This is a genomic window from Nonomuraea sp. NPDC049378, assembly GCF_055586745.1.
Window position 1 is genome coordinate 1 of sequence record NZ_JBVJHP010000008.1, and the last position, 111,554, is coordinate 111,554.

Annotated in this window: 109 protein-coding genes, 1 pseudogene and 2 riboswitches (1 of these 112 running past the window's edge); of the genes and pseudogenes, 67 read left to right on the forward strand and 43 right to left on the reverse strand. The window is 69.1% G+C overall.

What is annotated here, in order from left to right:
* The first annotated feature begins 254 nt into the window (after positions 1–254).
* From ACZ6SA_RS18280 to ACZ6SA_RS18305, 6 genes are all read left to right on the forward strand, one after another.
* Positions 255–485 (forward strand): GntR family transcriptional regulator, encoded by a 231-nt coding sequence (locus ACZ6SA_RS18280; protein ID WP_347648070.1) that lies wholly within the window; start codon positions 255–257, stop codon positions 483–485.
* A gap of 73 nt (positions 486–558) precedes the next feature.
* The gene (locus tag ACZ6SA_RS18285; RefSeq protein ID WP_347648069.1) at positions 559–744 is read left to right on the forward strand and encodes a hypothetical protein; all 186 of its coding nucleotides are present in this window, start codon (positions 559–561) and stop codon (positions 742–744) included.
* A gap of 273 nt (positions 745–1,017) precedes the next feature.
* A complete protein-coding gene (locus tag ACZ6SA_RS18290) occupies positions 1,018–1,914 on the forward strand; it encodes an N-acyl homoserine lactonase family protein (protein ID WP_465829107.1) in 897 nt (298 codons plus the stop codon).
* Entirely contained in the window at positions 1,911–2,231 is a 321-nt protein-coding gene (locus ACZ6SA_RS18295) for a MarR family winged helix-turn-helix transcriptional regulator (protein ID WP_465829109.1), read from the forward strand. The genes ACZ6SA_RS18290 and ACZ6SA_RS18295 overlap by 4 nt, the downstream gene beginning before the upstream one ends.
* A 1,248-nt stretch (positions 2,232–3,479) precedes the next feature.
* Entirely contained in the window at positions 3,480–4,313 is an 834-nt protein-coding gene (locus tag ACZ6SA_RS18300; RefSeq protein ID WP_347648066.1) for an SDR family NAD(P)-dependent oxidoreductase, read from the forward strand.
* Between the two features lie 300 nt (positions 4,314–4,613).
* Positions 4,614–5,021 (forward strand): NUDIX domain-containing protein, encoded by a 408-nt coding sequence (locus ACZ6SA_RS18305; protein WP_347648065.1) that lies wholly within the window; start codon positions 4,614–4,616, stop codon positions 5,019–5,021.
* Between the two features lie 396 nt (positions 5,022–5,417).
* On the opposite strand, the gene ACZ6SA_RS18310 is transcribed toward ACZ6SA_RS18305, so the two are convergent.
* Positions 5,418–5,840, reverse strand: a complete 423-nt coding sequence (locus ACZ6SA_RS18310) for a hypothetical protein (RefSeq protein WP_465829112.1) — start codon at positions 5,838–5,840, stop codon at positions 5,418–5,420.
* Positions 5,841–5,858: 18 nt separating this feature from the next.
* Positions 5,859–6,302 (reverse strand): hypothetical protein, encoded by a 444-nt coding sequence (locus ACZ6SA_RS18315; RefSeq protein ID WP_465829114.1) that lies wholly within the window; start codon positions 6,300–6,302, stop codon positions 5,859–5,861.
* Between the two features lie 162 nt (positions 6,303–6,464).
* Here ACZ6SA_RS18315 and ACZ6SA_RS18320 point away from each other — a divergent pair, with 162 nt between their 5' ends.
* Together ACZ6SA_RS18320 and ACZ6SA_RS18325 are read left to right on the forward strand one after the other, a co-directional pair.
* A complete protein-coding gene (locus ACZ6SA_RS18320) occupies positions 6,465–8,540 on the forward strand; it encodes an alpha/beta fold hydrolase (RefSeq protein WP_347648062.1) in 2,076 nt (691 codons plus the stop codon).
* A 512-nt stretch (positions 8,541–9,052) separates the two neighbouring features.
* A complete protein-coding gene (locus ACZ6SA_RS18325) occupies positions 9,053–9,289 on the forward strand; it encodes a hypothetical protein (RefSeq protein ID WP_465829116.1) in 237 nt (78 codons plus the stop codon).
* A gap of 36 nt (positions 9,290–9,325) precedes the next feature.
* On the opposite strand, the gene ACZ6SA_RS18330 is transcribed toward ACZ6SA_RS18325, so the two are convergent.
* From ACZ6SA_RS18330 to ACZ6SA_RS18340, 3 genes and pseudogenes are all read right to left on the reverse strand, one after another.
* Entirely contained in the window at positions 9,326–9,907 is a 582-nt protein-coding gene (locus ACZ6SA_RS18330) for a dihydrofolate reductase family protein (protein WP_465829118.1), read from the reverse strand.
* Positions 9,908–9,973: 66 nt separating this feature from the next.
* Complete coding sequence (locus ACZ6SA_RS18335) at positions 9,974–10,309, reverse strand: helix-turn-helix domain-containing protein (RefSeq protein ID WP_465829512.1); 336 nt, start codon at positions 10,307–10,309, stop codon at positions 9,974–9,976.
* 88 nt (positions 10,310–10,397) lie between these two features.
* Positions 10,398–10,667, reverse strand: a pseudogene (locus ACZ6SA_RS18340) (hypothetical protein); the annotation flags it as partial.
* 167 nt (positions 10,668–10,834) lie between these two features.
* On the opposite strand from ACZ6SA_RS18340, the gene ACZ6SA_RS18345 reads away from it, so the two are divergent.
* The 3 genes from ACZ6SA_RS18345 (at position 10,835) to ACZ6SA_RS18355 (ending at position 12,791) form a co-directional block, all read left to right on the forward strand.
* Positions 10,835–11,428, forward strand: a complete 594-nt coding sequence (locus tag ACZ6SA_RS18345; RefSeq protein WP_465829120.1) for a hypothetical protein — start codon at positions 10,835–10,837, stop codon at positions 11,426–11,428.
* A gap of 39 nt (positions 11,429–11,467) precedes the next feature.
* Complete coding sequence (locus ACZ6SA_RS18350) at positions 11,468–12,010, forward strand: SMI1/KNR4 family protein (protein ID WP_465829122.1); 543 nt, start codon at positions 11,468–11,470, stop codon at positions 12,008–12,010.
* A 139-nt stretch (positions 12,011–12,149) separates the two neighbouring features.
* Positions 12,150–12,791: an HAD family hydrolase gene (locus tag ACZ6SA_RS18355; RefSeq protein ID WP_347648059.1), complete on the forward strand. Its 642-nt coding sequence runs from the start codon at positions 12,150–12,152 to the stop codon at positions 12,789–12,791.
* A 13-nt stretch (positions 12,792–12,804) separates the two neighbouring features.
* Here ACZ6SA_RS18355 and ACZ6SA_RS18360 read toward each other — a convergent pair whose 3' ends face one another.
* Positions 12,805–13,206, reverse strand: coding sequence for a hypothetical protein (locus ACZ6SA_RS18360; RefSeq protein WP_347648058.1), 402 nt, complete (start codon positions 13,204–13,206; stop codon positions 12,805–12,807).
* A gap of 113 nt (positions 13,207–13,319) precedes the next feature.
* On the opposite strand from ACZ6SA_RS18360, the gene ACZ6SA_RS18365 reads away from it, so the two are divergent.
* Together ACZ6SA_RS18365 and ACZ6SA_RS18370 are read left to right on the forward strand one after the other, a co-directional pair.
* Positions 13,320–13,859 carry a helix-turn-helix domain-containing protein gene (locus ACZ6SA_RS18365; protein ID WP_465829125.1) on the forward strand — a complete coding sequence of 180 codons (540 nt, stop codon included), beginning with the start codon at positions 13,320–13,322 and terminating at the stop codon, positions 13,857–13,859.
* The gene (locus ACZ6SA_RS18370; RefSeq protein WP_465829514.1) at positions 13,822–14,136 is read left to right on the forward strand and encodes an MmyB family transcriptional regulator; all 315 of its coding nucleotides are present in this window, start codon (positions 13,822–13,824) and stop codon (positions 14,134–14,136) included. Before ACZ6SA_RS18365 ends, ACZ6SA_RS18370 begins: the two co-directional genes overlap by 38 nt.
* On the opposite strand, the gene ACZ6SA_RS18375 is transcribed toward ACZ6SA_RS18370, so the two are convergent.
* The 3 genes from ACZ6SA_RS18375 to ACZ6SA_RS18385 all read right to left on the reverse strand — a co-directional run bounded on the left by ACZ6SA_RS18375 (position 14,126) and on the right by ACZ6SA_RS18385 (position 18,688).
* The gene (locus tag ACZ6SA_RS18375) at positions 14,126–15,025 is read right to left on the reverse strand and encodes an LLM class flavin-dependent oxidoreductase (protein WP_347648056.1); all 900 of its coding nucleotides are present in this window, start codon (positions 15,023–15,025) and stop codon (positions 14,126–14,128) included. The genes ACZ6SA_RS18370 and ACZ6SA_RS18375 overlap by 11 nt on opposite strands.
* Positions 15,026–15,058: 33 nt before the next feature.
* Positions 15,059–16,330 carry an MATE family efflux transporter gene (locus ACZ6SA_RS18380; protein ID WP_465829127.1) on the reverse strand — a complete coding sequence of 424 codons (1,272 nt, stop codon included), beginning with the start codon at positions 16,328–16,330 and terminating at the stop codon, positions 15,059–15,061.
* Positions 16,331–16,414: 84 nt separating this feature from the next.
* Positions 16,415–18,688: an ATP-binding protein gene (locus ACZ6SA_RS18385; RefSeq protein ID WP_465829129.1), complete on the reverse strand. Its 2,274-nt coding sequence runs from the start codon at positions 18,686–18,688 to the stop codon at positions 16,415–16,417.
* A gap of 376 nt (positions 18,689–19,064) precedes the next feature.
* Here ACZ6SA_RS18385 and ACZ6SA_RS18390 point away from each other — a divergent pair, with 376 nt between their 5' ends.
* On the forward strand, positions 19,065–20,654 hold the full coding sequence (locus tag ACZ6SA_RS18390; protein WP_465829131.1) for a sulfatase family protein: 1,590 nt from the start codon (positions 19,065–19,067) through the stop codon (positions 20,652–20,654).
* Positions 20,655–20,724: 70 nt separating this feature from the next.
* On the opposite strand, the gene ACZ6SA_RS18395 is transcribed toward ACZ6SA_RS18390, so the two are convergent.
* From ACZ6SA_RS18395 to ACZ6SA_RS18450, 12 genes are read right to left on the reverse strand one after another with little or no spacing between them, the layout of a single operon-like run.
* Positions 20,725–21,276 carry a cysteine dioxygenase family protein gene (locus ACZ6SA_RS18395; RefSeq protein ID WP_443153691.1) on the reverse strand — a complete coding sequence of 184 codons (552 nt, stop codon included), beginning with the start codon at positions 21,274–21,276 and terminating at the stop codon, positions 20,725–20,727.
* Positions 21,273–22,499, reverse strand: coding sequence for a MalY/PatB family protein (locus tag ACZ6SA_RS18400; protein WP_465829133.1), 1,227 nt, complete (start codon positions 22,497–22,499; stop codon positions 21,273–21,275). Before ACZ6SA_RS18400 ends, ACZ6SA_RS18395 begins: the two co-directional genes overlap by 4 nt.
* A gap of 36 nt (positions 22,500–22,535) precedes the next feature.
* On the reverse strand, positions 22,536–24,179 hold the full coding sequence (locus ACZ6SA_RS18405; RefSeq protein ID WP_465829135.1) for a rhodanese-like domain-containing protein: 1,644 nt from the start codon (positions 24,177–24,179) through the stop codon (positions 22,536–22,538).
* On the reverse strand, positions 24,169–26,502 hold the full coding sequence (locus ACZ6SA_RS18410; protein WP_465829137.1) for a molybdopterin-dependent oxidoreductase: 2,334 nt from the start codon (positions 26,500–26,502) through the stop codon (positions 24,169–24,171). The genes ACZ6SA_RS18405 and ACZ6SA_RS18410 overlap by 11 nt, the downstream gene beginning before the upstream one ends.
* Complete coding sequence (locus tag ACZ6SA_RS18415; protein WP_347648048.1) at positions 26,499–27,875, reverse strand: amidase; 1,377 nt, start codon at positions 27,873–27,875, stop codon at positions 26,499–26,501. The genes ACZ6SA_RS18410 and ACZ6SA_RS18415 overlap by 4 nt, the downstream gene beginning before the upstream one ends.
* Positions 27,876–28,481 (reverse strand): DUF1989 domain-containing protein, encoded by a 606-nt coding sequence (locus ACZ6SA_RS18420; RefSeq protein WP_465829139.1) that lies wholly within the window; start codon positions 28,479–28,481, stop codon positions 27,876–27,878.
* Positions 28,478–29,512, reverse strand: coding sequence for a M14 family metallopeptidase (locus ACZ6SA_RS18425; RefSeq protein WP_465829141.1), 1,035 nt, complete (start codon positions 29,510–29,512; stop codon positions 28,478–28,480). The genes ACZ6SA_RS18420 and ACZ6SA_RS18425 overlap by 4 nt, the downstream gene beginning before the upstream one ends.
* Positions 29,493–30,209 (reverse strand): branched-chain amino acid ABC transporter ATP-binding protein, encoded by a 717-nt coding sequence (locus ACZ6SA_RS18430; RefSeq protein ID WP_465829143.1) that lies wholly within the window; start codon positions 30,207–30,209, stop codon positions 29,493–29,495. Before ACZ6SA_RS18430 ends, ACZ6SA_RS18425 begins: the two co-directional genes overlap by 20 nt.
* Before the next feature lie 55 nt (positions 30,210–30,264).
* Positions 30,265–31,044: an ABC transporter ATP-binding protein gene (locus ACZ6SA_RS18435; protein WP_443153727.1), complete on the reverse strand. Its 780-nt coding sequence runs from the start codon at positions 31,042–31,044 to the stop codon at positions 30,265–30,267.
* Complete coding sequence (locus ACZ6SA_RS18440) at positions 31,044–32,102, reverse strand: branched-chain amino acid ABC transporter permease (RefSeq protein ID WP_465829145.1); 1,059 nt, start codon at positions 32,100–32,102, stop codon at positions 31,044–31,046. Before ACZ6SA_RS18440 ends, ACZ6SA_RS18435 begins: the two co-directional genes overlap by 1 nt.
* The gene (locus ACZ6SA_RS18445) at positions 32,099–32,974 is read right to left on the reverse strand and encodes a branched-chain amino acid ABC transporter permease (protein WP_347648043.1); all 876 of its coding nucleotides are present in this window, start codon (positions 32,972–32,974) and stop codon (positions 32,099–32,101) included. Before ACZ6SA_RS18445 ends, ACZ6SA_RS18440 begins: the two co-directional genes overlap by 4 nt.
* A 39-nt stretch (positions 32,975–33,013) precedes the next feature.
* Positions 33,014–34,174: an ABC transporter substrate-binding protein gene (locus ACZ6SA_RS18450; protein WP_347648042.1), complete on the reverse strand. Its 1,161-nt coding sequence runs from the start codon at positions 34,172–34,174 to the stop codon at positions 33,014–33,016.
* Between the two features lie 227 nt (positions 34,175–34,401).
* On the opposite strand from ACZ6SA_RS18450, the gene ACZ6SA_RS18455 reads away from it, so the two are divergent.
* The 11 genes from ACZ6SA_RS18455 to ACZ6SA_RS18505 all read left to right on the forward strand — a co-directional run bounded on the left by ACZ6SA_RS18455 (position 34,402) and on the right by ACZ6SA_RS18505 (position 46,061).
* A complete protein-coding gene (locus ACZ6SA_RS18455; protein ID WP_465829149.1) occupies positions 34,402–35,511 on the forward strand; it encodes a LacI family DNA-binding transcriptional regulator in 1,110 nt (369 codons plus the stop codon).
* Positions 35,512–35,546: 35 nt separating this feature from the next.
* A complete protein-coding gene (locus ACZ6SA_RS18460) occupies positions 35,547–36,107 on the forward strand; it encodes a dihydrofolate reductase family protein (protein ID WP_347648040.1) in 561 nt (186 codons plus the stop codon).
* 58 nt (positions 36,108–36,165) lie between these two features.
* Complete coding sequence (locus ACZ6SA_RS18465; RefSeq protein WP_465829151.1) at positions 36,166–36,327, forward strand: hypothetical protein; 162 nt, start codon at positions 36,166–36,168, stop codon at positions 36,325–36,327.
* Positions 36,328–36,373: 46 nt separating this feature from the next.
* Positions 36,374–36,628: a DUF305 domain-containing protein gene (locus ACZ6SA_RS18470; RefSeq protein ID WP_465829153.1), complete on the forward strand. Its 255-nt coding sequence runs from the start codon at positions 36,374–36,376 to the stop codon at positions 36,626–36,628.
* 73 nt (positions 36,629–36,701) lie between these two features.
* Entirely contained in the window at positions 36,702–37,400 is a 699-nt protein-coding gene (locus ACZ6SA_RS18475; RefSeq protein ID WP_347648037.1) for a FadR/GntR family transcriptional regulator, read from the forward strand.
* A 42-nt stretch (positions 37,401–37,442) separates the two neighbouring features.
* Entirely contained in the window at positions 37,443–38,696 is a 1,254-nt protein-coding gene (locus ACZ6SA_RS18480; protein WP_443153681.1) for an ABC transporter substrate-binding protein, read from the forward strand.
* Positions 38,697–38,742: 46 nt separating this feature from the next.
* Complete coding sequence (locus ACZ6SA_RS18485; RefSeq protein WP_347648035.1) at positions 38,743–39,594, forward strand: carbohydrate ABC transporter permease; 852 nt, start codon at positions 38,743–38,745, stop codon at positions 39,592–39,594.
* A complete protein-coding gene (locus ACZ6SA_RS18490) occupies positions 39,591–40,400 on the forward strand; it encodes a carbohydrate ABC transporter permease (RefSeq protein ID WP_347648034.1) in 810 nt (269 codons plus the stop codon). The genes ACZ6SA_RS18485 and ACZ6SA_RS18490 overlap by 4 nt, the downstream gene beginning before the upstream one ends.
* Positions 40,400–43,384, forward strand: a complete 2,985-nt coding sequence (locus ACZ6SA_RS18495) for a glycoside hydrolase family 38 N-terminal domain-containing protein (protein WP_465829156.1) — start codon at positions 40,400–40,402, stop codon at positions 43,382–43,384. Before ACZ6SA_RS18490 ends, ACZ6SA_RS18495 begins: the two co-directional genes overlap by 1 nt.
* Positions 43,381–44,607, forward strand: coding sequence for an enolase C-terminal domain-like protein (locus ACZ6SA_RS18500; protein ID WP_347648032.1), 1,227 nt, complete (start codon positions 43,381–43,383; stop codon positions 44,605–44,607). The genes ACZ6SA_RS18495 and ACZ6SA_RS18500 overlap by 4 nt, the downstream gene beginning before the upstream one ends.
* Before the next feature lie 17 nt (positions 44,608–44,624).
* Positions 44,625–46,061, forward strand: a complete 1,437-nt coding sequence (locus ACZ6SA_RS18505) for a S10 family peptidase (protein ID WP_347648031.1) — start codon at positions 44,625–44,627, stop codon at positions 46,059–46,061.
* Here the strand turns inward: ACZ6SA_RS18505 and ACZ6SA_RS18510 are convergent.
* From ACZ6SA_RS18510 to ACZ6SA_RS18530, 5 genes are all read right to left on the reverse strand, one after another.
* Positions 46,020–46,943: a hypothetical protein gene (locus ACZ6SA_RS18510; RefSeq protein WP_465829160.1), complete on the reverse strand. Its 924-nt coding sequence runs from the start codon at positions 46,941–46,943 to the stop codon at positions 46,020–46,022. The two genes, ACZ6SA_RS18505 and ACZ6SA_RS18510, sit on opposite strands and share 42 nt — an antisense overlap.
* A complete protein-coding gene (locus tag ACZ6SA_RS18515) occupies positions 46,934–47,353 on the reverse strand; it encodes a peptidase inhibitor family I36 protein (RefSeq protein WP_347648029.1) in 420 nt (139 codons plus the stop codon). Before ACZ6SA_RS18515 ends, ACZ6SA_RS18510 begins: the two co-directional genes overlap by 10 nt.
* A 232-nt stretch (positions 47,354–47,585) precedes the next feature.
* Positions 47,586–48,356, reverse strand: a complete 771-nt coding sequence (locus tag ACZ6SA_RS18520; RefSeq protein WP_443153675.1) for an SDR family NAD(P)-dependent oxidoreductase — start codon at positions 48,354–48,356, stop codon at positions 47,586–47,588.
* Positions 48,353–49,363 (reverse strand): DUF4432 family protein, encoded by a 1,011-nt coding sequence (locus tag ACZ6SA_RS18525; protein ID WP_465829163.1) that lies wholly within the window; start codon positions 49,361–49,363, stop codon positions 48,353–48,355. The genes ACZ6SA_RS18520 and ACZ6SA_RS18525 overlap by 4 nt, the downstream gene beginning before the upstream one ends.
* Positions 49,360–50,526, reverse strand: coding sequence for a DUF4185 domain-containing protein (locus ACZ6SA_RS18530; RefSeq protein WP_465829165.1), 1,167 nt, complete (start codon positions 50,524–50,526; stop codon positions 49,360–49,362). The genes ACZ6SA_RS18525 and ACZ6SA_RS18530 overlap by 4 nt, the downstream gene beginning before the upstream one ends.
* A gap of 144 nt (positions 50,527–50,670) precedes the next feature.
* Here ACZ6SA_RS18530 and ACZ6SA_RS18535 point away from each other — a divergent pair, with 144 nt between their 5' ends.
* From ACZ6SA_RS18535 to ACZ6SA_RS18555, 5 genes are all read left to right on the forward strand, one after another.
* Entirely contained in the window at positions 50,671–51,630 is a 960-nt protein-coding gene (locus ACZ6SA_RS18535; protein WP_465829167.1) for a phage baseplate protein, read from the forward strand.
* Between the two features lie 52 nt (positions 51,631–51,682).
* Positions 51,683–53,293, forward strand: coding sequence for an ABC-F family ATP-binding cassette domain-containing protein (locus tag ACZ6SA_RS18540; protein ID WP_443153671.1), 1,611 nt, complete (start codon positions 51,683–51,685; stop codon positions 53,291–53,293).
* Between the two features lie 64 nt (positions 53,294–53,357).
* The gene (locus tag ACZ6SA_RS18545) at positions 53,358–54,158 is read left to right on the forward strand and encodes a hypothetical protein (protein ID WP_347648023.1); all 801 of its coding nucleotides are present in this window, start codon (positions 53,358–53,360) and stop codon (positions 54,156–54,158) included.
* Between the two features lie 205 nt (positions 54,159–54,363).
* Positions 54,364–55,830, forward strand: coding sequence for an RNA polymerase sigma factor (locus tag ACZ6SA_RS18550; protein ID WP_465829170.1), 1,467 nt, complete (start codon positions 54,364–54,366; stop codon positions 55,828–55,830).
* A gap of 78 nt (positions 55,831–55,908) precedes the next feature.
* Entirely contained in the window at positions 55,909–57,018 is a 1,110-nt protein-coding gene (locus tag ACZ6SA_RS18555) for a C40 family peptidase (RefSeq protein ID WP_347648021.1), read from the forward strand.
* A 3-nt stretch (positions 57,019–57,021) separates the two neighbouring features.
* Here the strand turns inward: ACZ6SA_RS18555 and ACZ6SA_RS18560 are convergent, their stop codons facing one another.
* On the reverse strand, positions 57,022–57,519 hold the full coding sequence (locus tag ACZ6SA_RS18560; RefSeq protein ID WP_347648020.1) for an inorganic diphosphatase: 498 nt from the start codon (positions 57,517–57,519) through the stop codon (positions 57,022–57,024).
* Positions 57,520–57,708: 189 nt separating this feature from the next.
* Here ACZ6SA_RS18560 and dacB point away from each other — a divergent pair, with 189 nt between their 5' ends.
* The 11 genes from dacB (at position 57,709) to ACZ6SA_RS18615 (ending at position 67,658) form a co-directional block, all read left to right on the forward strand.
* Complete coding sequence (gene dacB / locus ACZ6SA_RS18565; protein WP_347648019.1) at positions 57,709–59,109, forward strand: D-alanyl-D-alanine carboxypeptidase/D-alanyl-D-alanine endopeptidase; 1,401 nt, start codon at positions 57,709–57,711, stop codon at positions 59,107–59,109.
* A gap of 195 nt (positions 59,110–59,304) precedes the next feature.
* Positions 59,305–60,381 carry a zinc-dependent metalloprotease gene (locus tag ACZ6SA_RS18570; RefSeq protein ID WP_347648018.1) on the forward strand — a complete coding sequence of 359 codons (1,077 nt, stop codon included), beginning with the start codon at positions 59,305–59,307 and terminating at the stop codon, positions 60,379–60,381.
* A gap of 240 nt (positions 60,382–60,621) precedes the next feature.
* Positions 60,622–61,614 (forward strand): tRNA lysidine(34) synthetase TilS, encoded by a 993-nt coding sequence (tilS, locus tag ACZ6SA_RS18575; protein WP_347648017.1) that lies wholly within the window; start codon positions 60,622–60,624, stop codon positions 61,612–61,614.
* 10 nt (positions 61,615–61,624) lie between these two features.
* Positions 61,625–62,176 (forward strand): hypoxanthine phosphoribosyltransferase, encoded by a 552-nt coding sequence (hpt, locus tag ACZ6SA_RS18580; RefSeq protein ID WP_347623965.1) that lies wholly within the window; start codon positions 61,625–61,627, stop codon positions 62,174–62,176.
* A 246-nt stretch (positions 62,177–62,422) separates the two neighbouring features.
* Positions 62,423–64,417 carry an ATP-dependent zinc metalloprotease FtsH gene (ftsH, locus tag ACZ6SA_RS18585; protein WP_347648016.1) on the forward strand — a complete coding sequence of 665 codons (1,995 nt, stop codon included), beginning with the start codon at positions 62,423–62,425 and terminating at the stop codon, positions 64,415–64,417.
* Positions 64,414–64,992 (forward strand): GTP cyclohydrolase I FolE, encoded by a 579-nt coding sequence (gene folE / locus ACZ6SA_RS18590; RefSeq protein WP_132597767.1) that lies wholly within the window; start codon positions 64,414–64,416, stop codon positions 64,990–64,992. Before ftsH ends, folE begins: the two co-directional genes overlap by 4 nt.
* A 58-nt stretch (positions 64,993–65,050) precedes the next feature.
* Complete coding sequence (gene folP, locus ACZ6SA_RS18595) at positions 65,051–65,908, forward strand: dihydropteroate synthase (protein ID WP_443153665.1); 858 nt, start codon at positions 65,051–65,053, stop codon at positions 65,906–65,908.
* Positions 65,905–66,351 (forward strand): nuclear transport factor 2 family protein, encoded by a 447-nt coding sequence (locus tag ACZ6SA_RS18600; RefSeq protein WP_132332063.1) that lies wholly within the window; start codon positions 65,905–65,907, stop codon positions 66,349–66,351. Before folP ends, ACZ6SA_RS18600 begins: the two co-directional genes overlap by 4 nt.
* Complete coding sequence (folB, locus tag ACZ6SA_RS18605; protein ID WP_347648015.1) at positions 66,341–66,703, forward strand: dihydroneopterin aldolase; 363 nt, start codon at positions 66,341–66,343, stop codon at positions 66,701–66,703. The genes ACZ6SA_RS18600 and folB overlap by 11 nt, the downstream gene beginning before the upstream one ends.
* Positions 66,703–67,206 carry a 2-amino-4-hydroxy-6-hydroxymethyldihydropteridine diphosphokinase gene (gene folK, locus ACZ6SA_RS18610; protein ID WP_347648014.1) on the forward strand — a complete coding sequence of 168 codons (504 nt, stop codon included), beginning with the start codon at positions 66,703–66,705 and terminating at the stop codon, positions 67,204–67,206. The genes folB and folK overlap by 1 nt, the downstream gene beginning before the upstream one ends.
* Positions 67,203–67,658, forward strand: coding sequence for a DUF3180 domain-containing protein (locus ACZ6SA_RS18615; RefSeq protein ID WP_347648013.1), 456 nt, complete (start codon positions 67,203–67,205; stop codon positions 67,656–67,658). The genes folK and ACZ6SA_RS18615 overlap by 4 nt, the downstream gene beginning before the upstream one ends.
* On the opposite strand, the gene ACZ6SA_RS18620 is transcribed toward ACZ6SA_RS18615, so the two are convergent.
* The 3 genes from ACZ6SA_RS18620 to ACZ6SA_RS18630 are packed head-to-tail and all read right to left on the reverse strand — an operon-like array spanning position 67,655 to position 70,105.
* Positions 67,655–67,840, reverse strand: coding sequence for a hypothetical protein (locus ACZ6SA_RS18620; protein WP_443153664.1), 186 nt, complete (start codon positions 67,838–67,840; stop codon positions 67,655–67,657). The two genes, ACZ6SA_RS18615 and ACZ6SA_RS18620, sit on opposite strands and share 4 nt — an antisense overlap.
* Complete coding sequence (locus tag ACZ6SA_RS18625; protein ID WP_465829178.1) at positions 67,833–68,963, reverse strand: acyltransferase family protein; 1,131 nt, start codon at positions 68,961–68,963, stop codon at positions 67,833–67,835. The genes ACZ6SA_RS18620 and ACZ6SA_RS18625 overlap by 8 nt, the downstream gene beginning before the upstream one ends.
* Positions 68,960–70,105 carry an NADH-quinone oxidoreductase subunit D gene (locus tag ACZ6SA_RS18630; protein WP_347648010.1) on the reverse strand — a complete coding sequence of 382 codons (1,146 nt, stop codon included), beginning with the start codon at positions 70,103–70,105 and terminating at the stop codon, positions 68,960–68,962. Before ACZ6SA_RS18630 ends, ACZ6SA_RS18625 begins: the two co-directional genes overlap by 4 nt.
* 124 nt (positions 70,106–70,229) lie before the next feature.
* Between ACZ6SA_RS18630 and ACZ6SA_RS18635 the strand changes: the two genes are divergently transcribed.
* On the forward strand, positions 70,230–70,898 hold the full coding sequence (locus tag ACZ6SA_RS18635) for a DoxX family protein (protein ID WP_465829180.1): 669 nt from the start codon (positions 70,230–70,232) through the stop codon (positions 70,896–70,898).
* A 1-nt stretch (position 70,899) separates the two neighbouring features.
* Here the strand turns inward: ACZ6SA_RS18635 and ACZ6SA_RS18640 are convergent, their stop codons facing one another.
* Positions 70,900–72,189 (reverse strand): aminotransferase class V-fold PLP-dependent enzyme, encoded by a 1,290-nt coding sequence (locus ACZ6SA_RS18640; protein ID WP_465829182.1) that lies wholly within the window; start codon positions 72,187–72,189, stop codon positions 70,900–70,902.
* Between the two features lie 44 nt (positions 72,190–72,233).
* A riboswitch (SAM riboswitch) is annotated at positions 72,234–72,349 on the reverse strand.
* A 126-nt stretch (positions 72,350–72,475) separates the two neighbouring features.
* Here ACZ6SA_RS18640 and ACZ6SA_RS18645 point away from each other — a divergent pair.
* The gene (locus ACZ6SA_RS18645) at positions 72,476–73,249 is read left to right on the forward strand and encodes a TerC family protein (RefSeq protein ID WP_465829184.1); all 774 of its coding nucleotides are present in this window, start codon (positions 72,476–72,478) and stop codon (positions 73,247–73,249) included.
* The gene (locus ACZ6SA_RS18650; protein WP_465829186.1) at positions 73,249–74,442 is read left to right on the forward strand and encodes a cytochrome P450; all 1,194 of its coding nucleotides are present in this window, start codon (positions 73,249–73,251) and stop codon (positions 74,440–74,442) included. The genes ACZ6SA_RS18645 and ACZ6SA_RS18650 overlap by 1 nt, the downstream gene beginning before the upstream one ends.
* Here ACZ6SA_RS18650 and ACZ6SA_RS18655 read toward each other — a convergent pair.
* Positions 74,426–75,388 (reverse strand): SAM-dependent methyltransferase, encoded by a 963-nt coding sequence (locus ACZ6SA_RS18655; protein ID WP_347648006.1) that lies wholly within the window; start codon positions 75,386–75,388, stop codon positions 74,426–74,428. The two genes, ACZ6SA_RS18650 and ACZ6SA_RS18655, sit on opposite strands and share 17 nt — an antisense overlap.
* Positions 75,389–75,559: 171 nt before the next feature.
* On the opposite strand from ACZ6SA_RS18655, the gene ACZ6SA_RS18660 reads away from it, so the two are divergent.
* The 7 genes from ACZ6SA_RS18660 (at position 75,560) to ACZ6SA_RS18690 (ending at position 83,713) form a co-directional block, all read left to right on the forward strand.
* Complete coding sequence (locus tag ACZ6SA_RS18660) at positions 75,560–75,787, forward strand: chaplin family protein (protein ID WP_132510477.1); 228 nt, start codon at positions 75,560–75,562, stop codon at positions 75,785–75,787.
* A gap of 386 nt (positions 75,788–76,173) precedes the next feature.
* Positions 76,174–77,064, forward strand: a complete 891-nt coding sequence (locus ACZ6SA_RS18665) for a Rossmann-like and DUF2520 domain-containing protein (protein WP_347648005.1) — start codon at positions 76,174–76,176, stop codon at positions 77,062–77,064.
* A gap of 48 nt (positions 77,065–77,112) precedes the next feature.
* Entirely contained in the window at positions 77,113–77,949 is an 837-nt protein-coding gene (gene panC / locus ACZ6SA_RS18670) for a pantoate--beta-alanine ligase (protein WP_465829517.1), read from the forward strand.
* Positions 77,950–78,032: 83 nt separating this feature from the next.
* Positions 78,033–80,576: an L-aspartate oxidase gene (locus tag ACZ6SA_RS18675; protein ID WP_465829189.1), complete on the forward strand. Its 2,544-nt coding sequence runs from the start codon at positions 78,033–78,035 to the stop codon at positions 80,574–80,576.
* Between the two features lie 3 nt (positions 80,577–80,579).
* A complete protein-coding gene (locus ACZ6SA_RS18680) occupies positions 80,580–81,362 on the forward strand; it encodes a type III pantothenate kinase (RefSeq protein WP_347648003.1) in 783 nt (260 codons plus the stop codon).
* A gap of 49 nt (positions 81,363–81,411) precedes the next feature.
* Complete coding sequence (gene lysX, locus ACZ6SA_RS18685; protein WP_465829192.1) at positions 81,412–82,893, forward strand: bifunctional lysylphosphatidylglycerol synthetase/lysine--tRNA ligase LysX; 1,482 nt, start codon at positions 81,412–81,414, stop codon at positions 82,891–82,893.
* Between the two features lie 607 nt (positions 82,894–83,500).
* Positions 83,501–83,713 carry a helix-turn-helix domain-containing protein gene (locus tag ACZ6SA_RS18690; RefSeq protein WP_347619962.1) on the forward strand — a complete coding sequence of 71 codons (213 nt, stop codon included), beginning with the start codon at positions 83,501–83,503 and terminating at the stop codon, positions 83,711–83,713.
* An 88-nt stretch (positions 83,714–83,801) separates the two neighbouring features.
* On the opposite strand, the gene ACZ6SA_RS18695 is transcribed toward ACZ6SA_RS18690, so the two are convergent.
* On the reverse strand, positions 83,802–84,845 hold the full coding sequence (locus ACZ6SA_RS18695; protein ID WP_347648001.1) for a C40 family peptidase: 1,044 nt from the start codon (positions 84,843–84,845) through the stop codon (positions 83,802–83,804).
* Positions 84,846–84,851: 6 nt separating this feature from the next.
* A riboswitch (cyclic di-AMP (ydaO/yuaA leader) is annotated at positions 84,852–84,993 on the reverse strand.
* Between the two features lie 270 nt (positions 84,994–85,263).
* On the opposite strand from ACZ6SA_RS18695, the gene ACZ6SA_RS18700 reads away from it, so the two are divergent.
* The 6 genes from ACZ6SA_RS18700 (at position 85,264) to ACZ6SA_RS18725 (ending at position 93,903) form a co-directional block, all read left to right on the forward strand.
* Positions 85,264–85,833 carry an amino-acid N-acetyltransferase gene (locus ACZ6SA_RS18700; RefSeq protein ID WP_347648000.1) on the forward strand — a complete coding sequence of 190 codons (570 nt, stop codon included), beginning with the start codon at positions 85,264–85,266 and terminating at the stop codon, positions 85,831–85,833.
* A gap of 85 nt (positions 85,834–85,918) precedes the next feature.
* The gene (locus ACZ6SA_RS18705) at positions 85,919–87,331 is read left to right on the forward strand and encodes an RDD family protein (RefSeq protein WP_465829194.1); all 1,413 of its coding nucleotides are present in this window, start codon (positions 85,919–85,921) and stop codon (positions 87,329–87,331) included.
* A gap of 109 nt (positions 87,332–87,440) precedes the next feature.
* Positions 87,441–87,929: an RDD family protein gene (locus tag ACZ6SA_RS18710; protein ID WP_347647998.1), complete on the forward strand. Its 489-nt coding sequence runs from the start codon at positions 87,441–87,443 to the stop codon at positions 87,927–87,929.
* Positions 87,930–88,443: 514 nt separating this feature from the next.
* Positions 88,444–88,776 (forward strand): histone-like nucleoid-structuring protein Lsr2, encoded by a 333-nt coding sequence (locus tag ACZ6SA_RS18715; RefSeq protein ID WP_132332025.1) that lies wholly within the window; start codon positions 88,444–88,446, stop codon positions 88,774–88,776.
* A gap of 1,190 nt (positions 88,777–89,966) precedes the next feature.
* On the forward strand, positions 89,967–92,468 hold the full coding sequence (locus ACZ6SA_RS18720) for an ATP-dependent Clp protease ATP-binding subunit (RefSeq protein ID WP_347647997.1): 2,502 nt from the start codon (positions 89,967–89,969) through the stop codon (positions 92,466–92,468).
* A 493-nt stretch (positions 92,469–92,961) separates the two neighbouring features.
* The gene (locus tag ACZ6SA_RS18725) at positions 92,962–93,903 is read left to right on the forward strand and encodes a TIM barrel protein (RefSeq protein WP_347647996.1); all 942 of its coding nucleotides are present in this window, start codon (positions 92,962–92,964) and stop codon (positions 93,901–93,903) included.
* Between the two features lie 64 nt (positions 93,904–93,967).
* On the opposite strand, the gene ACZ6SA_RS18730 is transcribed toward ACZ6SA_RS18725, so the two are convergent.
* Positions 93,968–94,438, reverse strand: coding sequence for a MarR family winged helix-turn-helix transcriptional regulator (locus tag ACZ6SA_RS18730; RefSeq protein ID WP_465829198.1), 471 nt, complete (start codon positions 94,436–94,438; stop codon positions 93,968–93,970).
* 60 nt (positions 94,439–94,498) lie between these two features.
* Between ACZ6SA_RS18730 and ACZ6SA_RS18735 the strand changes: the two genes are divergently transcribed.
* Together ACZ6SA_RS18735 and ACZ6SA_RS18740 are read left to right on the forward strand one after the other, a co-directional pair.
* Complete coding sequence (locus ACZ6SA_RS18735) at positions 94,499–94,876, forward strand: cupin domain-containing protein (RefSeq protein ID WP_347647994.1); 378 nt, start codon at positions 94,499–94,501, stop codon at positions 94,874–94,876.
* Between the two features lie 14 nt (positions 94,877–94,890).
* Positions 94,891–95,307, forward strand: a complete 417-nt coding sequence (locus tag ACZ6SA_RS18740; protein ID WP_465829200.1) for a cupin domain-containing protein — start codon at positions 94,891–94,893, stop codon at positions 95,305–95,307.
* A gap of 144 nt (positions 95,308–95,451) precedes the next feature.
* Here the strand turns inward: ACZ6SA_RS18740 and ACZ6SA_RS18745 are convergent, their stop codons facing one another.
* The gene (locus ACZ6SA_RS18745; RefSeq protein WP_465829202.1) at positions 95,452–96,327 is read right to left on the reverse strand and encodes an HhH-GPD family protein; all 876 of its coding nucleotides are present in this window, start codon (positions 96,325–96,327) and stop codon (positions 95,452–95,454) included.
* Between the two features lie 343 nt (positions 96,328–96,670).
* Between ACZ6SA_RS18745 and ACZ6SA_RS18750 the strand changes: the two genes are divergently transcribed.
* Positions 96,671–97,333, forward strand: coding sequence for a hypothetical protein (locus ACZ6SA_RS18750; RefSeq protein WP_347647991.1), 663 nt, complete (start codon positions 96,671–96,673; stop codon positions 97,331–97,333).
* Positions 97,334–97,381: 48 nt separating this feature from the next.
* On the opposite strand, the gene disA is transcribed toward ACZ6SA_RS18750, so the two are convergent.
* The 6 genes from disA to ACZ6SA_RS18780 form a co-directional block, all read right to left on the reverse strand.
* On the reverse strand, positions 97,382–98,479 hold the full coding sequence (disA, locus tag ACZ6SA_RS18755) for a DNA integrity scanning diadenylate cyclase DisA (RefSeq protein ID WP_465829204.1): 1,098 nt from the start codon (positions 98,477–98,479) through the stop codon (positions 97,382–97,384).
* 16 nt (positions 98,480–98,495) lie between these two features.
* Complete coding sequence (gene radA / locus ACZ6SA_RS18760; RefSeq protein WP_347647989.1) at positions 98,496–99,899, reverse strand: DNA repair protein RadA; 1,404 nt, start codon at positions 99,897–99,899, stop codon at positions 98,496–98,498.
* Positions 99,900–99,995: 96 nt separating this feature from the next.
* Complete coding sequence (trxA, locus tag ACZ6SA_RS18765; RefSeq protein ID WP_347619948.1) at positions 99,996–100,301, reverse strand: thioredoxin; 306 nt, start codon at positions 100,299–100,301, stop codon at positions 99,996–99,998.
* A gap of 2 nt (positions 100,302–100,303) precedes the next feature.
* Positions 100,304–100,672, reverse strand: a complete 369-nt coding sequence (locus ACZ6SA_RS18770; protein WP_347647988.1) for a MerR family transcriptional regulator — start codon at positions 100,670–100,672, stop codon at positions 100,304–100,306.
* Between the two features lie 71 nt (positions 100,673–100,743).
* Positions 100,744–101,880: a serine hydrolase domain-containing protein gene (locus tag ACZ6SA_RS18775; RefSeq protein ID WP_465829207.1), complete on the reverse strand. Its 1,137-nt coding sequence runs from the start codon at positions 101,878–101,880 to the stop codon at positions 100,744–100,746.
* Between the two features lie 155 nt (positions 101,881–102,035).
* Positions 102,036–102,734, reverse strand: coding sequence for a class I SAM-dependent methyltransferase (locus ACZ6SA_RS18780; protein WP_347619945.1), 699 nt, complete (start codon positions 102,732–102,734; stop codon positions 102,036–102,038).
* A gap of 218 nt (positions 102,735–102,952) precedes the next feature.
* Here ACZ6SA_RS18780 and ACZ6SA_RS18785 point away from each other — a divergent pair, with 218 nt between their 5' ends.
* From ACZ6SA_RS18785 to ACZ6SA_RS18815, 7 genes are all read left to right on the forward strand, one after another.
* The gene (locus ACZ6SA_RS18785) at positions 102,953–103,762 is read left to right on the forward strand and encodes a sugar phosphate isomerase/epimerase family protein (RefSeq protein WP_347647986.1); all 810 of its coding nucleotides are present in this window, start codon (positions 102,953–102,955) and stop codon (positions 103,760–103,762) included.
* Positions 103,759–104,532: a class I SAM-dependent methyltransferase gene (locus tag ACZ6SA_RS18790; RefSeq protein WP_347647985.1), complete on the forward strand. Its 774-nt coding sequence runs from the start codon at positions 103,759–103,761 to the stop codon at positions 104,530–104,532. Before ACZ6SA_RS18785 ends, ACZ6SA_RS18790 begins: the two co-directional genes overlap by 4 nt.
* Positions 104,529–105,137: a TetR/AcrR family transcriptional regulator gene (locus tag ACZ6SA_RS18795; protein ID WP_347647984.1), complete on the forward strand. Its 609-nt coding sequence runs from the start codon at positions 104,529–104,531 to the stop codon at positions 105,135–105,137. The genes ACZ6SA_RS18790 and ACZ6SA_RS18795 overlap by 4 nt, the downstream gene beginning before the upstream one ends.
* Before the next feature lie 138 nt (positions 105,138–105,275).
* On the forward strand, positions 105,276–107,378 hold the full coding sequence (locus ACZ6SA_RS18800; protein ID WP_347647983.1) for a (Fe-S)-binding protein: 2,103 nt from the start codon (positions 105,276–105,278) through the stop codon (positions 107,376–107,378).
* Between the two features lie 148 nt (positions 107,379–107,526).
* Positions 107,527–108,336: a hypothetical protein gene (locus ACZ6SA_RS18805; RefSeq protein WP_443153646.1), complete on the forward strand. Its 810-nt coding sequence runs from the start codon at positions 107,527–107,529 to the stop codon at positions 108,334–108,336.
* Positions 108,333–109,400 (forward strand): glycosyltransferase, encoded by a 1,068-nt coding sequence (locus tag ACZ6SA_RS18810; RefSeq protein ID WP_347647981.1) that lies wholly within the window; start codon positions 108,333–108,335, stop codon positions 109,398–109,400. Before ACZ6SA_RS18805 ends, ACZ6SA_RS18810 begins: the two co-directional genes overlap by 4 nt.
* 48 nt (positions 109,401–109,448) lie before the next feature.
* Entirely contained in the window at positions 109,449–109,730 is a 282-nt protein-coding gene (locus ACZ6SA_RS18815) for a metal-sensitive transcriptional regulator (RefSeq protein WP_132334374.1), read from the forward strand.
* Between the two features lie 158 nt (positions 109,731–109,888).
* On the opposite strand, the gene ACZ6SA_RS18820 is transcribed toward ACZ6SA_RS18815, so the two are convergent.
* Together ACZ6SA_RS18820 and ACZ6SA_RS18825 are read right to left on the reverse strand one after the other, a co-directional pair.
* Positions 109,889–110,125, reverse strand: coding sequence for a hypothetical protein (locus tag ACZ6SA_RS18820; protein ID WP_347647980.1), 237 nt, complete (start codon positions 110,123–110,125; stop codon positions 109,889–109,891).
* 139 nt (positions 110,126–110,264) lie between these two features.
* Positions 110,265–111,554, reverse strand: partial view of a hypothetical protein gene (locus ACZ6SA_RS18825; RefSeq protein ID WP_465829212.1) — the 3' portion only. 45 nt of this gene lie beyond the right edge of the window; only the last 1,290 of its 1,335 coding nucleotides appear in the window; its start codon lies off the right edge, out of view — the gene reads right to left on this strand; it ends in the stop codon at positions 110,265–110,267.

The window sequence follows — 111,554 nt, forward strand, 5'->3', positions numbered from 1 at the left end:
TCGACAACCCTTCTACCAGGGGCTCTTCTACTTGTCGATCAAGCTCTTCCGCGCAGCATGCCCGCGACCTGCGGCTTCAGGTTGGAAAACACTCAAGGTGTCGCCGCCTCGAACTTGGCCATGGGCTGACTTTTCCGTCACACGTCACACGTACATGCCTGTTCATGAACGTAGCTGCATTTCCGGACACGTCCACGCCTGCTTACGGTCGAGCTGTGATGGAGTTTCGGAAGGATCGCCCCGTGTGGCGACAGGTGGCCGACGAGATGCGCCGGCGGATCGCGGCCATGTCACCGGGCGACCTGGTGGACTCCGAGCAATCGATGGTTCAGGAGTTCGGCATCGCGCGCGGAACGGCGCGGAAGGTGATCGCGCACCTTCGCGAAGAAGGCGTGATCTACACGGTCCCGGGTCTGGGCTCGTTCGCCGGTCCGAAGCCCTTCACGCTCGACCCTGGCTCCCACGTTCTGCTGGTGGCTGTCTGAAGCGTGGGAGCAGGTCCTTTCTCCAGTCGATATCCACCCTTCCGCCTGGCTGGACAACCCCTACGCGGTGATCGTGGGGGCGGCCCTCTTCGGCGCCGGCTTCGGCGCCGCCCAGAACGTGACCCTGGTGCTGATGTTCGCGCGGTCCTCGCCGTCCGCGTCCGGCCGGGTGAGCGCGCTGTGGAACCTCGCCTATGACGGCGGGATGGGGGTTGGCGCCGTGGGCTTCGGGCTCGTGGCCGGGACCGATCATCAGTGAGCGATGACCTGCGGCGCGCCGTACAGAAAGTGCTGCCCGCTGTGAGAGCCGACCTCGAGGCCCTCATCCGCATCCCGTCGGTGAGCGCCGACCCGGGCGCGGCCGGGGACGTGCGCCGCTGCGCGGAGCTGTACGGCACAGCTTTTCCGCGCCGGCGCCGCGCACGACATCACAGCTGCGAGAACCGGACGTCCCACCCCCTCGGCGACGTGAGCGAACACCAGCGACGGCACATTAGATTACACGACATATATGTCGTGTAATCTAATCCTCATGACGAAGGACGAAACCTCCATCAAGCGGGTCTCAGTGGTCAGCACCGGGACCGTGTCGATCCACCCCGAGCACGTAGCCGCGACCCGCAAGCCCATGTACTGGTGGATGTTCACCTCGCGACGCTGGACCCGGCCGCTGCCGATCAACGTCTACGTGGTCGAGCACCGCGACGGCCTGGTCCTGTTCGACACCGGTCAGGACCGCGCCTCGGTCGCCGATCCCGGCTACTTCCCCGGCGGCATCACCGGCGTGATGTACGACCGGCTGGCCCGCTTCGACATCGCCCCGGAGCACTCCCTCACCGCCCGGCTGGCGGCCATCGGCTACGACATCCGCGACGTCCACACCGCGGTCATCTCCCACCTCCACCAAGATCACATCGGTGGATTGCGCGAGCTGACCGGCTCCCGGATCGTGGTCAGCCGGCAGGAATGGCAGACCCTGGAGCAACCGGCACCAGAACTGCGCGGGCTGCTGCGCTCGCACATCGACCTGCCCGGGCTGCGCTGGCGCCACCTCGACTTCGAACCTCTGGCCGACCCCGCTCTGGCCCCGTTCACCACCGGGCATGACCTGTTCGACGACGGCAGCATGGTGCTCCTGCCCACTCCCGGCCACACTCCCGGGTCACTGTCGATGCTGGTCCGTGCCCCCGGGCGCACCCCGCTGCTCATGGTCGGAGACCTGACGTACGACACGAACCTGATGGAGCGCGGCCACGTGCCGGGGGTCGGCGAAAGACGCCGGCTGGCCGCCACCACCGAAATGGTCAACCAGCTCCGTCTGAGCAACCCCGGTCTGACGGTCCTGGCCGCGCACGACCCCGGCGCGGCCCCCCAGCTGGCCGCCGCGACCCGCAACAGCCCGCTGACCGCAACCTACGCACCCTCTTGACCAGAAGGAACGACGCGATGCGCCCCGCGGAGGAGTTCCGCTACCTCGTCCTGGCCGCCCAGCGCGAAGGCAACCGGTTGCTGGGGCACGCGCTGAAACCGCTCGGCATCACCACCTCCCAGGCCGAGGTCATCCGCATCCTGCACGATCGCCAGCCCTTGACCCTGAACGGCCTGGGGAAGCTCCTGGTCTGCGAGAGCGGCACCAGCCCCAGCCGCCTGGTCGACCGCCTGGTCGCCGCCGGCGCGATCCGGCGCGCCTCCACAGAATCCCTGCTGGCCGAACCAGTTCGTACCGCTCGATCTCGTGGTCCTTGACCGTCCAGCGCAAGATCAGGTGGTTGAGCTCTGGGTTGCGTCGATGCGGACGTCCGGAGAACTCGTGGGGGTCGAACAAGCTGGCTTGGCCGCTGGCTGGCTGGACCACGAACTCAAGCTTGGCAGGTACGCCATACTCCGCTGCATGTTAAACAGAGGCGCTCATGGGCCCTCGATGCCAAAAGGGGCGGATGTGGGGATCGCGCCGGGTTTTCATTCCGGGTCTGTCCGCGCCACGCTCGGCGGGACATCCCTCGCCAGTCCTCACCGCAGCGGCGAGTCTCGAAGCCGGACCACGACGTGTGTCCCCGGCGTCCCCGCTGTCCCTGCTTGCCATCTGATCAGCGCAAACGTTGACGTACATGAGGGGAAACGCGCCACGGCGGGCGTCCCTGCCGTCCCTGAACAGCTTCAAGATCTGAACGGCGCTTCGCGCGCTTCATAGCGCTACGCGCGGTAGAAGCAGGCTGCACCATGTTGCAGCGGTTCTCCGTGCGAAGCACGGCTCAGGAAGGGCGCGCTGAGCGCCGATCTGCTTCGCGTGTTGAGTGACGTTCTGGGTGACAACGAGGGCAAGCGATCTCGGACGTTGACGGACGCCAGCGGACAGTCGAACAGGGCCAGCCAAGCTCTCCGCCGAATAGGAACGGGCGGATCGTGTGAGTCGTCGCCCCATGGGGATGATCATGGCCCACAGGACCATGGCCTCGTGATGCTCGGATAACCGCTCATGGTCCTGCATGCATCGCCTGCGTGCGGCGCGGCGATGGAACCCTGCGGGCTGGGAGATCCACGACGGCGTGCGCTCCACCACCCACCTGCGGGGCAGGACCACGTAGCCGCTGATCTCGTCGCTGCGCTTGACGATCTCCAAGGTGAGCCGGACGTGCTTTTGACCCAGGTCAGAGACGGGGGCGGGCTGCTCTGCGTCGCTGGCGAAGTACGAGCCGCCCTTCCCGCAAGTCGCAGAGCTCGCCAGTTCCCAGGGCTCTTGCATACCGGGTCCTGCCTGTCCGCTCTCGATTTCGCGCGCAAGCCGCCGCGCCTCACCGCCGTGTGACATCCGTGACGGTGGCGCATGTCACACGGCGGCGCTGTCACGGGGAAGGGGGCGCCGGCGCCTCATTTTTGGTCAGGACGCCGCGCGAACGTTCCGCGCGGCGCACATCTCCATGAGTGATCGCCCCGGCCTGGCGCGCGGTGACCGCCGCACGACTACCGCGGCCTGGACGGGAACGGAAGGACATCATGAACAAGGTCTGGTTCATCACCGGCTCGTCGCGCGGGCTCGGCCGTAACTTCGTCGAGGCCGCCCTGTCTCGGGGCGACCGGGTCGCCGCGACCGCCCGCACCACGGCGAGCCTGGACGACCTGGTCACCGCCTACGGCGACGCGCTGCTGCCGCTGGAGCTGGACGTGACCGACAAGCCGGCCGTCTTCGACAGCGTGGTGCAGGCCAAGGAGCACTTCGGCCGCCTGGACGTCGTCGTGAACAACGCCGGCTTCACCCAGGTCGGCGCGGTCGAGGAGCTGAGCGAGCAGGAGCTGCGCGACCAGATGGAGACCAACCTGTTCGGCGCGGTGTGGGTGATCCAGGCCGCCCTGCCCCACCTGCGCGAGCAGCGCTCCGGGCACATCATCCAGCTCTCCTCGGTGGCCGGGATCGTCGCCATGCCGCTCGTCGGCGCCTATCACGCCTCCAAGTGGGCCCTGGAAGGCCTCAACGAGGCCCTCGCCGGCGAGGTCGCCGCGTTCGGCGTCAAGGTGACCATCATCGAGCCGGACGCCTTCGCCACCCGGGACGCTAACAACCCTCTCGACTACGGCCACATGGCGCAGATGGACCCGGCCTACGACGAGCTGCGCCGGCAACTCGCGGCCAACGCGCAGCAGCCCACGGGTGACCCGGCCGCCGCTGCCCAGGCGCTGCTCACCCTCGCGGACACCGACGACCCGCCTCTGCGCGTGCTGTTCGGCCAGGACTTCTACCCCATGATCCAGCAGACGTACGCGGACCGGCTCAAGACCTGGACCGACTGGCACGACCTGTCGGCGCAGGCGCACGGCCCGCTCGGCGCCTGACGTCCACGGCCTTCCTGCGCCGCCGTGTCCGGTGCGGCCGTCACAGCGCAGACGGGATCAAGGATTCTGGTAGGACACTTACTTACCTGACATGGATGACTGCTAAGAGTCATGAAAGATGACCCACTGTTGGCTACCGGGATCCATGAAGCTCAGGCGGCGCGGGTGCTCGTCGTGCCGTTGTCCGGGGCGAGTTCCTGTGCACGGGAGATCTCCTCCAGCCGGGCTGCCTGCTGCTTGGGGAGTGTAAGCGCGAAGCCCTCCAGGTTGCCGTGGAGTGGTCGAGGGTACTCTGGGCCGATGCTGACGGAGGTGACGCCGGTCCGGATCGTGACGGCCGTTCTTCGCGACGGCGATCGGGTGTTGCTGTGCCATCGAAGCGCTGGACGCCGTTGGTATCCCGACGTGTGGGACCTGCCGGGCGGTCATGTGGAGGAGGGGGAGGATCCGAAAGAGAGCCTTGTCCGCGAGCTTCGGGAGGAGCTGGGAATCGCGGCATCGGAGCCGCTCGGCCCGCCGATGCATGAGATCCGGACCGCGACGTTCGACATGCAGATCTGGTTGGTCGACAGGTGGACCGGAACACCGGTCAACGCCGCGCCGGACGAGCATGACGCTGTGGCGTGGTTCGAGACGTCCGACCTTGACGGCCTGCGACTCGCCCACGAGTCGTATCTCTCGATGCTCACCGCCGTGCTCGGTACGTGACGTCGCACCGAAAGTCAGGGGTGCGCTCATCGGCAGATCCGCACACTGGCACCCGGCGATCGCGGACATTGACGGACGTCAACGGATAGTCGAGCAGGGCAGCGAGGACTATTGATCGGCTGGGAACACTCGTTCGATTTTGCTCGTAGTGAAGGGTCTGGGGTTCGAATCCCCAAGGCGGCTCCCAGCTCAAAGGCCCTTCGCGATGATCGGGAAGGGCCTTTGGTTCGTTCTGACGCGGTGCGACACGTGCGGGGTCGCCCGAAGTCGGCGGAATATGTCGGCCGGGCTTCCGGGCTCGCGGCGGCGCGCCTCTCGCCTGACAACCGTCGCCGGGCTGTCGGCGGTGCTGAAGAGCTGCGTGAGGGGATCTACGGAAACAGCCGCATCGAGTTTTCAGGCTATCATGCACTCCCATTTGATATAGTAATCGCCTCCGATGACGTCGTGGAATTGCGCCCTCGCGCACCATTCCTGGCTGCCGCTGGAGTTCTGCTTGGTCCCGGTGCTTGCGCTGCAATAGCGATTCCGAGGGCAGGCTTCATTGGCGGATCTGACCTTGCTGTTGTTGCGGTAAAGGGTCACGGTCAACCGCCCGGCTGTCCGGCCCTTGCAGCGGACTCCACCAGCGCCATACATTTTTCCGGACTGGTCAACTCTATCCGCCAGGGCCCAGGCGGTGCAGAAGGACGCTGTCGTCGCTTTGGCGGCGCTCGCGGTTGTGGTCGATTCGGCTGTCGTGGCGTTGGCGGGACTCATCGGCGCGAGCGCGAGTCCAGCCGCTACGGTGATCTTGAGTGCGATCATCTGCCGGCTCATGGGAACCTCTTTTTGGGTCTAATGCTTGATGGAGTTGGTGGTGAAGCTCTTGCTGCCGCTGTCCCACGAGGCTCTGACTCTGCCGTACCATCGCTGTTTGCCCGACGTGCGGTCGGTTACCGTGACGGAGGCATCGCAATATCGGCTGTAATTCGACGCTTCGCAGATGCCGGTGTCGACGAGTGTGCCTGAACGGAAGAGCTGAATGCGCAGCTTCAGGGGTGTGAAACTCGGAGCCTTGCAATTGATCCACGCGCCGGCGTAGACCTTTTTCGGAGAGCTGTCGTGGGTGTCGGTCATGCCGCCGACGGAGCAGCGGATCATGGCGGTGGCCGAAGTGGAGGGGGCCGTGATGGCATGTGCCGATCCGGAGAGCGCAAAACTCAGCGAGGTCGTGATCGCGGCAACGCTCACCGCGGTCAGGTGTTTTCTTCTCATGCCGGCGAATGGCTTGATCTTCATGGGGCCTCCGGTGGTAAGAAATGCGTCGAACGTACGCCGGTTGCTGTTGGGGATTGACCCGTCCAGCCGGCTGGACCAACAGAGTGACGCATGGGGCTGACTATCCGCTTACTACTCGGTTACCATGCGCATACTGAACGTATTGCTCGCGGGGGGCGCCGCATGAAGTTCAACATTCTCGGCCCGATCGAGGTGGGCGCCGAGAGAGCGTGGCTGGAGCTCGGCGGGATGAGAACGCGGGCGGTGCTGGGCCTGTTGCTGGTGAATGCTGGGCAGGTCGTGCCCGCTGACCGGTTCGCCGAAGAACTGTGGCCACGCCTCGAGGTGGATCGGGCGATCGCCAATCTGCATGTGAGAGTCAGCGAGTTGCGTCGCAGACTCCGGATAGCGGGCATGGCGGAGGGCCTCGTGACCAGGCCGCCCGGCTACCAGCTGGAGCTGGGCGGTCACGAGCTCGACTCGGTCCGATTCGAGAGGCTGCTCGAACAGGCGGTCTCCGCGCTCGATGTCAACGACGCCATGACCGCCCGTCTGCGGGCGGTCGAAGCGCTGGCTCTGTGGCGCGGGCCGGTGCTGGCGGACCTGGGTGACTTGCCCTTCGTCGCTTCGGAGGGGTCGAGGCTCGAAGAGCTTCGGCTGACCGCCGTCGAGGTGCGTCTCGAGGCGGATCTGATGAGCGGACGGTACTGCGAGGTGCTTGGCGAGCTCGCTGCTCTGACGGCCGAGCACCCGCTGCGCGAGCGGCTGTGGTCGCTGCGCATCCGGGCGCTCTACGGCGCCGGCCGGCAGGGCGAGGCGCTGGCCGTCTACCGCGAGGTTCGCCGGCTGCTGGCTGACGAACTCGGCCTGTCCCCCAGCCGGGAGCTGCGGGATCTGGAACGGCGCGTACTCGCGCAGGACCTTGGCTCCCGCGCCGATCCGGCACCGCGAGCCATCGGAACGGACAAGGACGGCTGGATCGCGCCGACCCCGCAGTACGTCTGGAACGGCACGGGTCACATCGCCTATCAGGTGATCGGCGATGGCGAACCGGACATCGTGTTCGTGCCAGGCATCTACAGCCACCTCGATCTGTGGTGGGAAGACCCGAACACGGCCGGCTTCATGCGCCGGCTCGCCGCAACCGGCCGCCTGATCATTTTCGACAAGCGGGACACCGGGCTGTCGGACCCCGCCACCGGCGAAGACACGCTCGAGCAGCGGATGGACGACGTCCGCGCGGTCATGGACGCGTGCGGCAGCAAGCGTGCCGTGCTGATCGGCTACTCCGAGGGCGGCCCGATGAGCGTCCTGTTCGCCGCCACCTTTCCAGAGCGGGTCACCGGTCTCGTGCTGTTCGGCGCAGCCGCACGCTGGACCTGGGCGCCTGACTACCCGTGTGGAGGGGACTCCGAAGGCATGCTGGCCGCGCTCGAACAGATCGCCCAGCGCGGCTGGGGACAGGGCAACACCATCGAGTGGTACGCGCCGAGCCTCGCGAGCACGGAAAGCGCGCGCCGGGGACTGGCACGCCGCGAACGCATGTCCGTCAGCCCAGGCGCCTTCCTGCGGATGCTTCGCCTGGTCCGTGATATCGACGTGCGGAAGATCCTGCCGGCTGTCAGCGCGCCGGTGCTGGTCGTGCAGCGGCGCAACGACCGGATCAGCCAGCCCGATCTCGGACGCTACCTTGCCGAACACCTGCCGGGTGCCCGGTATCTGGAGCAGTCGGGCGACCACCTGCTCGGTGTCGGCGATGTCGGCGAACTTGCCGACATCGTCGAGCAGTTCGTTCGAGAAGCGGCGAGTCAGCCCCTGGAGACGAATCGCATGCTCGCCACGATCCTGATCACCACCGTGTCAGAGGCCGCTGCGTCGGCTCACCATGCAGCCGCTCCGTCGGCCATCGGGCGGAGCCGAGGCAGCTTGGTCGAGACCAACGTACAAGGAGTGGTCGCAACCTTCGACGGCGCGGCACGCGCGATCCGGTGCGCGCTGGCGATGCGTGCCGCAACGGCCGCTCATGATTTCCGAGCGGGCGTGCACGTAGGTGAGGTGGAGTTTCGCGACGGCCGGCTCGTCGGTCAAGCATATGAGCTCGCGCACCAGGTCGCGCGCCTCGCAGGGGAGGGGCAGATCCTGGTCTCGCGCACGGTGAAGGACCTGGTCATCGGTTCGTCGTTGACCTTTCAGGAGAAGGGTAGCCACCGGTTCGACGGCTGCGGTGACGACTGGACGATGTTCACCGTCGGCGGCTGACCGCATCGGCGCGTGCGCAGCCCTCGACCGCCTCACCGGCCATCGCTTCGACCTGGCGGGGTCCGCATGGGTCGGAATGGGCCGATGACGATCTCCGCCGTGCTTCGCGCGTGACGTCGCTCCGGAAGCCAGGGGCATCGGCAGGTCCGCGCATTCGCACCCGGCCGTTGACGGATCGGCGTGCGGGAGGCATCCTCCAAGTGAGGGGAGTATCCCTTGGCGGCAGCTTCGTCATCACGGCACAGTACACACAGGGGGGCCCTGGAAACCCTGCGTGCTACTCCCGGAGTTGTCGGTCCGCGTAGGCGGGCGGGAGAGACCTCGGGGTGATGGAACGCGCCCCAACCTGTTGATCGTTCGTGACTGCAGACGTTCCCCGAGACAACCGAATGGGATGTCGAAGTCCCGTCTGAGACCCGCCAGGTGAGGGGAACTCAGCTTGCCAGTGTGCGCTATTACTGGTCGAGCTGAGCCCCGGCCTGCTCGACCTGAGCAGGCGGAGGGTGCGGGTCATGCAGTTGTCGGTGTTCGCGATCGCGATCGTTGTGGCCGTCGCGGTTCCTGCCGTGGCGATGACGATCGTGGCGATCGTCGCGCTCCGGGGTGCCGAGCCGGGCGAACGGCCGGAAATCTTGCGTGCTCTTGCGGTGTTGGCGCGGGCGAGTCATGGCTCGTTTCCAGGGCTGGCGCACCGTCGGCAGTCACCATCTTCCCGGGCTGTGGAGAAGGCTGATCGGAAGCCGACCTGACCCTGGGCGGATCAGGTCCGTACTCGCTCGGACCGGTTATCTGCGCACCCGGTAGCGCAGGTGGAGCACCCGGGTGCCCTGGATCACCACGTCGGGGTCCTCGAGGAGGTGCTGCACGTCGACCGAGCCGAAATAGCGCTTGCCGGATCCGAACACGACGGGAGCGACGTCCATGGCGACCTCGTCCACGAGGCCCGCTGCCAGCACCTGGCCGCCGACGGCGCCGGCGGCGACCTCGACCGTGCGCTCGTCCGCCAGTTCCTGCGCCCTGGCCATGGCGGCCTCGACGCCGTCGACGAAGTGGAACGGCGCCTTGGGATCCCAGCCTTCGGGCATCGGCCGGTGCGACACCACCACCACGTGGTCGATCCCGCCCGGCGGCCTGCCGCCCCAGCCGTCCGTCAGGTCGAAGACGTGGCGGCCGACGACGGTCACCCCGATCTGGTCCCAGTACGGCCGGGTGTAGTCGTAGGACGCCTGCGACACCTTCACGTCCCCGGTCTCGTCCAGCGGGACGTCACCGCTGGACATCCAGTCGAACAGCGGCCCGACCTGGTCGTTCTCGTTCGCGATGAAGCCGTCCACCGACACCGTGCTGTACATGACCACTTTGCCCATGGATCTCTCCTCTGCTCGGGAAGTACCCATGGTGGCGGGTCGGGGGTCGCCGGCTCTTGTAAGAAATCAATCGGCCGGCAGTGGCCCCACGTCGAGCGCGTGGCCGGGGTGTTCGCGCAGGAAGCGCAGCCGGACGTCGACGTACCGGGTGGGTGTGAGTCCCGTGAACGTCCGGAACTCGTGGCCGAAGTGGGCCTGGTCGAAATAGCCCGCGCGATCGGCGAGGCAGGCCCAGTCGACCGGTCCTGTGGGGTCGATCGCGAACACGGTGGTGGCGAAGCGGTAGGTGCGGGCGAGCCGCTTCGGCGTGACGCCGATGAGCTCCTTGAGCCGCTGTGCCAGACGGGTTCTCGTACGGACCGGCCGCCGTGGCCAGCCGGTCCCGCAGCCCGGCGACGGCAGGGCGGCCCCAGACCTGCTCCACCGTCACCGGCCGGTCGCACAGCTCGGCCGCGGGCATCGGCAGGAACGGCGCCAGGCCCCATGGCTTGAAGTGCACGCCGACCGACCGGGTGCGCGGCGGGTAGCCGAACTCGAAGGCGCGGGTGGGTGTGGTGATCACGCAGCCGTCGGCGTACGCGGCCGTCTCGATGCCGGTGACGGCGCGGATGCGGAACGGCTCCCCGAGGTTGAGGACGAGCAGCGCCGAGGGCATCGGCGGCAACATCAGCCGGGGGTGCGGCGGCGTGCCCTCCAGGTAGTAGAGGTCGTCGATCAGCCCGGCCAGGGGCGGTCGGGGCACTCTGGACACGTACTCCACGCGTCACAGCATCGCCGATGCGCGGGCGGGCCACCAGGCGGTGTGGGGGGAGATGCGCAGCGTTCCGGCTCGCCTATGCTGTGATCAATGATCGTCGCTGGTGGTCCGTCGCCGAGATCGAGCCAGGAGCGGGTTCCCGCGCCGCTGCCCGCTGAGGAGCGTTTTCGATGACATTTCGGCAGCACCTGGAGCGGGTGGCGGTGCGCGCCCTGGCGGAGTTTCCCAGGGAGGCCGGGTCCGGCGTTTACGTCGTCACGTTCCGGATCGACAGCGTCGACCAGGACCCCCGGTTCCCGTACGTGGCGATCGGCTACAACACCGAAGCCGAGGTGGCCCGGCTGCTGGCGGAGCCGAGCCCGCCGGAGGCATGGGAGGCTCGCTGGAGTTACGCGTATTTCCCGCCGTCGGGGCGGGAGGGGCGCCGTGTCGTCGGCCACGATCCCGAGCGGGATCCGGCCGGCGCCGAGTTGCACCGGCGGGAGGCGGTGGCGCAGGGCCTCTGGTACGACGACGAGGACGAGCTCTCCGAACACGAGCGGGACGAGCGCGGCGAGCGGCTTGACCAGCAGTTCCACGGACTCTGCGTCGATCTGGCGCGGCGGCTCCACGCGGATGGCCGGATCGTCGGGACCTTCGGGAGAGCGCTGCCGGTGGTCCTTTACGACATGTTCAACCCTGACGAGATGTTCGCCCTGACCAGAGCCGCCAACCCGGCGGAACTGGTCGCGGAGTTCCTGGCGGAGGATCCGGAGGGGCCCTGAACGGGGTGAGACGACGCTGGGGTGATCTAGTCTCTCAGGATGACGAAGAGCCCTGATCAGCTGGTTCTGCCCGTGGCTTTGGCCGAGGTGGCCGAGGTGGGCTTCACGTGGGAGTGGGACGACGAGACCGACGAGGCCCGCGGTTGTGACTTCGAGCTGTACGACCGGTTCGAGGCGCAGGAGAAGACGGCGTGGTGGTTTCGTCTGTGGACCGGCAACGACGAGGTCGACGGCGGCGAATTCCGCTTCTTCGGCACCACCGGGGGAGGCGACTACGTGGGTTTCTGGCTGGTTCGGCCTGGTGCGGCGATCATTGAGCAGCCTGTCGTCTACCTCGGTTCCGAGGGCGGATGCGGCGTGATAGCCCGCGATCTCGGCGATCTGCTGTGGGTGTTCGCGAACGGCCTGGGCCCGGCGGAGGCGTTCTCCGACCCGGGCCGTGAGAGGCAGCCGGATGCGGCGTTCGAGGCGATCGCGGAGCGCCACGCGCCGGGGAGGCGGCGTTCGCCGGCGGAGATCGTGGCGGGGGCGCGGGAGGAGTTTCCGGGCTTTCCGGGGCTCATCGGCGCAATGTGCCGGTGACGGACGCGGCGGGCGCCCGCCTCATGGAGGGCCCGAGCAGGACCCGGACCGGCCGAGGGTCTCGAAGCGGCCGTTGTCCTGGTTGATCCGCCGGCGTCGCGCGCTTGGGCCGCCGGTCGCTGCGGCGTACTCTCTGGTCATGCCTCGGCCGAAGGTGGTCCTCTTCGATGCGATGGGTGTCCTGTACCGGTACGGCAATGTGCAGGGTCGTGTCCTGATCCCCTACCTGCGCGATCACGGATGCCGGCGAACCGAGCAGGACATCCGCGCCGCCTACCGTTCGGCCACGCTGGGGAGCATGACGACCGACCGGTTCTGGTCGGTCGTCGGGCTGTCGCGGGAAGGGCGTGACGCGGATTACTGCGGGCGGCACCAGCTCAACGAAGGCGTGCAGGAGGCGCTCGCGGAGCTGGGGGGCGATGGCCTGCGCCTCGCCTGCCTGAGCAATGACACGGCGGTCTGGTCCGAGCTCGTACGCCGGCGTTTCGGCCTGGAGGGCCCCGTGCGGCGGTGGTTCGTCAGCTCCGATCTGCGGGCCCGCAAACCCGACAGAGCCGCCTACACGACGGTGATCGAGGCGCTGGGCGTCTCCCCTGATGAGGTGGTGTTCGTCGACGACCGTCCGGTCAATCTTGTTCCGGCTCGTGCGCTGGGGATGCGCACGATCGTTTTCCTGAGCGACGACACCGAGGCCAACCCCGTGCGCTCCGATCAGTGGCAGCCGCGGAGCGTCGTCAGGACCATGCCGGAGCTGGTGGCCGCCGTTCGCGAGTTCGTGTAGGAGCGCGGCGGGCTCAGGCGGCGGTGAGCCGGCGCAGGCCCATGAGTTCGAGCGCCGCGTAGACGGCCACCACCAGGGCTCCGGCCAGCAGGAACGCCACGCCCAGCCCGGTGAGCGGGATGAGGCCGGAGAACGCGAGCACGAGGAGTGCCACGCACGACAGCGTGTTCCCCGCGACGACGAACGCCGCGTGGCGCGGCGGAATCCGGGGGTATCCGGCGATGAGGCCGAGGGCCGCGGCGCCGCCCAGCATGGCGACCCCGAACGGGATGGACCACGAGGTCGGCAGGCCGAGCGGGCCGCTGAGCGCCTGAGCGCCGGCCAACATGATCACGCCGAAGACGGCGGTGCTCCAGCCGTCGACGCGAAGGATCAGCCGCAGCCGTCCAGAAGCGTCCGTCCTGGTCGTCGTCATGTCGATCTCCTCCCGCTGAGAATCTGGTCACAGGAACGGTGCCAGCGCCGGGGTCGTCGGCTCAATAACCTCCGGGGTCATGGCCGCTCGTCACGGTCGTTAGGCTCCGGGGCATGGAAGTGGAGCAGCCGCCCCGGATCGGTTCGCAGCTGCGTGCCTGGCGGCGGCGCCGCAGGCTCAGCCAGCTCGACCTCTCCAACCTGGCGGACGTCAGCGCGCGGCACCTGTCGTACGTCGAGACGGGGCGCGCGCGGCCGAGCCGGTCGATGGTGCTCCACCTGTCGCAGGCCCTGGACATCCCGTTGCGCGAGCGCAACACCCTGCTGCTGGCCGCCGGCTACGCGCCGGCCTACCGGGAGAGCAGCCTCGACGACGCCTACCTGGCCTCGGTCCGGTCGGCGATCGACGCCATGCTGGCGGCGCACGAGCCGTACCCCGCGGTCGTGGTCGACCGGCTCTGGGACGTGCTGGCGGGCAACCGCGCCATGTCCGTCCTCATGGACGGCGTGCCCGGGCACCTGCTGGAGCCGCGGCCGAACGTCTTCCGGCTGACCCTGCACCCCCGACGGGCTGGCCTCCCGGCTGGCGAACCTGGGCGAGGTCCGCACGCTCACGCTGCGGCGGCTGCTCCGCCAGGTCGACGCCACCGGTGACGAGACGCTCCGGGCACTCTACGAGGAGGTGTCCCGCTATCCGGTGACGTCGGAGCCGGACGGCGCGGAACATCCGCCGAGCCCGATCCAGGTGCCGCTGAGGATCCGCAGCCCGTTCGGCGAGTTGTCGATGTTCAGCACCATGGCCACGTTCGGCGCGCCGGCCGATGTGACGCTGTCGGAGCTGGCCATCGAGCTGTTCTATCCGCTCGACGAGTTCACGGCCCAGGCACTCCGCCTGCTCGCCGGGCCCGCGGCGGGCCCGGCTACCGGTTGACCAGGCCGCGTACCTCCGCCAGCCGGTCCACCTCGGCCCGCCAGTCGTCGCCGGCGACGCCGACGATCGCGTGCCGCGCCCCGGCCTCCCGGTAGGCGGCCAGCCTCTCGGCGGCCTCTTCCGGGTGGCCGGCGAGCGGGATGTCGATGACCTCCCCGAGCGGGCGGCCGTACGCGGAGCTGATGCCCGACGCGATCTCCTCGCGGGACGGCCCGCCGGCCAGTGCGCCGGTGGCGCCGATGGCGATCACCGGGGCCGGCCTGCCGTGCTCCGCGGCCAGGGCGGCGAGGAGCTCGGCGCCCTCGGCGACCTGGCGGGGGGAGATCAGGGAGGGGAACCAGCCGTCACCCAGGCGGGCGGCCCGCCGGATCGCCACCCCGGACGCGTTGCCGACCCAGATCGGGGGCGTCGTCGCGGGCGGCGCCAGCTCTACGGGCGGGTTGCCGGGTTCGTCGTGGAGTTCGGTCTTCTGGCCGGACAGCAGGCGGGGGAGGAGTTCCAGCGCGGTGTCGGTACGGGGACCGCGCTCGGCGTACGGGACCCCGGCGGCGGCCCACTGGCCGGGCCCGCCGCCCGAACCGACCCCCAGCACGAGGCGGTCGCCGGAGACGTGCTGGAGGGTCGCGACCTGTTTGGCGGCCCAGGCGACGGGACGGATGCCGGGGACGAGGACGCTGGTGCCGATCCGGACGCGGGTGGTGACGGCGGCGGCGGTGGCCAGGGCGATCGGGGCGTCCAGGGTCGGCCCGCCGATGGCGAGGTGGTCGCCGTGCCAGACGCCGTCCAGGCCGGCGGCCTCGGCGTGCCGGGCTGCCTCCCGCAGGTCGATGCCGTCCCGCCGCTGCACTGCCACGCCGGGCAGGATGACGCCGATCTCGAACGTGTTCATCGCCCAATCGTGCAACCTCAAGCTAGGTTGGGGTCAACTGGGCGCGCGGGCGCTGTGGCGGAGGAAGCCGCTCCCCTGGAGGACGATCAGCAGGGCCGAGTTGGCGATCAGCGCCCACCACAGCCCGGCCAGCCCCCACGTCGCGGCCACCGGCACGGCGGCCACCGTGAGCATCCCGTAGCCGGCCGCCACCGAGCCCAGGCTCCACGACGACCGTTTGAGCCCCGCCAGCCCGAACGCCATGACGGCCTGCGAGCCGTCCACCGCCGCCATGACGACCATGAGCCAGGCCAGCCCCAGCACGGTGGTCCTGACGCCGTCGTCCGAGGTGAACACCGTGACGAGCGGATCGCGGAAGGCGAGCAGGAGAGCTCCGCCCGCGGCCACCCCGATGACGGCCAGCGCGAGCGCCGCCCTGGTGACGCTCCTGACCTCGCGCACCCCTTGAGCGCGGGCGACCTCGGGAACGGACGCCTGCGCCACCGACAGGGACACGAACATCAGCGGGCCCATCAGGGCGTGGAGGACGGCGTGCGCGGCGGCCTCCCGCGTGCCCGTGCGGACCGCCGCGTACGTGACGACCCCGAGCACCGCGAACTTGATCAGCAGCGTGCCCGACAGGGGAATGCCCACCCGCGCCAGCTTCATGATCTCCGCGGGCCGCGGCCGTCCCCTGCCCACGCTGCCGCCGAGCAGCCGGCGCAGGCGCAGGTTGGACACCGCGAGGGCGGTGGCGCCCGCGGCGATCATCGAGCATCCCAGCCCCGGCAGGCCGATCCGGGGGACGAGGAGGACGACCAGCACGATCGACACGGCGGCGCCGGCGAGGCTCGCCCAGATCACCTGGCGGCTGTGGCCGAGCGCGATCAGCGCCGCGTTGGCGCCGCCGCCCAGGCCGTACAGCAGCACGTGCACGACCAGCAGGTAGGGGAAGATCCCGAGCTCCGCCAGCACCTCCGGCGGCGCGCCGCCGAGCGAGGCGACGACGGGGACGCAGGCCACGGCTACGGCGGCGAGTGCGGCGACGCTGAGCGCCAGCCACCGCGCGTCCCGCAGGACGGGGATCGCGCCAGGCGGGTGCTCGCGGTGGGGGGCGATGAACGGCGCCATGCCGCGCAGCGCACCGGTGATGGCGGTGAAGGCGGGGTTGAGCACGGCCGTCGTCACCGCGTACGCGGCCAGCGCGGCGGTCGCGCGCCGCCCGAGCACCGCCGTGGTGACCAGGCCGGCCACCTGGTTGACGGTCATGGACAGGAAGAGCGGGACCGCCGCCGCGGCGATGGCCCGGTGCTGGAGGAGGGGCATGCAAGCAGAATCCCGGGACGCGGAACGGCCCGGGAGGATACCGTAGCTTACCAGGAATGCCTGCTTTGCCGTGGCTGTCCGTCGCTAGCGCTGACCTGTGGATCCCTCGTCATGTCCGGGCGTGTCCCGTTGTTTGGCCCAGAGGGCGATCTGGGTGCGGGAGTTGTAGCCGAGCTTGTTCAGGATGTGCTCGACGTGGCCCTCGGCGGTGCGCTGGGCGATCACCAAGGCAGCCGCGATTTCCTTGTTGCTCATCCCCTGAGCGACCAGGCGCGCTATCTCCGCCTCCCTGCGCGTCAGCGGTGACCACGACGTTTCCTCGCCGGCCGGCTCGTTCGCGGAGTCGGACTCGCCCAAGGCGAAGAAGATCTTCTCGTCGTAGGACAGCCCGGCACCTCGCGTGACAGCCGCTTCGAAGGCTGGCTTGCCGAGAGCCTCACGGACACACGACTCGCATTCTTCGTGTCGGCGAAGGAACTGCCTGTACCTGAACGGCACTATGTGCACCGTCCGCTCCAGGCTCCGTACGATTCCCAGCAGCGTGGCCGCTCGCCGGTGCTGCCCCTGGCCGGCGGCGATCCAGGCCAGCACCGCGATGTTGAACCTGCTGCCGAGCACGTCGTCGATCGAGTGCTGGAACCGCAGGCTCTCCCGCTCCAGCGCGGTCGCGTGCTCCGCGTCGCCCTGGAGCCAGAGCGGAACGCCGAGCACGGTCATCGCGTACGCCCTGACCCATCTGTCGCCGTGCGCCTCGCAGATGGCCACGCATTCCTCGCCGGCGGCGACTGCGGAGGAGACATCGCCCAGCAGGGCGCGTGCCAGGCAGAGCCGGACCAGCGCACGAGTCAGGCCCATCGGGTCGCCGGTGGTGCGGTGGCGGGAGACCGCCTCCTCGTAGAGGGCGACCGCCGACTCGCTGTCCCCGCGGTACATGGCGATCGTCCCGGAGTAGAGCGCGGCGTAGGCCAGCACCGCCTCCAGCCCGAGCTGCTCGCCGACCTCCCGAGCCTGCCGGACCATCGACTCGGCGGTGACGACGTCGGCCTGGGTGTTGGCCAGCCAGGCGTTGACCACCAGGGCCCGGCCTCGAAGCTCGCTCGGCTCGGTGATCGCGGCCAGCCCCTGGTCCAGGCGGTCGCGTCCTTCGCGCAGGTAGTCGCCGGTCTTCCAGTGCTGGACGAGGTCCGTGGCCATGCTCAGACCGGTTTCTGCCTCCTCCGGCGCGGCGAAGCAGTAATCCAGGGCCTGACGGAGATTGGCGTGCTCGATCCGCAACCTGGCGAACCATTCCAGCTGATCCGGGCCGAACGCTTCGGCGCGCGCCTGTGCCGCCAGGTCGCGGTAGTGGTCGCGGTGCCTGCGCCGCAGCGTGGCCTCCTGGCCGGAGGCGAGCAGTTGCTCGCGGCCGTACTCCCGGATCGTCTCCAGCATCCGGTAGCGCATCCCGGTGGGGCTGTCCTCCCTGACCAGCAGGGATTTGTCCACCAGCCCGGTCACCAGGTCGAGGACCTGTTCGCGGGCGATGCCGTCCCCGGAGCACACCGCCTCGGCCGCTTCCAGGTCCAGTCCGCCGGTGAACACCGACGCGCGGGCCCAGAGCAGCTGCTCCGGCTCCGTGCACAGGCCGTGGCTCCAGTCGACGAGCGCACGCAACGTCCGCTGCCGGGGCAGCGTCGCCCGCGGCCCGGTGGTGAGCAGCTGGAAGCGGTTCTCCAGCCGGTCCAGCAGTTGTTCGGGCGACAGCGCCCTCAGCCGTACGGCCGCCAGCTCGATGGCGAGGGGAAGGCCGTCCAGCCGGCGGCAGATCCCCTCCACCATGGTCCTGTTGGTCTCGGTGACCTCGAAGCCGGGCAGCACGGCCGAGGCCCGCTCGGCGAACAGCTGCACCGCCTCCCCTCGGGTCCAGGCCTGCGGCTGAGGATTTTCGGAATCCGGCAAGGACAACGTCGGCACGGCCAGCACGCGTTCGCCGGCGATGCCCAGCGCCTCCCTGCTGGTGGCCAGGATCCGAAGCTCCGGCGCGGAACGCACCAGCGTCGTGGCCAGCACCGCGCACTCCTCCAGCAGGTGCTCGCAGTTGTCCAGGACCACGAGCATCTGCATGTCCCGCACGTGGTCGACGAGCACCTCCACCGGTGGCCGGGAGGAGCGGTTCTGCACATGCAGAGCGCAGAGCAGGGTCTGGGCGAGCAGCTTCGGATCGTCCAGCGTCGCGAGCTCAACCATCCACACACCGTCACGAAAGGCTCGTTGGACCTCAGCGGCCACATGGATCGCGAGCCGGGTCTTGCCGACGCCGCCGACGCCGGTGAGGGTCACCACAGGCGCCGTGCCGAACATCCGCTTGGCTTCGTTCACCTCCGGCCGTCGTCCGACGAAACTGGTCACCTGAGCCGGCAGCCGATCTGGCCTTCGCCGCCTGACACCTTCAGTTGTGCCTGTGTTCATGCGAGCCTCGCGCTGGCCTCGATCCCCAGCAGTCACCACGGCAGGACCGCTACACCCACGCTACGGGGCCGTCCGACCTGGTGTTACATCGGGTAAATACACCGCTGCACGGATGCTAAACACCCGCGAGCTTCCGAACACGATGACGGCCTGCGCGCCGTCCGCCGCTCCCATGGCGACCGCCGGCACGGCCATGGTCAACACGCCATACCTATTGATCAGTTGCTGAGTCGCACATTACCTTCGTCGCAACGTCGATCTTCTCAAACTGGTAAAAGAGGCAGTCATGTCCGTGACCGCTGGTATCCGGAGGGCCCTGGCGCTGGTCGTCGCCCTCGGGCTCACCATGGTGTCCCAGGCGGGCGCCGGCGCGGTGGCCAAGCCCAAACAGCCGAACATCATCTTCTTCCTCGTGGACGACATGTCAGCCGATCTGCTCCAGTACATGGACACCGTCAGCAACCTGGCCAAGCAGGGCACGACGTTCACCGACTACTACGTGTCCAACTCGCTCTGCTGCCCGTCGCGGGCCTCCACGTTCACCGGCCAGTTCCCGCACAACACCGGCGTGGAGACGAACAAGGGGTCCGACGGCGGCGGCTATCAGGCGTTCGAGAAGCACGAGAGTCGCACGTACGCCGTCTCGCTGGATCAGGCCGGCTACCGGACGGGCTACCTGGGCAAGTACATCAACGAGTACCCGGTGGGCCCCGACTACAAGGTGCCGGCCGGGTGGGACGAATGGCACGTGGCCGCGGGCGGCGGCTACAACGAGTTCAGGTACGAGCTCACCCGCTACATCAAGGAGGAGACGGCGGGCGAGAAGCCGCTCGACCCCTCCGGCGGCAAATACCTGGTGGACGTGCTCGGGCAGCGGGCGGCCGACTTCATCGAGCGTTCCCGCGAGCACGCGCCAGGCGAGCCGTTCTTCCTCCAGGTCTCGCCGTTCTCGCCGCATTCCAGGGTCGGCTCCAAGCCGGGCGACAAGGAACCCCGCTTCCCGCCGGCGCGTCGTGACCGGCCGAAGACCAAGTGGCCCGCGGGGCAGTTTCCGCACGGCGACTGCGGCGGGCCTGACTGCAACGGCATCGACGTGACCGCGCTGCCCGCCTTCGACGAGGACACCGCCGACAAGCCGTCCTGGGTGCGGCGCGGAAAGATCGGCCCGAAACTCGTCAAGGAGCTGCGTACGGACTTCCGCGATCGGATCCGCATGGTGCAGTCGGTTGACGACATGGTGGAGCGCGTCATGTCCACCCTGACGGACGAGGAGAAGCGCAACACGTATGTCATCTTCACCAGTGACAACGGCTTCCACCTTGGCCAGCACCGCCTGGTGCGCGGCAAGTCCACCGCCTACGACCATGACGTGCGGGTGCCGCTGCTGGTCAGGCGGCCGGCGGCCGGGCGGCACGGTGACCTCGTGACCGGCGCCATCGCCCAGAACGTGGACCTGTTCGCGACCTTCCTCGACCTGGCGGGTGCCGACCCGGAGGTGCGCGACAGCCGCGACGGGCGCAGCCTGGTGCCCCTCATCCAGGGCCACAAGGTCAAGGGCTGGCGTGACGCGGCGCTGATCGAGCACGTGAAACCGGACCCGGAGGCGCCCGGCGAGCCGGACCCCGACGCCGACAGCCTCAAGGCCGGCAACTCCCAGCCCCCCACCTACACGGCCGTGCGCACCGCGGGCGATCTGTACGTCGAGTACGAGGGCGAGCCGAAGCCCGAGTACTACAACACCGTCACCGACCCCCACCAGGAGAGCAACGACCCGGACAACGCCAGGACTGCCCGACTCGGCAAGGCCCTCGACGGCCTGGAGGGCTGCGGCAAGCCCGGCTCGGTTGACTGCTGGACGGCCGCTCATCTGAGCTGAAGCGGCCGGCCTCGAAGCTCGGGCCCGCACGTGTGTCCGGCTCTCGGACGAGGGGCGTGGGTGTGGCTTCTCAGCAGTTCATGTACTTCCCGCTCGAGAATTCCCGCATGTCCTGCCCTTCCACTGTCCAGCGCCTGCGGACCAATCCGGTCAGGTCCTTGCCGTACACGTGGATCTCGACGGTGTCGGTGTTGGTCAGGTTGTGCATCGAATGGATGTCGTCGTCGGGAATCAGGACGGAGACGGCGCCGCGGTCGTGCCGGTGGTGTTCGACGGGACGTACGGTGTCGTCGCCGTTCAGCTCGTAGCGCCGTTCCTCGATCCGGTTGGAGATCAGCCCGATGGCCCCCCACGTTTCATGCGTATGAGGAGGAGCGACCTCACCGGGAGCCCACACGATCGAACTGATCGTGAACGTGGGTGAACGATGCAGGATGTAACGGCCACGTCCTCCGTGCAGCGCCGACCTCACGGTGAACTCGGCGGGGATGGGGTTGGGCCGGGTGACGAGCTCCTCCAGCAGCGTGCCCACCGTGGTGGCCAGGGCGTCGTCGGGCAGCCGGTCCTTCGCGGTGGTGAGGTCCCGCAGATCATGGATGAACTGGTGCAGAGGCTCCATCATGTCCTCGTCTCGCGTAGTGGTGTTCCGTTGTTGTCGGGAGGGCACGGTCGTGCCGGATGACCGATGAGAGGGGCCGGCATCGCCGCGGTCATGCGGTTGAGCGCTTTTCGCAGGATGCGAGGTGACGTGGCGAAGTTCAGCCGCGCCCACGAGGTGTAGGGAGCGCCGAACTCCTGCCCTGCGTGGAGGGCGACATGGGCGGAACGCAGCAGGAACTCGTGCGCCGAAGTCACGTTCGCCGGCAACCGGGCGAAGTGCAGCCAGGCGAAGTACGTGCCTTCAGGCATGTGCGCACGGACGCTCGGATGATTCGACACCCACTGGAAGACCTGCTGGCGGTTGGCCTCGAGCGTCTCCAGGACGTCGCCCAGCCAGGCGTCCCCTCCGCTCCAGGCGGCCACCGTCGCCGCCGCGGCGAGTCCTGACACCCGGCCCAGAGACCTGTCGGGAAACACCTCGAGAAAGCGCCGGTGCAGAGGCTCGGACCCGAAGTGCATGAGACCGCATCGGAGACCGCCGATGTTGAAGGCCTTGGTCGCCGACTGCAGCGTCACGGTGGGAGCTTCGGAAACGGTCGCGAACACCGTGTGGCGATGAGGGGCGTACACCAGGTCGGCGTGCACCTCGTCGGACACCACGACGATCCCGTGCTCGGCCGCGATGCCGGACACCCGGCGAAGTTCGGCGTCGGTGAAGACGCGACCCGTCGGATTGTGAGGATGGCAGAGCAGCATGAGGGTGACGTCGGGGCGGGCGGCTTGCTGTTCGAGCAGATCGAAGTCGATGACGAACCCGTCAGCCTCCTCCGCCAGCGGCACATCGACCACTTTCCGGCCGCTCACCTCGATGCTTCGCATGAACGGGGGATAGATGGGGCTGAAGATGACAACCCCGTCCCCTGGTTCGCTGAAGGCCATCACCGAGGTCGTCAGGCCCTGCACCAGGTCGGCGAGCACCGCCACCCGGTCGGCGCCGGCCTCCCAGCCGAAGCGGTCGCGCATACGGGCCGCGAATGCCTGCGCGACCCCGCGGTGCTCGGCATCAAGTGGGTAGGTGAACTGTCCTGCTTCCGCTGCCTCCAGCACAGCGGATCTGACGGCCTCCGCGGGCCGGAAATCCATGTCGGCCAGCCACAGCGGCAACACGTCCGGAGGATAGGCGTGCCACTTCTTGCTGATGCGGGCGCGGAGTTCGACCTCCGGGAGGGCCAGTTCCTCAGCCATGACCCTCCCTCACCCTGCGGTGCCCGCCTGTCACGTTCACGATGAGTGCTTTCCTGTCGAGGACTCGGCGTCGGACAGGAGCTCCTCACCGAGGCGTTCCTCCCAGTCGAGGTAGCGCACCATGTCCTCGCGGTTGCGCTCGAGCATCTTGGGTCGCCGGGCGACGAGTTCCGCGTCTTCCTTGGCCTCGGCCAAGGACACGTCAGCTCCATCGAGCCCTTCTTCGACCGGATGGCCGGAGGCGATCCATCGGTTGATGCCACCGCCGAGGACGACGACGTCTTCGTAGCCCATGCTCAGCAGCGTCCTGGCCGCGAGCGTGGAACGGAGCTCCCGGTCGGAGGCGACGGCCAGGGACGTGCCGGGAGACGCGTACGTCTCGATGCGGCGTTCCAGATCCCCCCGGGGAACCCATACGGAGCCGGGGATGTGGCTCAGGGCGTACTCGCTGCTCCGCCTCACATCCACCAGCACCCTGCTGCCTGCCGTCAGATCGGCCTGCAGCCGATCCGCAGCGATCGTGCGGATGTCCGGTCCGGGAAGTGAGAGGTCATCGAGGTAGGCTTGGGGACTGCCGGCGACGACCGCGCCTCCGCCGCGGGACCACTCCCTGATGCCGCCGGTGAGCCACGCGACCCGGCGGTATCCGATCCGCGACAGCAGTCCTGCCCCGATCCTCGCGCGGGTCTCGTCGTTCGAGTAGCACACGAGGAGGGCGTCACGGACACCGATGTGCTCGTCCACCGCGTTGGCAAGCTGGCCTGCCGGGCAGGAAAGAGCGTCGGGGACATGGCCGGCGACGTACTCGTCGACCAGGCGTACGTCGATCATGTAGCAGACGTCGTCGCGCTCGATGAGCTCCATGGCCTCCGACACCTGAAGGGGAAAGGCCCGGGTGCCGTGGACGAAGTCCTCCGCGAACGCGGCCGCCCGTTCCTGACCGTCCTCGGCGGCCGCGGGCGCGGTCCAGGGCCTCGCCTCGACGGAGAGCTCACGACCTGACATCACCCAGGCCATCGTTCCGTTGCGCAGCGCATAGACATTGCTGAATCCGGCCTGCTTCAGCAGGTAGGCGCCGACGATGCTCCGGGTTCGTCCAGCGCAGTGGACGACGATGGGGTGCTCCTTGCCCAGCCCTTCGATGCCGGCCCGGCAGAGAGTGGGGACGAGCTCACCGCCCGGAACGTGGAACGCCCCTGGGATGTGCCCCTTGGCGTACTCGCCGGCCGTGCGGGCGTCGAAGACGAACGTTTCCGTGCGGTCGGCGAGAGCGGCGATCCCGTCGGGATCGAGCTGCTGCACCTGGTCGGTGATCGACAGCCTCTCGCCGAACGTCTTGCCGATGACGTTGACACCGTAGACCGGCGCGTTTCCCTCCTTGGACCAGCGGTTCAACCCGCCCTCCAGGACCCTGACGTCGTCGTGTCCCAGCTCCCGGCAGGTCTGCGCCGCCAGGCGGCTTCGATGGTCATCGTTCGAGTAGAGAACCAGCGGAACGTTCTTCCAGGGCACCAGCCGGCGCAGGCAGATCTCGATGAGACCACGAGGGAGAGGGCAACTGCCCGGTATCTGACCGAGCGCATATTCACCTCGTTCGCGTACGTCCAGCAGCGCGTGAGCCTTTCCCGCGTCACGCCACCGCTTGATCTCGTCGTACGCGATGAAGGATTCAGAGGTCATGAGGCACCTGTCTTTCACAGGGAAGGGGGGCGTGCGCCCCAGGGGGAGGACGATGGGCGTGCACGGCCGGGACGCGTTCCTGGTAGAGGCGTACTTCGACGCTCACCAGCTGCCCGGTGCACCCCTGTGCGAGCCGGGATGTGCCGCGGTCCCTGGTCAGGGTGTTCACGTTCCCGTGGCGACATGGGGAATCGACGTCGCGCGGGTCCAGCGGGTCGTACCACGCGCCCGTGGCGAGCTGCACACAGCCCGGTTTGATGTCGGAGCTGAGGACGGCGCCCGCGAGGCAACTTCCCTGCTCACTCGTGATGAGCACGACGCGGCCCGGCGCGATCCCGCGTGCGACCGCGTCGTCCGGGTGCATCAGCAGCGGTTCCCGTCCATGGATTTTGCTGCTCTGGCTGGTGGCGCCCATGTCCAGCTGGCTGTGGAGCCGGTGCGCCGGCTGGGACGCGAGGAGCGTGAGCGGATGGGCGTCGGTGGGCCCGGCGGCCGGCGGCAGCCAGCTGGGATGACCTGGACAGTCGTCATAACCGAACGAGCTGACGGTGGCCGAGGTGAGCTCGATGCGCCCGCTGGGCGTCCTGAGCGGCGCGTTCTCCGGATCCTGTACGAAGTCGTACAGCATGACCTGATCGTTCGGGGCGCTCGGCAACTCGACGTGCCCGGCGGACCAGAAGCCGTCGAACGACGGGAGATCGACGCCGTCGGACGAGGACCGGCTCCGCCAGGTTTCGTACAGCCGGCGCAGCCAGGCGTGCTCGGAGTCGCCCTCGCTGAAGAAGGAGCCGACGTCCAGCGCGTCCGCCAGCTCGCTGAACGTCTCGTAGTCGGTTCTCACGTCGCCGGGAGGATCACACACCTGACGCATGGCGATGAGACAGGGGTCGCCGCGTGAGGCGCCGAGGTCGGACCGCTCCAGGAACGTGGCCGAGGGAACGACGATGTCGGCGTGCCTGGCGGTCGCCGTCCAGTACGGTTCGTGAACCACCACCGTGTCCGGCGCGGCCATGGCCCGGCGCAGCCGGCCGATGTCCTGATGGTGATGGAACGGGTTGCCTCCGCACCAGTAGACGAGCCGTGTATGCGGGTATCGGTAGGTGCCGCCGTTGTATGCGAAGGGCGCACCGGGGTTGAGGAGCATGTCGGAGATCCGCGCGACGGGGATGAAGGCGTCGACGGGGTTGTCCCCCTGCGGAAGGGTGGGCAGTTGGCCCGAAACCTTCGGAAGACCCACGTCGCCCATGGATCCGTAGCCGTGTCCGAAGCCGCCTCCCGGGGTGCCGATCTGACCGAGGACGGCTGCCAGCGCGATGGCCGCCCAGGGCGGTTGTTCCCCATGCTCGGCGCGCTGCAGTGACCAGGTGACGGAGACGAAGGTGCGGTTCGCCGCCATCTGCGTGGCCAGCGAGCAGATGTCGCCGGCGGCGACCCCGGTGATGCCCTCGGCCCAGGCGGGATCTTTCCTCACACCGTCCGTGTGCCCGAGGATGTAGGCCTCGAGCTGCCCGTATCCGGTGCAGCGGGTGTTGAGGAACTCGGTGTCGTGCAGATGGCTGGTGATCAGCACCCAGGCGAGTGCCAGCATCATCGCGACATCCGTGCCGGGATTGATCGGGCACCAGCGAACGCCACGCCCGTCGGGGCAGTCCGTCCTCACCGGACTCACCACGACGATCGAGGTGCCGTTGTCGATGAGCTGCCGGAGAGCGGCTTCGCTCCGATGCCTGGTGATCCCCCCGGGGGCGACCTGCATGTTCTTGACCGGCAACCCGCCGAAGGCGAGGATCATGGTGGTGTGCTCGGCGAGGACCGACCAGCTGGTCAGGCCGTGGACCGCGGCCACGTCCTGGCCGAGCACGTGAGGCAGGATCACGCTTGAGGCGCCGGTGCTGTAGGTGTTGACCGACCTGGTGAAACCGCCGATGGTGTTGAGGAAGCGGTGCACCTGGCTCTGCGGATGATGGAAACGGCCCGCACTTCCCCATCCGTAGGAACCGCCGAAGATGGCGGCGTTGCCGTACTCCGTGATGACGCGTTCGAGCTCGGTCGCCAGGATCGCGGTGAGGTCCGGCCAGTCCACGCGAACGAACTCGTCTTGTCCCCGTGCGCTGCTGGGTCCCGGTCCGTCCGCCAACCACCCTCGTCGCACCATCGGCTGCAGGACCCTCGCGGGATGGTTGTGCGCCCCGCTCAGGTTGCCCAGGAGGGGGGAGGGCCGCGCATCCAGCTCGTGCGGGGTGACGGCGAGGCCGTCGCCGCTGATCCTTGCCCGGAAGGCGCCCCAGTGGGAGCTGCTCTGCCGGCCCGCGCCGGCGGTCATGTCCTCAGCCCTTCCAACGACGGGCGATGACGATGCCACCCGGTTGTTGTCTGCAGGGCCATGGCGATCCTGAGGACGTCCAGATCCCGGCCCGGGGCTGCCGCGATCTGGAGTCCGACCGGCAGGCCGTCGCTCGCCATTCCGCAGGGAACGGAGATCGCCGGCTGGCCGGTGACGTTGTAGCAGTAGGTGTTCGCCAGCAGCGCGGCCTGCATCTCGGCTGCCCGCGCGAGGTGGCACTCGTCGACCAGGGGAGCGGTGACGGGGACCGTCGGACCGATGACGGCGTCGAACCGGCTCTGGCTCTCCAGCATCCTCGCCGCGAGTTCTCTGCGATCGTCCTTGGCCGCGCGGTATCGCCGGCCGGACACCGTGAGCCCGGTCTCCAGACGTGCCCTGACATCGTCCCCGTAGTCGTCGCCACGGTCCCGCAGCCAGCGACGATGCACCTGAGCTGCTTCGAACGCGACGATGGTGCCCGTGCTGAGCCGGGCGTCCTCCTCGCAGGCGAGCTCGAAGGGTTCCACCGTCGCACCCAACGCTTCGACGGCGTCGAGCGCGCGGCGGAAGGCGTCGCTGACAGCCGGCGAGGACCGGGAGACATGCGACATCACGACGCCCAGGTGGGCTCCGCGCAACGACAGGCGCCCAGGGTCGTCGTGTTCGGGAGCGCTGTGCAGGATCAGGCTCTGGAAGATGCGGGCGCAGCCGTCGGCCGTGCGGCTGAGCACGCCGACGGTGTCGCAGGAGGGACTGAGCGGGAAAACCTTGGCGGTGGGTATCCGGCCCAGGGTCGGCTTGAAGCCCGTGACGCCGGTGAGGGCCGCCGGTATGCGTACGGATCCTCCGGTGTCGGTGCCGAGTGACGCGCCGCAGGAACCGATGGCCACGGACACGGCGCTTCCGCCGCTCGATCCGCCACAGATGTGGCGGCGGTCCCAGGGATTGCGCGTGGTCTGGGCCTTGTGATTGACGTTGGTGGCGCCGTAGGCGAATTCGTGCATGTTGGTCTTCCCGATGTGCACGGCTCCGGACAGCTCCACGCGCCGCCAGCATTCGGCGTTGTCGGTGGCTCGCTCGTTCAGCCACGATGATCCGGCCGTGGTCTGCAGTCCTGCGACGTCGATGTTGTCCTTGACGCTCACGCCGATGCCTGCCAACGGCCTGAACACGCCCCTCCGGAACTCGTCCGTGACGAGTCGGGCGACGTTGTGCACCCGGTCCTCGCTGACTGACACGAAGGCGCCCAGTGCCGGTTCCCAGCGGTTGATCGCCTCCACGTAGCCGGCGGCCACCTCGTGGGGCGACAGCTCTCTCCGGTGGAGGGCGGCCCAGGTCTCTTCCAGGGTCAGATCGGCCGGTGACGTCGCCATCTACGTCACCTCGTCGAGGACGGCGGCCGCGATCCCTCGCGGGCTGCCACCGTTGATCGGCATGATGTCCATCGGGCACACGGACAGGAACGCGACGAGATCTCTGTCCGCCCGCAGATCGACGTAGGAGCCGGCCGGCGCGGAGGATTCCCGGAACGTTATGTGCCCGTCGGGGTCGACCGGGGAGTTCTGAAAGAGATTGAGCGGATCAGGCAGCAGCGCAGCAGGTGCATGGCCGGCCGCGCGCAGGGCCGACCTGAGGTTGTCGGCGCAGTTGCGATGCCCCGGAGCGTTGAGTTGCTGATAGCGCCATCGGTCGCATGGGGGCATGGTCATGTCGTGGATGCCGGGCGACGTGTCGGCGACCATCGTGATCAGCGGAACGCGCCGGCAGGTGACGAAGGCGCTCCCCACTCCTGGCCGGATCGTTCGCAGCGCCGCGCGGGAGTGGCTCATGCAGACGTGCTCGGTCCAGTCGTCCGCGGTGAAGAACCACGCGTCGACGACCTGCCCGCCGAGCGAGTTGATCACACGCAGTGTCTCTCCCGCAGCGACGCGAAAGGTCCCGATCTCGGCTGCTTCGACCTGCTGACTCTGCCTGCTCATGACGACTTCCGGGATGCCGAGGTCAGATCGACGTCGCTCCACTCGGTGGCGACGAATGCCACGCGATCACCGGAGTGCACGACGGGGTCACGCCGGATGCCGATCACGAGCGCCGGCGACGGCATACCGATCGATGCCACGACGTCACCGAAGGCGTTGCGGACCTCGCCGAGCGGTTGTCCCGCCGCGGCCACCTCGCCGGGAGCGACGAGCGCGTGAAAGAAGCCCCCGTCAGTGGTGGTGACGTGTGTACGCCGAGTGGCCCGGCATATGGAGGACGGCCAGGCGAAGGGGTTTCCCTTCGCGGTGCCGATCGCCGTGGCGAGGCGGACGAGACCGGCGACGGCTCTGTCCACGGCCTCACGGTCGAGCCGGCCTCCCGCGCCCGCCTCCAGCATGAAGGCCCGCTTGCCCAGCTCCATCATCTGGTAGTCCAGCGCCCCGGCGATGTGACCGGGCAGTTCGCCCGGACCCGAGACGTCCATGCGGCAGGCCACCCGTGGATCGAGCAAGGAGATCATGGACAGAAGGTCGTGCTCGTGGGCTTCTCGGGGATGCAACTTGTAGACGGCGTAGTTGCAGGCATCGAGAAAGGGGCCCATGGTGTGGATGTTGACCACCACGTCGGCCAGCGGTGCGAACTCCTCGAAGAGGCGATGGGCGAGCCGCTGCGTGCCGAGGAAGTCAGCCCTTCCGGGGAAGCTCTGATCGAGATCCACTCCGTCGAAGGGGGAATGTTTGCGCCGGTAGTCGAAGGCCAGGGGGTTGGCGACGGGCGTCACGATGACGTTGCCGTACAGGGGAAGCGATGAGATGGAACGGAAGAACTCCGTCGCGACGATCGCCGCCTGCGACTCGTCACCATGGACTGCCGCATTGACCCACAGGCAAGGGCCGTCGCCCTTACCGCGGGCGATCATGTAGGGAATGCCGATCGTGTTGCCGCTGGCCAATCGGCCGGCCTCGACCAGGCCTCGGCCGGTGTCGCCGACGATCGTACGGCTCAGGTGGTCAGTTACCGTCGTCGTCATGACGTCTCCTGTCGGGTTCGGGTCCGGGGGCGGGGGCGTCAGGCCGGCCTCCGAGAAAGACGTGCTTCATCTCCGGATCGCTGAGGACTTCCTCGGCCGGGCCGTGCCGGTGGATACGACCGTCAACCATGACGACGGCGACGTCCGAGGCGGAGAGACCTTCGATCACGTTCTGCTCCACCATGACGACGGACACGCCAAGGGCGGCGATCTCCTTCAGCTCGTCGAAGATCTGGCACCGCGCCTTGGGGGAGAGCCCGAGCGACGGCTCGTCGATGAGCAGCACGCGTGGACGCGCCATCATCGCCATGGCGATCTCCAGGAGCTGCTGCTGCCCGCCACTGAGATTTCCGGCCGGCCGCGTCCGCTGGGCGGCGAGGGCGGGGAAATGGTCCAGCGATTCGTCGACCGCGACCGCACGGCTGCCGCGTGGCAGCGTGTAGACGCCCAGCTGCAGGTTTTCCTGCACCGTCATGCGCGGGAAGTTGCAGCGTCCCTGAGGAACCAGGCTGATGCCGGCCTGCATGCGGCTCCAGGCGGGCAACGTGGTGATGTCGCGATCGCCGATGCGGATGGACCCCTTGCACCACTTGGTCAACCCGTAGATGCCTTTGAGCAGGGAAGACTTTCCTGCGCCGTTGGGGCCCACGATCGTCGTGAGGCATCCGCTGGCGAATCCATAGGTCAGGTCGTTCACGATGGGCACACCGGACAGGTATCCGGCGGAGAACGCCGAGACGCTCAGATGCCGATCAGCCGGCATGACCGTCCCCCTTTCTGCCGAGGAAGGCTTCGTACACGGCCGGGTCGTCCCAGATGACCGAGGGCGGTCCCGCGGCGAGCTTCTTGCCCGCGTCCAGCACCACGACTTCGGAGCAGCAGGAGGTGATGAACTCGACGTTGTGCTCGATGATGAGAAACGTCTGGCCCTCGCTGTTGGCCTGCAGAATGGCCTCGCGGATCAAGTCGATGATCCGCGGATTCACTCCCGCCAGGGGTTCGTCGAGCAGGGCGATCCGGGGCCGGGTCACGAGCGCCGCGGCCAGGGCGAGCAGTTTCTTCTGGCCGTAGGACAGGATGCCGGCAGGCGCTGAACGAAGCTGCTCCAGCCCGAATTTGACCAGCCAGGACGTCGCTCGGCTCATGTCCGACGAGCGCCTGCGAGCGCTTCCTGAACGCCCTGTCCTGTCCAACCCGCGCAGCGAAAGACTCAGGTGATCGTCCAAGGTGAGCTGGTCGTACAGTTTCACGGTCTGGAACGTCCGCACCAGGCCGGCCCTGGCGATGACGTGCGGCGCCTTGCCGAAGATGGACTCCCCGTCCAGCAGGATCTGTCCACTGTCGGGTTGGACGAAGCCGGTCACGCAGTCAAGGGCCGTCGACTTACCCGATCCGTTCGGGCCGATGAGGCCGAGCACCGTTCCCGCGTTGAGTGCGAAATCGACATCTGACAGTGCCGCGACGCCCATGAACGACTTCCCCAGGCCGGTGACCCGCAGGGCTGGAGGGGCAGTGCCCCCGGGGGCGGTCATCACGAGGGACCACCTCTCATGCCACGCAGTTGTCTGTTCATCGCTCGTGCACGGAGGAATCCACCGACACCCTGCGGGACGAAGAGCAGTCCGAGCACCAGCAGCGCGCCGTAAACGATGAGGCGGGCCTCGTCCGCCATGCGCAGCACCTCGGGAAGGACGGCGAAGAGCACGGCGCTGTAGGCGACCGGCCAGAAGGTTCCGGCACCTCCGAGGATCACGATGATGAGCATCACCTGCATGAGGTAGAAGTCGAAGATGGACGGGTCGATGGTGGTCAGCCGGAATGCGTGGAGCGCTCCTGCCATCCCGGTGACGAACGCGCAGAAGGTGAAGACGGCGAGCTTGTACGTGTTCGTCGCGTAGCCCTGTGACTTGGCCAGCGGCTCGTTGTCGCGGATGGCGATCATCACGCTGCCCGCGGCGGATCTGACCAGGCGTTGCATGGCCCACAAGGCGAGCACGGTGAAGCCGGCCAGCAGGTAGTAGTAGCTTCGTGGCGTGTCCGCGGTCAGCTCGACGGAGCCCAGGGACAATGACGGGGCAGGCAGTCCGAACATGCCCTGCCTTCCGCCGGTCACGCTGGTCCACTCTGCCGCGACGATCGCGCAGAGCAAGGTGAAGCTCAGCGTGATGATGGCGAATGCGCCTTCCGACAGGCGCACGGTGACGGCTCCGACCGCCGCGGCGACCAGGGCGGCCACTCCGCCGCCGGCGAGAAAGGCCGCGGGTTGCCACAGGTCGGTGTGGGTCACCAGCCAGCTGGTGGCGTAACCACCGATGCCGACGAAGGCGACCTGCGCGAAGGAGAGCATTCCCACGTAGCCGTACAGAAGGTTGAAGGCCGTTCCCAGCACCATGAAGGTCAGTGCGAGGTTGGCGACGTCGAGGAAATAGTCGTCGGTCACCACGGCGGGTGCCAGCGCGATGGCGGCGGCTGTGGGAAGCAGCGGATTGAGGTGCCGGCCTCCCAGCCATTTCGTCAGATGAGACGAGGGCTTGCCCGACATCGCGTCACCTGTTCCGGCCGGATCATGCACTTTCAGGTCCGCCGTCATACTCGTACCTCTGTCGAGAACAGGCCCTGCGGCCTCACCAACATAATTGCGATCATGAACAGGAAGACGCTGACACTCTGGGTCATGGCGGATCCGTAACCTCCGGCGAAGCTTTCGAGCATGCCGACGAGATAGGAAACGATCACTGCTCCGGGCACGCTGCCCAGGCCACCGATGACGACGATGGCGAAGACCTTGAAGACGATCGTGATGCCCATTTGCGGGCTGACCGTGAAGACGGGCGTCAAGGTCGCGCCGGCGATGCCCGCCAGGCCGACACCCAGCGCCATCGCCAGCCGGCCGATCCGCTCCGGAGAGATTCCCACGACCATCGCTGCCGTGGGGTTCTGCGAGACGCCGCGCATGGCCCGGCCCACCTGCGTCCGGCTGAGCAGCAGGTAGAGCGCCCCGAGCGTGACGACTGCCACGACGACGATGAAGGCGCGTCCGATCGGGATGATCACGTCTCCCAGCACGAGGTGACCTTGCGGCCTGCTGTCCTCGGGCAACTGCCGTGGCCCGGCGCCCCAGAGCAGGATCGCGCCGTTCTGGATGATCATGGCCAGGCCCAGGGTCAGCAGCATGGTCCTGGAGAATGCTCCGTCAGGGGGAAGGCGACGAAGCAAGCCTTCCTGCATGACGATGCCGATGATCGCCATGGTTGCCGCGGTGAGCAGGATGCCCAGCCAGTAGCCGGCGAGCGGGATGAAGAAGTAGGCGGCGAACGCCCCCAGCATGTACAACGCCCCATGGGCGAAGTTCACAACGTTGAGAACTCCGAATATGACGGCCAAGCCTGCGGCGAGCAGCGCATAGCTGGACCCCAGCACCACGCCGTTGGCGATGAGTTCCCCGGTGTACGTCGCGTCCACGCGATGACCTCCAGTCGTCAGTCTGTCGACGGGGACGGATCAGGTGACGACATCCGACACGATGACGGTCTTGCCATTTTTGATCTGCATGATGAATGCCTTGTCATGGGCCTGGTGGTGGGCATCGAATTTCAGCGTTCCCCCGGTGAGAGAGGCGAGGTCGGTGCTCACCAGGGCTTTCTGAATGGCCTTCGGCTCGGCGCTGTTCGCCCGGCGAATGGCATCCGCGATCACCATGACGGCGCTGTAACCCTCGAATGATTCATAGGTGGGCTGGGTTTTGTACGCGCTCTCATAGGCTTTCGCGAACTTCGCGTTCGCCGGCGTCTGGATCAGGGAGCTGTAGGGATAGACACTGGACGATCCGGCGAACTGCTTGTCCTTGAGGATCTCGAGGTTCTGGCCCTCGAGTTCGACGCGGCCTGTCACTGGCAGCCCCAGCCTGGCGCTGGCGGCTTGGCGCAGGTACGAAAGATGATCGGCGCCTGTGATGTAGAGGGCGACCGACTGAGTGCCGTTGTTGCGATATTTGCTGATCTGCGTTGAGAAGTCGGAGGTCCCCTGGGCCACGAAGTCGACCGCCGTCGCCTTGATGCCCTTGTCGGCGAGCGCCTTTTCCAGGGCGGCGGCACCTGTACGGCCGTACGTGCTGTCTTCGGCAAGGATGGCGACTTCGCGTACATCGCCTGCTGCCTGCAGGTAGGAGGACAAGGCGACGGCGAGCGTCGCGTCAGAGGGATTGATCCGGAAGGTGAAGTCGTTGCCTCCCTTGCCTGCTGCCGTGGTGATGTCAGGCGACGTGGACGTGGAGACCACCAGTGGCACCTGATATCGCTTGGCCAGCGGCATCGCGGCAAGGGTGACCCCGCTGCAGAGAGCGCCGATCACTGCGGACACCTGCTGTTGGGTGATGAGTTTGGTGACGGATCCAACGCCATCGGTCGGGTTGCAGGCGTTGTCCTGGGCGGCGAGTGCGAGTTTCCTGCTCCCCAGGAGACCGCCGTCTTTGTTGACCTGATCGATGGCCAGTTGCACGCCGTTGCGTTCGTTCTCCCCGAGCGCGGCGGCTGATCCTGACAGGGGGGTTGAGAGGCCGATTTTGATGGGGCCCGAGCCGGAACCCGGATCGTCGGCCGAGTTTGCACAACCTACGGCCGTGAGGGCGAGGGCAACGGCTGTTGCGAGTGTTCTGGTACGCATCTTGTGCCTCTTAGCTGATCAGACGCTGTGCGCTCCGCGTCCGTTTCATGACCTGGCTGGGTGATGCCCGGTCTGGCTTGGAGTAGCCGGCCCGAGGTTGATGCTCGAACATCTACCTACAGTCGACTGCATGTAGCTACAATCGACTGCATGTACGCTGCCTGTCAAGTGCTTCATCGGGACGAATTCCCGCGACTCCGCACCTTCACATGGGGAGGCAACAGTCGATGAACGAGCCGTCAGGCCGTGGATCGAAGCCGCCGACGCACAAGCTGATCGCGGAGGTGGCCGGAGTGCATCCTTCGACGGTGTCGAGGATTCTCCGACGGGCACCCGGACCCCGCAGGGCGGATTTCGCCGAGACCGAAGAGCGGGTGCGGGAGGTCGCCAAACGGCTGGGCTATCGCCCCGACCTCACCGCGGCGAGCCTTCGAACCCGACGCAGCATGGTGCTGGGAGTCCTGCTGCCGAAGCTCCACGACGTCGTGCTGGCCACGATTCTCAGCGGTATCGACACCGCGGCCTTCGGCCTCGGCTACCAGACCATCGTCACCAACACCCTGGGCGCGCCGGAACGGCGCCGGGAGCGGGTCGAGATGCTGCTCAGCCGCAGGGTCGACGGGCTGGTGATCGGCGACCCCACCCTCGACGAGAAGATCTACGAAGAGTTGTCCCGTTCCCGGACTCCGCATGTCCTGGTCAACCACCGTGCCGAAGGGCACGTGTCGGTGACCGGAAACGACGCGCTGGGAGGGCGGTTGGTGGGCGAGCATCTCCTGGCCGCGGGTCATCGCGAGATCGGCATCATCGCCGGGCCGCGTTACCCCACTGCTCTGGATCGGGTCCGAGGATGCGTGGAGGCGTACGAACGAGCCGGCGTCACCGTCGGCCGAGCGCAGATCGTCCACACGGATTTCGACCCCCAGGGGGGACGGCGAGCTGCGCAGGAGCTGCTCACGTTGCCGCGACGCCCAACGGCGATCTTCGCGGTCAATGACTCCGCGGCCATAGGGGCGATGGGGGCGCTCAGGGATGACGGGCTGGTCGTGGGACGCGACATGGCGCTGGTCGGCTACAACGACATCGCGATCGCGCAGGATCTTCCGATCCCGCTGTCGAGCGTCCACACGCCCCTGCGGGAGATGGGGGAGACGGCGGCACGATCGCTGATCGACCTGCTTGAGGGGCGGACGAGCGGGTCGGTCGCACTCCAGCCCCGGCTGGTGGTGCGTGACTCGAGCTCCTCGGTCGTCCCTGTCACGGCCCCTGTCACGGCGCCGGGGACTCGCGGCGAGCCCGGCGAGAAAGACGGCTGGGCGGCCGCCCCGCTGAAATGAGATGAGTTCCGCCGGCCCCGGAGGTCTCTACAGGCATGCGAAAAGTCATCTACTGCATGATGGTGTCGCTCGACGGCTACGTTGAGGCGCCCGGCGGCGACATCGGCTGGACCGCCCCCGACGAAGAGGTGCACGCGTTCTGCAACGACATGGCGCGCGGCATGGGGGGCGCCCTCTACGGCAGGCGCCTGTACGAGAACATGTCGGCCTTCTGGCCCACAGCCGACCAGCATCCGGACGCCCCGCCGGTCGTCACGGACTTCGCTCGGGTCTGGCGGGCCATGCCGAAATACGTCTTCTCGAGGACGCTCACCGAGGTGGGCTGGAACAGCACGCTCATGACCGGCGACCTCGAGGAGGAGGTCACGAGGCTGAAGCGGAAGGACGGCGGCGACCTGGAGGTGGGCGGGGCGACGCTGGCGCACAGCCTGGTGCGGCTCGGCCTGGTCGACGAGTTCCGGCTGCTCGTGCACCCGGTCGTGCTGGGCCAGGGCAGGCGGTTCTTCCCTGAGCTTGCCGCCTCGGTCAAGACACGCCTGGTCGAGAGCAGGACGTTCGACTCCGGCGTCGCCTACCTCCGCCACCAGGTGACGTGACCCTTGCGCGCCGGCTCCCAATCCCTTAGGAAGGTTTCCTAAGGGATCGGAGCAGCCGGTGAGGCAGATCCTGGCGGCGCTGGTCCTCCTGCTCGCGGTCGCCTGCGGCGAGGAGGCCCCGGACGTCCCGGTCAACGCCGCGGCAGATGGTGACTCCTCCGCTCCCTATAGGAAGCGGCTTCTCGCCTCGCTTACGCGGGAGACGACGGCCAAGCCCTGACCGATGCCCGAAAGCACAAGCACCATCCTATCCGCAGGAGGCGACGGTGTCCGAGGTTCCGCCCCTGAACGCCGGCGGCATGCCGGAGACCGACGTCAGGCGGATCCAGGCGCTCAGGCGGTCGGCTCACTTCGAGCGCGACCTGCTCGGCCTGCTCATCGAGCACCAGGGCGACGCTGCCCGGATGGCGGCCACGGAGATGTTGGACGGGGCCAACCCGGCCGTCCAGAAGTGGGCCGCCCAGGTGCGGGCCTCGCGTACGGCGCAGATCGACATGATGCGGGACCTGCTCTCCGGGTGACGGCCGCATCCTTTGCCGTGAGTTTTGCTCGGCGCATAGACGCCGATGGCGATAAGTGATTAGATCACTTGATATGTCCGAGGTAACGCGGCCCACGCTTTCCGACGCTCTCACCGAGCGCATGCTGGAGCTCATCCGCAAGGGCGGGCACCGGCCAGGCGACAGGCTGCCCTCGACCAGGGAGCTCTCCCAGCGCTTCGCCGTCACCACCCCGACGTTGCGCGAGGCGCTGCGCAGGCTCGAGGCCACCGGCGCCATCGAGCTGCGGCACGGCTCCGGCATCTACGTCGGCGCCGCCATCGAGCGGCTGGTCCTGCCCAACCCCAACATGCGCGAGGTGCACGCCGCCCAGCTCGTCGAGCTGCTCGGGGCGCGGATCGTCATCGAGCCGCCGCTGGCGGCGATGGCCGCGCAGAACGCGGAGGGCGAGGAACTGGCCGCGCTCAAAGGCGTGCTCGACCGGGCGGGCAAGCACCTGCGCGGCGACGACGCCGAGCTGCACGAGGCGAACATGTCCTTCCACCGGGCGACCGCGCGGATGGCGGGCAACAGCGTGCTCCACGAGGTCGTCGATTCGCTGCTCCTCGTCCACGGGCCGGAGCAGCGGGAGATCCTGCAGATCTTCGACGACCGGCGGCGTGACTACGAAGAGCACCTGGCGATCCTGGAGGCCATCGAGGCGCGCGACGCGGCTCAGGCCGAGGAGCGCATGCGGGCCCATCTGGTCGAGGTCAGGACGGTCATAGAGCACAGGTTGCACCCCCCGGGTTGAACCCCCCGGTTGAACCCCCGATGGAAACAAGGAGGCCGGCCCATGTTCCGGTCACGTGTGGTCACGCTCGGCGTGGCGGCGCTCGTCCTGACCGCCTGCGGTGGCAACGGCGCCGACGCGCCGCGGGAGAAGAAGACCGAGCTGACGCTGTACAACGACAAGGGCGCCTGGACGAAGTACTTCGACGAGATGAGTGCTCTGTCCAAGCAGAGCGTCGGCCTGAGCATCAAGCCGACGGGATACACCGACTCGGCCCAGTACCAGGCGTTCATCAAGGCGTCGTTCCGCACCGACGTCAAGCCTGACCTGTTCACCTGGCAGACCGGGGGAATGCTGGAGCAGATCGTCAAGCAGAAGCAGGTGGCCGACACCTCGGCCATCTGGCAGGAGGCGATCAAGAACGGCGACCTGTCGAAAGACCTCATGCCCTACTACACGATCGGCGGCAAGCAGTACTGCGTGCCGATGAACGTCGCCTACTGGGGCATGTTCTACAACAAGAAGATCTTCGACAAGCACGGCCTGAAGCCCCCGGAGACCTGGGACGACCTCATCAAGGTCGCCGACACGCTGAAGCAGAACGGCGTGAAGGCCTTCTACCACACCAGCGTGCTGTTCTCGTTCGTCTGGTTCGAGCAGCTCCTGGCCGGCACCGACCCCGACCTGTACGACCGCCTGTCCACCGGCGAGGCGAAGTACACCGACCCGGGCGTGGTGCAGGTGATGGAGAAGTGGAAGCAGCTGATCGACGCCGGATATTTCATCAACCCGGGTGACAAGACCGACCCCGGCGACGTGCTGAAGAACGGCAAGGCCGCGATGGTGTCGTTCGGCACCTGGTTCAACACCAGCATGACCCAGCGCAACCTCAAGGCCGGCGAGGACTACGACTTCTTCGTCATCCCCAACGTCAACCCCGCTCTGCCCAAGACCTCGATGATCTTCGAGAGCGGCCCGCTGTGCTCGCTGACGAAGGCGGCCGACCCCGACGCCAGCACCAAATACCTCAAGTGGTGGACGACCGCCGAGGCCCAGGAGAAGTGGGCGACGAGCCGGGGTGACGTGAGCGCCAACCCGAAGGTGGAGATCGACGACAAGGCGCTCGGCGCCGTCACCAAGGACGCGGGCGGCGGGAAGTACCGCCTGGTCAACCGCTACTTCGAGGCCACGCCGCCGCCCGTGCTGACGGCCGCGCTCGACGGGTTCAGCAAGTTCGTCACCCAGCCGGGCTCGTACAAGGAGGTCCTGGAGACCATCCAGCAGGCCGCCGACGAGTACTGGAGCACGCATCAGTGAGCGAGGGAGCATCCGGGCGACCGAGCCCGCCTCACGGAGTGAGGCCATGAGCACGCGCGCTCCCTTGCTCGGCCGCTTCAAGCACGGTTACGTCGCCCCGGCCGCTCTCCTGGTCGCGGGGCTGCTCTACGCGCCGTTCGTGTGGACGGCCTACCTGAGCCTGACCCGCTACGACGGCCTTGAGCCGCCGGCGTGGATCGGGCTGCGCAACTTCGCCAAGTTGTTCGACGACCCGGCGCTGCTCACCTCGACCCGCAACACGCTCATCTGGGTGGTCGGCACGATGGTGCTGCCGGTCGGACTCGGGCTGCTGGTGGCGGTGCTGTCGTACGACCTCAGGGGCGGCGCGTGGTACCGCCTGCCGTTCATGTTGCCGTACGCGCTGAGCGGCGCCGGCCTGGCCATGGTGTGGAGCCCGATCCTGTCGCACGGTGGGATCGCCAACCTGATGCTCGGCGTGGACACCGCCTTCTTGCAGGACGCGCCGGCCAACACGGTCGCCATGCTGCTGGTCTGGACCTGGCAGCAGCTCGGCGTCAACACGCTGCTGTTCGTGGTGGGCCTGCAGTCGATTCCCAAGGAGCCCATCGAGGCCGCCCGGCTCGACGGCGCCTCGGGGTGGCGGTTGTTCCGGCACGTCATCTGGCCGCTGATGAGGCCGCTGACGGCCGTCGTGGTGGGGCTCGCTCTGGTGGCCGGGCTGAAGACGTTCGACATCGTGTGGGTGCTGACGCAGGGCGGGCCAGGCCGCAACTCGGAGACCCTCGCGGTGACGATGTACAAGGAGACGTTCGTGGCCAGCGACTACGGCTACGGGTCGGCGGTCGCGGTGATGCTGACCGTGGTCACGGGCCTGGCGTCCTACCTCTATCTCAAGAGGCAGGTGACCGCGACATGATCAGGCGTGCCGTGCTCGTCGTGCTCGGGCTGGTCTGGCTCGGGCCGACGTACCTGCTGCTGGTCAACGCCGCGCGCCCGGCCGACTCGTACGATCCGGGCAGCGCGTGGGTGCCGTCCGGCGACTTCGCGCTGTTCGAGAACTTCGCGCGGGCGCTCGACAGCGCCGACCTGACCCGGAGCCTGGCCAGCACCGCGCTCTACAGCGTCGTCTCGCCGCTGCTCGGCGTGCTCGTGGGCGCGCTGGCCGGCTACACGATCGTGGTGCTGCGGTTGAAGTACGGGTTCTGGTGGTTCCTGCTGATCTTCGGCGGCACCATCTTCCCCTCGCAGATGTTGCTCGTGCCGCTCTTCGTCGGCTACAGCGACGCCGGCCTGTACGACTCCAGGCTCGGCATGATCCTCATCTACACGGCGATCAACGTGCCGCTGGCCGCGTTCGTGCTGCGCAACTTCTACTCCGGCGTGGCCTTCTCGATCTTCGAGGCCGCGCGCATGGACGGCGCGTCCACGTGGCGGATCTTCTGGCGCATCTACCTGCCGATCTCGGCCAGCGCGCTGGCCGCCGTGTTCATCCTCGAGTTCACCTTCATCTGGAACGACCTCATCTTCGGCCTGACCCTGACGCAGACCGAGGAGGTGCGGCCCGTGATGACCGCCATCGCCGGCCTCATGACCGACGTGTACGCAGGAACCCCGGTGCCCGTCGGCCTGGCGGCGGGCCTCGTGGTCTCGTTGCCGACGGTCGTGTTGTTCCTCGCCACCCAGCGCCTCTTCGCCAGGGGCCTGTCTCTAGGGAGTGTTTGATGACGAGCCGGTTGCTCCAGCGGAGCCTGGGCAGTCCCGACTATGACGGGATCAGGCAGGCGCTGCGCGATGACACCTCGACCCCGGTGATCAGCGTGCGCGGGCTGGAGGTGCGCGTCTCGGTGTTGCCGCTGTTCACCCACGACGGCCGCCAGGCGGTCAGGGTGTCCAGCACCCAGCCGCTGACCCACACGCTGGTGGACGCGGACAGCGCGTCGGGCAGCGACGTGACGCTGCTGGTGCCGGAGGTCGACGCGCCGCGCGAGCTGACGCTGGAGTGCCGCGACGACGCGGGCGTGGTCGGCTCGGCGCAGGTCACGGTGACGCCGCAGCGCAAGTGGAGCGTGTTCGTCGTGCACCACTCGCACCTGGACATCGGCTACACCGACCCGCAGGGCACGGTGCTCCGCCACCACCTCGACTACCTGGACGCGGCGCTGCGGCTGGCCGAGGAGACCTCGTCCTGGCCCGACGACGCCAAGTTCCGGTGGAGCGTCGAGTCGTCGATGCCGGCGCTGAAGTGGCTGGACGCGCGGCCGCCCGAGATGGTCGAGGCGTTCGCCGCGCGGGCCCGCGAGGGCGTCATCGAGGTGACCGCGCTGCCGTTCCAGCTGCACACCGAAGCCTGCTCGACCGAGGAGCTGCACCGCCAGCTCCGCTTCACCTCCCAGCTCAAGGACCGGTACGGCTTCGCCACCACGTCCGCGATGCACACCGACGTGCCCGGCGCGGTCGTCGGCCTGGTCGACGCGCTCAGCGCGCACGGCGTGCGCTACCTGGCGGCGGCCCACAACTGGGCCGGCCGGTCGGTGCCCTACCTGCACGGCGGCGACAAGCTGACCAGGCCGTTCCGGTGGCGGGCGCCCAGCGGCAACGAGGTCATCGTGTGGTTCACGGACACGCCGCACGGCATGGCGTACATGGAGGGCAACACGGTCGGGCTGACCGACTCCTTCGAGCTGGCCGACGACCTGCTGCCGCGCTACCTGTCGGCGCTGGCCACGCGGGGCTACCCGTACGGGCCGGGCACGTTCGGGTGGCAGGGGCCGGACGCGCCCAAGGAGCCGTACGAGCTGGACGTGCTGCACCTGCGGGTGCAGGGGGCGCACGCCGACAACGCGGGCCCGTCGATCGTGCCGGCGTCGATCGCCCGCAGGTGGAACGAGAAGTGGGCCTACCCGCGCCTGCGCTCGGCCGCCAACAAGGACTTCTTCGAGCACGTCGAGGAGCGCTACCTCGACCGGCTCTCCGTGCACGAGGGCGACTGGACCGACTGGTGGGCGGACGGGCTCGGCTCGGGCGCGCGCCCGCTCGGCTACGTGCGGAGGGCCCAGTCGGCGCTGCGGGTGGCCGAGACGCTGCACACGCTGGCCGGCGAGGACACCACCGAGCAGATCGACGCCGCCTACGACAAGGTGGCGCTGTTCAACGAGCACACGTGGGGCGCGGCCAACCCGTGGGAGGACGCCGAGGAGGCGGGCGACTCGGGCGGCCTGCAGTGGACGCGCAAGTCGTCGGGCGCCTACCAGGCCCAGGACGACGCGTCGGACCTGCTGCACGCCGCGACCCGCAGGTTCGCCGCCGCGCTGACGGGCGGCGGTGACGAGAGGGGAACCGGCGGCGCGCTGGCCGCGTTCGCCGTCTTCAACCCCGGCACGCGGGCGCGCACCGACGTCGTGCGCGCGTTCCTGCCCAGGGACGTCGTGGGCGTGGACGTGCCGATCGCGCTGGTGGACGCGCGGACCGGGCGGACGCTGCCGCACCACGAGGAGCTGGTCGACCCGGTGGACTGGCCGACCCGGCCGATCGGGCGGCACGTGCACGCGGTCGTCGAGGACATCCCGGGGTACGGCTACGCCCGCCTCGACGTCGTGCCCGGCCAGACCCAGGCCCCCGAGCCGGTCGAGCTGGGCCTGGACGGGGTGATCGAGAACGAGTTCTACCGCGTGGCGTACGACGTGCGCGAGGGCTACGTCAGCTCGATCTTCGACAAGCGGGCGGGCCGCGAGCTGGTCAACGGCGAGGCCGCGGCCGGCTTCGGCCAGTACGTCTACGACCAGTACGCCACCGCCCCGCACTTCAACCACATGTCGGGACACGTGGGGGCGCATGACCGCACCCTCCTCGGCGACCGCGCCATCGGCAGGAACGCCGTCATCACCAAGGTCCAGCGCACCGCCGTGGGCGAGAAGCTCGTCGTGGAGCTGCGGGCCAAGGGCGTCGACTGGCTGCGCACCACGATCGAGCTGCACGACGGCGTGCCCAGGGTCGACCTGACCTACCAGCTCGCCAAGCAGGGCACCCCCTCGAAGGAGGCGGTGTTCCTGGCCTTCCCGTTCGCCGCGGGCCAGGCCACGGCCTGGGAGCTGACCGGCGGCGTCGGCGGCCCCGACGTGCCCCGAGTGCCCGGCTCGGCCGAGTACATGTTGCCGATCCGGCACTGGATCGCGTTCGAGGACTCCGAGCTGACCATCGCCTGGGCCACGCTGGAGGCGCCGCTGGTGCAGCTCGGCACCATCCACATGCCGTACGCGCCGTTCCCGCCGACCCTCGACCAGGAGGACGGCACGGTCTACTCGTGGGCGCTCAACAACATCTGGGACACGAACTTCCCGGCCCAGCAGCAGGGCGAGACCACGTTCCGCTACGCGGTCACCAGCGAGAGCGGAACAGAGGGCAGGCGGCTCGGGGCGGCGGTGGCCTCGGGACTGACAGAGCCGTTCGTCGGCGCGCTGATCGACGACGGCCCGGCCGCCACCGAGACGTACGTCTCCGTCGACCACCCCGACGTGCTGGTCACGTCGCTCGGGCGGTCGGGTGACGAGCGCGTGGTGCGGCTCCAGTCGCTGGCCGCCGAGCCGGTCGAGGCGACGGTCACGCTGCCGGGCCTGCGCTCGGTCCGCGGGCTGGACGTCGTGGACGAGTCGGTCAAGGTACGGCTGCCCGCCTGCGGGGTCGCCGTCGTCTGGGGGACGTGCGCGTGAAGATCGTTGACATCCGGGCCACGACGGTCGCGGTCCCGCTCGAGGCGCCGCTGCGGCACAGCAACGGCGCGCACTGGGGGCGGTTCGTCCGCACGATCGTCGAGGTCGAGGCCGACAACGGGCTGATCGGCCTGGGGGAGATGGGTGGCGGGGGCGAGAGCGCGGAGTCGGCCTTCCGCGCGCTCGTGCCGTACCTGAAGGATCATGATCCCTTCCAGCTGGAGGCGCTCCGCTTCAAGATCGCCAACCCGACGGCCTCGCTCTACAACAACAGGACCCAGTTGCTGGCCGCCATCGAGTTCGCCTGCGTCGACCTCATCGGGCAGCACCTCGGCGTGCCCGCCAGCGACCTGCTGGGCGGGCGCGTCCGCGACGCCGTCCCGTTCGCCTCCTACCTGTTCTTCCGGTACGCCGCCGAGGGCCACGCCGAGATCCGCACGCCCGACCAGCTCGTCGCGCACACCGCGGAGCTCAAGGCGGCGCACGGGTTCACCGTGCACAAGCTCAAGGGCGGCGTGTTCCCGCCGGACTACGAGCTGGAGTGTTACCGGGCGCTGGCCGAGGCGTTCCCCGGCGACCGGCTCAGGTACGACCCGAACGCCGTGTTGTCGGTGGCGGAGGGCCTGCGCTTCGGCCGGGCCATCGAAGGGCTGAACAACGACTACCTGGAGGACCCGGTCTGGGGACTCGAAGGGCTCAGGGCCGTGCGCGAGCAGGTCAGGGTGCCGCTCGCGACGAACACGGTCGTGGTCAACTTCGAGCAGCTCGCCTCCAACGTGCTCCGCAGGGCCGCCGACGTGGTGCTGCTCGACACGACCTTCTGGGGCGGCATCCGGCCGTGCGTGAAGGCGGCGGGGGTGTGCGAGACGTTCCAGATCGGGGTGGCCGTGCACTCGTCGGGCGAGCTCGGCATCCAGCTCGCGACCATGCTCCACCTCGGCGCGGTGCTGCCGAACCTCACCTACTCCGCCGACGCGCACTACCACCAGCTGCGCGACGACGTGATCGAGGGCGGCAAGATGGCGTACTCGGAGGGCGCCATCGCCGTGCCCGAGGGTCCGGGGCTGGGCGTGCGGCTCGACAGGGAGCGGGTGGCGGAATACGCCGAGCTCTACCGCGAGATGGGCGGCTACCCGTACGACCGCGACCCGGGCCGGCCCGGCTGGTACGCCACCGTGCCCAACGCGCGCTTCGCCGACCCCACCGTCGCGTCCGTGGACTAGCACCATAATGATGCGGTATGTCTGAACCCTCGCGGCCCGCTCCGCCCGCCGACAACCTGGTCACCACCTCCCACGCCCTGCCGTCGGGGGAGCGGTACACCGCCACCGCGGGCACGATCGTGCTGCGCGAGGAGGTCTACACCGACGGCGCCTTCGACGGCCTGCGCCCCAAGGCCGAGATGTTCGTCACCGCGTACACGCTGGACGGCGCCGACCCGCTGACCCGTCCGGTGACGTTCGCCTTCAACGGCGGTCCCGGCTCGTCGAGCGTCTGGCTGCACCTGGGCGTGCTCGGGCCGCGCCGGGTCGTCATGGGGGACGCGGGCGCGCTCCTGCCGCCCCCGTACGGCCTGGCCGACAACGAGGAGAGCCTGCTGGCGGTGAGCGACCTGGTCTTCATCGACCCGGTCTCCACCGGCTACTCGCGGGCGGCCGAGGGGGAGAAGGCGGAGCCGTACCACGGCTTCACCGGCGACCTGGAGTCGGTCGGCGAGCTCATCAGGCTGTGGACCACCAGGAACGCGCGGTGGATGTCGCCGAAGTTCCTGGCGGGCGAGTCGTACGGCACGGTCAGGGCCGCCGGGCTGGCCGAGCACCTGCAGTCGCGATACGGCATGTACGTCAACGGCGTGATGCTGATCTCCTCGGTGCTCGACTTCATCACCGGCGAGTTCAACGAGGGCAACGACCTGGCCCACGCCCTCTACCTGCCGACCTACGCGGCCATCGCCCACTACCACGGGCTGCACGGCGACCGGCCGCTGGCCGACGTGCTGCGCGAGGCCGAGGAGTTCGCCGAGCGTGACTACCCGTGGGCGCTGGCCCGCGGCAACCGGCTCACCGCCGGCGAGCGCGCGTCCGCCGTGGCCAGGATCGCCGCGCTGACCGGGCTCAGCGAGGACTACGTCGACCGGGTGAACCTGCGGATCGAGCACATCCGGTTCTTCACCGAGCTGCTGCGCCCGCGCCGCCAGGTCGTCGGCCGCCTCGACGGGCGCTTCACCGGCTGGGACCCCGACGCGGGGCGCGAGCGCTTCTTCGCCGACCCCAGCATCAACGCGATCATGGGGCCGTACAGCGCCGGGCTCAACCACTACCTGCGCACGGAGCTCGGCTACGCCAACGACCTGCCGTACGAGGTGCTCACCTCGCGGGTCTACCCGTGGTCGTTCAAGGAGTTCGAGGGCGCGCACGTCAGCGTCACCGACAAGCTGGCCGCCGCCATGCGCGCCAACCCGCACCTGCGCGTGCACGTGGCCGGCGGCTACCACGACGGCGCGACCCCCTACTACGCCGCCGAGCACGCCCTCGCCCACCTGCCGGTGCCCGCGGAACTGGCTGCCAACGTCGAGTTCAAGTACTACGAGGCCGGCCACATGATGTACGTCCACGAGCCCAGCAGGCTGCGCCAGTCAGCCGACCTCGCCGCTTTTGTGCTGGGCCAGCAGGCTTGACGCCCGTTTCAGCCGCTGCTTGAGGTTGGCGCGGAGCGCGGCGAACCGCTGGGGATTGTCGGCGATGACGTCCTCCTGCAGTTCGGAGTCGGCTCCGTACCAGGCCAGCACGAGGCCCGACGACCACTTGCACCGGGTGTCGGCGGTCGCCGTCTGCTTCTCCTCCTCGGTGACCTCCGGATCGTCCAGGCTCCAGCGCTTGTCGGCGATGGCCGCCTCCGGCGACGGGTAGGAGTGGCCGGCCTGGCTCATGCACGACTGCCAGCGCTTGACCGCCTCCTTCACCGCGGGGTCCTTGGCCGCCTGCTCCAGCGTCAGCGAGTCCTGCAGCGACAACCACGGCCAGTCCGCCTTGCGTGCCCCCTTGTCCAGGGCCTGCGTCGCGCGGTCCAGGCAGCCGCGGTCGGCGGCGGTGCCGTACAGGCGGTGGCGGACCGGCTTGGGCAGCTTGGCGGCCCACGCGCCGGTCGTGTCGGGAGAGGGCGGCCTGGCCAGGTGGTAGCCGTACTGCTTGGCCGCCCCGATGTCCGAGACACCGTAGCGGCGGGAGTTGCCGGGATCCACCGCGGCGATCGTGTCGGCGTCCTCGGCGGGAGGGGTGACGGTGTCGCCCCGCTCGCGCATGCACTGGACGACGAGATGGTTGTGGGCATTGCCCAGAACGGCCCGCTGCTTGGGAGTGGTCTTGTAGGCGTCGAACGGCAGCACCAGCTGCGTCATCGCGGCGGCGTCCGGACCGGACGTCGCGGGCGCGGCGGGCTCGTCGGCGGCACAGGCCGCGGCCGACGCGACCAGCAGCAGCGTGCTCGCGAGGAGCCCCCGGCGACCGGTTTCCGGCGGCCAAGCCCGGAAACCGGCACTCCCGTCATTTCTCAGCGGCACCAGATGTCGATCGCGCTGGTGCGGTTGTTGCCGATGGCGTTGTTCGACAGGTAGCCGTCGTTCGAGTTGTGCGTGAACGTGCTGTGCGCGCCGGTGTAGCCGGGGTGCTGCCACAGGGTGGCGCTGCAGCCGACCCGGTTCCTGACCGAGCTGGTCTCGTTGTCCATGCTGTGCCAGGTGTTGCTGAAGTCCCAGTTCAGCCAGTTGTTGTCGGCAAGGTTGGAGTCGTCCTTGACGAAGTCACGCCAGTGGTCGATCTGGCCGCGGTTGTAGTCGAAGCCCGCGTACAGGCAGACACGACCGCCGTAGCAGGTCGAGCGGGGGCTCGCCACCGCGGTGGCCGCGGGGGCGGCCACGGTGAACATCGCGGCCACGGCGACGATGCCGGCGGCCTTCTTGGATAGCCTCACAGGTCTCTCCTCGATCGGTGAGTCGTTTTCGACCTCGGTAACTTAGCGTGCCGAATCGAACGCGAGTCGTGGTGACTCGCCGATCCCGTAAGGGCTGCGCGCCCGTGCGAGGTCGCGTGCCCCGGCCCGCCGACTCACTCGTATCAGTCCTGTGACGTGGCCTTTCGTCGCGTTGACGGAACTGTTGCCGGCTCTGGTGCGCCGGTGGAGGAACCTGTGGTCTCCGCTCGACCTACTCCGGAAGCGCCGCCGGGTTCTGGGCCAGCAGCCCGCCGTCCACGCGGTGCTCGGCCCCGGTGATGAACGACGCGCGCGGGCTCGCCAGGAACGCCACCATCTCGGCGACCTCATCGGGCTTGGCCACGCGGCCCAGCGGGTGGGAGCGGCCCCACTGCGCCACCTGCTCCTCCTGCGACAGCTCGCCGCGCCACAGGTCGGCCGCCCAGCGCAACATCGGCGTGTCCACCGAGCCGGGGCAGACGACGTTGACCCTGATCCCGTCGGCCGCGTGGTCGAGCGCCATGGCCCTGGTCAGGCCGTTGAGCGCGGCCTTGCTCGCGGTGTAGGCGGCCACCTGGGCCTGCGAGGAGAACGCCTGGACCGACGACATGATCACGATCGAGCCGCCGCCGCGGGCCCGCAGCCTCGGCACCGCGGCTTTGCACGCGAGATAGACACCCTTGAGGTTGATGTCGAGCACCTCGTCCCAGACCTCTTCCGGCGTGTCCTCGACCGTGCCGTAGCGCTGCACGCCCGCGCACGTCACCACGATGTCGAGCCCGCCGAACCTGGCCACGGCCAGGTCCACGAGGTCGCGCATGGCGCCGGCGCTGCGGACGTCGGCGACCCTGCCGACGACGTGCTCGCTGTCGAGCTCGGCGCTCTGGTCGGCGCCGCAGAAGACCACGGACGCCCCGCCGTCGGCCAGCCGGTCGACCACCGCCCGGCCGATGCCCATCGACCCGCCCGTGACCAGCGCGACTTTCCCGCCGAACTCGCTCATACCAGCACCTCCGCGCGCAACCGCAGTTCTTTCGTCTCGTGGGGGTTCAGGGTGAGGGCCGTGCCGTTGGCCACGGCGGCGGCCAGGCCGTCGGTGGGCATGCTGGAGAAGGGCTCGAGGCCGACCGTGTAGACCCGTCCCCACCAGGGGTAGCCGGTGGACGCGCCGAGCTCCTGCCACATCCACAGGTACGGCAGGAGCGTCGCATCCCACTCCACCCGCATACCGATATCCCCAGAAATTTCGTACCATCCCTCGTCAAAGCCGGTCAGATACACGATGTCGCTCGGCGCACCCCGCTCCGGCACCACGCTCAGATCCGTCTCACCGCCCCCGTCCGCAGGCACGACCGGCCACTGCCAGGGCCCGCCCGCCTGGACCCGCCGCCCGCCGGGGCCGATCGCGCTATCGTGCGGGATCACGGTCACGCCCTCGGGAAGCCTGATCCTGGCGCCCGGCCGCAGGAACGGCAGGCCGTACACGATGTGCTGGCCCCACATGGCGTGCAGCGGCAGGCCGGACTCGTTGCTGGCCCGCCCCTCGATCTCCAGCGCCATCGTGCCCGACCGCAGCCGGAAGACCTTCTCCACCGCGTACGGCAGCCGCCGCGTGCGCACGCGCAGCCGCACCGCGACCTCCTCCTCGGAGTCGGACACGACCTCGCACTCCCACGGCAACCCCGAGACCTCGCCGTGCTGGGCCAGCCGCGCGCCCCGGTACTCGCTCGGCGCGCCGCCGCTGGGGAAGACCTCCTGCCAGCCGCCCTCGTAGTGGTCGACGAACTGGGCGACGTCGTCGGCCGCGCCCTGGAGGTGGTCGCGCGGGTCGCGCAGGCCCTGGGGGGAGAGCCAGACGAAGTCGGTGTCGGTGGGCTTGTGCAGGAACTCGACCACGTCGCCGCCCTTGTCCGGCACGACGGTCACGCGCAGCCGTTCGTTCTCCAGCACGACCGCCCGCAGCCCGTCGATCGTGACGTGCCGCAGGCGGGCCGCCCAGTTACGCCTCACTCGAACGTCACATCCAGGAATCGGGGCCGGTAGATCGACACGTCACGGTAGTGGTCGGTGTTCACGAAGCTGTTGACGTTGTACGAGATCACGAGCCCGTCGCCGTCGACGTCGGGATGCGCGTGGGCGTTGTAGGTGAAGACGTCGCCCTTGGTCTCGGGGGTCGTGTAGACGTGCTGCTTGCCGGTGAACGGCCCGGCCGGGGAGCAGGAGGAGTAGGCGACGATGTTCGGGTTGAGCGCCTCGGTGGTGTCATGAGTGATCAGGACATATCCGGATCCGACCTTGCTGACGCTGTACTCGTTCGCCACCCCGCTCATCACCCGCGCGGAGTCGGCCTCGTCGGGCGACCAGGTGCCGTCGGCCTTGAGATATTCCCAGCGGCCCAGCAGGCTCTGTCCCTTGACCCTGGCGACGTGCATGTACTTCGGCGACCCGAGATCCTCCACGCCGTAGACGTAGGTGTATCCGCCGTCCTTCAGGGTCGCCGAGGCCCACGAGACGCCGTGCCCCGAGGGCAGGTCGTGCACGCTGATCGGCTCGTCGAGCCGCCCGGGGGCGAACCTGGCCACCACGTTGCGATGCCAGCGCCAGTCCCACGCGCCGTCACCGAAGCGCTCGTACTCCTGGTAGGTGACCTCGACGACGCCGCCGGCCAGCGTCGCGTCGCCGGCCCAGAACCAGTGGTCCTCGTCGCGCGGCGGCATCACCGCGGTCGGCTTCTCGGCGGTGCCGTCGTGGATCGTGGACAGCCTGCCGTCGCGCTCGACGGCGAACGTGTTGTTCAGGAAGACGGTCGTGCCGCCCTCCTCGACCACGGGCGGTCGCGAGCCGTCGGGGTTGACCTGGCCGAGGAAGGTGTCGGAGAAGATCCACAGGTCCTTCCCGCCGGGCAGTTCGAGCGAGTAGGTGCCGTCGGCGCCCGTCCAGTCGTCCAGGCGGCTGTTGTCGTTGCCGTAGGCGGTGAACAACGTGGTCAGGCGGGCGTTCGTGGTGGCGCCCGCGACGGTCGGGGCGCACTCGGAGGCGGCGGTGGCCGGCTGCTCCTGCGGTGCGGCGGAGGGCGCGGGTTTGGGCGGCGCGGCCCAGACCGGCTGCGGCACGGCCGTCAGGCCGGCCAACGCGATGGCGAGGGGTGCGAGGGCGGAGCGGAATCGCGTCATCACTGGTCCTAGGGGAGGAGGCTCCCTACAGTTCTAGTCATTAGATCACTTGCTGTCCAGAGTCCTCCGGGATTCGCCGGAACCCGGGCCTCACGCCACTAGAGTGACGCTGCGTACAACCCCCCAGCCGAACGGATGGTGAAGATGTCACCACGCGTGCCGCTCACCCGCAGAGGCCTGCTCAAGATCGGCGCGGGCGTCGCCGCCACAGCCGTGGCGGGCGCCGGCACCGCCTCCGCCGCCTCAGCGGGAGACCGCTTCCAGCTGACCGCGCCCTCCCACCCTCTGATCTGGAAGAAGGCGCTGCGCGACGAGACCGTGCTGCAGTCGTTCGCCTTCGACAACGACAACGGGCACATCTACACCGTCCAGGTGAAGAACGGCGCAGGCTCGAACACCGCCGGTGACCTGTGCCTGACCAAGCTGAGCCTGACCGGCTCGATCCTCGGCCACATGTACCTCATGGGCTTCGGCCACGGCGTGCAGATCGGGGTCGAGCCGTCGGGGAGCTCGGCGTACCTCTGGACCGAGACCGACGCGGTGAGCGACGGCAGCTCCGCCAGGGGCAGCAGGCTGGCGCGGTTCAAGTTCGTCAACGGCCAGACGCTGACGAGGTCGTCGTCGGCGCTCACCAAGTTCAGCCCTGTCTCTGGAGCGGTCAACACCACCTGCGCGATCGACCCTTCGACCGACCGGCTGGTCATGCGCTACCACGACGGCGCTTCCTTCCGGTTCGCGGTGTTCTCGCTGGCGGCGCTCAAGTCCGGCTCGGCCGACCCGATCCACGACGTGCCCCAGCTGTCGGGTCTGGGCACCTTCCAGGGGTACGCCGCCTACGGCGACTTCGTCTACATCCTGACCGGCAACGCCTACAGTGACGCCAACCCGCCGCCTGGCAACTCGTTCATCACGTGCCTCGACCTGCGCACGGGCAGCCGCGTGCAGCGGGCGCGCACCGAGGCGGGCAGGTCGCTCGACTTCCGCGAGCCGGAGGGCATGGCCATCCAGCTCGCCTCCGGCGGCCCCCGCCTGTGCCTGGGTCTCGCCTCTGGCGTTCCGAAGGCCCGCAAGGCCAGCATCTTCTACAAGACCGAGCTCGTCTGAGCGGCCGGAAAAGGTGATGCTCCGTCACGAACCGGCCCGGTAGCCTGCGCGCATGGGTCACGTCGAAGTAGGACATCTGACATACGTGCTGCCCGACGGGCGGCCCCTGCTCAACGACGTGTCCTTCCGGATCGGCGAAGGAGTGAAGGCGGCGCTGGTCGGGCCCAACGGCGCGGGCAAGACCACGCTTATGCGGCTGATCGCCGGCGACCTCCAGCCGGTCGAGGGCTCCGTGGCCGGCTCCGGCGGGCTGGGCGTGATGCGCCAGTTCATCGGCAGCGTGCGCGACGGCAGCGACGTGCGCGCCCTGCTGCTGGGCGTCGCGCCGCCCGCCGTGCGGCAGGCGGCCGAGCGGCTCGACGAGGCCGAGCTGGCGATGATGGAGCGCGACGACGAGAAGACGCAGATGCGTTACGCGCAGGCCATCAGCGACTACACCGACGCCGGCGGCTACGACATCGAGGTGCTCTGGGACACCTGTACGGTGGCCGCGCTCGGCGTGCCGTACGAACGGGTGAAATATCGCGACGTGGCCACCCTGTCGGGCGGCGAGCAGAAGCGGCTGGTCCTGGAGGCGCTGCTGCGCGGCCCCGACCAGACCCTGCTGCTCGACGAGCCCGACAACTACCTCGACGTGCCCGGCAAGGAATGGCTGGAGCAGCAGCTCAAGGAGACGCCGAAGACGGTGCTGCTGGTCAGCCACGACCGCCAGCTGCTGGCGAACGCGGCCGACCGGATCGTCACCGTCGAGTCGGGCGGCATCTGGATCCACGGCGGCGGGTTCGCCACCTACGCCGAGGCGCGCAAGGCTCGCAACGAGCGGCTCGACGAGCTGCGCAGGCGCTGGGACGAAGAGCACGCCAAGCTCAAGGCCCTGGTCACCATGTTGAAGAACAAAGCGCGCTACAACGACGGCATGGCCCCCGCCTACCACGCCGCCCAGACGCGGCTGCGCAAGTTCGAGGAGGCGGGGCCGCCGGAGGTGGCGCCGGGCGAGCAGAACATCAAGATGCGCCTGCGGGGCGGCCGCACGGGCAAGCGCGCGGTCATCTGCGAAGGGCTGGAGCTCAGCGGGCTGATGCGCCCGTTCGACCTGGAGGTCTGGTACGCCGAGCGCGTCGCGGTGCTCGGCTCCAACGGCTCGGGCAAGTCCCACTTCCTGCGCCTGCTGGCGGGCGAGCAGGTCCGCCACGAGGGCGTGGCCAGGCTGGGCGCCCGCGTCGTGCCGGGCCACTTCGCCCAGACGCATGCCCGGCCCGAGCTGCTCGGCCGCACCCCCGTCGACATCGTCATGACCGAGCACGCCAGGCTGAAGAACGAAGCCATGAAGGCGCTGGCCCGCTACGAGCTGGCGGGCAGGGTCGCGGAGCAGCGCTTCGAATCGCTCTCTGGCGGGCAGCAGGCGCGCCTGCAGATCCTGCTGCTGGAGCTGTCGGGGTCCACGCTGCTGCTGCTGGACGAGCCGACCGACAACCTCGACCTGGCCAGCGCCGAGGCGCTGCAGGCGGGGCTGGAGGCGTTCGACGGCACGGTGCTGGCGGTGACCCACGACCGCTGGTTCGCCGCCGACTTCGACCGCTTCCTGGTCTTCGGCTCCGACGGCACGGTCTACGAGTCGCCCGAGCCGGTCTGGGACGAGTCCAGGGTCGTGCGTCCGCGTTAAAGACTTGGTACGGCAGGCGCGTGTCCTCTGCCATCCGTGCCCATGCACGGGTTATCACGGCAAAGTGATCCCGCGTAGCCGAACCGTCAGCCTCCTCGCACTCGGGGCGATCTGCCTCACCGGGTGCGCGAGCGAGGAACAGCCCGTACAAGAGCTCAAGCCGCTCGCTCTCAAGGAGCAGGTCTCCAATATCGTCAAATCCGCCGACGGATATGCCGTCAACTGGGCCGGCGTGCTCAGCAACACCAACCCGTGGCATTTCGGCGAGCACGTGGTGGCCACGATCGTCGGGCACGACACGAAGGGCGCCGAGGTGGTCAGGATGGACCAGCCGCTCGACGCCGTGCCGCCGGGCGGGTCGCTGGCCTTCACCGGCCAGGCCACCGCCACCGAGAAGCCGGCCAAGGTGACGATCCAGTACCGCCCCGCGCAGTGGCGGCTGGCGGCGCGCATCCCGTCGGCGTTCCGTGAGTTTCCCATCACCCGAACCCAGACATTGCGCCAGAAAAACGGCTCATACCTTATTACTGGGTATGTCGATAATCCTTATAGAACGGCGGCGAGCAGCCTCGTCGTCAACGCGTTGCTGCGCGACAAATCAGGCAAACTTCTGGCCGGCGGCAGCACGTTCGTGGATGACGTGAAAGCGGGCCGCCCGCCGCGCTTCATCCTCACGGTGTCGGGAGTTCCCGCGCGCGCCAAGGTCGCCAAGACCGAGATCGTGGCGCGGACCTGGGGATCGACCGGCCGTCCTTACGAGGATCTGGCGCTCGGCGGCGCCCTGCCGGTGCACACGGTCAAGCCGACGACCGAGCCGTTCGCGGTGGACCGGAGCACCGAGATCGTCTCCAAGTACAAGCAATGATTTTCTGCTCTAAAGTTCGATAAATCGGGCCACAGGGCGACACAGGGCTGCATAGTGCCGCACAGTGCCGCACGGGGGCTACAAAAAGGGGCGCAGGGGGCCATCGTGAATATTCATCAGGAACCCGAACATGCGGCCCGACAAGCCGAGCCAACGGCGCGGAAATGGTGGAACTACTAGTTACCGATCCATTACCTTCGGTCACATGGATGACCGCGTTCTGGTCGAAGCCCTTCGCGCCCGCGACGCCGACGCCGTGGCCGCGCTCTACGACGCCTATGCGGAGAGCATTTACCGCTACTGCTGGTCCCTCCTGATGAGTGGCGACAGCGCGCAGGTGGCTCTCCGCGACACGCTGATCGCGGCCGAGGCGCACGCGGACGCGCTGGCCGACCCGGGGAGGCTGCGCACCTGGCTGTACGCGCTGGCCCGCGCCGAGTGCCTGCGCCGCAGGGCCTGCGCCCCGCCCGGCTCCGCGCAGGCGCTGGCCGAGGCGCCGCCGCTGGACGACCCGGCCGACGCCGACCTGCGGATCATGGCGTGGAACGCGGTCCACGGCCTGCCCGTGGCCGACCGCGAGGTGCTGGAGCTGGCCTACCGGCACGAACTGCCCGCCGCCGAGCTCGCCCAGGTCCTCGCCCTCCCGCCGCGCCAGGTGGAGCAGGTCATGGGGGAGGCCCGCGAGCGCCTGGGCGGCGCGCTCACGGCCGAGATCCTGGCCGGGAAGGGCCCGTACGACTGCCCGGCGCGCGCCCGCATCCTCGCCGGCTTCTCCGGCCGGCTGACCCAGGAGATGCGCGAGCACCTGATCAGGCACCTGTCGCACTGCGAGACCTGCGCGCCCCACCGCACCCGCGAGGTGTCGGCCGCCAAGGTCTACGCGCTGCTGCCGGCCGTGGCGCTGCCGGAGGCGCTGCGGGTCAGGGTGCTGAGCTGCTTCGGCGACCCGGAGCTGCTGCCCTACCGGCGCTACGTCGCCAGGCGGACGAGCGGCCTGGGAGCCGCCGGGTTTCCCGTTCTCGCGGACAAGGGCGCTGGAAGGTGGCCTCAGGCGCTGGCAGGCGCGCTGGCGGCGGTCGCGGCCGTGGTGGCGATAGCGGTGATCTTCCAGCAGATCGGCAGGGACAACGGCGGCCTGTCGGGCGTCGCCACGGCGGCGTTCCCCCCGACGGGCGAGCCGCCCGGCATCAGGCTGCCCTGGCAGGGCGAGCCGAAGAACCAGCCGGTGACCGTGATGCCCATCGTCGACGCCACGACCATGCGCCCGCTCGGCGTCACGGAGTCGCCCGATTTCCCGCCGCCCCTGGTCATCCCCTCGCCCTCGCCCCTGATGCCCTCGCCGACCGGCGGCCCGCCGCCGTCGCCCGGCCCGCGGCCCACCGGGCAGGGGCGGCCGCCGGGCCTCCCTCCGACGCACGTACGGCCGGTGGAGCCGTCCCTTGCGGAGCCCCCTCCGGTCAGACCCTCGCGGCCGCGGCACACGTTCAGGCCCCCCGGTGGGCCGCCCCGGACCTTCACCCCGACCCGCACCCCGACCCGCATCCCCACCCCGACCATGACGCCGATCCCCACCGTCACGGTGACGCCCACCCCGACCACCCCCAAGCCGACGCAAACGGCTACCCCGCCGCACACCGAGGAACCTTCGGCAACGCCTACGGAAAGCGGCTGACCTGCGTAAACCCCTGTTACGCACGTCAACTGTCGGGGACTGTGTGCATAGAGTGACCATCTGCTTCCAGGGGGACCTATGCGCGCATTCCGGGCTGGGCTGCTCGTGGGCTGCCTGCTGGTCGGCATGTGCCCGCCGGTCATGGCGGAGCCCGTCCCCTCCTCGCGTGACGTCAAGAAGGCCCGCCAGACCGTACGCGAGCGGTCGAAGCGGCTAGGGGAGACCAGCGCCAAGCTGGCGACCGCCCAGTCACGGCTCGACCGGCTGGCCGCCGAGGTCGAGCGGCTGGTGGAGGCGTACAACGGGGAGCTCGTCCAGCTCCGGCGCGCCGAGCAGGCCAACGAGCAGGCCAAGGCGCGACTCGCGGCGGCCGACGCCGAGGTCGAGCTGGCCCGGCGCGACGTCGCGCTGCTGGCGGCGGAGACCTACGGCGGCGTGGCGATGCGGGAGCCGTTCCTCGGCATCCTCATCGACCAGGGCGAGACAAGCGGCCTGCTGCACCGGGCGGGCGTGCTCGAACACATGAGCAGCGAGCGGGCCGCGATCCTCGCCAGGATGCGCGACGCCCAGGAGGTCGCGAACATCCTGCGCATCGAGGCCGCCAACGCCTACGCCGCCCACAGGGCCGCCACCGAACGCGCCAGACTCGCCAAGATCGCCGCCAAGGAGGCCGTGGCGAGGCAACTGCGTGAAACGAAGGCGCTGCGGGCCCGCGAGGAGCACCTCCAGCGCAAGGTCGACGCGGCCCGCACCCGCGCCCAGCGGCTGGCCCGCCGCAAGGCCGCGGCCGCGTCGGTCGCCGGGCTCACCTCCCGCGGGTCGGCGCTGGGGGACGTCGCGGCCAACTGGGCGCTCACCCAGCTCGGCAAGCCGTACGTGTGGGCGGCCGACGGCCCCGACACCTACGACTGCTCGGGGCTCACCATGCGCGCCTGGGAGAAGGTCGGCGTGCGGCTCGACCACTGGACCGGCACCCAGTGGACGTCGGGCCCGCACGTGCCGCTCGACCAGCTGCACCGCGGCGACCTGGTGTTCTTCGGCCACATCAGCGACGACCCCGGCACCATCCACCACGTGGGGATCTACGTCGGCCGGGGCCAGATGGTGCACGCGCCGCAGACCGGCGACGTCGTACGGGTCGCCTCGATCTACCGCGGGGACCTGGTGGGCGCCACCAGGCCCCGCTGACGGTCAGTGACCGTGGTTTCCCTCGTCCTTGGCCCGGCGGAAGGAGCGCTCGATCTCGGCCTCCGCCTCGATGCGGCCCACCCAGTTGGCGCCCTCGACCGACTTGCCCGGCTCGAGGTCCTTGTAGACCTCGAAGAAGTGCTGGATCTCCAGCCGGTCGAACTCCGACACGTGATGGATGTCCTGGATGTGGTGCATGCGGGGATCGGTCGAGGGGACGCAGAGGACCTTGTCGTCGCCGCCCTTCTCGTCGGTCATCCTGAACATGCCCACCGCCCGGCACGTGATGTAGCAGCCGGGGAACGTCGGCTCCTGCAGCAACACCAGCGCGTCCAGCGGGTCGCCGTCCTCACCGAGGGTGTTCTCGATGAAGCCGTAGTCGGCGGGGTACTGCGTGGAGGTGAACAGGAGCCGGTCGAGCCTGATCTTCCCGGTTTCGTGGTCCACCTCGTACTTGTTCCGTTGCCCCTTGGGAATCTCTACGACAACGTCGAACTCCACCGCGGTCCTCTCTCATGGGTCGAGAGCACCTCGCCAGGCGTCCGGGAACGCGATCACCCGCCTCCCCGGGGCCCGGTCCGGGCTTCTCTCCCCCGCTCAGCCCCCGGGCACCCCCGGCTGGGCGTTAATGTCTCGTAGGCGAACACTGGAGAGAGGGCGGGCGACGTGGCGCGGCACGACAGGTGGGTGATGCTGACCACCCTCGTCGTGCTCCAGGCTCTGACCATCGTCATCGGCGTTTACGCGATGACCACCGGCTTCAGCCTCAGCGCGTTGACGGGGCAGTCTCCACCGGCCGGGCCGACGGAGTCACCGCAGGAAGAGTCTCCCCCCGCCCCCGTGGTCACCGCGGGACCTGTGCTGGCCCAGCTTCCGGCGAAGCCCGGAGACGGACCTCTCCCGACCAAGAGTACTTTGACGCGGCAGCTCACCCGCGCGCTGGGTGACGCGGCCCTGGGCGACAGGGTCGGCGCCGTCGTGCTCGACGCGGTCACCGGCCAGCAGATCTTCGCCTCCAACGCCGACGCCGCCTTCGTGCCCGCCTCCACGACGAAGATCGCCGTCTGCGCCGCCGCGCTCGCCTCTCTGGGGCCCGACACCCGCCTGTCCACCAAGGTCGTCCAGGGCGCCAAACCCGGCACCGCCGTCCTCGTGGGCGGCGGTGACCCGCTGCTCGCCGGCCCTTCCGCCAAGCCCGGCTACCCGAAGCAGGCCTCGCTCCGGACGCTGGCCGCCCGCACCGCCGCCACCCTCAAGTCGCGAAATATCAAGAAAGTCACCCTCTCGTACGACACGTCCCTCTTCGTCGGCCCGACCAAGGCCGACGGCTGGAAGCCGAGCTACATCCCCGACGGCAACGTCGCCACCGTCCACGCCCTCGCCATCGACGAAGGCCGCCGGCACCCCCGCTACAACGCCCCCAGAGTCGACGACCCGCCCCGATACGCCGCCGCCGCCTTCGCCAGACTCCTCAAGAAAGAGGGCATCGCGGTGTCGAAATCCGTGCGCCAGGCCAAAGCCCCCGCCGGCGCCACCGAACTCGGCCGGGTCGACTCCGCCCCCGTCTACGCCCTCGTGGAGCACACCCTGACCGAGAGCGACAACGACATGGCCGAGGCGCTGATGAGGCACGTCGCACTCAAGGAAGGACAACAGGCGTCGTTCGAAGGAGGCGCCAAGGGCGTGATCGCCGTACTCCAGCGGCTCGGGGCCGCCCAGGGCGTCGCCGCGCTCTCCGACGGCAGCGGCCTGTCCATCCGCAACCGCATCAGCCCCGACGCCCTGGCCAAGATCATCGCAATGGCCGGCTCCGCGAACCACCCCGACCTGCACGCCATCGCCTCCGGCATGCCGATCGCCGGATTCTCCGGCACCCTCGGCAACGGCCGCCGCTTCACCGCCGCCGACAGCAAGGGCCAGGTCGGCCTCGTACGCGCCAAGACCGGCACCCTCAACAACGTCAACACCCTGGCAGGACTGGCCACCACGAAAGACGGGCGACTGGTCACGTTCGCCTTCATGGCCGACCACGTCCCCGTCACCGCCGAGCCCGTACTCGACCGCCTCGCCGCCATCGTCGCCCGCAGTTGACTGTATTTATGGCGATCCTGCGGATCGCGGCTCGGTCGCTTGGGTCCGGTGTCTTCCCTCGTCGTTCGGTCGCTGCGCTTCCTCTCTCCTCAGTCCAGACACCGGCGCTCCCTCGCGGGTTGATGGCGATCCTGCGGATCGCGGCTCGGCCGGGGACCTTCGCGGGTACGACGAGAAGCACGTACGGTGGACGTTATGCAGGTGATCGACTGGGATCTGGCCGTCACGACCGGCACGCGCCTGGTGCGCCCCGGTCCTCAGGTGAGCCGGGAGGAGGCCAGGCAGGCCGTCGCCGAGCTCCGCACCCTGTCACGTGAGGCCGAGGGCCACGTGCGCGAGTTCACGAAAATTCACACCGACACCGCGCCGCAGCCCGCGACCATCGTCGACCGGCCGGGCTGGATCAAGGCCAACGTCGAGGGCTTCCGCGTGGTGCTCGAACCCTTGACCCAGCGCATGAGCGGCGGCGACAATCCGCCACCCGCCATCGTCACGGCCGTGGGCTCCCGCATCACGGGCGTCGAGGTCGGCGCCGTCCTGGCGTTCCTGGCCTCGCGCGTGCTGGGCCAGTACGAGCTCTTCCTCCCGCCCGACCCGACCGGCGAGGAGCCGACGGGCCGCCTGACCCTCGTCGCGCCCAACATCGTCCACGCCGAGCGCGAGATGGGCGTCGATCCGCACGACTTCCGCCTCTGGGTCTGCCTCCACGAGGAGACCCACCGCGTCCAGTTCACGGGCGTGCCGTGGTTGCGCGAATACGTACGGTCGCAGATGACCGAGTTCCTGCTCGCGTCCGATCTCGACCTGCCCACCCTGCTCGAACGCCTGCGCAACGCCGCCGACACGGTGGCCGACGTGGTGCGCGGCGGCGAGGGCAACCTCATCGACGCCATCCAGTCGCCCGGCCAGAAGGAGATCCTCGACCGCCTGACGGCCGTGATGACCCTGGTCGAAGGGCACGGCGACTACGTGATGGACGCCGTCGGCCCTTCCGTGGTGCCGTCGGTCGCCGACATCCGCGCCAAGTTCGCCCAGCGCCGCGAGGGTGGCTCCCGCCTCGACCGCACGGTCCGGCGCCTGCTGGGGATCGAGGTCAAGATGAAGCAGTACGCGGAGGGCTCGGCCTTCGTCCGCACCGTGGTCGACCGGGCCGGCATGGACGGCTTCAACAAGATCTGGACCTCGCCCGAGACGCTGCCGACGACACCGGAGATCTCCGACCCCGACGCCTGGGTCGCCCGCGTCATAGGCACTCCGGCCCTCCCGGCCTGACCCGCGTCACCCGCCCGGATCGCCGGTGGCGGCCGGAAGCCGTGCGGGGTGTCCTGGGGCGGGGTGTCCTGGGGACGGTCGGACTCCGGCGGGGTCTCCGGGGGGCGGTCGCGCTTCGACCGGTTGCCCGTGGTTGCCGGGTGACCGGCGGGTCGCCGTAGAGACTGTGTGACGACGGGTGGGTTGCCGTGGCGGCGGCGGGTTGCCGGAAGTGGCGGCGGGAACCGGGAGAATGGCCTCGTGGGGCCACATCCAGCAGTAGCCGACGTGCGCAGGGCCGTGCGCGAAGCGCTGGCCGACGCCGAGGAGGGCGCGCTGGTCCTCGCGGCGTGCAGCGGCGGAGCCGACTCCCTCGCCCTGTCGGCCGCCCTGGCGTTCGTGGCCCCCAGGATGGGCCTGCGGGCGGGCGTGTTGTCCGTGGACCACCGGCTCCAGCCGGGCTCGGCCGAGCGCGCCGAGACGGTGGCGGGGCTGGCCCGGGGGATGGGGCTCGATCCGGTGGAGGTGCTCGCGGTGACGGTGGGCACGGCGGGCGGCCCCGAGGCGGCGGCCAGGGAGGCGCGTTACGCCGCGCTGGCCGAGGCGGCCGACCGGCTCCAGGCGCCGGCGGTCCTGCTCGGCCACACGAGGGACGACCAGGCGGAGACGGTCCTGCTCGGCCTGGCGAGGGGGAGCGGACTGCGTTCGTTGTCCGGCATGGCGGCCAGGAGCGGCCGCTGGCTCCGCCCGTTCCTCCACCTCCCGCGGGCGACCACGGTCGCCGCCTGCCAGGCGCTGCGCCTGTCTCCGTGGGACGACCCGCACAACGTGGATCCCCGCTACACGAGGGTCCGCGTCAGGAGGCAGGTGCTGCCGGTGTTGGAGAGGGAGCTCGGCCCGGGGGTCGCGGAGGCGCTCGCGAGGACCGCGGGGATGGCGCGCGAGGACGCCGACGCCCTGGATCGGTGGGCGGAGTCGGCGTACCGAAATTGCGCTCTTAGCGATATCGGAGAGTCGGTCGCGCTGTCCACGGCGGAGTTGGAGAAGCTGCCCGACGCCGTCAGGCGGAGGGTGCTGCGCCGTGCGGCCATCGCGGCGGGAGCACCGCCGGGAGCCCTGTCGGCCGCCCACGTGCTGGCCGTGGACCGGCTGGTCACGCGGTGGCGCGGGCAGAAGGCGGTGGACCTGCCCGGGGGTCTGTCCGCCGTGCGGCGGTATGGCACCCTGATACTCGCCATCAGTCCCATCCCGTAAGGAACCACAGGTGGACGCTGCCGACATGGGCAATGACCTGGAGAAGGTCCTCATCTCCGAGGACGACCTCCAGGCCAGGATCAAAGAGCTCGCCGGCCGGATCGACGACGACTATGCGGGCAAGGAAGTCCTGCTCGTGGGCGTGCTCAAGGGCGCGGTCATGGTGATGGCCGACCTGGCGAGGGCTCTGCACGTGCCCGTGCAGATGGACTGGATGGCGGTGTCGTCCTACGGTGCCGGCACCAGGTCGTCCGGCGTCGTACGCGTGCTGAAAGACCTCGACACCGACATCCTCGACCGTCATGTGCTGATCGTCGAGGACATCATCGACTCCGGCCTGACCTTGCACTGGCTGCTGGAAAACCTGAAATCGCGCAATCCGGCCTCGCTGGAGATCTGCGCCGCGCTGCGCAAACCTGACGCGGTGAAGGTGCCTATCGAGGTGAAATACGTTGGTTTCGACATTCCCAGCGAGTTCGTCATCGGTTACGGGCTCGACTACGCGGAGCGATACCGCAATCTGCCGTTCATCGGCACGCTCGCTCCGCACGTTTACACCTAGCAATCCGGCAGTGTTCCCGGCGGACCGGGAACACTGCGCAACGTGACGTACGTTGATAGGGCAAGACCGGTGTAGCGGGCGGGTCCCTCCGTGCGCTGTGCCGGTGTACCTTCGGACTTCTGGAGGGTGACCCCGTGTCCCCTTCGGGTAGTCAGAAGTCGCGGTGTCGGATGCCGCGGCCCCGGGGCGACCCGGGTTCAAGGCCATGGTCAGGAAGGGACGGGCCCGCAAGGGGTTCCGCATCGGATGGATCTCAAGCGATTTACACGTGGGCCACTGCTGTGGATCCTGGGCATCGTCGTGCTGCTCCTGCTCGTCACCCAGCTCTGGAGCGGTGGCGGCAATTACAAGCCGGCCGACACGTCCCTGGTTCTCCAGCAGATTCGCGCCGGAAACGTCAGCAACGCCAAGATCATCGATAAGGACAACCGGATCGAGGTGACGCTGACCAACCCCGTCGTGGTGAAGGCCGGCGACGCCCCGACGAAGCTGATCCAGTCGGACTGGGTCACCGGCTACGGCAGCAAGCTGACCGACGAGCTCCAGGCTCAGGTCGACGCGGGCAAGACCAAGAGCTTCGCCACCGAGGTGCCGCAGGAAAACTTCCTGGTGAGCCTTCTGGTGAGCTTCCTGCCGATCGTCATCATCGTGCTGATCTTCCTGTTCATCATGAACCAGATGCAGGGCGGCGGCTCCCGGGTGATGAACTTCGGCAAGTCGAAGGCCAAGCTGATCACCAAAGACACCCCCAAGACGACCTTCTCCGACGTCGCAGGCGCTGACGAGGCCATCGAGGAGCTCCAGGAGATCAAGGAGTTCCTGCAGGCCCCGGCCAAGTTCCAGGCGATCGGCGCCAAGATCCCCAAAGGCGTGCTGCTCTACGGCCCGCCCGGCACCGGCAAGACGCTGCTGGCCCGCGCGGTCGCGGGCGAGGCGGGCGTGCCGTTCTACTCCATCTCCGGTTCCGACTTCGTCGAGATGTTCGTCGGTGTCGGCGCCTCGCGTGTGCGTGACCTGTTCGAGCAGGCGAAGGCCAACGCCCCGGCGATCATCTTCATCGACGAGATCGACGCGGTCGGCCGCCACCGCGGCGCCGGCCTGGGCGGCGGTCACGACGAGCGCGAGCAGACGCTCAACCAGCTGCTCGTCGAGATGGACGGCTTCGACGTCAAGGGCGGCGTGATCCTCATCGCGGCCACCAACCGGCCCGACATCCTCGACCCGGCGCTGCTGCGTCCCGGCCGTTTCGACCGGCAGGTCACCGTCGACCGGCCCGACCTCGAGGGCCGCAAAGGCATCCTCAAGGTGCACGGGCGGGGCAAGCCGTTCTCCCCCGACGTCGACCTCGACGTCATCGCGCGCCGCACCCCCGGGTTCACCGGCGCCGACCTGGCCAACGTGATCAACGAGGCGGCCCTGCTCACCGCGCGGGCCGACCAGAAGCTGATCACGATGGAGCTCCTCGAGGAGTCGATCGACCGCGTCATGGCAGGCCCCGAGCGCAAGACACGGGTCATGTCCGACAAGGAAAAGAAGATGATCGCCTACCACGAGGGCGGTCACGCGCTGGTGGCGCACGCGTTGCCCAATTCCGACCCGGTGCACAAGATCACGATCTTGTCCCGCGGCCGCGCGCTCGGCTACACGATGACGCTGCCGATGGAGGACAAGTTCCTGGCCACCAGGTCGGAGATGATGGACCAGCTCGCGATGTTGCTCGGCGGCCGCGCGGCGGAGGAGCTCGTCTTCCACGAGCCGACCACCGGCGCCTCCAACGACATCGAGAAGGCCACGGCCGTCGCCCGCCGCATGGTGACCGAATACGGCATGAGCGAGCAGCTCGGCGCCCGCAAGTTCGGCAGCGGCCAGGCCGAGGTCTTCCTCGGGCGCGAGATGGGTCACGAGCGCGACTACTCCGAGAAGATCGCCTCCACGATCGACGAGGAGGTCCGCAGGATGATCGAGACGGCGCACGACCAGGCCTGGGACATCCTGGTCGAATACCGCGACGTGCTCGACAACCTCGTGCTCGAGCTCATGGAGAAGGAGACCCTCTCCCGCGAGCAGGTGCTCCAGATCTTCGGCCCGGTGGTCATCAGGGAGCACCGCCCGTCCTACGCGGGCTACGGCAAGCGGCTGCCCTCCGACCGCCCGCCGATCCTGACCCCGAAGGAGCAGTCGGCCAACGGCTCGCTCGGCGCGGGCCACCAGGACGCCCTCCCGTCCGGAGACAGTGCGTGACTCAGCACGACATCGACCAGGGGCGGATCGAGAAGGCCGTTCGCGAGATCCTCTACGCCATCGGCGAGGATCCCGACCGCGACGGCCTCCTCGACACGCCCGCCCGGGTCGCTCGCGCCATGGCCGAGCAGTATTCCGGGCTCGGCCAGACGCCTGAAGACGTGCTGACCAAGGTCTTCGACGTCGACCACGACGAGATGGTGCTCGTCAGGGACATCGAGGTCTACTCGACCTGCGAGCACCACCTGGTCCCGTTCCACGGGGTGGCCCACGTGGGCTACATCCCCAACCAGCGCGGCGAGGTGACGGGCCTGTCCAAGCTGGCCCGCCTGGTCGACGTGTTCGCCCGCCGCCCCCAGGTGCAGGAGCGCATGACCTCGCAGATCGCCGACGCGCTCATGCGGGTGCTGGAGCCGCGCGGCGTCATCGTGGTGGTCGAGGCCGAGCATCTGTGCATGACGATGCGGGGGGTGCGCAAGCCCGGCGCCAAGACCGTGACCTCGGCGGTTCGCGGTGACTTCCGCACCAGCGACAAGACCCGATCCGAGGCGATGGCGCTGATCCTGGGCCGCTGACGACTGAACGGGGTACCCACGATGTCATCAGGTGTCCGCAAGCGCCTAGGCTTGGTCCATGACTAGCGTGCCCATGAACGTGCCGGGAGGTGCGGATCGGTGCCTTGTCATGGGCGTGGTCAATGTGACGCCCGATTCGTTCTCCGACGGCGGCCGCTGGTTCGACGAGGACGTCGCGATCCGGCACGGCCTCGACCTGGTCCGTGAGGGCGCCGACATCGTCGACGTGGGCGGCGAGTCCACCCGTCCCGGCGCCGCCAGGGTGTCGCTGCAGGAAGAGCTGGCCCGGGTCGTCCCGGTGATCAGGGCGCTCGACGCGGAGGGCGTGCGGGTCAGCGTCGACACGATGCGAGCGGAGGTCGCGAGGGCCGCGGTCGAGGCGGGCGCACGGCTCGTCAACGACGTGAGCGGCGGGCTGGCCGACCCCGACATGCCCCGCGCGGTCGCCGCGACCGGCGTCCCCTACGTCGTGATGCACTGGCGCGGCCACAGCCACGACATGGACAGCCGTGCCGTCTACGCCGACGTGGTCACCGAGGTGCGCGAGGAGCTGAGCAAACGGGTCGACCTGGTGCTGGCGGAGGGCGTCACGGAGGAGCAGATCGTGATCGACCCGGGGCTCGGCTTCGCGAAGAACGCCGACCACAACTGGGCGCTGCTGGCAGGCATCCCGAAACTCGCCGAGATGGGTTTCCCGCTGCTGGTGGGGGCGTCGCGCAAACGGTTCCTCGGCCGGCTGCTGGCCGACCCCGACGGCACACCCCGGCCGTTCAGCCGCAGCGACGACGCCACGCTGGCGGTGACCGCGCTGGCCGCCCACGCGGGCGCCTGGTGCGTGCGCGTGCACGAGGTAGGTCCCAATGCCGATGCCGTGCGCGTGGCCGCCGCATGGAAGAGAGCCGGAGCCAACACATGAGCGTCGACACCGCCGCTATCGAGACGGTGAACCAGGAGTTCTACACCGCGATCGAGAACGCCGATCTCGACAAGATGACCGAGATCTGGGCGGAGGACTCCGGTGACGAGCAGGTGAGCTGCGTGCACCCGGGCTGGACCCTGCTGACGGGCCGCTCCGAGGTGCTGCGGTCCTGGGCGTTGATCATGGCCAACACCACCTACATCCAGTTCGTGCTGACCGACGTCAACACGACCGTGCTGGGTGACGTGGCCGTGCTCACCTGCGTCGAGAACATCCTCACCGCGGGCGAGGAGGGTGAGTCCAGCTTCGCCGCGGGCAAGGTGGTGGCCAGCAACGTCTACCTCCGCACCCCGCAGGGATGGCGGTTGTGGATGCACCACGGCTCGCCGGTGCTCCAGAGTGACGACGACGAGGAGGAGGACGGCGAGCTTGAGCGCTGACCGCATCGCTCTCAAGGGTCTGCGGGCCTGGGGGAGACACGGCGTGCTCGCTGCCGAGCGGGAGCTCGGGCAGGAGTTCGTGATCGACGCGACGCTGTTCCTCGACACCGCCCCGGCGGCGGCGGGCGACGACCTCGCCAAGACCGTCCACTATGGCGAGCTGGCCGAGGCCCTGGTCAGGGTTGTGGAGGGGGAGCCGGTCGAGCTGATCGAGACGCTCGCGCAGCGGCTGGCCGACGTGTGCCTGTCCAGCGAGCTGGTGCGCAAGGCCGAGGTGAGCGTGCACAAGCCGGCGGCGCCCATCCCGCTGCCGTTCGACGATGTGGTCGTGACGATCGAGCGGAGCCGCTGATGAAGGCCGTCATCGCCCTGGGCAGCAACCTTGGTCCTCGCTTCCAGACGTTGCAGGGCGCCGTCGACACCCTGTTCGACGCCCCCGGGCTGGAGTTCGTCCAGGCGTCCCCCGTCTACGAGACCGACCCGGTCGGCGGCCCGTCCGGGCAGCGCCCCTACCTCAACGCGATCGTGATCGCCGAGACCACGCTGGAGCCGGCGCGGCTGCTGGAGCGGGCGCTCAACGTCGAGGACGCCTTCGGCAGGGTCCGCGAGGAGCGGTGGGGGCCGCGCACGCTCGACGTCGACCTGATCGTGGTGGGCGAGTCCGTCAGCGACGATCCCGAGCTGACGCTGCCGCATCCGCTCGCTCACGAGCGCGCGTTCGTGCTGGTGCCGTGGTCGAAGGCCGACCCCGAGGCGGTGCTGCCCGGGCGCGGCCGGGTGGCCGACCTGCTGGAGGGGCTCGACCGGCAGGGCGTACGCCTGCGCGAGGATCTCAAACTGCAGAGGCCGGATTGAGGCCCACCCGCCCCGGCCATCTGGTCGGCATCCTCGTCGTCGTCGCGCTGCTCACCTGGGTGGTGATCCGGCCCGTCTACTCCGACCTGCCGCTCATGCCGTGGACCGCGATCCCCACGGTGACGTTGCTGGCCATCGGCGAGGGCTACACCGCGTGGCTGACCAAGGCCCGGATCGGGCGGAAACCCGGCACGAAGCCGGTGGAGCCGATGGCGGTGGCCCGGCTGGCCGCGCTGGCGAAGGCGTCGGCGTATGCGGGGGCGGTGTTCGGGGGGATCTTCGCCGGGTTCGGGCTGCACACCGTGCAACTGCTCGACAGGGAGACGCCGAGGGGCGAGTTCCTCGTCGCCACGGGGTCGTTGGTGTCGTGCGTCGTGCTCGTCTGCGCCGCCCTCTACCTGGAGCACGCCTGCCGCATCCCCAAGGAGCCCGAGGAGCAGAAGCGCGACTAGTGCTCGCCGGGAAGGTCTTCGGTGCTGCGCCGGGCGCCTCTGCGGACCCGGTCGTGCCACATCTCCCGGTGCAGGACGCGGAGCGCGCGGCGGATCACGTCGCTCGGCCGCTCACCTTCCCGCAGCGCGGCACGGATGATCCGCTCGTCCTCGGCGGTGGCGTGAAAGCCGATGTCAGCCATGTTCCGAGCCTAGGGAGCGGCCGACGTCCTCGCCCTGCTTTTGACGTACAGGCGTGCGGCGGCGTCGGCCGAAGAGGTAGATGACCGGGGCGGTGCAGACCAGCGGGCCGATGACGGCGATGGGGCGCTCCAGCCACCATTTCAGGTCGGGCGGGATCCGCGTGCCCATGGTGCCGAACCACCACCACGACAACCCCAGCGCGATGGCCATTCCCGTGGTGTGGAAGAGGAACAGCGGCAGCGAGTAGCGGTTGATGAAGTCGTTCACCCGGCGCCAGCCCGGCCGCCCGAGTACGCGCTCCATGGACGGCCGCAGCACCTCGACGAGGCCGATCTGGAAGAGCAGGAGGGCCACGATCACGAACGTGGGCGGCGCCATGTTGGACCACTTGTCGCCGGGCACGCCTACCATCGACCCGGGATAGATGCCCGAGTAGACGAGCCCGAACAGGGCGAACAGCCCGGTCCACAGCAGCCCCTTGTCGTAGCGCCGGGGCAGCGCCACGACCCGGTCGTAGAAGAAGCCGGCCTGGTGGGCGAGCCCCCAGACGATGAGCATGTTGAGCCAGCCCGCCGGGTCGACGCCGTAGCTGAAGCGCACCACGTCGATCACCAGGGCCGCGCCGCCGAGCCAGATCAGGGCGAGCACGTCGTAGCGGTTGTGCAGCCAGAGCGCCACCGGCAGCAGCGCGATCAGCACCAGGTAGACGCCGAGGAACCACAGCGGGCTGAGCACCAGCAGCACCACCCGCCACATCCAGTCGACGTCGAACGCCCACGTGACGGTGGCTCCGATGAGGACCCACACGCCGGACAGGAACAGTGCGGGTAAGGCCAGCGCGCGGATGCGCCGCAGGACGAACGAGCCGATGCCGACGCCCTGGGCTCTGGCCCGGTTCCAGGACAGCAGGTGGACGTGACCGCCGACGTAGAAGAACAGCGGCAGCACCTGCAGCAGCCAGGTGAGGATCCACAGGCCGGAGGTGAAGCCCAGCGGGCTGGTGGGCTCGGGGCCGTGCGGCTTCCATTCGAGAATGGTGAACGCCCAGTGCCACACCACCACGACGATCAGGCTCAGGGCGCGCAGCCAGTCGACGTACTTGTCGCGTTCTTGCGTCGTCACTTGTCGATGTCACCCACGACGAAGAACATCGAGCCGAGGATGGCGACCATGTCGGCCACCAGGTGGCCGGGCAACATCTCGCGCAGGACCTGGACGTTGTTGTAGGAGGCGGAGCGCAGCTTGAGCCGCCACGGCGTCTTGTCGCCCTTGGAGACGAGGTAGTAGCCGTTGATGCCGAGCGGGTTCTCGGTCCACGCGTACGTGTGGCCCTCCGGCACCTTGAGCACCTTGGGCAGCCGCTGGTTGATCGGCCCGGGGGGAAGCGCGCGCAGCCGTTCGGCGCAGGCGTCGGCCAGGTCGAGCGAGACCTTGAGCTGTTCGAGCAGGACCTCGAAGCGGGCGTGGCAGTCGCCGGCGCTCCTGGTGACCACCTTGACGGGCAGTTCGGGGTAGGCGAGGTAGGGGTCGTCGCGGCGCAGGTCGAAGTCGACGCCGGAGGCGCGGGCGATGGGGCCGCTGACGCCGTACTGCATGATCTGGTCGTGGGTCAGCACGCCGACGCCCGTGGTGCGGGCCAGGAAGATGTCGTTGTGCAGGATGAGGTTCTCGATGTCGGGCACGCGGCGGCGGGTCTGCTCGACGGCCGCCGACACGCGGTCGAGCCAGCCGAGTGGCAGGTCCTCCTTGAGCCCGCCGACCCGGTTGAACATGTAGTGCATGCGTCCGCCGGAGATCTCCTCCATGACGGCCTGGATGCGCTCGCGCTCGTCGAAGGCGTAGAACAGCGGGGTGATCGCGCCTAGTTCCAGGGGGTAGGAGCCGAGGAACATCAGGTGGTTGAGCACCCGGTTGAGCTCGGCGAGCAGCGTACGCGCCCACACGGCCCGGACCGGCGGCTCCATGCCGAGCAGGCGTTCGGCGGCGAGCACCACGCCCAACTCGTTGGCGAACCCCGACAGCCAGTCGTGCCGGTTGGCGAGCATGATGATCTGGCGGTAGTCGCGGACCTCGAACAACTTCTCCGCGCCGCGGTGCATGTAGCCGATGATCGGCTCGGCGGTGGCGATGCGCTCGCCGTCGAGCGTCAGCCGGAGCCTGAGCACCCCGTGGGTCGACGGGTGCTGGGGGCCGATGTTGAGGATCATGTCCTCGGTGGCCAGTTCTTTCGCGCCCGCACCGAGTCCGACCACGCGTTCCGTCATACGGCCATGCTGCCACCGTCGTGGGTGTCGATCCAGCGCGGGGTGGACGGTCAAAGCTTGGTATGACCATGCATTCCGAAGTCGGACATGGGGAGGGATACCTGGAATGGGGGGAGAAATAACCATGAAAAGGGTATTGTTCGACGTCGCGGCCCTGATCGCGCGCGTGGTGACGGGCGTGATCTTCCTTGCTCATGGATGGCAGAAGTGGCAGGGCGGCCTCGGCGCCACCGCACAGGGCTTCAGGGAGTCGGGGATCCCGCTGCCCGAGCTGGCCGCCTCCTACGCGACCGTCGTGGAGACCGTCGGCGGCATCTTCCTCATCCTTGGCCTGCTGGTCAGGCCGGTGGCGTTGCTGCTGCTGATCAACATGCTGGGCGCCATCTTCTTCGTGCACTGGGGGCTCACCCCGTTGTCTTCCGACAACGGCTGGGAGCTGCCGGCCGCACTGGGCACGCTGTGCCTGCTGTTCCTCGTGCTGGGCGGCGGCAGGTTCGGCCTGGACGGCATCGTCCGCACGATGTCGCGCAGGCGTGCCGAACGCCGTGCGGCCGAGGCGGAGCTCGCCGCCCGCGCGCCCGCCAGGCCCGGCACGGCCACGACCGGCACGACGACGACCGGTGCGGCCGGGGGGCCGACGACGCCCGAGCCGGCGCAGCAGGAGCCTCCCCAGGTGCCCCGGCAGCCGAGCGCGCCGAAGGACAGCACGCTCAGCGACAAGGACATGCGGGACATCGACGCCCTGGTCGGCGACGAGCCGCCGCCGCGCCGCGGCGAACCGCCGAAAGGCTGACTCAGCGGGAGGTGAGGTCGCGCAGCGCCTCGATCAGCCGGTCCACGTGCTCCTGCGTGGTGCCGATGCCGATCGAGGCGCGCACCGCTGATGCCGTGCCGTCCTCGCAGCCGCCGCCCGCGTGCACGTCCACCAGGTGACGGACGAACGGGTGCGCGCAGAACTTGCCGTCGCGCACCCCGATGCCATATTCGCCGGACAGCACCTCCGCCACCTCGCGGGCCGGGCGCCCGTCGACGGTGAACGACACGATGCCCACGCGCGGGTGGTCCTCCCCCCACAGGGACAGCTCGCGTACGCCCTCGATCGAGGCGAGACCGGCACGCAGCCGGGCGATCAGCCGCTCCTCCTCCCGCACCAGCGGGGTCCACCCGGTGGCGGTGAGCGCGTCGCAGGCCGCGGCCAGCGCGATGGCGCCGAGCACGTTCGGCGTGCCCGCCTCGTGCCGCGGCTCCGGGTCGTCGTGCCACTCGACGGCGCCGGCCACCGACCGGACCGCGCCCCCGCCCCTCAGGTACGGCTCCGCCTCGGCAAGCCAGTCACGCCGCCCGATCAGCACGCCGGCCCCGAAGGGCGCATAGAGCTTGTGCCCGGAGAAGGCCACGTAGTCGAGATCGAGCGCGGTGAGGTTGAGCCGCCGGTGCGGTACGAGTTGCGCGGCGTCCACCAGGATCCTGGCGCCGTGCCGGTGCGCGATGTGGGCCAGCGCGGCGATGGGCCACAGCTCGCCGGTGACGTTGGAGGCGGCGGTGACCACGAGCAGCTTGGGCCCGTCGATCGCGGCCAGCGCGTCGTCGGCGGCGCGCACGGCCTGGCCGGGGAGGGCGGGCGGCGCCAGCCGTACGGACCGGGGCCAGGGGAGGAGGGAGGCGTGGTGCTCGGTGTCGAAGACCACGGTGGTCGTGCCCTCGGGCAGGCAGCGGGCGAGCAGGTTGGTGGCGTCGGTGGTGTTGCGGGTGAAGATCACGGCGTCGTCCGGCCGGGCGCCGGCGAACGCGCTGACCGTGTGACGGGCCTGCTCGTAGCGGGCGGTGGTGAGCTGGGAGGCGTAGCCCGCGCCGCGGTGGACGCTGGAGTAGGCAGGGAGCGCGGCGGCGACGGCCGCGCTGACCGGCGCGAGACAAGGGGCGCTGGCGGCGTAGTCGAGATTGGCGTAGCTCACCAGCCTGCCGCCCTTGACCGGGACCTTGAGGTCGGCGCCGAGCACGGCGGGGACGCGCCGTTCCTCGGTGGTGGCGGGAGCCTCGTCCGCCCGGACGTGAGCGGACTTGAAGATCGTCAGCGTGGACACGGCAATCCTCCTCGGGGTCGTCGGACCCCTGGAGCAGCCAGCGGAGCCCGCGCTTGCCCGCCACACCTCGTGACGGACCAGGTCTTCACCCGGGGCACCCCGCCGCGGACGCGAGGGTTGCCGGCCAGCTAGCCGGGGCTTGTCGCTGGCACTCATGACCTACGTCAAGGACTATAACCCGTACCAGGGCATGGATCGCAAGCGGGCGAACTTATGGGACAGCTGAGTCGTTGCTACCGGGAGACCCGCCGTCACATGCCTTGGAGGTGCGTAAATGCTGGAATGGGTGGCTGACCCGCAAATCTGGATCGGTTTTCTCACCCTCGTCGCCCTGGAGATCGTGCTGGGGATCGACAACATCATTTTCATCTCCATCCTGGCGGGTAAGCTGCCCCCGGAGCAGCGTGACCGGGCCCGCGTGCTCGGCCTGGCCGCGGCGCTGATCAGCCGCCTGCTCCTGCTGCTCGGGCTGTCGTGGGTGGTACGCCTGACCGATCCGCTGTTCGCGGTCTTCGGCCACGACATCTCGGGACGCGATCTGATCTTGCTCCTGGGCGGCCTGTTTCTGCTGGCCAAGAGCGTCACGGAGATCGGCCACAGCATGGAGGGGCCGCACGGCAAGGACGGCAGGAAGGCCGCGGCGGCCTCCTTCACGTCCGTCATCGTGCAGATCATGGTGCTCGACGTCGTCTTCTCGCTCGACTCCGTGATCACGGCCGTCGGCATGGTCGACGAGCTCGGCGTGATGGTCGCGGCGGTCGTGGTGGCGGTGCTGGTGATGTTGTTCGCCTCCGGGCCGATCAGCAGGTTCGTCGACCGGCATCCGACCATCAAGATGCTGGCGCTGGCGTTCCTCGTGCTGATCGGGGTGATGCTCGTCGCCGAGGGGCTCGGCCAGCACATCCCCAAGGGCTACATCTACTTCGCGATGGCGTTCTCGGTGATCGTGGAGCTGCTGAACATCCGCATGCGCGGCAGGCACGCCAGGCAGCGGGCGTTGGAGGAGGAGACGGAAGAGGGCACTCCCGCGACGGAGGATCCGGCTTCTAAGATGAAATGATGCGCTTTGATCCCTGGAATCCGGATTTCGTGGCTCACCCGTACGGCGTCTACGAAGAGCTGCGGCGCGAGGCCCCGATCAGCTACTTCGAACCGACGAACCAGTGGCTGATCTCGCGCCACGCGGACGTCAACGCGCTGCTCAGAGACCGCCGCCTGGGCCGGTCCTACCTGCACGTGGCCACGCACGAGGAGTTCGGCAGGCCGCCGGAGCCGGAGTTCCAGGAGCCGTTCTGGCGGGTGATCAGGGCAGGCATGCTCGACGTGGAGCCGCCGGTGCACACGAGGCTGCGCCGGCTGGTCTCCAAGGCGTTCACGCCGCGCATGGTCGAGTCGCTGCGCCCCCGCGTGCGCGCCATCGCCCGGGAGCTGGTGGACACGTACGTCGCCAAGGGCGGCGGCGACCTGATCGCCGAGGTCGCCGAGCCGCTGCCGGTCACCGTGATCGCCGAGATGCTCGGCATCCCCGACCAGGACCGCCACCTGCTGCGCCCGTGGTCGGCCGGCATCTGCGGCATGTACGAGCTCAACCCCGCCCCCGACGCCCAGCACGCCGCGGTCCGAGCGGCGGAGGAGTTCGCCGGCTACCTCAGGGCCCTGGCCGCCGAGCGCCGGCCGCGCCCCGGCGACGATCTGATCAGCGCGCTCACCCAGATCGCCGAGCTGACCGAGGACGAGCTGGTCGGCACGTGCGTCCTGCTGCTCAACGCCGGTCACGAGGCCACCGTGAACGTGACGGGCAACGGCTGGTGGTCGCTGTTCAGAAACCCCGCCGAGCTCGTACGGCTGCGCGAGGACCCCTCGCTGCTGCCCACGGCCGTGGAGGAGCTGATGCGCTGGGACACGCCGCTGCAGATGTTCGAGCGCTGGGTGCTGGAGGACATCGAGGTGCACGGCGTGGAGATCCCGCGTGGCGCGGAGGTGGCGTTGTTGTTCGGGTCGGCCAATCGGGACCAGACGGTGTTCGACGACCCTGACAGGCTCGACGTCGGCCGTGCCGACAACCCGCACATATCCTTCGGCGCCGGGATCCACTTCTGCCTGGGAGCGCCGCTGGCCAGGATCGAGCTCATGGAGTCGTTCGGGGCGCTCCTGGACCGCGCGGCCACGCTGGAGCTGCGGCAGGAGCCGGAGTGGAAGCCGGGCTACGTCATCCGCGGCCTGCGGTCCCTGGAGCTCACCGCGACTGGCTGAGCCAGCCGAAGCCGCCGAGACCCGACGGGTCGATCAGCTCGCCCTCCTCGGAGGCTCTGGCCAGGGCGCGCAGGTAGCCGCGCGGATCGGCGTGGGCCAGGTCGGCGGGGGGCCTGGCGCCGGTGATGCCGAGGGCCTTGAGGGCGTCACGCTGTGTGGACAAGGTTGTGGATATCGCCCCGGCTCCGCGGCCGGCCTCCGCGCACGCGTCGAGCGCGACATGCGCCGTGATGTCGCAGGTGCCGTCGGGGACGGGGGTCACGACCGCGCCGTCGCGGTATCCGGTCAGGGTCCCACAGGGCGGACGGTTATCCACAGGATGTGCGTAATCGATGGCGATCGCTCTGCCTTTGACGAGGCGGTCCAGGACCGACGCCCAGGCCCTGTCGCGGGGGCAGCCGATCTCCGCGCGAGCCCCCACCCGGAGCAACGGCCACCATCGTTCGAGCCATTCGCGGTCGGCCGGCGCGGGCGGGCCGCCGAGCCGTTCCTCGCCGGTGCGGACGTCGACCATGAGCAGCCGCGGGCCCTGGGGGGTCTGCTCCACCACGTCGAGCGGGATGTTGTCGAGCCATTCGTTGGCGATGGCCAGCCCGGTGACGGCGGCGGGCAGGTCGGGGCGCCAGCGGATCCGTTCGGGCACGCCCTCTGGCCGGGGGCAGAGGTCGACGGCGGTGATGCGCAGCCGGTCGCGCAGGCCTGGCTCGGCGGCGGCCAGGACCTGGGTGACCAGGGTGCCCTCGCCCGCGCCGATGTCGACCAGATCGAGCACGCCGGGGGAGCCGAGCTCGGCGTCCACCTCGGCGAGCAGCGCCAGCACCGCGTCGGCGAACGCGGGGGAGGCGCTGACCGAGGTGCGGAAGTGGCCCGAAGGGCGTTCGCGGAGGTAGAAGCCCCCCTCGCCGTAGAGCGCGCGCTCCGTCGCGGCGCGCCAGGTGAGCCACATGTCTGGACTATCTCATGACTTTCGCCGGGCACGGTGCGTTATGGAAAGACTACTGAGTGTCCTTGGCTTGGGGTACGGTTGACGCATTGTCACCGAGAGGCCACTTTCCGTTCTCTTGGTCGAGCACGTCCTGCGGCCCTCAAGGCGGCCGCGCAATCGAGAGGAGCCCTCATGCTGAAGAAGGCCATGGTCGTCGCCGGAGCCGTCGCGATGTTGTCCCTCGCCGCCCCCGCGCACGCCGACATCACCAGTGGCGCAGGCGGCATCGCCTCGGGCAACCAGCTGCACCTGCCCATCGCCATCCCGGTCAACGTCTGCGGCAACGCGGTGGCCGTGATCGGCGGGGCCCTCGCCGGCTGCAAGGGCGGCGCCTTCGCCCACGTGCCCAGCCACCACTGAGTGAGGCGAGCCCGGGCCGGCGCAGGCCGGCCCGGGTCCGTCCGGGTCGGTCAGTCGGCGGTCGGCCGGCCCGGTGCACCTCCAAGGGATTCGCATCTTTCGCGGGCGTCGGGTCCAGGTGACTCGGCGCCCGCTGCCATGCGATGAACCCCTCTCCTCATCTCTTCCGACAGGGGGTGCGTTTTTTGTATGCCCTTGTCGCTTTTGTCGTTAACTCAACGCGCGGCAAAGGCACGGTCACATGCTCGGCTCCAGGAGGCCGTTACCCTGGTCGGCAACGCCATCACGAAGAAGAGGCCCGCATCAGCGAGCTGCCGTCCCTGGTCGAGACCCGTGAGCGGCAGTGCGCAGCGGCTTTCTCGTTCGCAGTCGACAGGGGTGAGGTCATGGACGCGGGTGATCGCCCGGCACGGCTGACCGTCGGCGTGCTCGGAGCGGGCAAGGTCGGCTCTGCCCTCGGCGCCGCGCTGGCGCAGGCGGGTCACCGGGTGGTGGCCGCCAGCGGGGTGTCCGACAATTCGCAACGGTGGGCCGCCGACCGGCTCGGCGTCACGCCGGTCCGGCCCGACGAGGTCGTGGCCGCGGCCCAGCTGATCCTGCTCACCGTGCCGGACGACGCGCTGCCCGACCTGGTCAACGGGCTGGCGTCCACGGGGGCCGACCTGCACGGCAAGCTGCTGGCGCACACCAGCGGGGCGTACGGGCTGTCGGTGCTCGACCCGGCGGCCGAGGCCGGCGCCCTGCCGCTCGCGCTGCACCCGGTGATGACGTTCACCGGCCGCGACGACGACCTCAACAAGCTCACCGGCATCTCCTACGGCGTGACCGCGCCCGACGTGCTGCGTCCCATCGCCGAGGCCCTGGTGATCGAGATGGGCGGAGAGCCGGTCTGGATCGCCGACGCCGACCGCCCGCTCTACCACGCGGCGCTGGCGGGAGCGGCCAACCACATGGTCACGCTCATCGCCGAGTCGTCCGACCTGCTCGTACGCATCGGCGTCGACCACCCCGGCCGGATGCTGGGGCCGCTGCTCGGCGCCGCGCTCGACAACGTGCTGCGGCTCGGCATCGCCGGGCTCACCGGCCCCGTGGTGCGCGGCGACGCCGGCACCGTGCGCAAGCACGTCGACGCGCTGATCCTGGCCGCTCCCGAGGCGGCCGACGCCTACATCGCGCTGGCCAGGCTCACGGCCGACCGGGCGCTCGCCGCGGGCCTGCTCAAACCCGAGGAGGCGGAGCGGCTCCTCGACGCGCTGGGGGGCAATATATGGACTTGACGCGCCACGAGGGCGCCGTCGCCTGGAGGAGTGGCACGAAGGGGCATGATGGAGCTGATCGTCGCCAGAAACCGGGAAGACCTGGTCAAGGCGCGTGGTGGTGGCGAGGTGGCCCTGGTGCCGACCATGGGCGCGTTGCACGAGGGGCACAAGGCGCTGATCAGGCAGGCGCGCGCTCGTGCCGATCATGTCGTGGTCAGCATCTTCGTCAATCCTCTGCAATTTGCTCCTAATGAGGATTTTTCGCGTTATCCCCGTACATTCGAGGCGGATCTCGACGCGTGCCGGGCCGAGGGGGTCGACGTCGTCTTCCATCCGGCCGTCGAGGACATGTACGCGCCCGACCGCCAGGTGAGCGTCTCCGCCGGCCGGATGGGCGAGCTCGTCGAGGGCGCGGCGCGGCCCGGTCACTTCGACGGGGTGCTCACCGTGGTGCTCAAGCTGTTCAACGTGGTCCAGCCCGACCGGGCGGTGTTCGGGCAGAAGGACGCCCAGCAACTCGCCCTCATCCGCCGCATGGTCGCCGATCTCGACCTGCCGATCGAGATCCTCGACGTGCCCACCGTGCGCGAGCCCGACGGCCTGGCCCTGTCCAGCCGCAACCGGTTCCTGTCCGACGACGACCGGCGGGTGGCGCTGGCGCTCTCGCGAGCGCTGCGGGCCGGCGCGGCCGAGCTCACGCCGTCCAGGATCCGCGCGGCGGCGCGGGAGGTGCTCGACACGGCGGGGCCCGGCCTTGACGTCGACTACCTGGTCCTCGTCGACCCGGCCACCTTCGCCGAGGTGGACGACTCGTACGTAGGCATGGCCGTGCTCGCGGTGGCCGCCAGGGTCGGGGCGACGCGTCTGATCGACAACGTCAGCGTGACGTTGACCCGCGCCTGAGCCTGCGGGCACCCCGGGGCGAGGCCATCAGGAGCGAGGGGTTATCGTCATAATGACGAGATCGCCCAAGCGAGGAGACCCCCATGAGTGCACCGGCGATTCCCCTGCGTCTGACCGCCCCCGCGCCAGGCTGGACCGTCGAGGCCGACGTGGTCGTCGTGGGGTCGGGCATCGCGGGCCTGACCGCGGCCCTGCGCTACGCCGAGCTGGAGCCGGCGGCCAAGGTCCTGGTCGTGACCAAGGACGTGCTGTCGGCCGGCTCGACCCGGTGGGCCCAGGGCGGCATCGCGGCCGTGCTCCACCCGCAGGACACCCCCGACCAGCACCTGAGCGACACATTGCTCGCCGGGGTGGGGTTGTGCGACGTGGCGGCCGTGCGCACGCTGGTGACGGAGGGGCCGGGCGCGTTGCGGCGGCTCATGGCCCGCGGCGCGCGGTTCGACCGGACCTCCGGCGGCGAGCTCCAGCTCACCAGGGAGGGCGGCCACCGCCGGCGCCGGATCGTGCACGCGGGCGGCGACGCCACCGGCGCGGAGGTGCAGCGGGCGCTCGTCGAGGCGGTCCGCGCGGGATCGATCGAGGTGATCGAGCACGCCCTGATGCTCGACCTGCTCAAGGACGCCGAGGGGCGGGCCAGGGGCGTGACGCTGCACGTCATGGGCGAGGGCGCGCGTGACGGGGTGGGCGCGGTGCGCGCCAGAGCCGTGGTGCTGGCCACGGGCGGCATGGGCCAGGTCTACGCCGCCACGACCAACCCCGCCGTGTCCACCGGCGACGGGGTGGCGCTGGCGCTGCGGGCCGGGGCCGTGGTGCGCGACCTCGAGTTCGTGCAGTTCCACCCGACCGTCCTGTGGCTCGGCCCCGCATCGACCGGGCAGCAGCCGCTGATCTCCGAGGCGGTCAGGGGCGAGGGCGCGTTCCTGGTCGACCACGAGGGCGAACGGTTCATGCGCGGCGAGCATGACCTGGCCGACCTTGCGCCGCGCGACGTCGTGGCCAAGGCGATCATGCGGAGGATTCGCGAGACCGGGCACGAACACGTCTACCTCGACGGCCGCCACTTCGGCCGCGACACGTGGCAGGCCCGCTTCCCCACGATCTACGCCGTCTGCCGCGAGCACGGCATCGACCCGGCCGCCGAGCTGATCCCCGTCGCTCCGGCCGCCCACTACGCCAGCGGCGGTGTCCGTACGGACCTGCGCGGGCGCACCTCCATCGAAGGTTTGTACGCGTGCGGCGAGGTGGCCTGCACGGGCGTGCACGGCGCGAACCGGCTCGCCTCCAACTCCCTGCTCGAAGGCCTCGTCTTCGCCGAGCGCATCGCCGAGGACATCCACCGCGTACGCCCCGAGCCGGGAGAGCCGGTGGACGGGGAGGCGGCGTCCGGGCTGGTGGACCCGCGGACGCGCCCCAGAATTCAGGGCCACATGAGCATGGGAGCGAGCGTCCTGCGCAGCCGCGAGTCCCTGCTCCTCACGGCGAAGGCGCTGCGGGACGCCCGCTGGACACCCGTCGCGGTGCCCGCGTGCACCGAGTCGTGGGAGGCCACCAACCTGCTCACCGTCGCCACCGTGCTCACCGGCGCGGCGACGGCCAGGCTCGAGACCCGTGGCTCGCACTGGCGCGAGGACCACGGCACCCGCGACGACGACGAATGGCTGGGTCACCTGGACGTGACCCTGACGGAGGAGGGCCCGCGCATGACGTACACACCTCATGAGGACGCGAGTTCGCGGCGGATCGGTGACCGCGAGGCCGCGGCGCGGGAGCTGACCGCGGCCGGGCTCGATCCGGTAGCCGTGGACGCGCTGATCGACCGGGCGCTGGAGGAGGACCTGCGGGAGAAGGGCGACGTGACGAGCCTGGCCACCGTCCCGGCCGACCGGCACGCGGTCGCCGACGTGGTGGCCCGCAAGGACGGCATCGTCGCCGGGCTGGCCGTGGCCGAGGCGGTGTTCGTAAGGCTGGGGGCGGACCGCTCGGAGCGCGGGGCCAAGGACGGTGACCGGGTGCGGGCGGGCGACGTGCTGATGACCGTCGAAGGGCCGGTCAGGGCGCTGCTGACGGCCGAGCGCACCGCGCTCAACCTGCTCACGCACCTGTCCGGGGTGGCCACGCTGACGGGCAGGTGGGTCGAGGCGATCAGCGGTACGGCGGCGCGCGTGCGCGACAGCCGCAAGACGCTGCCGGGGCTGCGGGCGCTGGAGAAGTACGCCGTGCGCTGCGGCGGCGGCGTGAACCACCGGATGTCGTTGTCGGACGCCGCCCTGATCAAGGACAACCACGTGGTGGCGGCGGGGGGCGTGGCCGAGGCGTTCAGGGCGGTGCGGGAGCGCTACCCCGACCTGCCGATCGAGGTGGAGGTCGACCGGCTGGACCAGCTGGAGGCCGTGCTGGACGAGGGTGCCGAGGAGATCCTGCTGGACAACTTCACGATCGAGGACACCGCGCGTGCCGTACAAATCGTGAAAAAGCAGGTGGGAAACAGGGTTGCCCTTGAAGCAAGCGGGGGATTGACCTTGGAATCGGCTCGTGATGTGGCTGACACTGGCGTGGACTACCTTGCGGTGGGAGCGCTTACGCACTCGGCGCCGGCCCTGGACATCGCACTTGATCTGCGGGGGTAATTGATGCTGCTCACGATCGACGTCGGCAACACGCACACGGTGCTGGGGCTGTTCGAGGGCGAGGACGTCATCGAGCACTGGCGGCTGGCCACCGACGCCCGCCGCACCGCCGACGAGATCGCGGTCGTGCTGCAGGGTCTGCTGACGCAGTCGCCGCTGCTCAAAGGGGCCGACATCGACGGCATCGCCATCTGCTCCACCGTGCCGAGCGTGCTCAACGAGATGCGCGAGATGTGCCGCCGCTACTACGGTGACGTGACCGCGGTGATCGTGGAGCCGGGCATCCGCACCGGCGTCCCCGTACGCATGGACAACCCCAAGGAGGTCGGCAGCGACCGCATCGTCAACGCGCTGGCGGCCATCGACCAGTACGGCGGCCCGTGCGTCATCGTCGACTTCGGCACCGCGACCTCGTTCGACGCGGTGTCGGCCAAGGGCGAATACGTCGGCGCGGTCACCGCGCCCGGCATCGAGATCTCGGTCGACGCGCTGGCCGCCGCCGGGGCACAACTGCACAAGGTCGAGCTCGTACGCCCCCGCTCGGTGATCGCGAAGAACACCGTCGAGGCCCTGCAGGCCGGCATCATCTACGGCTTCGCCGGCCAGGTCGACGGCATCGTGGAGCGCATCGCCGCGGAGCTGGCCGACGACCCCGACGAGGTGACGGTCGTGGCCACCGGCGGGCACGCGGGGCTGGTGGTGGGCGAGTCGCGCTTGATTGACGTGCACGAGCCGTGGCTGACCCTCATCGGGCTGCGGCTGATCTACCACCGCAACGTGGCGTGAGACCTGGACGAGTCACTGCGGTTCGCCGGATCCCCTACCCTTTGTTGTTGTGAGCGACGAACTTCCCGAGCAGATGTGCATCCGGAGGGAGAAGCTCGACCGCCTTCGCAGCGAGGGCGTCGACCCTTACCCGGTGCTTTTCCCACGCACGGCCACCAACGCCGAGGTCAGGGAGAAATACCAGGGCCTGGAGCCCGACACCGCCACCGGTGACACGGTCTCGGTCGCGGGCCGCGTCATGCTCAACCGCGTGGGCGGCAAGCTCTGCTTCGCCACGCTCCGCGACGGCGGCGCCGACCTGCAGGTCATGATCTCGCTCGACAAGGTGGGCGAGGATTCGCTGGCCCGCTGGAAGCACGACGTCGACCTGGGCGACCACGTGGGCGTGACCGGCGAGGTCATCACCTCGCGCAGGGGCGAGCTGTCCGTGCTGGCCGACAGCTGGCAGATCACCAGCAAGTGCCTGCGCCCGCTGCCGGAGAAGCACGTCGGGCTCACCGATCCGGAGGCCCGGGTCCGCCAGCGCTACGTCGACCTGATCGTCAACGACGACTCGAGGAAGATGGCCAGGGTCCGCAGCGCCACCGTGCGCGCGGTGCGCGACTTCTGGCACGAGGAGGGCTACCTCGAGGTCGAGACGCCGATGTTGCAGCCGATCCACGGCGGCGCCACGGCCCGGCCGTTCAAGACCCACATCAACGCCTACGACATGGAGCTCTATCTCCGCATCGCGATCGAGCTCTATCTCAAGCGGCTCGTGGTCGGCGGCATCGAGAAGGTCTTCGAGATCAACCGAAACTTCCGCAACGAGGGCGCCGACTCGACGCACAACCCCGAGTTCACCATGGTCGAGGCCTACGGCACCTACCTCGACTACAACGGCATCGCCGACCTGACGCAGCGGATGTACCAGAAGGCCGTCGTGGCCGCCCTGGACACCTCGGTGGTCGTGCACGACGGTGTCGAGGTCGACCTGGGCATCCCCGAGTGGCCGCGCGTCACCCTCTACGGCGCGGTGTCCGAGGCCGTCGGCGAGCAGATCACGACCTCGACCTCGCTCGAAGAGCTGCGCAAGATCGCCGACCGGCGCGAGATCCCCTGGGATCCGAAGTGGGGCGCGGGCAAGCTCGTGCAGGAGCTCTTCGAGGCGCTCGTCGAGCACACGATCATCCAGCCCACGTTCGTCATGGACTATCCGCTGGAGACCTCGCCGCTGGCCCGGCAGCACCGCGACGACCCGCTGGTCACGGAGAAGTGGGACCTCATCGGGTTCGGCACCGAGCTGGGCACCGGCTACTCCGAGCTCAACGACCCCATCGAGCAGCGCCGCCGCCTGGTCGAGCAGTCCTTGCTGGCCGCGGGCGGTGACCCGGAGGCCATGCAGCTCGACGAGGACTTCCTGCAGTCGCTCGAATACGCGATGCCGCCGACGGGCGGCATGGGCGCCGGGATCGACCGGATGATCATGGCGTTCACCGGTAAGAACATCCGCGAGACCATCTTGTTCCCCCTGGTCAAGCCCACTCACTGAGGCCACGTGGCATCCCGCCGCACCGGTTGCGGCGGGGTGCTCGCGCGCGCGGCGAGCCGGGCGGGCGCTCCGTCGTGCCGGGGAAGCGGTGACGGACGATCGGCCGTCCTGCCCCGCGATCGGGGCCGGGCTTGTCAGCATCGGGTCAAGACCGCGGGCGAGTGGCGCGCGAGTGTGCGGAGTTCTGCGGGGGACGTCCGGCAGCGCTGGGTCCATCATGACGGTGATGCACGCACAGGCCCGGAAATAAGGTGACTCCTGGCTTGCCGCGTGCCGCCGCCCGTGGTGAAGAGCGGCTGAGCGTTCCCGCCCGCACGTATGGATCATGCAGTAAATCGCGCGCGGATGGATCAAAAACCGGGACGCCGCCCGGACCGGTCGGCGCCGGGCCGGGCCTGACCGAGAGGGCGCGCGGACCGTACGTCGGGCGGCGAGGACCGCCGGCGGACGAGCCCCGGCAACCCGTGGCGGATCATGTCAACGGTGCTGGTCAAGAGCGGCGATCGTCATGCTTGACGACCTTTCCATGATGCGTTTACCGTCTGCGAGGAGCGGCTGTGGCCTGGCTAAGAGGGTCCAGGCCTGCTGTTGGGGGGGAGGGCTCCCGATGGAAGTGCTCACAGAAGGCGTTGAGCTGAGCCATGCGGATCTGGCGTTACTGGCGGAACTCGCCAGAGGAGTCACGGTCGATCGGGTGGGCAGGCGACTGGACATCAGCGGCCGCACCGTACGCCGGAGGTTGCGCGGCATCTGCGACCGCATCGGCGTCGCCACCGCGATCGAGGCCGTGGCGTGGGCGGCACGCCGCCAGCTGATCTAGCGGCACCCGCGCACTGGTGCCCACTCATTGGGCCCGCTCACTGGGCCCGCTCACTGGGCTCGCTCACTGGGCCTTCACGTGCAGAACCTCAGTCGGCGATGCGCACCGCGCCCGCGAACGGCCGCCGTTCGATCGACGCGATCCGCACCACATCACCCGTCCGAGGGGCGTGCACCATCATGCCGCCGCCCAGATAGATGCCCACGTGGTGCAGGTCGCTGTAGAAGAACACCAGGTCGCCTGGACGCATCTCGTCGCGTGAGATGTGCCGCCCGGCCGTCCACTGGTTGCCTGTGTAGTGCGGCAGCGAGATGCCCACCCGCTGGTAGGCCGCCATCACCAGGCCGGAGCAGTCGTAGGAGCCAGGACCCTCTGCTCCCCAGACGTACGGCTTGAGCTGCTGCGTGAGCGCCCACCGTGCCGCCTGCGCGGCCTTTCCGCTGCCCGCGATCGGCAGGTTGACGCGGGTGGCGCGGGTGCCGGGACGACCGGCCTCGCCCAGCGCCCGCCTGAACAGGTTGCTCTCGACCTTGGCGACCAGCTTGCTGATCTTGCCGCGCTTGGCGTCGAGGTCCTTGACGATCTTCTCGACCTCGCTGATGCGGGACTTGGCGCTCGCCCTGGCGCGCTCGGCGGCCTTCCTGGCCTTGGTGAGCTGGTTGAGCTCCTCGCCCTGCCGCTGCTCGATCGCGAACGTGGTCGCGGCGCGGTCGAGGAAGTTGCCGGGGTCCTCGGATGAGGTGAACGCCAGCGCACGGCTCAGACCGCCCGTGATGTAGGCGTTCTGGGCGAGCAGGACGGCCTTGGCACGCTTGGCCGCCAGGTCTGTCTCGCTGGCCGTCAGCGTCTTCTGCGCGGCCTCGGCGGCCTTCTTGGCCGTCTTCAGCTTCTCCCGCTGCCCGTTGTACTGCTCGGTCAGCGTCTCGATCTCGACGTGCATCTTCTCGACCCGCGTGGCGAGGTCTTTGAGCGAGGGCTTGGGGTCGGCGGACGCCGGGACGGTGGGAACCGAGAACAGCAGCGCGGCGACTGTGAAACTCGCCACACCGAGGCGGTGACGCGACAGGGCGCGTTCCGGGGGGCGGGCGTGCTTGCCCGCCGACTTCCTCCCACGGTTGAGCGTGCGCTTCACCAACCAGGCTCCTCTCATAGACGCCTACCGGGTTAGCTGACGGGTTCGGGCCGGAGCAGCCCTACCGAAAAACTCGGATTCACCCCGTGGTGGCGGTCGCCACCGGCGGGTCCCCGGCTTCCCTGAGGGAATTGAGCGTGCTTCCCCCCGCGCGCGACACGCGGGGATCATCGTCGCTGGACACTAATGCACTCCGGGTTCCTGCTCAACCAGAACTGCCAACTCCGTAGAGGTTTCGCAACCGAAGGGTCACGAGGTGGTCTCGGTGCCAGTCGGGCAGGAGTGACCGTATGTGGCGCTTACTCCCGAACGATCGCCCGGCGCGACGCCGTGCTCGCTCGGCCACGAGATGTAACAGGATGGGCGGAGAGATGTGAGTTAGGTCCGAGCCGTAATGACATCTGTACTCTGGAGAGCCATGGAGCAGGTGGCCGAACTGACTGTGCCCGAGACCGCGGTGGTGGTCCGGCGTGCGCGCACGCCGGACGTGCGGGGGGTCAGGCGCCTGGTCGACACCTATGCGGGCGCGGGCTCGCGGCTCCTGAAGAAGGCCACGGTGACGCTGTACGAAGACGTGCAGGAGTTCTGGGTGGCCGAGCGTGGCGGGCAGATCGTCGGCTGTGGCGCGCTCCACGTGCTCTGGGAGGACCTCGCAGAGGTCCGCACGGTGGCCGTCGATCCCGAATGCCGCGGCGCGGGCGTCGGTCACCGGATCGTCTCAGCGCTCATCCAGCAGGCCAAAGATCTTGGTCTGCAACGTGTATTCTGTCTTACTTTTGAGGTCGACTTCTTCGCGAGGCATGGTTTTCGCCGCATCCAGGGCACGCCGGTCTCCCCCGAGGTCTACGCCGAGCTGCTGGCCTCGTATGACGAGGGTGTAGCGGAGTTCCTCGACCTGGAACACGTCAAGCCGAACACCCTGGGCAACACCCGCATGCTGCTCCATCTGTCGTCGGGTGACGCGGACCTTGACCACATGGAAAGGTGATTGTTGATACCTATGTCGATACGTTGGGCAGCACAGGCATGTGTCCTGACACGTGCCACGCGCGCACTCGAAGCGAGGTGACACGGTGAGCACCGGACAGCCGCCGTACCCACAAGACGAATCCGGCGAGAACGCTGCGCCTCCCCACTACGGCCAGCAGGCTCCGGGCCGCCACCCCGGCGAGCCCGACCCCGACGTCACTGTGGTCGGCTACCGGGCGGACGACGCCTACGGGCAACAGCCCCCCTATGGTCAGCAGCAGGGCTATGGCCAGCAACCCCAGTACGGTCAGCAGCAGGGCTACGGCCAGCAGCAGTACGGCCAGCAGCAGGGCTACGGTCAGCAACCTCAGTACGGCCAGCAGCCCCAGTCCCAGCCCGACTACGGCCAGCAGCAGTACGGCCAGCAGCAGGGCTACGGCCAGCAACCCCAGCAGGGCCAGCAGTACGACCAGCAGTACGGTCAGCAGCCGCAGTCCCAGCCCGGCTACGGCCAGCAGCAGGGTTACGGGCAGCAGCAACAGCCCGGCTACGACCAGCAGTACGGCCAGCAGCAGGGCTACGGCCAGCAGCAGGGTTACGGGCAGCAGCAACAGCCCGGCTACGACCAGCAGTACGGCCAGCAGCAGGGCTACGGTCAGCAGCCCCAGTCGGGTCAGCAGTACGACCAGCAGCAGGGCTACGGCCAGCAGCCCCAGTCGGGTCAGCAGTACGACCAGCAGTACGGTCAGCAGGCCCAGTCGGGTCAGCAGTATGACCAGCAGTACGGTCAGCAGCCGCAGTCCCAGCCCGGCTACGGCCAGCAGCAGTACGGCCAGCAGGGCTACGGGCAGCCGCAGCAGTCCCAGCCCGGTTACGCCCAGCCCGGTTACGGCCAGCAGTACGGCGACCAGCAGTACGGCCAGCAGGGCTACGGGCAGCCGCAGCAGGCCGGCTACGGCCAGGCTCCCTACGGCCAGCCGGGTTACGGCCCGGTCGGCGTGCAGCCGCCGGGGGCTCCCGCCCCGCTGGCGGAGTGGTGGCAGCGTCTGGTGGCGCGACTCGTCGACGGCGTCCTGTTCGGCGTCGTGATGTTCGTTGTGTCGCTCCTGCTCACGACGCTGTTCCTGGTCAGCTACGACTCGACCAGCGGCGCCACGTCGGGGATGTTCAGCTCGTTCGCGCTCAACATCGTGCTGGCCATCGTCCTCACCGCCGTCTACGTCGGCTACGACTTCCTCATGCACAAGATGAAGGGTCAGACGGTCGGCAAGATGATCATGGGGATCAAGGTCGTGCCGGTGGGTCAGATGATGCCCCCCGGCGGCCTGCCCGGCGACGCCGCCATCAAGCGGGCCGGCGTGACCTGGGGTGCCTACATCCTCTACTTCCTGCCGTTCGGCACCATGCTGGCGGGCCTCGTCTGCGCCCTGAACGGCGCTTCGATGCTCTGGGACAAGCCGCTGCAGCAGACGTTCGCGGACAAGTTCGCGAACACCGTGGTGGTCAAGATCAAGTAATCGGCAGAACCGCGAAACAGGGGCCGGCTTCCCGTCGGCCTCTGTTTTGTATGTGAGGGTAGGTGCGGAATGTAGGGCTCTCCGCCGTCGATGTCGCGAGGTGAGGGTTATGGCCGGGACGTCGCCGTGGGCGGACGCGGTGCCCGCGGAATGGTGGGAACGGCTGGCTGCCCGGCTCATTGAAGCGCTCGTCTTCGGCGTCGCCTATTACATTCTGTTCATTGCGCTATGGGCTGTCTTCCGGACTGTCGGCATGATGGAGGTGTTCGACGGCCGGCTGCCCGGAGTGCTCGCGTGGGCGGTCGCGGGGCTGGGTTATACGGGCTACGACTGGTGGGCGCATTGGCGGCACGGGCGCACGTTCGGCCAGGCGATCATGCGGATCCGCCTGGCGCCGCGGGATGTTCCGGCCCGTGCTCTGCTCAAACGCTCCCTGGTCTATCCGGGACCTGTCATGCTCATGGGCATTCCGGTGGCCAATCTGGTGGCCGGAATGCTGCTGTTCGGTGTCGGTATGCTCATCCTGATCGACAAGCCGCTTGAGCGCGGGCCGCATGACAGACTGGCCGGAACGCGCGTGGTTAAAGATCTTCGCTGAGCCATCCGCACCTGCACGGATGTCTTTTCGCAAAATTTTCCCATGATCCGGTAAGGAGCCTGGAGAGACTGGCATTAGGCTATGGGGCGTCCGGGTTGCCGGATGTTGGTGTCCCTGCGACACGTAGGGCATCTGTGTGCCGCTATGGTCGGGTGCGGGCGGTTGTCGCCTTGCGCACCATGAGGGGCCCGCAGCGCTCCCTGGAGGCGCTCCGCGCCCTTAAAGCGCCCCGAAACCCCGTCAGCCGTGGAGGCGAGGACGAATGGAAGCCCTTACAGACGTATTGTCAGCGCTCATCCCCCCGGTGGTGGTGGGCGGCGCCTTCATCTTTGGCGTCGTGAAGTTGGTCCGGTCGGAGGCCCTTGGCGACCGGCGAAACCGTGAGGATCAGGCCGAGGGCCAGAACTGATCGGCTAGTCAGCCGAATCCCCGTAGCGCTGAATTGTCTCCACGCCTTTCCGGGTATATGTTTGGGCTGGCGAATGAAACAATGCTCCGCGAAAGGATTGCGTAGATGGCCAAGCAGATCCAGGAGATTCTCATCGATGACCTCGATGGGGGCGAGGCCAATGAGACGGTCAGCTTCGCTATTGACGGCTCCTCCTATGAGATTGACCTCAGCGACCTTAACGCGAAGAAGCTGAGGGACGCGCTCACGCCTTTCGTGCAGCACGCGCGCAGGGCCGGTGCCGTCACCACGCGTCGGCGTGGCCGCGGCGGCAACCGCGCGATGAGTCGCGAGAAGAGCTCGGAGATCCGGCAGTGGGCCAAGGCCCACGGCCTGCCCGTCAGCGAGCGAGGCCGAATCGCCTCCACCGTCGTCGAGAAGTACGAGCAGGCTCACTAGGAGAGCCCGCTGCTCGACCATGCGCTTATGCCGTTCGCCTAGGACCCCGGCGACCGCCATAAGCGCATGATCGTGTCCGGGCCGTTTCGAATGGCGGGACGGCCCGGATGATGATCGGCCGACGCGTCCATATGCGGGCGTTTTGGTCGCGGGTTCGGTCCGGCTCCCGGCCCCGTTTCCGCGATGAGACGCCCGCATATGAGATGGCGCCGCGCCCGGCGTGTCCGAATGCGCCGCGTGGCCATACCTCATTGAACGTACGCTTCTCGCCGCGAGGCGCCCGGATTGCCCGCGGGGCCCGTCATTCGCCCACCGTCACGGACAAGCGTCGCGCTCATGGAACGCGCCATGACGGAAATCCGGGCGCCTAAAGGCCGGCGGCGATCTTCACGCGCTGTAGCCTTAACCGCGATCTCGACTCGCGCTCGGCGCCGGAAACCCCGTATGGCACGGAGGTGTGGGCATCCGCGCAAAACGCCGCCGGGCACGTTGCGTGGCCGCCGGCCATATGCCGCTTCCTGGAGATGTACGGAGTGCTCATGCACGGCGGGATAACCCGTGACATGAGCGTGCCTCGCACAATCCGCTTCCGCGAGCATGTGCGCACAATGCCGGGCCATCACGAAGTGTGGTGGGCGCGCGGAATGCCGCCGGTCCGCGACGGGGAGGATGAGCGCGAATGGCACGCGCGCCGCGGTGCAGTGTCTCATGATGCGAGATGAGATCGGTAACCGAGCTGACCGGATGGCGTATTACTCTGTGTGCGGCGCGGGCGCGTGCCCCGTTGTGCTCAGGGCGTAGCGCGGGCGGTTGGCCAAGGATTGCGTCGGGACATAGGATGATTGCGTAACAGATACGTGCGCGGCATCTGAGATGCGCAGGTGAAGTGGCGCCCCGGTCGGCTTCGCCCCTGACGTTCGATGGCCGATCGTGGTGATCCGGATACGGTGCGGCGGCAAATTCCAGCCGCTTCCGCGAGGCGTCCCAAACATCGTTCGCTTGCGGCGTATCGGGAACACGTCACCCCCGAACGGTAGTTGGATGGAGGGTGAACGCCCTGCTCCCGGGGAACGTGTCTGCTATAGAGCGCGTCAGCGGCAGTGGGCACGGTTCGCCGAGCCAGGGCTAGCATGCGGGATGACGGGACCGGATTTACCGGCCTGACTGACCGCTCTGTGAGGAGCGACGAGATGTTCGAGAGGTTCACCGACCGAGCGAGGCGTGTTGTCGTCCTGGCCCAAGAAGAGGCCAGGATGCTCAACCACAACTACATCGGCACTGAGCACATTCTTCTTGGTTTGATCCATGAAGGTGAGGGCGTAGCCGCCAAGGCTCTGGAGAGCCTCGGCATCAGCCTTGAGGGTGTGCGCCAGCAGGTCGAGGAGATCATCGGCCAGGGCCAGTCGGCTCCGTCGGGGCACATTCCGTTCACCCCGCGGGCCAAGAAGGTCCTCGAGCTGTCGCTCCGTGAGGCTTTGCAACTGGGTCACAACTACATCGGCACCGAGCACATCCTGCTCGGGCTCATCCGCGAGGGTGAGGGTGTGGCCGCCCAGGTGCTGGTCAAGCTTGGAGCTGATCTCAACCGTGTCAGGCAGCAGGTCATCCAGTTGCTCCACGGCTACCAGGGCAAGGAGCCGGCCGCCGCGGGTGGCCCGCAGGAGTCGGCCCCGTCGACGTCCCTGGTGCTCGACCAGTTCGGCCGCAACCTGACCCAGGCGGCCCGCGAGGGCAAGCTGGATCCGGTCATCGGCCGCGAGAAGGAGATCGAGCGGGTCATGCAGGTCCTCTCCAGGAGGACCAAGAACAACCCCGTTCTCATCGGCGAGCCCGGCGTCGGAAAGACCGCCGTCGTCGAAGGCCTGTCGCAGAAGATCGTCAGGGGCGAGGTGCCCGAGACGCTGAAGGACAAGCAGCTCTACACGCTTGACCTCGGCGCCCTGGTCGCCGGCTCCCGCTACCGCGGTGACTTCGAAGAGCGCCTGAAGAAGGTGCTCAAGGAGATCCGCACCCGCGGCGACATCATCCTGTTCATCGACGAGCTGCACACGCTCGTGGGTGCGGGCGCCGCCGAGGGCGCGATCGACGCCGCCAGCATCCTCAAGCCGATGCTGGCCCGCGGCGAGCTGCAGACGATCGGCGCGACGACGCTCGACGAATACCGCAAATACCTCGAGAAGGATGCAGCGCTGGAGCGCCGGTTCCAGCCGATCCAGGTGGCCGAGCCCTCGCTCAGCCACACGATCGAGATCCTGAAGGGTCTGCGCGACCGCTACGAGGCGCACCACCGCGTGTCCATCACCGACGACGCGCTGGTGGCCGCCGCGCAGCTGGCCGACCGCTACATCAGCGACCGCTACCTTCCCGACAAGGCGATCGACCTCATCGACGAGGCCGGCTCCAGGATGCGCATCCGCAGGATGACCGCGCCGCCGGACCTCCGCGAATACGACGAGAAGATCGCCAACGTCCGTCGCGACAAGGAGTCCGCGATCGACGCGCAGGACTTCGAGAAGGCCGCTGCCCTACGCGACCAGGAGAAGCAGCTCCAGCTCAAGCGCGAGCGGCGGGAGAAGGAGTGGAAAGCCGGCGACATGGATGTCGTGGCCGAGGTCACCCAGGAGCTCATCGCCGAGGTCCTGGCGACCGCCACCGGCATCCCGGTCTTCAAGCTGACCGAGGAGGAGTCCCAGCGCCTGCTCCGCATGGAGGACGAGCTCCACAAGCGGATCATCGGCCAGGACGACGCCATCAAGGGCCTGTCGCGCTCCATCCGGCGCACCCGCGCCGGCCTGAAGGACCCGCGGCGCCCCGGCGGCTCGTTCATCTTCGCCGGCCCCTCGGGCGTCGGTAAGACCGAGCTGTCCAAGGCTCTGGCGGAGTTCCTCTTCGGCGACGAAGACGCTCTGATCAGCCTGGACATGTCCGAGTTCATGGAGAAGCACACCGTCTCCAGGCTCTTCGGCTCGCCTCCCGGCTACGTCGGCTACGAAGAGGGCGGCCAGCTCACCGAGAAGGTGCGGCGCAAGCCGTTCTCCGTGGTCCTCTTCGACGAGATCGAAAAGGCCCACCCCGACATCTTCAACTCGCTGCTGCAGATCCTGGAAGACGGTCGTCTGACCGACGCCCAGGGCCGCGTGGTCGACTTCAAGAACACGGTCATCATCATGACCACCAACCTCGGCACCCGTGACATCTCCAAGGGCATCGGGGTCGGGTTCGCGAAGTCCAACGACGCCGACTCCAACTACGACCGGATGAAGTCCAAGGTCCAGGAAGAGCTCAAGCAGCACTTCCGGCCCGAGTTCCTCAACCGCGTCGACGACATCGTGGTCTTCCACCAGCTGACGCCCAACGAGATCATCAAGATCGTGGATCTGATGCTCAACCAGGTCGACGCCAGGCTGAAGGACCGCGACATGGGGCTCGACGTCTCGCCCGAGGCCAAGCAGCTGCTGGCCGACCGCGGCTACGACCCGGTCATGGGCGCCCGTCCGCTGCGGCGTACGATCCAGCGCGAGCTGGAGGACTCCCTGTCGGAGAAGATCCTTTACGGCGAGCTCCGCCCGGGGCAGGTCGTCAAGGTGACCATCGAAGGCGAGGGCGACGACGCCAAGTTCGTCTTCAAGGGCGAGTCCGCCGCCAAGGTGCCCGACTCGGCCGCCGCGATCGCAGCGCCGATCCAGCGCTGACGTCCGGTTCTCCGAAAGCCCTCGCGTGGAGCGTCATCCACGCGGGGGCTTTCGCGTGCTCGCCCTCGGCGCTGAGGCGCTGCCTGAGGGCCTGCCGGGGTGGTCCCGGCCATTGCCTCCGTGGTCCGCGAGGTCGCCGCTCAGCGGCATGATGAACCGTCCGGGGTGGCCCGGCCTGCCCTGCGAATGGTCTCGAGATCGTCAATCCGGCCCGGCGTGACAGACCGCGGATCTAGCATGACGTACCCCCGTGAGGCTCCGTGAGCTCGGCCGGATGCGGCCGTTGCCCCGATCGTTCATGTGTTCGGGTGTTTCGCCACGCGAAGTAGTACTACACTGTGTAGAGCTTCGCCTTGATGGTGACTGCTCCCCCGGGAGTAGGACGAAGTCAACTCAGGGCGGACGCGCTCGCCACCCGTCGGCAGGCATGCTCACAGGGTTCGCACGTCCAAGGCGGGCGACGGAAGACACAACGCAAGCCTGGAGGAAACCGATGCGCCTGCGTCACGATGACGGAACGCTCGTTCACCTCGCCTACAACGCAGGCGTCCACCCCGCTGAGGATCTGGAGAACCTGATCGCCCATCTGACCCGTTACGCCGTGCCCGTGCGCAAGCGGCTGGGGGTCGAGCGGATGGGCATCGGGTTGTGGTTGTCGCCGGCCGTCGCCGACCACCTCACGGCCGACCGCATCGAGCTCGTACGCCTGCGCCGCTCCCTGGAGGAGCGCGGCCTGGAGGTCGTGAGCCTCAACGGCACCGGCGGCCGCAACCAGGAGGTGCCCGGGCCCGACTGGGCCAAGCCCGAGCGTTACCGCTACACGATGGCGCTGGCCAAGATCCTGGCGTTCCTGCTCCCCGACGACGTACGGTTCGGCAGCATCTCGACGATACCGATCGGGTGGCGCCGCGACTGGCCCGCCGACCTGCACTCCATCGCCACCCGCCGGCTCGAACGGCTGGCGCGCGAGCTCCGCGGCATCTACAGCGTGACCGGCAAGACGATCAGGGTCGGGTTCGAGCCGTGGCCCGGGTGCGTGCTGGAGACGACCGAGCAGGCGCTGGCGCGGGTGTGCGGCATCGACTCCGAACACCTGGGCGTGTGCCTGGACGCCTGCCACCTGGCCGGCGGGGCCGAGGAGGCAGGCGTGGCGCTCAAGGGGCTGGCCGAGGCCGGTGCGCCTGTGGTCAAGCTGGGGCACGTGCACAGCCACACGGGGGAGACGCCGAGCAGCACGGGTGCCGTGCTGCACGACACGCTGACGGCGATGTTGTCGGGGGCGGTCAGCGGGAGCGCGCACATCGAGGTGGAGACGCACAACCTGATGGTGCCTGGGCGGGCCAAGGGGCCTGGGGCGCTGGTGTCGCTGCTCGCCGACGAGCTGGCCTGGGCCCGTACGAACCTCACCAGCCTGGGCCTGCAACTGGCCGCCTAGGGAGCCGCGAGCGCCCGGGCCGTCGCGGTCCGGGCGTGCTCGTATCGTCTGGCGGGGCGGTCGGTCAGAGGGAGCCGAACCAGCCGGGGGTGTCCAGGCGCCAGAGGCCGTCCGGGGTGACCTTCCGCAGGTCGGCTTCGAGGGCGTGCAGCCGGTCCTCGCCGAGTTCGTGCGCCCAGCGGGCGCGCAGGTCGTCGAAGATGCGGGCCGAGCGGTTCAGCGCGTCCATCCCGTACGGCGTGAGCCGGGTGATCTTGCGCCGGGTGTCGTGGGAATCCGTGGTGCGTTCGACGTAGCCGAGGCGTTCGAGGGTGTCGATGGTCTTGCCCGCGGCCTGTTTGGAGACGCCGAGCATGCGGCCCAGCTCGACGGCGGTGGTGCCGCGCCGGCCGACCGCCTGCATGACGAACCCGTGCATGGGTCGCAGGTCCGGGTGACCTTGGCGGGCCAGCTCGGTGTGCAGCTCGTCGATCAGCATCCTGAAGGCGAGCAGCAGGCGGAGCGGTAGTTCGAAGCCGGGGGCGTCGCTTGACATGATAGACAACCTGATTGACTATATGGACAACGTAGTTGCCTATATTAGGAGCTTCAGGACGTGACTGTCATTCGTGACGCCGAAGCGCGGCGGTCGGAGACCCCTGGCGGGGTCATGACGACGTTCGCCTCGCCGACGCAGGGAGGGGCCTCGCGAGCCCTGTGGCGGGTGGACGCCGAACCCGGCGCGCGCGGGCCCGTGCATGACTTCGACCGCGAGCAGGTGTGGAGCTGGACCGCCGGAGCGGCCGTCGTCGAACTGGGCGGTGACCGGTTCGAGGTCGCGGCGGGCGACACCGTCGTCATCCCCGCGCACACGGTGAGACGCGTGCTCGCCGACCCCGGCAGCGGCTACACCGCCGTCGTGACGGCCCCGGCCGGAGCCAGGGCACTTGCCGAGAACGGCGCCGACTACGGCGTCCCGCCGTGGATCGTCTGAGGAGGGTGGTTCCCATGGCCCTGGTCCTGTCCGCTGAATCCCGCAGGATCGAGACGCCCAACGGCGTCATGACCACACTCGCCTCGCCCTCCCAGGGAGGGGCCGAGCAGGCCGTGTGGCGGGTGGACGCCCGGCCCGGCATGGTGGGGCCGGTGCACGCGTTCGACGCCGAACTGGTGTGGACGTGGCTCGACGGCGCGGCCGTCGTCCAGCTCGGAGACGAGCGGTTCGAGGTCGGCGTGGGGGACACCATGGTGCTGCCCGCCGACGTGAGCAGGCAGATGTTCGCCGACGTCGAGCGCGGATTCGTCTCGATCGTCGCCGCTCCTTCCTGCGCCCACGTCTACAACCCCGACGGCATGTCGGCGCCGGACGCCTGCGACCTGGCCCCCAAGGGCACGGAGCGCACCGTCCCACCCTGGGTCCGGTAACAGCGCCTCCCGGCGGCGCTACGTCCAGCGACCGCGCCGCGCCCGTCCGATCCGCCGCCACCACACGGCCGGTGTGCCGTCGCATGGTCCGCGGTGCCGTCAGCGCCGCCGCCGTCCGGTACGAGGGTGTGCCGGGCGGGGCGGTCAGGAGTGGGGGAGGCGGTAGGTGCCGTCGTCGAGGGGTTCGGCGAGGCCGTCGGCGACCAGTCCGTCCAGGGCACGTTCGCGCTGCACCGCGTCGTCCCACACGGCGTCGAGGGCCGCCTTGGGCACCGGCCCGTGGGCGGACCTGAGCACGTCGAGGAGGCGGCCGCGGCACTGGCGGTCGGTGCCCGCGTACGTCTGGCCCTTACGGGCGGGGCCTGCGTGCGGCGGCTTGCCGGCCAGCCGCCAGGCGCACAGGTGGGTGATCGGGCAGTCGGCGCAGCGTGGGGCGCGGGCCGTGCAGACCAGCGCGCCGAGCTCCATCACCGCCACGCCCCAGCGGGGCGCGTCCAGCTCGGGCAGGAGTGCCTCCGCAAGGCGCCGCTCCGCCGCGGAGGTGGCCGTGGGCGGGTATTCCTCGGCGCGCACCGCACGCGCGAACACTCTGCGCACGTTGGTGTCGAGGACGGCGTGGCGGCCGCCGTACGCGAAGCTGGCGACCGCGGCGGCGGTGTATTCGCCGATGCCGGGCAGGGACAGCAGGGTCGCGTGGTCGGACGGCACCTCGCCGCCGTGTTCCTCGGAGACGGCTCTGGCGCACGCGTGGAGCCGCAGCGCCCTGCGCGGATAGCCGAGCCGGCCCCAATGGCGTACGGCTTCGCCGGGCTGCTCGGCGGCCAATGCCTTCGGCGTGGGCCAGCGGGCCATCCACTCGCGCCAGACGGGCAGGACGCGGGCGACCGGGGTCTGCTGGAGCATGATCTCGCTGACGAGCACGCCCCACGGCGTCGCGTCGACTGCGCGCCAGGGGAGGTCTCGGGCGTTGTCGGCGTACCAGTCGAGAACGGGGGCGTGCAGGAGGTTCGGCTCAACCACGCGGTCAAGCGTATGCCGAGTTCGCAGCCTTCGGCGTGTCGTCACTCTTCGTGGCTGGACAATTACCATGCTGAGCGTTGTGGCTCCTCTGCTCCCTGAAGGGAGAGGCCGCTTGCGCGGCCTGGCGAAGGGCCCTCACACACCGCTCGAGCGCGCGGCCCGCTCGCCGGTGGGGCGCAACGGGGAAGTGAGCGACCGACCTGCGCACACCCGTCTCCGGACTCTCACGACCAGCAAGGCAACGACCACAGGAACCGACCAGATCGGAAGGGAGGGAGCGCGGGGTCCTCCACCTGGTGAAGCAGGTGGGGAGCACCGCGCGAACCCGATGGACCCGGATTCGATGCGCGGCGACGGCGGTGACGTCTACTGGCGGCGTCGGATGAGCGTGCTGGTGGCGGTTCTCGTCGTGGTGGCCGTGGTGGCGTGGGCGTGCTCGAGCGGTGGCAGCGGACCGGGACACAAGTCCAGCGCGCAGTCGTCACCGAGCCCCACGCCCAGCGTGGATCCGCTGCTCGCCGGGCTGCGTACGCTGGCGCTGGGCACGGCCAGCCCGTCGCCGACCCCGACGGCCACGCCCACGCCGACCCCCACCGCCGGGGAGAGGAGGCCCGGCCAGCCCTGCGTCGAGGAAGATCTGGTGCTGAGCCTCCAGAGCGGCAAGGAGCAGATCTACGCGGGCGACGCCCGGCCCACGTTCCTGGTCACGCTGGTCAACACCGGGCCCGTGATGTGCACGGCCGACGTGGGGCCGCGGGCCATGGAGATCCGCATCACCTCGGGGGCGGACCGGATCTGGTCGAACGCCGACTGCGTCAACGGGCAGGGCACGGACGTCGAGCAGCTGCAGCGGGGGGTGCCTTACGTGCGGTCGCTGGAGTGGGATCGCCGCCGCTCCAACGCCGACTGCCCGGCCACACCGGCGGCCGCGCTGCCGGGCACGTACGTGGCCACCGTGCGCATGGGCGGGCTCCGCAGCGGCAAGGGGGTCTTCCACCTCCGCTAGGAGCATGCGTCGCCGGGCCTTTCCGGCCCGCGCCCGCCTGGCCTGCCGTCAGACGTAGCGTTCGAGGATGGAGGACTCGGCGAGGCGGGACAGGCCCTCGCGTACGCTGCGCGCCCTCGACTCCCCGACACCGCCCACCGCCTGCAGGTCGTCGATGCTGGCGGCGAGGAGCTTCTGCAACCCGCCGAAGTGGTTGACCAGGCGGTCGACCACGGTGGCCGGCAGGCGGGGCACCTTGGCGAGCAGGCGGAAACCTCTGGGGCTCACCGGGGTTTCGAGCATGTCGGTGCCGTTGTGGCCGAGCACCTGGGCGACCACCGCGAGGTCGAGCAGCTCGTTGCCCGACAGCTTGTCGAGGTCGTGGAGGGCCTCGATCAGGCGGCGCTGGCGGCGGCCGGCGGGTGCCGGGAGATAGTCGCGGATGACCAGCTCCCGCTCGGAGTCGACACCGGCCACGAGCTCGTCGAGCTGCAGGGACAGCAGCCGGCCGTCGGTGCCCAGCTCGACGACGTAGCCCTTGATCTCGTCGGAGATGCGCCGGACCATCTCGAGCCGCTGGGCGACGGCGGCGACGTCGCGGACCGTGACCAGATCTTCGATCTCCAGGGCCGACAGGGTGCCGGAGACCTCGTCGAGGCGGTGTTTGTAACGTTCGAGGGTGGCCAGGGCCTGGTTGGCCTTGGACAGGATGGCCGCCGACTCCTCCAGGACGTAGCGGATGCCGTCGAGGTAGAGGGCGATGATGCGCATCGACTTGCTGATGGCGATGATGGGCAGGCCGGTCTGCCGGGCGACGCGCTGGGCGGTGCGGTGGCGGGTGCCGGACTCGTCGGTGGGGATGGCGGGGTCGGGCACGAGGTGGACCGCGGCACGCACGATCTTGTGGTCGCTCACGACGATGGCGCCGTCCATCTTGGCCAGCTCGCGCAGCCTGGTGGCCGAGAAGTCGACGTCGAGCTCGAACCCGCCGCTGCAGACCTCCTCGACGACCCGGTTGTAGCCGAGCACGATCAGCCCGCCGGTCTGCCCGCGCAGGATCCGCTCCAGGCCGTCGCGCAGCGGAGTGCCCGGGGCCACAGCTGCCAGGGCTTCGCGACGACGGTCGTCAAGACTCCTATCCACCTGACCCCCGTGTCGATCGGTCACGCCCAGCTTAGCCGCGCTATGTGACGTGTGTGAGTGCGTCCCAGACGTTCTCCGCCTGGACGACCTCGAAACCGGGTGCGAACGCCACCGGCCCCACGGGCACCAGAGCACGCTGCCCGTTACGCCGGCGGCCGCCCTCTTCGAGGGAGCCGGCGGGCACGAGGGCGCGCTTGAAGCCCATCCTGGCCGCCTCGGACAGCCGCCTGCGGACGTCCTTGACCGGACGCAGCTCGCCCGCGAGGCCCACCTCGCCGAGCGCCACCAGACCGGCGGGCAGCGGCTTGTCTCCCGCGGCGCTGGCGACGGCCAGCATGACCGACAGGTCGATGGCGGGATCGGCCAGCTTGATGCCGCCCACGGTGGCGGTGAACACGTCGCACCCGCCCAGCCGGGCGTTGAGCCGGCGCTCCAGCACGGCGAGGATCATCTGCACGCGGTAGGTGTCGAGCCCCGACGACGTGCGCCTGGGCTGCTGGGCGTCGGTGCGGGCGACCAGGGCCTGGACCTCGGCGGGGAGCGGGCGGGTGCCCTCGACCGTGACGGTGACGCAGGTGCCGGGCACCGGCTCGCTGCGCCTGGAGACGAACAGGCCGCTCGGGTCGGTGATGCCCTCGATGCCCCGCTCGTGCAGGTCGAAGCAGCCGACCTCGTCGGTGGGACCGAACCGGTTTTTGATCGCGCGAACCATGCGGAGCCTGGAGTGTCGGTCGCCCTCGAAGCTGAGCACGACGTCGACCAGGTGCTCCAACGTGCGCGGGCCGGCGATCGAGCCCTCTTTGGTGACGTGGCCGACGAGCACCGTGGCCATGTTGCGCTCCTTTGCCAGGCGCACGAGGTTGGCCGCCACCTCGCGGACCTGCGTGACCCCGCCGGGCACGCCCGTGGCCTGCGCGGAGCCGACGGTCTGCACGGAGTCGACCACCAGCATGGTGGGCTGGACCTTCTCCACGTGGGCGACCAGGGCCGACAGCTCCGTCTCCGCCGCGAGGTAGAGGCGGTCCTGGATGGCGCCGATGCGGTCGGCACGCAGGCGCACCTGGGCGGCCGACTCCTCGCCCGTCACGTAGAGGACCGTCTCGCGCTCGGCGATGCGGGCCGCGGCCTCCAGCAAGAGCGTGGACTTGCCGATGCCCGGCTCGCCGGCCAGCAGCACGACCGCGCCCGGCACCAGGCCGCCGCCGAGCACCCGGTCGAGCTCGGCGACGCCGGTCGTGCGGGCCGCCGCCACCTCCGCCTTCACCTGGCCGATCGGCAGGGCGGGCGCGGTGGTGGCGCCGGCCTGGACGACGCTGACGCCGCGGGCGCCCTCTTCGTCGACCGTGCCCCACGCCTGGCACTCGCCGCACCGGCCGACCCACTTCGTGGTGCGCCAGCCGCACTCGGCACAGCGATATCCGGGTTTTGAGGCAGTCTTGGCCATGCGGAGCAGGCTAGCGGCAGGGGCCGACAATCTTCGAGCCCCGGCGGCGTCGTCCTGCCGCGCGCCCACCATGAAGAGGTCAGGACGCCGGACGGTTCACGCCAGGCCGAGCTCCGCGACCAGCATGCGCTTCGGCTTGGCGCCCACGATCTGCTTGACCGGCTCGCCGTTCTCGAACAACAGCATCGTCGGCACCGCCATCACGCCGTAACGGGCCATGATCTCGGGGTGCGCGTCGGTGTCGAGCTTGCCGATCGTCAGCCCGTGTTCGGCCTCGATCTGCTCCAGTACGGGGCCCACCATCCGGCACGGCCCGCACCATTCGGCCCAGAACTCCACCAGGACCGGCTTGTCGTTCTTGAGCACCTGCTCCTCGTAGTTGTCGGTGGTCAATGTGATCATGTTCAACCCTTCACGAAGCAACCCGGACATGACTGCGCGAGCTGGGCGGCCACCTCGGCGCGGCGGGCGAGCAGGGCGCGGATCTCCTCGTCGATCTCCTTGAGCTTGCGCTCGTAGACCTCGACCGACTCGGCGCACGAGCCGCCCGAGGTGTGCCCCTGACGCAGGCAGTCGAGGAACGGCCGGGTGTCCTCCAGCGTGAAGCCCACGCTGAGCAGCGCCCTGATCTCGGCGACCAGCCTGACGTCCTCCTCGCCGTAGTCGCGGTAGCCGTTGGCCGCGCGACGGGCGCTGAGCAGGCCGTGCTGCTCGTAGTAGCGGAGCGAGCGCGGGCTCACCCCTGTGCGTTCCGCCAGCTCTCCGATGCGCATACGACCACGGTAAACATTGACACTGACGTCAAGGTCAAGCCCTGGAGGCGCAGGTCCGGCTCACCGGGGAGTCACCTGGCGGGGCACAGGACGGCTTCGGCGGCCTTCTTGATCAGCAGGTCGATCGCGGGATCGCTGTGGTCGGCGCTCAACGTGTTCGACAGGACGAGCTGCACGCGGCTGTCGCGCGAGCTGTAGGTCATGGCTCTGAAGCCGAACGAGCCGCCCGTCATGACACCGTATCCGTCCTCGCGCTCGCAGACGGGCGGCTCGGGAGCCGGCTGGTCGGGGTCGCGGGGCGGCCGGCCGGCGTTCATCGCCTCTTTCAGTTCTTTCGACAGAAGCTTCTCGCCCGCACGCGCCCGGGCGAAGGAGCTCAGGTCGTCCGTGGTGGAGATGACGCCACCGGCGGCCCAGAGGTAACTCGAGTTGAGACGGTCGACGTCGACCAGCTTGCCCCGCTTGCCGGGGTGGTAGCCATGCCCGTGCGGGCCTTTGACGCGCCCGGGAAACGTGACCGGCAAGTAGGTGCGATCCATGCCGGCGGGGTCGAATATGCGCCGCTCGAGTTCGGCGGCCAGGCTGCGATCCGTGAGCTCCTCGACGATGAGTCCGAGGAGGAAGTAGTTGGTGTTGGAGTAGGAGTAGCTCTGACCCGGCTCTCCGGTGCGGGGCATCGTCCGGGTCAACGCGATGATCTCGAGCGGAGAGTAGTTCGTGGTGAAGTCGAAGGGGTCGAGCACCTCCGGATCGAAATAGTTGGGGATGCCGGAGGTGTGATGGATCATCTGCCCCACGGTGATCTCGTCGGCCCGGTCCACCAGGTCCTTTTCGACCACGACGGGCAGCAGGTCGCTGAGCTTGTCGTCCAGGGCCAGCTTGCCCTCTCCGACCAGTTGCATGATGACAATCTGGATCATGGGCTTGGTCTGGGATCCGGCCCGGAAGCGGGCATCGGCAGGAATCCTGCCGCCTTTGCCGTTGAGCAGGCGGGTGCCGGCCGTTCCCGAGCCGACCTTCTCGCCGTCGACGTAGAGTGCTCCGATCGTGCCCAGAACCTCGGGGCTTCTGGCCAGTTCCGAGAGGGCCTTCTGCACGTCACCCAGCTCGGGCTTGGCCGCGTCGGCCGCGGTGGCGTGTGCCGGCGTGCCGAGGGCCAGCATCACGCATGCCAGGCCGGCCAGGCCGGCCTTTCTCGCACGATTCATGGGGAAGTCCTCTCTACATTGACGTGCTGAGCCAGGGCCTACGCCGATCATGACTACGCCTTGACCGGTTTCCTGGTTGTTTCCACCCGGATCGGACCGGCTCGCCAGCTCGTCGTCCCGCTCGCGAGGTCGGGGCAGGGAGAACCCGGTCGGTTCTAGAAGTGGCGCCAGCGCAGCACGTTCGGATAGGGGATCTCCAGGCCGGGGGTCTCGGCGATGGCCTGCTCGGCCACGCCGGGCGCGAACTCGATGCGCAGCACCGCCTCCAGGTCCGCCCGACGCTCGAAGGCCATCCTGAGGTCGAGCGGCCGCCGTTGCCAGCCGTGCCGGACCCAGAACGCCTCGACGTCGCGGGGCGAGTAGGTGGGCACGGTGTGCGAAAACCAGCGGCCGAACGACCCCCGCGTCGCGTCGAGGTCGAGCACGAAGGCCGCACCGCCGCGGCGTACCACCCTGGACAGCTCGCGCAGCCCAGGCTCGCAGCCGGGACCGAAGAAGTACGCCCAGCGCGCCATCGCCACGTCCACACTCGCGTCGGGCAGCGGCAGGTCCTGGGCCGCGGCGGCGTGCACGGTCACGTTGGGGAGGCCGGCGCAGCGGCGGCGGGCCAGCGCGGCCAGGTCCCCGTGCGGCTCGACGCCGATGACGCCGGATGCCGACGCGGCCAGGACCGGCAGGTGGTAGCCGGTGCCGCAACCGATGTCGAGCACGGTAGCGCCGTCCCAGGGGCGCAGCTCGCGCATCGCCGCGTCGGCCGCGCCCTCGGGGTCGACCGCGCGGTTCTCCAGCTCGTAGACCTGCGGCGCGTTCCAGATGTTCGGGCTCGGGATCGCGCCTTTCGCTATCCGTGGCATGGTCCAACGCTAGGCGCACGCGCAACCTGCGACGCGTGCCGCCGGACGCGGCCCCCCGGTGGGGCCTTCGAACCGCCGGACCCGCCCGCCACGAAGGGGTTCGCGACCCGCTGGTCCGGCTCGCCGGAGAGGGCTTCGCGACCGCTGGACGCGGCTCGACACGGGCTCGTCCCGTCGGTGCGCGCGCCAGATCGGCGTGACCGGCTTAGGCTGGCAACGTGGCTGATGTCATCCGCGTGCCCAATGCGAAGATCGCATTGTCCACTGCTTCGGTATATCCGGAACGCACTCCAGACGCGTTCGAGCTGGCCGCGCGCCTGGGTTACGACGGCGTAGAGGTCATGGTCGGCGCCGATCCCGTGAGCCAGGACATCGACGTGATCGAGCGGCTCTCCGAGCACTACGAGGTGCCCGTCCTCGCCATCCACGCCCCCTGCCTGCTGGTCACGCAGCGGGTGTGGGGGCGCGACCCCTGGGCCAAGCTGGTCAAGGCACAGAAGGCGGCCGAACGCCTGGGCGCCTCGACGGTGGTGGTCCATCCGCCGTTCCGATGGCAGCGCGAATACGCGCGCGACTTCGAGAACGGCCTGGCCAGGATGCGCGAGGAGACCGACGTCACCTTCGCGGTGGAGAACATGTTCCCGTTGCGCGCCAGGGGCAACGACGTGGTCCCCTACTCTCCCGACTGGAATCCGATCGACTACGCCTTCCCTCAGGTCACGCTCGACCTGTCGCACACGGCCGTGTCGGGTTCCGACGCCATGGAGATGGCCGTCAAGCTCGGCGACCGGCTCGCCCACCTGCACCTGGCCGACGGCGTCGGGATGACCAACAAGGACGAGCACCTGGTGCCGGGCAGGGGCAACCAGCCGTGCGCGCAGGTCCTCGAGCGCCTGGCGGGCAACGGCTACTCGGGGCTGGTCGTGCTCGAGATCAACACGCGCAAGGCGGCCAGCCGCACCGAGCGCATCGACGATCTCGCGGAGGCGCTGGCCTTCGCCCGGCTGCACCTGGCGGCTTCCACGTGAACACCGGGCCGATCAAATCCCTGGGCAGGGTGTTCGACCGGGTGGCCGACGCGTACGACGCGGGCAGGCCGTGCTATCCCGACGAGCTCTACCGCGCGCTCACCGAGGTGTCCGGCGTCGAGCTCGACGGCGCCACCACGGTCGACGTGGGCGCGGGCACCGGCATCATGACGCGTGCGCTCAGGGCGCGCGGCGCGCAGGTCATCGCGGTCGACCCGGGCGCCGCGATGCTGGCCAGGCTGCTGTCGCGGACGAGCGGCGAGGAGGGCGCTCCCGTCACGGCCCTGCTGGCCGACGGCAACCGCCTGCCGCTGGCCGACGGCGTGGCCGACCTGGTCACGTTCGCCCAGTCGTGGCACTGGCTCGACCCGGTGGCGTCGATCGCCGAGGCGAGGCGGGTGCTGCGGCCCGGGGGTACGATCGCGGGCTGCTGGAACTTCGCCCACGCCGCGCAGGCCGAGTGGCTGGCCGCGTACGAAGCCCGGCTGGCGGAGGAGGTGCCCGCCTATTGGGGGCCGGCGGTCGAGCGGTGGTCGGCACCGCCCATCGCCTCGGCCTTCGAGGTGATCGAGGAGCGGTGGATCCCGTGGACGAGGCTGGTCGGCGTCGAGGATTTCCTGCTCGGCCTGCGCTCCCACTCCTACATGGCGGCGCTGTCGCCGCGGCGGGCCGACGAGCTGGTCGAAAGGCAGCGGGCCGAGTTGCGCGAGGTGTCCCCCGAGGGTGTGCTGTCGGTGCCGATGCGGGTCTACCTGGCGGTGGGCCGGTGACGCGAGGGAAGGCCTCGGAGGAGTCGACGGCCAGGCGCCGTCCCGGACGCAGGCCGGGCTCGGCCGACACGCGGGGCGAGATCCTGGCGGCGGCGCGGAAGGTGTTCGCGGAGAAGGGGTTCGACAAGGCGACCGTGCGCGGCATCGCCAGGGAGGCGAACGTCGACCCCGCTCTGGTGCACCACTATTTCGACACCAAGGAGGGCATGTTCGCGGCGGCCATGCAGTTGCCGATCACGCCGGAGGTGGTCGTCCCCCTGCTGCTCGCCGGCCCGCGCGAGGAGCTCGGCGAGCGGCTCGTCAGGATGCTCCTGGAGGTGACCGCCGAGCCGGAGACGCGCGAGCCGATGGTGGCGCTCATGCGCTCGGCCATGACCAACGAGCGTGCGGTCGTGATGTTCCGTGAGTTCATCTCGAACGCGCTGCTCTACCAGGTGGCCGACCGGCTGCGGGTGCCGCATCTGCGGATCGAGGCGGCGTTCGCCCAGATGTTCGGCGTGATCATGGGGCGCTACGTGATCGGGCTGGAGCCGCTGGCGAGCGCGAGCCATGACGAGCTCGTCGAGCTGCTCGCGCCGACGATCCAGAGGTACTTCACAGAATAGAGCATTGTTCTGTCAGTGGCGGTGACCATAGGGTATGTCGCGTACCCCGGCAAAGTTACCCGCGGGTAAGATCGCAGTGGAGGGTTGCGCAGCGGGTGACCGTACGCTGACAGCCAACGTCGTCTGTGGGAGGACCCCGTGCTCTGGGTAGCCATCATCGGGCTTGTCATGACCGTCCTGGCGGTGGCCGTCGCCGGCCGCCGGGTGCTGTTCCTGTACAAGCTCGCGACCGTGGGGCCGCCTGCGCCCGAGCGTGTCGAGTACGCCAGGACACACGTGGCCGACGAGGTCAAGGCGCAGCTCGTCGAGGTGTTCGGGCAGAAGAAACTGCTCAAGTGGACCGCGTCGGGCGTCGCGCACTTCTTCGTCATGTGGGCGTTCTTCATCCTGCTGACCGTCTACGTCGAGGCGTACGGCGCGATCATCCAGGGGGCGATCACCGGAACGCCCGACTTCCACATCCCGCTCATCGGCACCTGGGGCGTGCTCGGCTTCGTACAGGACTTCATCGCGGTGGCCTGCCTGCTCGGCCTGGTCGCCTTCGCGGTCATCAGGGTCAGGAACTCTCCCAAGGCACTCGGCCGCGACTCCCGCTTCTCCGGCTCCCACCTCGGCGGTGCGTGGCTCGTCCTGTTCATGATCTTCAACATCATCTGGACGCTCTTCCTGGCCCGCGGCGCGGCCGCCGCCAACGGAAACTTCCCCTACTCCTCGGGGGCGTTCGTCTCGCTCGCGCTCGGCGACGTGCTGCCGGCGAGCACCCTGCTCGAGGAGATCGCGCTGCTCCTGCACATCGGCTTCATGCTGGTGTTCCTGGTCATCGTGGTGAACTCCAAGCACCTGCACATCTTCACCGCGCCGCTCAACGTGCTCTTCTCCCGCCGCCCCGACGGCATGGGGGCGGCGGTCGAGATGCGCGTCGACGGCAAGCCGGTCGACTTCGAGGACGAGGACCTCGATCCCGAGCGGCTCGGGCGCGGCAAGATCGCCGACACCACGTGGAAGGGTTTTCTCGACTTCTACTCCTGTACGGAGTGCGGCCGCTGCCAGTCGCAGTGCCCGGCCTGGAACACCGACAAGCCGCTGTCGCCGAAGATGCTCATCCTCGACCAGCGCGACCACGCCTTCGCGGTGGCCCCCTACCTGATGGCGGCGGAGGCCGAGCAGCACAAGGACACCGACGTGCTCGCGCTGCTGGAAAAGCCGCTGGTGGGCGAGGAGGGCGTGATCCACCCCGACGTGCTCTGGTCGTGCACCAACTGCGGCGCCTGCGTCGAGCAGTGCCCCGTGGACATCGAGCACATCGACCACATCCTCGACATGCGCCGCTACCAGGTGATGGTGGAGTCGTCATTCCCGTCCGAGGCGGGGGTGATGGTGAAAAACCTGGAGAACAAGGGCAACCCGTGGGGCATGTCCGAGATGAAGCGGGCCGACTGGATCGAGGAGCTCGACTTCGAGGTCGAGGTGGTCGAGGACACGATGCCCGCCGACGCCGAATATCTGTTCTGGGTGGGCTGCGCGGGCGCGCTCGAAGACCGGGCCAAGAAGACCACCAGGGCCGTGGCGGAGCTGCTGCACATCGCGGGCGTGAAGTTCGCGGTGCTCGGTCCCATGGAGGCGTGCACCGGCGACCCCGCCCGGCGCCTCGGCATGGAATATCTGTTCAACATGCTCGCCCAGCAGAACATCGAGACGCTCAACGACGCGGGCGTGAAGAAGATCGTGGCGACCTGTCCCCACTGCTTCAACACCCTGGCCAACGAATATCCGCAACTGGGCGGCACGTACGAAGTCGTGCACCACACGCAGCTGCTGGCGAAGCTGGTGGACGAGGGCCTGCTCACCCCGGTCACGCCGATCGAGGAGAAGATCACCTATCACGATCCCTGCTTCCTCGGCCGCCACAACAAGGTCTATTCCCAGCCCCGCGACATCATGGCGAAGGTGCCGGGCGTCAAGACCCAGGAGATGCACCGCCACAAGGACCGCGGGTTCTGCTGCGGCGCGGGCGGGGCCCGCATGTGGATGGAGGAGCGCATCGGCAAGCGCATCAACACCGAGCGCGTCGACGAGGCTCTGACCACCGATCCCGACACCGTCTCGACGGCCTGCCCGTTCTGCATGGTGATGCTCGGCGACGCCATCAGCGAGAAGAAGAACAGTGGTGAAGCCAAGGAGTCGCTCGAAGTCGTGGACGTGGCACAGCTGTTGATCAAATCGGTCAAAGGCGCTTCCTGACCACCCCAAGTCGGACTCCTCCACAGGCCTTGTGGAGGAGTTCCGCACGTCAATAGGGGTGAGGACAGCAAATCCGGCATCCACATAACGGGAAAATCACGGTAACCTCAACGTCGCATGGCTCTATTCGACGGGGAGGGGGCTCGCGATGGGCGTCGTGGTGACGGACGCCGAAGTCACTCTGGCTGACGTTCTCTCCCTCCGGCTCGCCATCGACGAACCACTGGAAGACGGCACCGAGCTGGTGTTGAGGCACCGCACCACGGGGGTCGAACGCGACGTGCTGCTCGGCACGCCAGGCGCGCGGGCACGCGAGGCCACGCTCGCGGTCTCCCTCGCGCCGCTGGAGCTCAGCGCCGGACGCTGGGACGCCTATCTGCGCCGTGACGGCAAGCGGGTCAGGCTCCGCAGCGTCGATCCCGGCTTCTCGCTCGACCATCTCGACGCGTACGCGCTGTGCAGGCGTTCCCTCGCCTACCGTTCCTACCGCACCCGCAACGGCTACCTGGCGCTGAAGATCTCCGAAGCGGAGCCCGTGGCCGAGGTGCGGGCCATCTGGTTCAGGGAGGGCCGCTTCGAGGTGATGGGCCTGCTGGCCTACACCGGGCTGGAGGACGACGACTGCCGCCACGAGGCCACGCTGACCCTCGATCGCCGGCATACGAGCGCCCGGGTGTCGGCCACGGCCACCGTGCAGGGCGTGCGCTTCCACGCGGCCGTCTCGCTCGTCGACGTCCTGGCGGCCGACCACGACGACGGTGCGAGCCACGCGAACGGCACCTGGGAGCCGGCGCTCCAGGTGGAGGGCGTGGCCACACCGATGAAGCTGGGCGCGCGGCTCGACGACGTCGACGGCAAACGACGCCGGCTGCACTATCCGTCGGCCACGGTTGACGGCGTGCCGATCAGACCCTGCTACACCTCCGACGACGAGTTGCGCATCGAGGTGGGGGGATGAAGGTCAGCCTGGTCCTCACGTCCGCCTACGGCATGCGCGGCGACGTGCGCGCCACGCTCAGCCTCGCCACCGCCCTCGCCGAGCGCCACGACGTCGAGGTGATCAGTGTCAGGAGGCACAAGGAGAAACCGTTCTTCCCTGTCGGGCCCGGCGTCTCCATGCGCAGCGTGATCGACGCCAGGCCGGGGGTCAGGCACCTGCTGCCGCGCGGGCAGGTGCGCACCGAGGTGGCGCTCTGGCGGGCGCTGCGCAACCTCAAGACCGACGTCCTGATCACCACCAGGCCGGGGCTCAGCGTTCAGGCGGCCAGGCACGCGCCGCGCGAGATCCTCAAGATCGCCAGAGAGTGGGGCCGTCCGGCCGTGCCGGGTCCCGTCAAACGCTTCTACCCGCGCCTGAACGCCGTCGTGACGGCCACGGACTCCGCCCAGGAGGAATGGGCCAAGCTCCTGCCCGGCGGGCCTCCCGTGCACGCCCTGCTGGACGCGCTGCCCGCGGGGCCGTGGCCGCGCTCGCGGATGGACAACAGGATCGTCGCGGCCGGCGGGCGCCTGGTGGCGGTCAAGGCGTACGACCGCCTGATCAGGGCCTTCGCCGTCATCGTGGACAAGCGGCCCGACTGGGCGCTGCGGCTCTACGGCGGCGGCCCCGAGGAGCGGCGGCTGCGCTCGCTCGTCAGCGAGCTCGGCCTGCACAACCACGTCTACTTCATGGGCACGACGCCCGATCTGGCCGGCGAGTTCGCCAAGGCGTCGATCGTGGCCAGCGCCTCGCGGGGCGACGACCTCGGCATGACGGTGCTGGAGGCCATGGGCTGCGGGGTGCCCGTGGTGGCGCTCGAAGGGGCCAGGGGGGCGAAGGAGTTCGTCGCGACGGGCTACAACGGGGTGCTGGTGCCCGACGTCGAGGCCGACCCGCAGCCGTTCGCGGTGGCGCTGCTGGCGCTCATCGACGACGAGCGCAGGCGGCGCTCCCTCGCCGCGGGCGCGCTCGACACCGCGCTGCGCCATGCGGCCGACGAGGTCGCCGACCAGTGGGAGAAACTGATCGCCGGCCTCCGGTGAAGCCTTCTGTACGGGCCCGCCGATACGGGTTACGGGTACCGTAGAAGCATGCATGGGTACAGCGGAGACAAGCAGGCCTATCTGACGCGACTCAGGCGGATCGAGGGGCAGATCCGGGGCCTGCAGCGCATGGTGGACGACGATGCCTACTGCATCGACGTGCTCACGCAGGTCTCCGCGGCCACGCGGGCGCTGCAGGCGGTGGCGCTGGGGCTGCTGGAGGAGCACATCTCGCACTGCGTGGCCGACGCGATCAACAACGGCGGCCCCGAGGCCGAGGCGAAGGTGAAGGAGGCCTCGGCGGCGATCGCCCGCCTGGTCCGTTCGTAGGGGACGGACAGAGGCTAGTCCGTACGTAATGGGACATCGTCCGTACGTAGGAGCCGGGGTGGCGGGATGACTAGTTATGTGAAACCCCGGAAACCTTCGTCCCCGACTCTTGGGAGTCAGGAGCCCGGTTCCCGGGGCCAGAAATTTACTGATCTTTACTAGTGACTCGCTGAAGTCCGCAATCCGAGCGCGTCGTCGAGTTCGTCCAAGGTCAGCCGCCGTTCACTGACTGCCACGGCGGTGAGCACCTCGGCGTAGAGCGCAATCTCGTCCAACGCGACACGGTCGTGGACCCGAGAGTCCAGGTCGTTGTGCCCCACCGCGTCGTCCTTTCCTTCCGCAGCCCACACCCTCTTCGAGGTTACGGCGAAGACCCTTGAGGCGACATGGCCCATCGGGGTCATTCCTTTCCGTGTCGCGGGCCCCCAGGAGGATCATTTCCCCAAGCAGAGATCACAATTCAGCGAATTTCCTGTTCGCTCAAGTGTCAGAACGATATAGGCGGAGTTAGGGTGAAATATCGGTATTAGTGCTTTACGTGTGACCTGTGTGGTGATCGTCGCGTTCGTGAATGATCTTACGCACGAGTGCCGCCTGCCCCGCCAGCCCCCGCTCCGGCACCCTTGCCCCCGTCAACCCGCCCCACGCCAGCCCCACGGCGTACGCGGCCCCGAGCACCGCCGCCGTGCTCCCGCGGTCGGGTGGCGCGATCTCCAGCACCGGCGCGGGCGCGGTCGACACCCCGCCGGGCCGCCCCTGAACGGGGAAGCCGTCGGGCTCGGTCCGCTCCCTGGCCGAGGTGCCGGTGAGCCCGGCCTGCCGCAGCGCCTCGTACGCCCTTCTGAGCCGGTGGTCCAGCAGCGCGGGCAGCACGCCCCTGGAGTCGGACAGATCGGCGAGGAGCACGGCCGCGGCCGCCGGCGGCTCGGGCGCGAAGCGCAGCGCGTCCACGAGGTCGTAGACCGCGTGCGAGAAGTGCGCCGCCGGGTCGCTCTCCGCGAACGTCGCCCGGCACAGCCGCGCCGGGCAGCGCCGCAGCCATGCCTGGCGCAGGGTCTCCTCGTCCACGTGGGCGTCGTCGATCCCTGAATGGCGCAGCATGGGCTCGACCATCGTGAGCAGGGCGAGCGCCCTGGGCCTGAACCGGGTGTCGGAGAGCAGGATCTGGGCCGTGTCGGCCATCACGGCCGCCAGCCTGAGCGCCGCCCTCGGCTTTCCCGCCCGCAGCCGCTCGGCCACGAGCGTGGCGAGGTCGAGCAGCGGCGGCGCGGGCAGCCAGCGCACCCACTCGTCACCGGGCAGCGGACGGCGCAGATATTCGCCGAACACCGTGATCAGCCGCTCGTTGCCGTCGAACGCCGGCGCGTACGCGCACCACATGATGGTGCCCCAGACGGCGGCGACGGTGCTCGGCACGTCGGAGGCGAAGATGTCGTCGAAGGCCGTCAGCGGGTAGTCGAGCTCCGACTTGAGCCCGCTCGCCCGCAGCAGCACCCTCACCCGTTCCGTGAGGCTCTCGGCCACGTCGGGGCCGATGAACGCCTGGGTCGAGCCCGGCTCGGCGTGGAAGTCGGAGCCCCTGGGGATCACCTCGTCGGGCAGCACCGCCGCGGGATGGTGCACCTGGCGCGCCCGCGTGCCCCGCGGCGGCGGCGCCAGCAGCCAGCGACCGTCGGCGGGGTCGTGCAGGTGCCAGCGGGCGTGGGCGCCGAAGAGCCACCTGTCGCCGTCGGGGGTCACGAGGATCCTGGTGGCCAGGACGTGGGCGCGGTCGGGTGGAGAAAGGGCCTGCCAGCGCGGGTCTGCGACCATGGCCCGGATCTC

What these genes read in the sequence shown, in the direction of transcription:
- ACZ6SA_RS18290 (WP_465829107.1), top strand. Translation starts at nt 1,018, where the DNA reads ATGACGAAGGACGAAACCTCCATCAAGCGGGTCTCAGTGGTCAGCACC.
- ACZ6SA_RS18300 (WP_347648066.1), top strand. Translation starts at nt 3,480, where the DNA reads ATGAACAAGGTCTGGTTCATCACCGGCTCGTCGCGCGGGCTCGGCCGT.
- ACZ6SA_RS18305 (WP_347648065.1), top strand. Translation starts at nt 4,614, where the DNA reads ATGCTGACGGAGGTGACGCCGGTCCGGATCGTGACGGCCGTTCTTCGC.
- ACZ6SA_RS18310 (WP_465829112.1), bottom strand. Translation starts at nt 5,840, where the DNA reads ATGAGCCGGCAGATGATCGCACTCAAGATCACCGTAGCGGCTGGACTC.
- ACZ6SA_RS18315 (WP_465829114.1), bottom strand. Translation starts at nt 6,302, where the DNA reads ATGAAGATCAAGCCATTCGCCGGCATGAGAAGAAAACACCTGACCGCG.
- ACZ6SA_RS18320 (WP_347648062.1), top strand. Translation starts at nt 6,465, where the DNA reads ATGAAGTTCAACATTCTCGGCCCGATCGAGGTGGGCGCCGAGAGAGCG.
- ACZ6SA_RS18325 (WP_465829116.1), top strand. Translation starts at nt 9,053, where the DNA reads ATGCAGTTGTCGGTGTTCGCGATCGCGATCGTTGTGGCCGTCGCGGTT.
- ACZ6SA_RS18330 (WP_465829118.1), bottom strand. Translation starts at nt 9,907, where the DNA reads ATGGGCAAAGTGGTCATGTACAGCACGGTGTCGGTGGACGGCTTCATC.
- ACZ6SA_RS18345 (WP_465829120.1), top strand. Translation starts at nt 10,835, where the DNA reads ATGACATTTCGGCAGCACCTGGAGCGGGTGGCGGTGCGCGCCCTGGCG.
- ACZ6SA_RS18350 (WP_465829122.1), top strand. Translation starts at nt 11,468, where the DNA reads ATGACGAAGAGCCCTGATCAGCTGGTTCTGCCCGTGGCTTTGGCCGAG.
- ACZ6SA_RS18355 (WP_347648059.1), top strand. Translation starts at nt 12,150, where the DNA reads ATGCCTCGGCCGAAGGTGGTCCTCTTCGATGCGATGGGTGTCCTGTAC.
- ACZ6SA_RS18360 (WP_347648058.1), bottom strand. Translation starts at nt 13,206, where the DNA reads ATGACGACGACCAGGACGGACGCTTCTGGACGGCTGCGGCTGATCCTT.
- ACZ6SA_RS18365 (WP_465829125.1), top strand. Translation starts at nt 13,320, where the DNA reads ATGGAAGTGGAGCAGCCGCCCCGGATCGGTTCGCAGCTGCGTGCCTGG.
- ACZ6SA_RS18375 (WP_347648056.1), bottom strand. Translation starts at nt 15,025, where the DNA reads ATGAACACGTTCGAGATCGGCGTCATCCTGCCCGGCGTGGCAGTGCAG.
- ACZ6SA_RS18380 (WP_465829127.1), bottom strand. Translation starts at nt 16,330, where the DNA reads ATGCCCCTCCTCCAGCACCGGGCCATCGCCGCGGCGGCGGTCCCGCTC.
- ACZ6SA_RS18390 (WP_465829131.1), top strand. Translation starts at nt 19,065, where the DNA reads ATGTCCGTGACCGCTGGTATCCGGAGGGCCCTGGCGCTGGTCGTCGCC.
- ACZ6SA_RS18395 (WP_443153691.1), bottom strand. Translation starts at nt 21,276, where the DNA reads ATGATGGAGCCTCTGCACCAGTTCATCCATGATCTGCGGGACCTCACC.
- ACZ6SA_RS18400 (WP_465829133.1), bottom strand. Translation starts at nt 22,499, where the DNA reads ATGGCTGAGGAACTGGCCCTCCCGGAGGTCGAACTCCGCGCCCGCATC.
- ACZ6SA_RS18405 (WP_465829135.1), bottom strand. Translation starts at nt 24,179, where the DNA reads ATGACCTCTGAATCCTTCATCGCGTACGACGAGATCAAGCGGTGGCGT.
- ACZ6SA_RS18410 (WP_465829137.1), bottom strand. Translation starts at nt 26,502, where the DNA reads ATGACCGCCGGCGCGGGCCGGCAGAGCAGCTCCCACTGGGGCGCCTTC.
- ACZ6SA_RS18415 (WP_347648048.1), bottom strand. Translation starts at nt 27,875, where the DNA reads ATGGCGACGTCACCGGCCGATCTGACCCTGGAAGAGACCTGGGCCGCC.
- ACZ6SA_RS18420 (WP_465829139.1), bottom strand. Translation starts at nt 28,481, where the DNA reads ATGAGCAGGCAGAGTCAGCAGGTCGAAGCAGCCGAGATCGGGACCTTT.
- ACZ6SA_RS18425 (WP_465829141.1), bottom strand. Translation starts at nt 29,512, where the DNA reads ATGACGACGACGGTAACTGACCACCTGAGCCGTACGATCGTCGGCGAC.
- ACZ6SA_RS18435 (WP_443153727.1), bottom strand. Translation starts at nt 31,044, where the DNA reads ATGACCGCCCCCGGGGGCACTGCCCCTCCAGCCCTGCGGGTCACCGGC.
- ACZ6SA_RS18440 (WP_465829145.1), bottom strand. Translation starts at nt 32,102, where the DNA reads ATGACGGCGGACCTGAAAGTGCATGATCCGGCCGGAACAGGTGACGCG.
- ACZ6SA_RS18450 (WP_347648042.1), bottom strand. Translation starts at nt 34,174, where the DNA reads ATGCGTACCAGAACACTCGCAACAGCCGTTGCCCTCGCCCTCACGGCC.
- ACZ6SA_RS18455 (WP_465829149.1), top strand. Translation starts at nt 34,402, where the DNA reads ATGAACGAGCCGTCAGGCCGTGGATCGAAGCCGCCGACGCACAAGCTG.
- ACZ6SA_RS18460 (WP_347648040.1), top strand. Translation starts at nt 35,547, where the DNA reads ATGCGAAAAGTCATCTACTGCATGATGGTGTCGCTCGACGGCTACGTT.
- ACZ6SA_RS18475 (WP_347648037.1), top strand. Translation starts at nt 36,702, where the DNA reads ATGTCCGAGGTAACGCGGCCCACGCTTTCCGACGCTCTCACCGAGCGC.
- ACZ6SA_RS18480 (WP_443153681.1), top strand. Translation starts at nt 37,443, where the DNA reads ATGTTCCGGTCACGTGTGGTCACGCTCGGCGTGGCGGCGCTCGTCCTG.
- ACZ6SA_RS18485 (WP_347648035.1), top strand. Translation starts at nt 38,743, where the DNA reads ATGAGCACGCGCGCTCCCTTGCTCGGCCGCTTCAAGCACGGTTACGTC.
- ACZ6SA_RS18490 (WP_347648034.1), top strand. Translation starts at nt 39,591, where the DNA reads ATGATCAGGCGTGCCGTGCTCGTCGTGCTCGGGCTGGTCTGGCTCGGG.
- ACZ6SA_RS18495 (WP_465829156.1), top strand. Translation starts at nt 40,400, where the DNA reads ATGACGAGCCGGTTGCTCCAGCGGAGCCTGGGCAGTCCCGACTATGAC.
- ACZ6SA_RS18505 (WP_347648031.1), top strand. Translation starts at nt 44,625, where the DNA reads ATGTCTGAACCCTCGCGGCCCGCTCCGCCCGCCGACAACCTGGTCACC.
- ACZ6SA_RS18520 (WP_443153675.1), bottom strand. Translation starts at nt 48,356, where the DNA reads ATGAGCGAGTTCGGCGGGAAAGTCGCGCTGGTCACGGGCGGGTCGATG.
- ACZ6SA_RS18530 (WP_465829165.1), bottom strand. Translation starts at nt 50,526, where the DNA reads ATGACGCGATTCCGCTCCGCCCTCGCACCCCTCGCCATCGCGTTGGCC.
- ACZ6SA_RS18535 (WP_465829167.1), top strand. Translation starts at nt 50,671, where the DNA reads ATGTCACCACGCGTGCCGCTCACCCGCAGAGGCCTGCTCAAGATCGGC.
- ACZ6SA_RS18540 (WP_443153671.1), top strand. Translation starts at nt 51,683, where the DNA reads ATGGGTCACGTCGAAGTAGGACATCTGACATACGTGCTGCCCGACGGG.
- ACZ6SA_RS18550 (WP_465829170.1), top strand. Translation starts at nt 54,364, where the DNA reads ATGGATGACCGCGTTCTGGTCGAAGCCCTTCGCGCCCGCGACGCCGAC.
- ACZ6SA_RS18555 (WP_347648021.1), top strand. Translation starts at nt 55,909, where the DNA reads ATGCGCGCATTCCGGGCTGGGCTGCTCGTGGGCTGCCTGCTGGTCGGC.
- dacB (WP_347648019.1), top strand. Translation starts at nt 57,709, where the DNA reads ATGCTGACCACCCTCGTCGTGCTCCAGGCTCTGACCATCGTCATCGGC.
- ACZ6SA_RS18570 (WP_347648018.1), top strand. Translation starts at nt 59,305, where the DNA reads ATGCAGGTGATCGACTGGGATCTGGCCGTCACGACCGGCACGCGCCTG.
- ftsH (WP_347648016.1), top strand. Translation starts at nt 62,423, where the DNA reads ATGGATCTCAAGCGATTTACACGTGGGCCACTGCTGTGGATCCTGGGC.
- folP (WP_443153665.1), top strand. Translation starts at nt 65,051, where the DNA reads ATGACTAGCGTGCCCATGAACGTGCCGGGAGGTGCGGATCGGTGCCTT.
- ACZ6SA_RS18600 (WP_132332063.1), top strand. Translation starts at nt 65,905, where the DNA reads ATGAGCGTCGACACCGCCGCTATCGAGACGGTGAACCAGGAGTTCTAC.
- folK (WP_347648014.1), top strand. Translation starts at nt 66,703, where the DNA reads ATGAAGGCCGTCATCGCCCTGGGCAGCAACCTTGGTCCTCGCTTCCAG.
- ACZ6SA_RS18620 (WP_443153664.1), bottom strand. Translation starts at nt 67,840, where the DNA reads ATGGCTGACATCGGCTTTCACGCCACCGCCGAGGACGAGCGGATCATC.
- ACZ6SA_RS18630 (WP_347648010.1), bottom strand. Translation starts at nt 70,105, where the DNA reads ATGACGGAACGCGTGGTCGGACTCGGTGCGGGCGCGAAAGAACTGGCC.
- ACZ6SA_RS18635 (WP_465829180.1), top strand. Translation starts at nt 70,230, where the DNA reads ATGAAAAGGGTATTGTTCGACGTCGCGGCCCTGATCGCGCGCGTGGTG.
- ACZ6SA_RS18650 (WP_465829186.1), top strand. Translation starts at nt 73,249, where the DNA reads ATGCGCTTTGATCCCTGGAATCCGGATTTCGTGGCTCACCCGTACGGC.
- ACZ6SA_RS18655 (WP_347648006.1), bottom strand. Translation starts at nt 75,388, where the DNA reads ATGTGGCTCACCTGGCGCGCCGCGACGGAGCGCGCGCTCTACGGCGAG.
- ACZ6SA_RS18660 (WP_132510477.1), top strand. Translation starts at nt 75,560, where the DNA reads ATGCTGAAGAAGGCCATGGTCGTCGCCGGAGCCGTCGCGATGTTGTCC.
- ACZ6SA_RS18665 (WP_347648005.1), top strand. Translation starts at nt 76,174, where the DNA reads ATGGACGCGGGTGATCGCCCGGCACGGCTGACCGTCGGCGTGCTCGGA.
- panC (WP_465829517.1), top strand. Translation starts at nt 77,113, where the DNA reads ATGGAGCTGATCGTCGCCAGAAACCGGGAAGACCTGGTCAAGGCGCGT.
- ACZ6SA_RS18675 (WP_465829189.1), top strand. Translation starts at nt 78,033, where the DNA reads ATGAGTGCACCGGCGATTCCCCTGCGTCTGACCGCCCCCGCGCCAGGC.
- ACZ6SA_RS18680 (WP_347648003.1), top strand. Translation starts at nt 80,580, where the DNA reads ATGCTGCTCACGATCGACGTCGGCAACACGCACACGGTGCTGGGGCTG.
- ACZ6SA_RS18690 (WP_347619962.1), top strand. Translation starts at nt 83,501, where the DNA reads ATGGAAGTGCTCACAGAAGGCGTTGAGCTGAGCCATGCGGATCTGGCG.
- ACZ6SA_RS18700 (WP_347648000.1), top strand. Translation starts at nt 85,264, where the DNA reads ATGGAGCAGGTGGCCGAACTGACTGTGCCCGAGACCGCGGTGGTGGTC.
- ACZ6SA_RS18710 (WP_347647998.1), top strand. Translation starts at nt 87,441, where the DNA reads ATGGCCGGGACGTCGCCGTGGGCGGACGCGGTGCCCGCGGAATGGTGG.
- ACZ6SA_RS18715 (WP_132332025.1), top strand. Translation starts at nt 88,444, where the DNA reads ATGGCCAAGCAGATCCAGGAGATTCTCATCGATGACCTCGATGGGGGC.
- ACZ6SA_RS18720 (WP_347647997.1), top strand. Translation starts at nt 89,967, where the DNA reads ATGTTCGAGAGGTTCACCGACCGAGCGAGGCGTGTTGTCGTCCTGGCC.
- ACZ6SA_RS18725 (WP_347647996.1), top strand. Translation starts at nt 92,962, where the DNA reads ATGCGCCTGCGTCACGATGACGGAACGCTCGTTCACCTCGCCTACAAC.
- ACZ6SA_RS18730 (WP_465829198.1), bottom strand. Translation starts at nt 94,438, where the DNA reads ATGTCAAGCGACGCCCCCGGCTTCGAACTACCGCTCCGCCTGCTGCTC.
- ACZ6SA_RS18740 (WP_465829200.1), top strand. Translation starts at nt 94,891, where the DNA reads ATGGCCCTGGTCCTGTCCGCTGAATCCCGCAGGATCGAGACGCCCAAC.
- ACZ6SA_RS18750 (WP_347647991.1), top strand. Translation starts at nt 96,671, where the DNA reads ATGCGCGGCGACGGCGGTGACGTCTACTGGCGGCGTCGGATGAGCGTG.
- radA (WP_347647989.1), bottom strand. Translation starts at nt 99,899, where the DNA reads ATGGCCAAGACTGCCTCAAAACCCGGATATCGCTGTGCCGAGTGCGGC.
- trxA (WP_347619948.1), bottom strand. Translation starts at nt 100,301, where the DNA reads ATGATCACATTGACCACCGACAACTACGAGGAGCAGGTGCTCAAGAAC.
- ACZ6SA_RS18770 (WP_347647988.1), bottom strand. Translation starts at nt 100,672, where the DNA reads ATGCGCATCGGAGAGCTGGCGGAACGCACAGGGGTGAGCCCGCGCTCG.
- ACZ6SA_RS18775 (WP_465829207.1), bottom strand. Translation starts at nt 101,880, where the DNA reads ATGAATCGTGCGAGAAAGGCCGGCCTGGCCGGCCTGGCATGCGTGATG.
- ACZ6SA_RS18780 (WP_347619945.1), bottom strand. Translation starts at nt 102,734, where the DNA reads ATGCCACGGATAGCGAAAGGCGCGATCCCGAGCCCGAACATCTGGAAC.
- ACZ6SA_RS18805 (WP_443153646.1), top strand. Translation starts at nt 107,527, where the DNA reads ATGGGCGTCGTGGTGACGGACGCCGAAGTCACTCTGGCTGACGTTCTC.
- ACZ6SA_RS18810 (WP_347647981.1), top strand. Translation starts at nt 108,333, where the DNA reads ATGAAGGTCAGCCTGGTCCTCACGTCCGCCTACGGCATGCGCGGCGAC.
- ACZ6SA_RS18815 (WP_132334374.1), top strand. Translation starts at nt 109,449, where the DNA reads ATGCATGGGTACAGCGGAGACAAGCAGGCCTATCTGACGCGACTCAGG.
- ACZ6SA_RS18820 (WP_347647980.1), bottom strand. Translation starts at nt 110,125, where the DNA reads ATGGGCCATGTCGCCTCAAGGGTCTTCGCCGTAACCTCGAAGAGGGTG.